This window comes from Piscibacillus salipiscarius (assembly GCF_042685285.1).
Lineage (GTDB): Bacteria > Bacillota > Bacilli > Bacillales > Alkalibacillaceae > Piscibacillus > Piscibacillus salipiscarius.
Genome location: NZ_JBHUMZ010000013.1, coordinates 1 through 115,343, shown reverse-complemented (window position 1 = coordinate 115,343; position 115,343 = coordinate 1). Strand labels below are relative to the sequence as shown.

At 37.3% G+C, this 115,343-nt stretch carries 102 protein-coding genes, 3 tRNA genes, 1 rRNA gene, 2 pseudogenes and 1 riboswitch (1 of these 109 running past the window's edge); of the genes and pseudogenes, 34 read left to right on the top strand and 74 right to left on the bottom strand.

Features of this window, described 5'->3' with window-relative positions; translation table 11 throughout:
* The 3 genes from ACFSW4_RS04460 to ACFSW4_RS04450 all read right to left on the bottom strand — a co-directional run.
* Positions 1–659 carry the 5' portion of a sensor histidine kinase gene (locus ACFSW4_RS04460; RefSeq protein ID WP_377327708.1) on the bottom strand. It extends 475 nt beyond the left edge of the window, so 659 of the gene's 1,134 nt are visible here — the first part of the coding sequence; it begins with the start codon at positions 657–659; its stop codon lies off the left edge, out of view.
* Between the two features lie 83 nt (positions 660–742).
* Complete coding sequence (locus tag ACFSW4_RS04455; protein ID WP_377327706.1) at positions 743–1,783, bottom strand: fatty acid desaturase; 1,041 nt, start codon at positions 1,781–1,783, stop codon at positions 743–745.
* A 464-nt stretch (positions 1,784–2,247) separates the two neighbouring features.
* Positions 2,248–3,699, bottom strand: a complete 1,452-nt coding sequence (locus ACFSW4_RS04450) for an amidase family protein (protein ID WP_377327704.1) — start codon at positions 3,697–3,699, stop codon at positions 2,248–2,250.
* Positions 3,700–3,790: 91 nt separating this feature from the next.
* Here ACFSW4_RS04450 and ACFSW4_RS04445 point away from each other — a divergent pair, with 91 nt between their 5' ends.
* Both ACFSW4_RS04445 and ACFSW4_RS04440 read left to right on the top strand, forming a co-directional pair.
* Positions 3,791–4,726, top strand: coding sequence for an acetamidase/formamidase family protein (locus ACFSW4_RS04445; protein WP_377327702.1), 936 nt, complete (start codon positions 3,791–3,793; stop codon positions 4,724–4,726).
* A 130-nt stretch (positions 4,727–4,856) separates the two neighbouring features.
* Positions 4,857–5,876 (top strand): DUF3231 family protein, encoded by a 1,020-nt coding sequence (locus ACFSW4_RS04440; protein WP_377327700.1) that lies wholly within the window; start codon positions 4,857–4,859, stop codon positions 5,874–5,876.
* A gap of 143 nt (positions 5,877–6,019) precedes the next feature.
* Here the strand turns inward: ACFSW4_RS04440 and ACFSW4_RS04435 are convergent, their stop codons facing one another.
* The gene (locus ACFSW4_RS04435; protein WP_279401433.1) at positions 6,020–7,123 is read right to left on the bottom strand and encodes a M14 family zinc carboxypeptidase; all 1,104 of its coding nucleotides are present in this window, start codon (positions 7,121–7,123) and stop codon (positions 6,020–6,022) included.
* Between the two features lie 259 nt (positions 7,124–7,382).
* On the opposite strand from ACFSW4_RS04435, the gene ACFSW4_RS04430 reads away from it, so the two are divergent.
* The 4 genes from ACFSW4_RS04430 (at position 7,383) to ACFSW4_RS04415 (ending at position 12,145) form a co-directional block, all read left to right on the top strand.
* Positions 7,383–7,904 (top strand): GNAT family N-acetyltransferase, encoded by a 522-nt coding sequence (locus ACFSW4_RS04430; protein WP_377327698.1) that lies wholly within the window; start codon positions 7,383–7,385, stop codon positions 7,902–7,904.
* A gap of 619 nt (positions 7,905–8,523) precedes the next feature.
* Positions 8,524–8,916, top strand: coding sequence for an Hg(II)-responsive transcriptional regulator (gene merR / locus ACFSW4_RS04425; protein ID WP_017186745.1), 393 nt, complete (start codon positions 8,524–8,526; stop codon positions 8,914–8,916).
* A gap of 24 nt (positions 8,917–8,940) precedes the next feature.
* Positions 8,941–10,581, top strand: coding sequence for a mercury(II) reductase (gene merA, locus ACFSW4_RS04420; RefSeq protein ID WP_377327696.1), 1,641 nt, complete (start codon positions 8,941–8,943; stop codon positions 10,579–10,581).
* Positions 10,582–10,822: 241 nt separating this feature from the next.
* Entirely contained in the window at positions 10,823–12,145 is a 1,323-nt protein-coding gene (locus ACFSW4_RS04415; RefSeq protein ID WP_054752560.1) for an ISL3 family transposase, read from the top strand.
* Between the two features lie 190 nt (positions 12,146–12,335).
* Here the strand turns inward: ACFSW4_RS04415 and ACFSW4_RS04410 are convergent, their stop codons facing one another.
* The 7 genes from ACFSW4_RS04410 to ACFSW4_RS04380 all read right to left on the bottom strand — a co-directional run bounded on the left by ACFSW4_RS04410 (position 12,336) and on the right by ACFSW4_RS04380 (position 23,697).
* Positions 12,336–13,709 carry a nucleotide-binding domain-containing protein gene (locus tag ACFSW4_RS04410; protein ID WP_377327694.1) on the bottom strand — a complete coding sequence of 458 codons (1,374 nt, stop codon included), beginning with the start codon at positions 13,707–13,709 and terminating at the stop codon, positions 12,336–12,338.
* The gene (locus tag ACFSW4_RS04405) at positions 13,684–14,802 is read right to left on the bottom strand and encodes an SAVED domain-containing protein (protein ID WP_377327692.1); all 1,119 of its coding nucleotides are present in this window, start codon (positions 14,800–14,802) and stop codon (positions 13,684–13,686) included. Before ACFSW4_RS04405 ends, ACFSW4_RS04410 begins: the two co-directional genes overlap by 26 nt.
* Before the next feature lie 401 nt (positions 14,803–15,203).
* Complete coding sequence (locus ACFSW4_RS04400; protein WP_377327690.1) at positions 15,204–18,191, bottom strand: type I restriction endonuclease subunit R; 2,988 nt, start codon at positions 18,189–18,191, stop codon at positions 15,204–15,206.
* Complete coding sequence (locus ACFSW4_RS04395) at positions 18,181–19,542, bottom strand: restriction endonuclease subunit S (RefSeq protein ID WP_377327688.1); 1,362 nt, start codon at positions 19,540–19,542, stop codon at positions 18,181–18,183. The genes ACFSW4_RS04400 and ACFSW4_RS04395 overlap by 11 nt, the downstream gene beginning before the upstream one ends.
* Positions 19,539–21,548, bottom strand: coding sequence for a type I restriction-modification system subunit M (locus ACFSW4_RS04390; RefSeq protein WP_377327686.1), 2,010 nt, complete (start codon positions 21,546–21,548; stop codon positions 19,539–19,541). The genes ACFSW4_RS04395 and ACFSW4_RS04390 overlap by 4 nt, the downstream gene beginning before the upstream one ends.
* Positions 21,549–21,583: 35 nt before the next feature.
* Positions 21,584–21,790, bottom strand: a complete 207-nt coding sequence (locus ACFSW4_RS04385; RefSeq protein ID WP_054752571.1) for a hypothetical protein — start codon at positions 21,788–21,790, stop codon at positions 21,584–21,586.
* A gap of 791 nt (positions 21,791–22,581) precedes the next feature.
* Positions 22,582–23,697: an RNA-guided endonuclease InsQ/TnpB family protein gene (locus tag ACFSW4_RS04380; RefSeq protein WP_377327684.1), complete on the bottom strand. Its 1,116-nt coding sequence runs from the start codon at positions 23,695–23,697 to the stop codon at positions 22,582–22,584.
* 929 nt (positions 23,698–24,626) lie between these two features.
* Here ACFSW4_RS04380 and ACFSW4_RS04375 point away from each other — a divergent pair.
* Positions 24,627–25,121 carry a hypothetical protein gene (locus tag ACFSW4_RS04375; protein WP_377327682.1) on the top strand — a complete coding sequence of 165 codons (495 nt, stop codon included), beginning with the start codon at positions 24,627–24,629 and terminating at the stop codon, positions 25,119–25,121.
* Positions 25,122–25,593: 472 nt separating this feature from the next.
* Here the strand turns inward: ACFSW4_RS04375 and ACFSW4_RS04370 are convergent, their stop codons facing one another.
* The 3 genes from ACFSW4_RS04370 to ACFSW4_RS04360 form a co-directional block, all read right to left on the bottom strand.
* Positions 25,594–25,893 carry a hypothetical protein gene (locus ACFSW4_RS04370; RefSeq protein WP_377327680.1) on the bottom strand — a complete coding sequence of 100 codons (300 nt, stop codon included), beginning with the start codon at positions 25,891–25,893 and terminating at the stop codon, positions 25,594–25,596.
* 104 nt (positions 25,894–25,997) lie between these two features.
* Positions 25,998–26,360 (bottom strand): helix-turn-helix domain-containing protein, encoded by a 363-nt coding sequence (locus tag ACFSW4_RS04365; RefSeq protein WP_377327678.1) that lies wholly within the window; start codon positions 26,358–26,360, stop codon positions 25,998–26,000.
* A gap of 393 nt (positions 26,361–26,753) precedes the next feature.
* Positions 26,754–27,764, bottom strand: coding sequence for a hypothetical protein (locus ACFSW4_RS04360; RefSeq protein WP_054752578.1), 1,011 nt, complete (start codon positions 27,762–27,764; stop codon positions 26,754–26,756).
* Between the two features lie 516 nt (positions 27,765–28,280).
* Here ACFSW4_RS04360 and ACFSW4_RS04355 point away from each other — a divergent pair.
* The gene (locus tag ACFSW4_RS04355) at positions 28,281–28,472 is read left to right on the top strand and encodes a helix-turn-helix domain-containing protein (protein ID WP_054752580.1); all 192 of its coding nucleotides are present in this window, start codon (positions 28,281–28,283) and stop codon (positions 28,470–28,472) included.
* Positions 28,473–28,593: 121 nt separating this feature from the next.
* Positions 28,594–29,700: a tyrosine-type recombinase/integrase gene (locus tag ACFSW4_RS04350; protein WP_377327676.1), complete on the top strand. Its 1,107-nt coding sequence runs from the start codon at positions 28,594–28,596 to the stop codon at positions 29,698–29,700.
* 100 nt (positions 29,701–29,800) lie between these two features.
* Here ACFSW4_RS04350 and ACFSW4_RS04345 read toward each other — a convergent pair.
* Both ACFSW4_RS04345 and ACFSW4_RS04340 read right to left on the bottom strand, forming a co-directional pair.
* Positions 29,801–29,873, bottom strand: a tRNA-Ala gene (locus tag ACFSW4_RS04345).
* 48 nt (positions 29,874–29,921) lie between these two features.
* Positions 29,922–30,128, bottom strand: coding sequence for a hypothetical protein (locus ACFSW4_RS04340; protein ID WP_054752582.1), 207 nt, complete (start codon positions 30,126–30,128; stop codon positions 29,922–29,924).
* A 178-nt stretch (positions 30,129–30,306) separates the two neighbouring features.
* Between ACFSW4_RS04340 and ACFSW4_RS04335 the strand changes: the two genes are divergently transcribed.
* Entirely contained in the window at positions 30,307–31,350 is a 1,044-nt protein-coding gene (locus ACFSW4_RS04335; protein ID WP_377327674.1) for an acyl-CoA dehydrogenase, read from the top strand.
* Positions 31,351–31,356: 6 nt separating this feature from the next.
* On the opposite strand, the gene ACFSW4_RS04330 is transcribed toward ACFSW4_RS04335, so the two are convergent.
* The 4 genes from ACFSW4_RS04330 to ACFSW4_RS04315 all read right to left on the bottom strand — a co-directional run bounded on the left by ACFSW4_RS04330 (position 31,357) and on the right by ACFSW4_RS04315 (position 35,114).
* Positions 31,357–32,001, bottom strand: coding sequence for a hypothetical protein (locus tag ACFSW4_RS04330; protein WP_377327672.1), 645 nt, complete (start codon positions 31,999–32,001; stop codon positions 31,357–31,359).
* Positions 32,002–32,185: 184 nt separating this feature from the next.
* Positions 32,186–32,344, bottom strand: coding sequence for a hypothetical protein (locus tag ACFSW4_RS04325; protein ID WP_279401411.1), 159 nt, complete (start codon positions 32,342–32,344; stop codon positions 32,186–32,188).
* Positions 32,344–34,431: an MMPL family transporter gene (locus ACFSW4_RS04320; protein WP_377327670.1), complete on the bottom strand. Its 2,088-nt coding sequence runs from the start codon at positions 34,429–34,431 to the stop codon at positions 32,344–32,346. The genes ACFSW4_RS04325 and ACFSW4_RS04320 overlap by 1 nt, the downstream gene beginning before the upstream one ends.
* Positions 34,432–34,535: 104 nt before the next feature.
* Positions 34,536–35,114, bottom strand: coding sequence for a TetR/AcrR family transcriptional regulator (locus ACFSW4_RS04315; RefSeq protein ID WP_054752589.1), 579 nt, complete (start codon positions 35,112–35,114; stop codon positions 34,536–34,538).
* Between the two features lie 224 nt (positions 35,115–35,338).
* Between ACFSW4_RS04315 and guaC the strand changes: the two genes are divergently transcribed.
* Complete coding sequence (guaC, locus tag ACFSW4_RS04310) at positions 35,339–36,322, top strand: GMP reductase (protein ID WP_377327668.1); 984 nt, start codon at positions 35,339–35,341, stop codon at positions 36,320–36,322.
* 193 nt (positions 36,323–36,515) lie between these two features.
* Here guaC and ACFSW4_RS04305 read toward each other — a convergent pair whose 3' ends face one another.
* Both ACFSW4_RS04305 and ACFSW4_RS04300 read right to left on the bottom strand, forming a co-directional pair.
* Positions 36,516–38,045 carry a BCCT family transporter gene (locus ACFSW4_RS04305; protein ID WP_377327666.1) on the bottom strand — a complete coding sequence of 510 codons (1,530 nt, stop codon included), beginning with the start codon at positions 38,043–38,045 and terminating at the stop codon, positions 36,516–36,518.
* A gap of 256 nt (positions 38,046–38,301) precedes the next feature.
* The gene (locus ACFSW4_RS04300; RefSeq protein WP_377327664.1) at positions 38,302–39,075 is read right to left on the bottom strand and encodes a Cof-type HAD-IIB family hydrolase; all 774 of its coding nucleotides are present in this window, start codon (positions 39,073–39,075) and stop codon (positions 38,302–38,304) included.
* Positions 39,076–39,176: 101 nt separating this feature from the next.
* Between ACFSW4_RS04300 and ACFSW4_RS04295 the strand changes: the two genes are divergently transcribed.
* The gene (locus tag ACFSW4_RS04295; RefSeq protein ID WP_377327662.1) at positions 39,177–42,392 is read left to right on the top strand and encodes a DEAD/DEAH box helicase; all 3,216 of its coding nucleotides are present in this window, start codon (positions 39,177–39,179) and stop codon (positions 42,390–42,392) included.
* Positions 42,393–42,562: 170 nt separating this feature from the next.
* Here the strand turns inward: ACFSW4_RS04295 and ACFSW4_RS04290 are convergent, their stop codons facing one another.
* Positions 42,563–44,344, bottom strand: coding sequence for a methyl-accepting chemotaxis protein (locus ACFSW4_RS04290; RefSeq protein ID WP_377327660.1), 1,782 nt, complete (start codon positions 44,342–44,344; stop codon positions 42,563–42,565).
* Positions 44,345–44,833: 489 nt separating this feature from the next.
* Here ACFSW4_RS04290 and ACFSW4_RS04285 point away from each other — a divergent pair, with 489 nt between their 5' ends.
* The gene (locus ACFSW4_RS04285; protein ID WP_377327658.1) at positions 44,834–45,370 is read left to right on the top strand and encodes a hypothetical protein; all 537 of its coding nucleotides are present in this window, start codon (positions 44,834–44,836) and stop codon (positions 45,368–45,370) included.
* Between the two features lie 194 nt (positions 45,371–45,564).
* Here ACFSW4_RS04285 and ACFSW4_RS04280 read toward each other — a convergent pair whose 3' ends face one another.
* Positions 45,565–46,557 (bottom strand): MsnO8 family LLM class oxidoreductase, encoded by a 993-nt coding sequence (locus ACFSW4_RS04280; protein ID WP_377327656.1) that lies wholly within the window; start codon positions 46,555–46,557, stop codon positions 45,565–45,567.
* Positions 46,558–46,710: 153 nt separating this feature from the next.
* Between ACFSW4_RS04280 and ACFSW4_RS04275 the strand changes: the two genes are divergently transcribed.
* Positions 46,711–47,865, top strand: a complete 1,155-nt coding sequence (locus tag ACFSW4_RS04275; protein ID WP_377327654.1) for an MFS transporter — start codon at positions 46,711–46,713, stop codon at positions 47,863–47,865.
* Between the two features lie 34 nt (positions 47,866–47,899).
* On the opposite strand, the gene ACFSW4_RS04270 is transcribed toward ACFSW4_RS04275, so the two are convergent.
* The 5 genes from ACFSW4_RS04270 to ACFSW4_RS04250 all read right to left on the bottom strand — a co-directional run bounded on the left by ACFSW4_RS04270 (position 47,900) and on the right by ACFSW4_RS04250 (position 52,650).
* Positions 47,900–48,376: a DUF4188 domain-containing protein gene (locus ACFSW4_RS04270; protein ID WP_377327652.1), complete on the bottom strand. Its 477-nt coding sequence runs from the start codon at positions 48,374–48,376 to the stop codon at positions 47,900–47,902.
* Positions 48,377–48,909: 533 nt separating this feature from the next.
* On the bottom strand, positions 48,910–49,326 hold the full coding sequence (locus ACFSW4_RS04265) for a DUF1284 domain-containing protein (protein WP_054752603.1): 417 nt from the start codon (positions 49,324–49,326) through the stop codon (positions 48,910–48,912).
* Between the two features lie 95 nt (positions 49,327–49,421).
* Positions 49,422–49,979 (bottom strand): cupin domain-containing protein, encoded by a 558-nt coding sequence (locus ACFSW4_RS04260; protein ID WP_377327650.1) that lies wholly within the window; start codon positions 49,977–49,979, stop codon positions 49,422–49,424.
* A 478-nt stretch (positions 49,980–50,457) separates the two neighbouring features.
* Complete coding sequence (gene putP, locus ACFSW4_RS04255; protein ID WP_377327648.1) at positions 50,458–51,966, bottom strand: sodium/proline symporter PutP; 1,509 nt, start codon at positions 51,964–51,966, stop codon at positions 50,458–50,460.
* Between the two features lie 231 nt (positions 51,967–52,197).
* Positions 52,198–52,650: an 8-oxo-dGTP diphosphatase gene (locus ACFSW4_RS04250; protein WP_377327646.1), complete on the bottom strand. Its 453-nt coding sequence runs from the start codon at positions 52,648–52,650 to the stop codon at positions 52,198–52,200.
* 104 nt (positions 52,651–52,754) lie between these two features.
* Between ACFSW4_RS04250 and ACFSW4_RS04245 the strand changes: the two genes are divergently transcribed.
* A complete protein-coding gene (locus tag ACFSW4_RS04245) occupies positions 52,755–53,477 on the top strand; it encodes a polysaccharide deacetylase family protein (protein WP_377327644.1) in 723 nt (240 codons plus the stop codon).
* A 237-nt stretch (positions 53,478–53,714) separates the two neighbouring features.
* Here the strand turns inward: ACFSW4_RS04245 and ACFSW4_RS04240 are convergent, their stop codons facing one another.
* Positions 53,715–54,023: a DUF3784 domain-containing protein gene (locus ACFSW4_RS04240; RefSeq protein ID WP_377327642.1), complete on the bottom strand. Its 309-nt coding sequence runs from the start codon at positions 54,021–54,023 to the stop codon at positions 53,715–53,717.
* A gap of 132 nt (positions 54,024–54,155) precedes the next feature.
* Between ACFSW4_RS04240 and ACFSW4_RS04235 the strand changes: the two genes are divergently transcribed.
* On the top strand, positions 54,156–54,368 hold the full coding sequence (locus tag ACFSW4_RS04235; RefSeq protein WP_377327640.1) for a hypothetical protein: 213 nt from the start codon (positions 54,156–54,158) through the stop codon (positions 54,366–54,368).
* 43 nt (positions 54,369–54,411) lie between these two features.
* Here ACFSW4_RS04235 and ACFSW4_RS04230 read toward each other — a convergent pair whose 3' ends face one another.
* From ACFSW4_RS04230 to ACFSW4_RS04160, 15 genes and pseudogenes are all read right to left on the bottom strand, one after another.
* Positions 54,412–54,936 carry an NUDIX hydrolase gene (locus ACFSW4_RS04230; protein ID WP_054752608.1) on the bottom strand — a complete coding sequence of 175 codons (525 nt, stop codon included), beginning with the start codon at positions 54,934–54,936 and terminating at the stop codon, positions 54,412–54,414.
* A 21-nt stretch (positions 54,937–54,957) separates the two neighbouring features.
* Positions 54,958–55,359 carry an NUDIX hydrolase gene (locus tag ACFSW4_RS04225; protein WP_377327638.1) on the bottom strand — a complete coding sequence of 134 codons (402 nt, stop codon included), beginning with the start codon at positions 55,357–55,359 and terminating at the stop codon, positions 54,958–54,960.
* Between the two features lie 104 nt (positions 55,360–55,463).
* A pseudogene (locus tag ACFSW4_RS04220) lies at positions 55,464–55,696 on the bottom strand (iron chaperone); the annotation flags it as partial.
* 114 nt (positions 55,697–55,810) lie between these two features.
* On the bottom strand, positions 55,811–56,677 hold the full coding sequence (locus ACFSW4_RS04215; protein WP_279401420.1) for an AraC family transcriptional regulator: 867 nt from the start codon (positions 56,675–56,677) through the stop codon (positions 55,811–55,813).
* Positions 56,678–56,824: 147 nt separating this feature from the next.
* Entirely contained in the window at positions 56,825–57,805 is a 981-nt protein-coding gene (locus ACFSW4_RS04210) for a tRNA dihydrouridine synthase (RefSeq protein WP_377327732.1), read from the bottom strand.
* Positions 57,806–57,937: 132 nt separating this feature from the next.
* Positions 57,938–59,371, bottom strand: coding sequence for a 23S rRNA (uracil(1939)-C(5))-methyltransferase RlmD (gene rlmD, locus ACFSW4_RS04205; protein ID WP_377327636.1), 1,434 nt, complete (start codon positions 59,369–59,371; stop codon positions 57,938–57,940).
* A 127-nt stretch (positions 59,372–59,498) separates the two neighbouring features.
* The gene (locus tag ACFSW4_RS04200) at positions 59,499–60,368 is read right to left on the bottom strand and encodes a DMT family transporter (protein ID WP_377327634.1); all 870 of its coding nucleotides are present in this window, start codon (positions 60,366–60,368) and stop codon (positions 59,499–59,501) included.
* 330 nt (positions 60,369–60,698) lie between these two features.
* Positions 60,699–62,075, bottom strand: a complete 1,377-nt coding sequence (gene rlmD, locus ACFSW4_RS04195) for a 23S rRNA (uracil(1939)-C(5))-methyltransferase RlmD (protein ID WP_054752613.1) — start codon at positions 62,073–62,075, stop codon at positions 60,699–60,701.
* A gap of 410 nt (positions 62,076–62,485) precedes the next feature.
* Positions 62,486–63,385: a diacylglycerol kinase gene (locus tag ACFSW4_RS04190; RefSeq protein WP_054752701.1), complete on the bottom strand. Its 900-nt coding sequence runs from the start codon at positions 63,383–63,385 to the stop codon at positions 62,486–62,488.
* A gap of 70 nt (positions 63,386–63,455) precedes the next feature.
* Positions 63,456–63,824: a VOC family protein gene (locus ACFSW4_RS04185; protein WP_377327632.1), complete on the bottom strand. Its 369-nt coding sequence runs from the start codon at positions 63,822–63,824 to the stop codon at positions 63,456–63,458.
* A 22-nt stretch (positions 63,825–63,846) separates the two neighbouring features.
* Positions 63,847–65,277 carry an Asp-tRNA(Asn)/Glu-tRNA(Gln) amidotransferase subunit GatB gene (gene gatB, locus ACFSW4_RS04180; RefSeq protein ID WP_377327630.1) on the bottom strand — a complete coding sequence of 477 codons (1,431 nt, stop codon included), beginning with the start codon at positions 65,275–65,277 and terminating at the stop codon, positions 63,847–63,849.
* Complete coding sequence (gatA, locus tag ACFSW4_RS04175; protein WP_377327628.1) at positions 65,277–66,752, bottom strand: Asp-tRNA(Asn)/Glu-tRNA(Gln) amidotransferase subunit GatA; 1,476 nt, start codon at positions 66,750–66,752, stop codon at positions 65,277–65,279. The genes gatB and gatA overlap by 1 nt, the downstream gene beginning before the upstream one ends.
* 15 nt (positions 66,753–66,767) lie before the next feature.
* Entirely contained in the window at positions 66,768–67,058 is a 291-nt protein-coding gene (gatC, locus tag ACFSW4_RS04170; RefSeq protein ID WP_054752615.1) for an Asp-tRNA(Asn)/Glu-tRNA(Gln) amidotransferase subunit GatC, read from the bottom strand.
* Between the two features lie 379 nt (positions 67,059–67,437).
* Positions 67,438–68,784 (bottom strand): TldD/PmbA family protein, encoded by a 1,347-nt coding sequence (locus ACFSW4_RS04165; RefSeq protein WP_377327626.1) that lies wholly within the window; start codon positions 68,782–68,784, stop codon positions 67,438–67,440.
* The gene (locus ACFSW4_RS04160; RefSeq protein WP_377327624.1) at positions 68,785–70,176 is read right to left on the bottom strand and encodes a TldD/PmbA family protein; all 1,392 of its coding nucleotides are present in this window, start codon (positions 70,174–70,176) and stop codon (positions 68,785–68,787) included.
* A gap of 210 nt (positions 70,177–70,386) precedes the next feature.
* On the opposite strand from ACFSW4_RS04160, the gene pepF reads away from it, so the two are divergent.
* The 3 genes from pepF to ACFSW4_RS04145 all read left to right on the top strand — a co-directional run bounded on the left by pepF (position 70,387) and on the right by ACFSW4_RS04145 (position 73,567).
* Positions 70,387–72,207, top strand: a complete 1,821-nt coding sequence (pepF, locus tag ACFSW4_RS04155) for an oligoendopeptidase F (RefSeq protein WP_377327622.1) — start codon at positions 70,387–70,389, stop codon at positions 72,205–72,207.
* Between the two features lie 137 nt (positions 72,208–72,344).
* Entirely contained in the window at positions 72,345–73,010 is a 666-nt protein-coding gene (locus tag ACFSW4_RS04150; protein ID WP_377327620.1) for a Dph6-related ATP pyrophosphatase, read from the top strand.
* Between the two features lie 395 nt (positions 73,011–73,405).
* Positions 73,406–73,567 (top strand): hypothetical protein, encoded by a 162-nt coding sequence (locus tag ACFSW4_RS04145; protein WP_377327618.1) that lies wholly within the window; start codon positions 73,406–73,408, stop codon positions 73,565–73,567.
* A 137-nt stretch (positions 73,568–73,704) separates the two neighbouring features.
* Here the strand turns inward: ACFSW4_RS04145 and pruA are convergent, their stop codons facing one another.
* From pruA to ACFSW4_RS04120, 5 genes are all read right to left on the bottom strand, one after another.
* On the bottom strand, positions 73,705–75,252 hold the full coding sequence (pruA, locus tag ACFSW4_RS04140) for an L-glutamate gamma-semialdehyde dehydrogenase (protein WP_377327616.1): 1,548 nt from the start codon (positions 75,250–75,252) through the stop codon (positions 73,705–73,707).
* A gap of 98 nt (positions 75,253–75,350) precedes the next feature.
* Positions 75,351–76,460, bottom strand: coding sequence for a CamS family sex pheromone protein (locus ACFSW4_RS04135; RefSeq protein ID WP_377327614.1), 1,110 nt, complete (start codon positions 76,458–76,460; stop codon positions 75,351–75,353).
* 13 nt (positions 76,461–76,473) lie between these two features.
* Positions 76,474–78,471 (bottom strand): NAD-dependent DNA ligase LigA, encoded by a 1,998-nt coding sequence (gene ligA / locus ACFSW4_RS04130; protein ID WP_377327612.1) that lies wholly within the window; start codon positions 78,469–78,471, stop codon positions 76,474–76,476.
* 15 nt (positions 78,472–78,486) lie between these two features.
* Positions 78,487–80,724, bottom strand: coding sequence for a DNA helicase PcrA (pcrA, locus tag ACFSW4_RS04125; protein ID WP_377327610.1), 2,238 nt, complete (start codon positions 80,722–80,724; stop codon positions 78,487–78,489).
* 13 nt (positions 80,725–80,737) lie between these two features.
* Positions 80,738–81,433, bottom strand: a complete 696-nt coding sequence (locus tag ACFSW4_RS04120; RefSeq protein WP_054752703.1) for a heptaprenylglyceryl phosphate synthase — start codon at positions 81,431–81,433, stop codon at positions 80,738–80,740.
* A 552-nt stretch (positions 81,434–81,985) separates the two neighbouring features.
* On the opposite strand from ACFSW4_RS04120, the gene ACFSW4_RS04115 reads away from it, so the two are divergent.
* The 8 genes from ACFSW4_RS04115 to ACFSW4_RS04080 all read left to right on the top strand — a co-directional run bounded on the left by ACFSW4_RS04115 (position 81,986) and on the right by ACFSW4_RS04080 (position 88,552).
* Positions 81,986–83,368 carry a glycine--tRNA ligase gene (locus ACFSW4_RS04115; protein ID WP_377327608.1) on the top strand — a complete coding sequence of 461 codons (1,383 nt, stop codon included), beginning with the start codon at positions 81,986–81,988 and terminating at the stop codon, positions 83,366–83,368.
* A gap of 52 nt (positions 83,369–83,420) precedes the next feature.
* Complete coding sequence (locus tag ACFSW4_RS04110; protein WP_377327606.1) at positions 83,421–83,810, top strand: fluoride efflux transporter FluC; 390 nt, start codon at positions 83,421–83,423, stop codon at positions 83,808–83,810.
* On the top strand, positions 83,807–84,151 hold the full coding sequence (locus tag ACFSW4_RS04105; protein WP_054752632.1) for a fluoride efflux transporter FluC: 345 nt from the start codon (positions 83,807–83,809) through the stop codon (positions 84,149–84,151). Before ACFSW4_RS04110 ends, ACFSW4_RS04105 begins: the two co-directional genes overlap by 4 nt.
* A 206-nt stretch (positions 84,152–84,357) precedes the next feature.
* A complete protein-coding gene (locus ACFSW4_RS04100; protein ID WP_377327604.1) occupies positions 84,358–86,280 on the top strand; it encodes a heavy metal translocating P-type ATPase in 1,923 nt (640 codons plus the stop codon).
* 192 nt (positions 86,281–86,472) lie between these two features.
* Positions 86,473–87,282: a nucleotidyltransferase domain-containing protein gene (locus ACFSW4_RS04095; protein WP_054752633.1), complete on the top strand. Its 810-nt coding sequence runs from the start codon at positions 86,473–86,475 to the stop codon at positions 87,280–87,282.
* 180 nt (positions 87,283–87,462) lie between these two features.
* Positions 87,463–87,945 (top strand): DUF2975 domain-containing protein, encoded by a 483-nt coding sequence (locus tag ACFSW4_RS04090; protein ID WP_377327602.1) that lies wholly within the window; start codon positions 87,463–87,465, stop codon positions 87,943–87,945.
* Between the two features lie 11 nt (positions 87,946–87,956).
* Positions 87,957–88,181, top strand: coding sequence for a helix-turn-helix domain-containing protein (locus ACFSW4_RS04085; protein WP_054752635.1), 225 nt, complete (start codon positions 87,957–87,959; stop codon positions 88,179–88,181).
* Positions 88,182–88,192: 11 nt separating this feature from the next.
* Complete coding sequence (locus ACFSW4_RS04080; RefSeq protein WP_054752637.1) at positions 88,193–88,552, top strand: hypothetical protein; 360 nt, start codon at positions 88,193–88,195, stop codon at positions 88,550–88,552.
* Between the two features lie 39 nt (positions 88,553–88,591).
* Here the strand turns inward: ACFSW4_RS04080 and ACFSW4_RS04075 are convergent.
* The 4 genes and pseudogenes from ACFSW4_RS04075 to ACFSW4_RS04060 form a co-directional block, all read right to left on the bottom strand.
* Positions 88,592–89,905 (bottom strand): annotated as a pseudogene (locus ACFSW4_RS04075) (DUF2254 domain-containing protein).
* Positions 89,906–90,267: 362 nt separating this feature from the next.
* Positions 90,268–90,579: a YerC/YecD family TrpR-related protein gene (locus ACFSW4_RS04070; RefSeq protein ID WP_054752639.1), complete on the bottom strand. Its 312-nt coding sequence runs from the start codon at positions 90,577–90,579 to the stop codon at positions 90,268–90,270.
* A 16-nt stretch (positions 90,580–90,595) separates the two neighbouring features.
* Positions 90,596–91,660 carry a DUF3048 domain-containing protein gene (locus ACFSW4_RS04065; protein ID WP_377327600.1) on the bottom strand — a complete coding sequence of 355 codons (1,065 nt, stop codon included), beginning with the start codon at positions 91,658–91,660 and terminating at the stop codon, positions 90,596–90,598.
* A gap of 35 nt (positions 91,661–91,695) precedes the next feature.
* Positions 91,696–93,441, bottom strand: a complete 1,746-nt coding sequence (locus ACFSW4_RS04060) for an adenine deaminase C-terminal domain-containing protein (RefSeq protein ID WP_054752644.1) — start codon at positions 93,439–93,441, stop codon at positions 91,696–91,698.
* A gap of 71 nt (positions 93,442–93,512) precedes the next feature.
* On the opposite strand from ACFSW4_RS04060, the gene ACFSW4_RS04055 reads away from it, so the two are divergent.
* Complete coding sequence (locus ACFSW4_RS04055) at positions 93,513–93,752, top strand: YgaP family membrane protein (protein ID WP_054752646.1); 240 nt, start codon at positions 93,513–93,515, stop codon at positions 93,750–93,752.
* Between the two features lie 39 nt (positions 93,753–93,791).
* On the opposite strand, the gene ACFSW4_RS04050 is transcribed toward ACFSW4_RS04055, so the two are convergent.
* On the bottom strand, positions 93,792–93,974 hold the full coding sequence (locus tag ACFSW4_RS04050; RefSeq protein WP_377327598.1) for an NETI motif-containing protein: 183 nt from the start codon (positions 93,972–93,974) through the stop codon (positions 93,792–93,794).
* The gene (locus ACFSW4_RS04045; RefSeq protein WP_377327596.1) at positions 93,946–94,512 is read right to left on the bottom strand and encodes a DUF2179 domain-containing protein; all 567 of its coding nucleotides are present in this window, start codon (positions 94,510–94,512) and stop codon (positions 93,946–93,948) included. Before ACFSW4_RS04045 ends, ACFSW4_RS04050 begins: the two co-directional genes overlap by 29 nt.
* Positions 94,513–94,608: 96 nt before the next feature.
* Here ACFSW4_RS04045 and ACFSW4_RS04040 point away from each other — a divergent pair, with 96 nt between their 5' ends.
* Positions 94,609–95,040: an Hsp20/alpha crystallin family protein gene (locus ACFSW4_RS04040; RefSeq protein ID WP_054752705.1), complete on the top strand. Its 432-nt coding sequence runs from the start codon at positions 94,609–94,611 to the stop codon at positions 95,038–95,040.
* Here ACFSW4_RS04040 and ACFSW4_RS04035 read toward each other — a convergent pair whose 3' ends face one another.
* The 4 genes from ACFSW4_RS04035 to ACFSW4_RS04020 all read right to left on the bottom strand — a co-directional run bounded on the left by ACFSW4_RS04035 (position 95,041) and on the right by ACFSW4_RS04020 (position 101,078).
* Positions 95,041–96,378, bottom strand: coding sequence for an NCS2 family permease (locus ACFSW4_RS04035; protein WP_054752650.1), 1,338 nt, complete (start codon positions 96,376–96,378; stop codon positions 95,041–95,043).
* 141 nt (positions 96,379–96,519) lie between these two features.
* Positions 96,520–96,621: riboswitch (purine riboswitch) on the bottom strand.
* 34 nt (positions 96,622–96,655) lie between these two features.
* Entirely contained in the window at positions 96,656–98,851 is a 2,196-nt protein-coding gene (locus ACFSW4_RS04030) for a DUF4129 domain-containing transglutaminase family protein (protein ID WP_377327594.1), read from the bottom strand.
* A complete protein-coding gene (locus tag ACFSW4_RS04025) occupies positions 98,851–100,119 on the bottom strand; it encodes a DUF58 domain-containing protein (RefSeq protein WP_377327592.1) in 1,269 nt (422 codons plus the stop codon). Before ACFSW4_RS04025 ends, ACFSW4_RS04030 begins: the two co-directional genes overlap by 1 nt.
* Before the next feature lie 2 nt (positions 100,120–100,121).
* A complete protein-coding gene (locus tag ACFSW4_RS04020) occupies positions 100,122–101,078 on the bottom strand; it encodes an AAA family ATPase (RefSeq protein WP_377327590.1) in 957 nt (318 codons plus the stop codon).
* Between the two features lie 570 nt (positions 101,079–101,648).
* Between ACFSW4_RS04020 and ACFSW4_RS04015 the strand changes: the two genes are divergently transcribed.
* Together ACFSW4_RS04015 and ACFSW4_RS04010 are read left to right on the top strand one after the other, a co-directional pair.
* The gene (locus ACFSW4_RS04015) at positions 101,649–102,467 is read left to right on the top strand and encodes a DUF2785 domain-containing protein (RefSeq protein ID WP_054752660.1); all 819 of its coding nucleotides are present in this window, start codon (positions 101,649–101,651) and stop codon (positions 102,465–102,467) included.
* A gap of 41 nt (positions 102,468–102,508) precedes the next feature.
* On the top strand, positions 102,509–102,700 hold the full coding sequence (locus tag ACFSW4_RS04010; RefSeq protein ID WP_377327588.1) for a DUF6366 family protein: 192 nt from the start codon (positions 102,509–102,511) through the stop codon (positions 102,698–102,700).
* 44 nt (positions 102,701–102,744) lie between these two features.
* Here the strand turns inward: ACFSW4_RS04010 and ACFSW4_RS04005 are convergent, their stop codons facing one another.
* The 4 genes from ACFSW4_RS04005 to groES form a co-directional block, all read right to left on the bottom strand.
* Positions 102,745–102,945 carry a DUF378 domain-containing protein gene (locus ACFSW4_RS04005; protein ID WP_054752664.1) on the bottom strand — a complete coding sequence of 67 codons (201 nt, stop codon included), beginning with the start codon at positions 102,943–102,945 and terminating at the stop codon, positions 102,745–102,747.
* Positions 102,946–103,091: 146 nt separating this feature from the next.
* Positions 103,092–103,286: a DUF378 domain-containing protein gene (locus tag ACFSW4_RS04000; protein WP_054752667.1), complete on the bottom strand. Its 195-nt coding sequence runs from the start codon at positions 103,284–103,286 to the stop codon at positions 103,092–103,094.
* Positions 103,287–103,463: 177 nt separating this feature from the next.
* On the bottom strand, positions 103,464–105,092 hold the full coding sequence (gene groL, locus ACFSW4_RS03995) for a chaperonin GroEL (protein ID WP_377327586.1): 1,629 nt from the start codon (positions 105,090–105,092) through the stop codon (positions 103,464–103,466).
* A gap of 36 nt (positions 105,093–105,128) precedes the next feature.
* Positions 105,129–105,413 carry a co-chaperone GroES gene (gene groES / locus ACFSW4_RS03990; protein ID WP_054752669.1) on the bottom strand — a complete coding sequence of 95 codons (285 nt, stop codon included), beginning with the start codon at positions 105,411–105,413 and terminating at the stop codon, positions 105,129–105,131.
* 381 nt (positions 105,414–105,794) lie between these two features.
* Between groES and ACFSW4_RS03985 the strand changes: the two genes are divergently transcribed.
* On the top strand, positions 105,795–106,508 hold the full coding sequence (locus tag ACFSW4_RS03985) for a CPBP family intramembrane glutamic endopeptidase (RefSeq protein ID WP_377327584.1): 714 nt from the start codon (positions 105,795–105,797) through the stop codon (positions 106,506–106,508).
* Positions 106,509–106,511: 3 nt separating this feature from the next.
* On the top strand, positions 106,512–106,715 hold the full coding sequence (locus tag ACFSW4_RS03980; RefSeq protein ID WP_054752673.1) for a YdiK family protein: 204 nt from the start codon (positions 106,512–106,514) through the stop codon (positions 106,713–106,715).
* Positions 106,716–106,727: 12 nt separating this feature from the next.
* On the opposite strand, the gene ACFSW4_RS03975 is transcribed toward ACFSW4_RS03980, so the two are convergent.
* Both ACFSW4_RS03975 and ACFSW4_RS03970 read right to left on the bottom strand, forming a co-directional pair.
* Positions 106,728–108,131, bottom strand: a complete 1,404-nt coding sequence (locus ACFSW4_RS03975; RefSeq protein WP_054752675.1) for an MDR family MFS transporter — start codon at positions 108,129–108,131, stop codon at positions 106,728–106,730.
* A gap of 65 nt (positions 108,132–108,196) precedes the next feature.
* On the bottom strand, positions 108,197–108,829 hold the full coding sequence (locus ACFSW4_RS03970; RefSeq protein ID WP_054752678.1) for a redox-sensing transcriptional repressor Rex: 633 nt from the start codon (positions 108,827–108,829) through the stop codon (positions 108,197–108,199).
* Between the two features lie 79 nt (positions 108,830–108,908).
* On the opposite strand from ACFSW4_RS03970, the gene ACFSW4_RS03965 reads away from it, so the two are divergent.
* Positions 108,909–110,846, top strand: a complete 1,938-nt coding sequence (locus ACFSW4_RS03965) for an ABC-F family ATP-binding cassette domain-containing protein (protein ID WP_054752679.1) — start codon at positions 108,909–108,911, stop codon at positions 110,844–110,846.
* A 176-nt stretch (positions 110,847–111,022) separates the two neighbouring features.
* Here the strand turns inward: ACFSW4_RS03965 and tsaD are convergent, their stop codons facing one another.
* The 8 genes from tsaD to rrf all read right to left on the bottom strand — a co-directional run.
* Positions 111,023–112,033: a tRNA (adenosine(37)-N6)-threonylcarbamoyltransferase complex transferase subunit TsaD gene (tsaD, locus tag ACFSW4_RS03960; RefSeq protein ID WP_279401431.1), complete on the bottom strand. Its 1,011-nt coding sequence runs from the start codon at positions 112,031–112,033 to the stop codon at positions 111,023–111,025.
* A complete protein-coding gene (gene rimI, locus ACFSW4_RS03955; protein ID WP_054752684.1) occupies positions 112,030–112,488 on the bottom strand; it encodes a ribosomal protein S18-alanine N-acetyltransferase in 459 nt (152 codons plus the stop codon). Before rimI ends, tsaD begins: the two co-directional genes overlap by 4 nt.
* Positions 112,485–113,183 (bottom strand): tRNA (adenosine(37)-N6)-threonylcarbamoyltransferase complex dimerization subunit type 1 TsaB, encoded by a 699-nt coding sequence (gene tsaB / locus ACFSW4_RS03950; RefSeq protein ID WP_377327581.1) that lies wholly within the window; start codon positions 113,181–113,183, stop codon positions 112,485–112,487. The genes rimI and tsaB overlap by 4 nt, the downstream gene beginning before the upstream one ends.
* Entirely contained in the window at positions 113,180–113,629 is a 450-nt protein-coding gene (tsaE, locus tag ACFSW4_RS03945) for a tRNA (adenosine(37)-N6)-threonylcarbamoyltransferase complex ATPase subunit type 1 TsaE (RefSeq protein WP_054752689.1), read from the bottom strand. The genes tsaB and tsaE overlap by 4 nt, the downstream gene beginning before the upstream one ends.
* Positions 113,630–114,607: a thiamine-phosphate kinase gene (gene thiL, locus ACFSW4_RS03940; protein ID WP_377327579.1), complete on the bottom strand. Its 978-nt coding sequence runs from the start codon at positions 114,605–114,607 to the stop codon at positions 113,630–113,632.
* 190 nt (positions 114,608–114,797) lie between these two features.
* Positions 114,798–114,874 (bottom strand) — tRNA-Asp (locus tag ACFSW4_RS03935).
* An 86-nt stretch (positions 114,875–114,960) separates the two neighbouring features.
* Positions 114,961–115,037, bottom strand: a tRNA-Met gene (locus tag ACFSW4_RS03930).
* 206 nt (positions 115,038–115,243) lie between these two features.
* Positions 115,244–115,343, bottom strand: a 5S ribosomal RNA gene (gene rrf / locus ACFSW4_RS03925); the annotation flags it as partial.

The following is a 115,343-nucleotide window of genomic DNA, read 5'->3' as shown; positions in this document are numbered from 1 at the left end:
ATCTCACTTTTAGCTTTTAAGGTATCTTTGTCAATAAGTCGTTTAGCTAAATCACTTTTAAGACCAATTAAAGAAAGCTTCTGCCCTAACGTATCATGTAAGTCGCGTGCAATCCTCTGACGCTCTTCGTAAACGAGTAACTGCGATATTTTTTCATTTGCATCGACTAATTGTGCTTCTAACTTTTGTCTTTTCAACCTGTTATACGTGTTAATTGGAAGTAAAATGACACCTAAAATCGCTATAACAATAAACGGCAACTGATACTGAAATAGCTCTTCTTGCGTGAAGACACTAAAGCCAGCCGCTATAAGTGTTGTGACAATATGTACAACATATAACGTAATAAATCCACCTTTATGCTTGATGTTTCCTATGAAAAACGCTAAAAACAACGCGAAATATACATAACCATATACAAGTGACATCCCAATATTAATCAGCATCATGATCGATACACATACGTATAAAAACCAGCCATTTGATAAGAAAGATAACCGGTATGACGCAAAGAAAATAGCAATTAAAATGATCCCTAATATCGCTTCTAACCATGACGTTGAGCGAAAAATAAAATAAAATGGTAATAAACTAAAAATAATCCATACATAGATACTTAAGCTTAAGTTTTTCGGAAAAATATTATACCAATTCTGCATGTAGTGGATGTCCTCTCATATAGAATACTCCTATTATACCAAAGAAGAAGCCTCCAATTAATTGAAGGCTTCTGACTCATTTATTATACTGTTTCCTCACGTTTTAAGGATACGTTTTGCGAACCTTGATTTAACAAAGTTTTGACTTCTTTAAAGCTGACAAATTTTTTATTCGTTTCATCAAACAATCTAAATCTAATGGATTTTAGACTAGATTTTACGGTAATCGTTGTTGCTTGTTGAAGTGGTGGCGTCGACTCATGTGCATCCTCTAAGTTATAGTTTGGAACCTTTGGACTTAGGTGGTGAACATGGTGGTAGCCAATGTTACCTGTAATCCACTGTAAGACTCTTGGTAGTTTATAGTACGAGCTGCCATCAATAGCTGCTTTAACGTAATCCCATTCTTCTTCATCTTCAAAATAGGAATCTTCAAATTGGTGCTGTACATAGAATAACCAAATCCCAAGACTTCCTGATACAAACATAATTGGTAAGTGGACCATCAAGAAACTCTGCCAACCGACTAATAAAATTAGAACTGTGACTAAAGCAACAATGGACACATTCGTTAGGTAAGTGTTACGAATTTCATTCTTCTTCGCCTCTTTACGATTCATACGGTTTGTCACAAGGAACAAATACAGTGGTCCAAGTACAAACATTACAAATGGGTTTCTATATAAGCGATACTGGAAACGTTCTAGTTTCGAAGCATTAACGTACTCTTCAACTGTCATAATCCACACATCACCTGTACCACGCTTGTCTAAATTACTACTTGTCGCGTGATGGATCGCATGTTCACGTCTCCACTTCTCGTAAGGGAACATCGTAATAATACCTGTTATTGTCCCGATAATATGGTTCGCCTTACGGTTTTTAAAAAAGGATCCATGACCGCAGTCGTGGAAAATAATAAACGTTCTTACGACGAACCCTGCTGCGACGACTGTACACGCTAATGATAACCAAATTGACACCGATAATGAAGCATAAGCTAAATACCATAAAATAAATACTGGTGGAATCGTATTAATAATTTGCCATACACTGGCTTTCGCATCTGATTGTTCAAATTGTTTCATACTCTTTTTAAGTTGTGCTAATTTTGAATGACTCATTTAAATAGCCTCCTTGAAACCATCTTTATGACCTAGTCTTAATGTTAAAGAAATTACTTTGATGACAGTAGTCATGAACGTCAGTAATTATCCATTACATTTGTCATATGACGTCCTTGTTAGTACTTATATTGTTTCAAAGAGGCTCGTGTATATGAGTACTAATAAACAAGTTATGGCAATCATCATATCATGATATGACATTTGTCATACCGACTGTAAAACATTAACATGAAAAGGCATTTAGTTTTAAAGTGATTAAGAAGCAATTGATTTTATGGGACATTATTAAACGTTTATGGGACATTCTTTTTGTCGAAGCTGGGCATTTTGGACAATTTTTGAGACACTGAAAACTGGTTTATGAGACATTGCGGGCTATTTATGGGACATTGGGGCGTTAATTTGAGACATTCGCCAGTGTAAAAAAGCTTTTGCACAACCCGTGCAAAAGCTTCACCAGTTTATTTAGAATTTAATTTCGGCGCAACTCTTTTTTGTGATGCTTGCTCATAACCATAAGCGATTTCAATTAAAGTTGGTTCTGAGAAAGCCGTGCCTGTAAAGGTGATACCAACAGGCTCATTCTTCTTCGTTAATCCAACTGGAACCGTAATAGATGGATAGCCCGCCTTCGCCGGAATTCCTGCCCCAATATTATTCGGGAAGACGATCGCTTCTAGCTTGTGTTCATCTAATGTATAGTCAATTCCTTCTTCTTTAGACAAACGTTGGTCATCGAGTAACTCTTTTAAGTAATCTGGGTCGGTCAATAAACCAGACGTTTTCTGGGCTTCCAAGAACCACTTTTGTCCGTACTTCAACGTTTCTTCTTCATTTTGATTGTGAAAATCAATGACATCATCGAGTGAACGGACAGCCACATCACTCGATATCGTTTTTAAATAAGCGTTTAAACTATTTTTAAATTCATGAATCATGACCCCTAATCCCCAGTTGTGCTCGGTAGTAGGGATGGTGATGTCAAACACTTCAGCGCCTTGTGATTTAAGCACTTGAATAGCTTCGTTCATAAGCTTTTGTTTTTCTTCGTCAATAGCATCAAAGTAAGATTCACGGGCAATCCCAATTCGTTTGCCGTTTAATCCATCTTTTTTTAATCGAAGAGATAATTCTTGTTTAAAAAAAGGTGTCGCTTTGCTTGTTGCTGCATCTTTTTCGTCTTCACCCATAATAGCTTGAAAAACGTGAACAGCATCTGCCACCGTTTTCGCCATTGGCCCTGCCGTATCCTGAGTATGAGAGATTGGTATAATACCGCTTCGGCTAACCGTTCCAACAGTTGGTTTTATACCAACTAAGGAATGCTGGCTTGAAGGACTCAAAATCGAACCTGACGTCTCTGTGCCAATGGATACTGTGGCAAAATTAGCAGCAACTGCAGCACCAGGACCTGCACTCGAACCACCAGTATCAATTTCACCAGGTCCATAAGGATTTAATACTTGTCCAGCTCTTGAGCTATATCCATTTGGCATACCTTCTGTCATAAAATTTGCCCACTCCGTTAAGTTAGCTTTTCCTAAAATGACCGCACCTGCTTCATGCAACTTTTCCGCAACAAATGAATCATTTTTAGCGACATGGTCTTTTAAAGCTAGAGAGCCAGCTGTTGTATGCATTTTGTCACCGGTGTCTATATTATCTTTTAACACAACTGGAATGCCGTGAAGTGGCCCACGCGGACCCTGTTCTTTTCGTTCAACATCCAGTGATTCGGCAATAAACAATGCATCTGGATTGATTTCTGCAATCGAATTAATGTTAGGTCCATCTTGGTCGTAAGTCGCAATGCGATCAAGGTAAATCAAAACTAGCTCACGAGAAGTAAGTTCACCCTCCGATAATCTTTGTTGTAATTGTTCAATCGTTTCATTTAAAAAGTCGTTCTTCATTTGTCTCCCCCTGATTTATTTGAATATTTTTATTAATTTTGACATAATTAGCTTTGCTGTACAACGATAATAGATTAAAGGAGCATAAGATATGATTCATAATATTGAACTAAAAACTGAGCATCTGCACCGATCATTTAATCACTCCTATAAACCTATATTAACGGTAGAATCAGGTGATACCTTACAGCTCACCACACCGGATATTCAGTGGGGATATTCAAAAGCTAAAGGTGAACCTAAAGAAAAACTTGATTCTAGAGAACAAGAAGAAGTTAAAGGACACCCTATTATTGGACCTATTGAGATTAAGAGTGCCAAACCTGGGATGGTACTAGAAATACGTACAAATGATTTAGTTCCAGGTTGGTATGGGACAAACTGGGCAGGCGGATTTAATAGCTGGCAGAATGAAAAACTGAGTCTCACGAACGAAAAGAACGTACAGTTAGACTGGGAATTAGATACTGAAACCATGACTGGAACGACTCGCATTGGAGATCGCGACCTGCGAATCGGGCTTAATCCTTTTATGGGACTTATGGGCGTTGCCCCAGCTGAACCAGGATTACATATAACAGCACCACCAAGACGTGTTGGCGGTAATATCGACTGCAAAGAACTAGGCAGGGGCAGCAGCCTCTTTTTACCAATTGAAGTAGAAGGTGCATTGTTTTCTATTGGAGATGGCCATGCAGCTCAAGGCGACGGTGAAGTATCAGGTACTGCCATTGAGGCTCCTATGGACGTAGTTGATGTGACATTAACGGTTCACGAAGATATGAGCTTGAATATGCCTCGAGCCTGGACACCATCTGGTTGGGTAACGTTTGGTTTTGATGAAGACTTAAATGAAGCAACTGCCACCGCATTAGATGAAATGGTATTGCTCATTCAACGCCTCTATGATGTTAAGAAGACTGAGGCAACTGCATTAGCTAGCACCGTTGTTGATTTGAGAATTACACAGGTAGTCAATGGTGTAAAAGGAGTTCATGCTGTCTTATCTCATGGGGCAATTAGATAAAAATTAAAAATAGCCATAAAAACTTAAGTATAGAGCTTTTCAACGAAGAACAGTATGAAGTTACTTTAACGTTAATAAATTCCATACAAAATGAACACAATAACATTAATATTATTGTGGAGTGATTAAAATGTCTGATAACAAACAAATTAGATTGACCTCAAGTGAAATATCACAACTTTGGACTCAATATATGAATGACACAGCAAGCGTTTGTATGCTTACATACTTTCTAAATAAAGCAGAAGATCAGGAGATTAAAACTGTAATTGAATCAGCTCTTAACATATCCTTAACTCATATAGACGTAATCAAATCAATATTCAAAGAAGAAAAGTTCAAAGTACCTCATGGTTTCACTGTTGAGGAAGATGTAGATTTAGAAGCGCCTCGCTTATATGCTGATAGCTATGTCCTTCATTATATACATCAAATGGCTAAGATTGGCTTAACTAGTTACGCAGTCAGCTTATCCTATTCTGTAAGATCAGACATTACTGAGTTTTACCAACAATGCCTAGATGAGTCGCAAAATTTATATGAACAATCGAAAGACTTATTACTAAATAAAGGTATATTTATTCGATCACCATATATCGATGACATGGAGAGTATAGAATATGTTCAAAAACAAGGGTTTTTATGGGATGTGTTTGGAGAGAAGAGATCTCTAACAGCTTTAGAAATCACAAATCTATATGCTAATATTCAAAGAAATGCATTAGGGACCGCGACATTAATAGGATTTAGCCAAGTAGCACAAACTAAAGAGGTTACTGACTATTTTGTTAGAGGACTTGAAATCGCAAAGAAACATATAAAATTATTTAGTGAAAAACTCAAAGATGATGATTTACCAACTCCTATGTCTTGGGATTCTGAAGTCACTCATAGCACAACATACACATTTAGCGAAAGATTAATGATGTTCTATACAACTGCGCTCATCTCTCTAAGCGTTGGATATTATGGTATGAGTGTTTCAACAAGTCCAAGAGTAGATATTGGAATTATGTATAATCGACTAGCCGTTGAAATACAACTATACTCAGAAGACGGCGCAAATATCATGATTAAAAACGGTTGGCTTGAACAACCACCTATGGCTTCAAACCGTAAAAATTTAGCGGATAAAAATAAAGAGAAGTAGTGAAGATTAACTTTAATCAACACTACTTTTTTATAAAACGATGATTAATCATTCATAAAGTATTCATGACTTCTCACCAAGCTATTTTCTCAATATGTGTCAGTTTAGTTTCTAATGTCTCTATCACAAGGGTCATTAGTTTTTTATCTTTCTGTTCCTGGAATGTTCTCATACTCACCTGGGTCGATCTCGTAAACAGACCCATCAGCAACACCTTCAACAATACCATATAAACCTGTTTCTACCGCTTTCACGAGCTGCCCCTTTTTCTTTTGACCAAAGGATTGAGTTTGTCCTGTTACTTCAAATAGGACTGAGCCACTTCCGTTTAATGCGAATGAACCTAAAGCTGTGCCCGGTAAATCTAAATCTTGAGGGTATAATGAAATATTGTTAAAAATTGAATTACCTACACCTTGAAGCGCTTGGTAAGCAGCTACATTCAACTGCTTAGCAAAATCACCGTTGTATTGATTAGCGTACTCGCTATATTTTGCGCCTTCCTCTGATTTTGGATCCGGTACAAAGACACCTGATAGTGATAACGTCACTTCGTCTTCTGTGCCCTCAACGTAATACTGTCCTTGATGATGAAGGTCTACAAACACATCAACTTTCCCAAACTCATCATGTGCTTCTTTATAAACATCTCTTACGGTTTGAGCTTCGGGCGTGATAAACCAACCCGGGCTAGCAGAATTACCTGGGAAGTCACTCGCTTGTGGAACATAATCCAAGTCAGGGTTGAAGTCACGGTTTACATCAAATCCTGGGTTTGATGCATAATCCCATATTTCGTTTTGCCATGTATAATAGTTCCAGGAGGGTTGGGCATTTTCTAGTTGAGGGAAATCCTCTACCACTTCTTCCCAAGACATGATATTTCCTCTACGATTAGCGTCAGATGCATCTGGGTTCATCATTGGCATTGCAATAATGGTTATCTCTTCGCGAAGCTGCTTGTATTTAGGAGAATTGTTTGTTGCTAGTTGCTTAAGCATATTTACTAATGCTACTGTTCCTGTCTTTTCATTACCATGAATTTCACTTTGAACCATAACCACCTTATCGCCATGACCTACCGTTGCCTTATAGATTTCTAGACCTTGGTTAGAATAACCAGCAACTTCTAAATTTAATACTCCATTACTAACCTCTTCGATTTTTTGAAGCTTCTGTGTTAATTCCGCATGGTCCGTAAAGCCTGATACTGAATACACTTGTTGATCAGGTGTACCTGGTGACATACCAGCTGCTACTGTTAAAGGTAATAATAAGCTTGTACCTACCAATACAGAACTACACAGTAAAGTGAAATCCTATCGTTTTTTAGACATGAACTCCCTCCTATAAAAGTTTGTGATAATTACTATTCTGATTTTTGTCGAATTTAATTATTGAAACATAGCCTGATGAAAATGTGACCATCGTATTATTTTAAATTTTTACTTATCTATATCATTTGGCTTATGTTATAGTAATAAAAATAAATCCAGGAGGGATTATATGAACTTGAACCTTTCCACTAAGAGGCTTAAGCTTCGACCCTTTACAATGAACGACGCATCTCACGTTTATGAACTCGCTAATGATCCAGCGATCACCGAAACTACACTTAATATACCTTATCCATATACATTAGAAGATGCTGAGGAATGGATAATAATGCCTGACGATTCCAGGAAAAATGGGATTTATCCGTTTGCGATTGTTTTAAAAGAAGAAAACCAACTCATTGGAGCCATGACCATCGGAGTCAATCAACGCCACAAACGAGGTGAGTTGGCTTACTGGGTTGGCCAAAATTATTGGGGGCAAGGGTATGCTACTGAGGCTGCTGAACGCATTGTTCAATTCGGAATTCAAGAACTACTTTTACATAAAATGTGGGCTCAAGCATTGACCTTTAATCCAGCGTCGGCAAAAGTCATGCAGAAGATTGGTATGAAGAAAGAAGGAACTTTAATAGACCATTTTTATAAAAATGGTGAGTTTTTAAGTGTTGATGTATATGGAATGAGTGTTTAGAGGTAACTTAAGGAAAATGGAGCATATCGGGCTCGAACCGATGACCTTCTCACTGCCAGTGAGGGTTATGTAATAACTATAGGTTCCTTTGAGTTTTTTTAGTGTCCTTATGTTCCTAGGAAACTGACTTTGCGTTACCTTTAGTGTCCAAATGTAACCTATGCTAAACTCCAATTTGATGACCACAAAAATGACCACAGAATATATTGAGATGTAGAATCATTTGCCTATAGATTTGATAGTATATTATTTTGCTTATATCTGAACCATTATTCGTTCAATAAATAGTTGATATTTTTCATATAATAGCAATTTCGGATGACCGTATCAATTTAAAGTAGCAAATCTAAAATACTAGAAGGCGAGAATGTCTATCTCGCCTTTAAAATTCTTATTATTTATTAAGGGTCTTCGGAATATATAGTGGAATTACTTTTTTAATAGTTTAAAAACAACTGGTGTTTAAATCGGATTTTCTAGTGGGATGTTAGGACAATCAATAGTATTATAAAAGTATCAATCACATACGAGTGATACGTTGGGAAAAAAATAAAATAGTCCAATTTACTTGACCGTGTACTATGGTACACGGTTTATAATATTCATGGGGTGAAATAAGATGATTTACCGCATTAGTGAGTTTGCAGAAAAATGTGGCGTTAATAAAGAAACGATTAGATATTACGAGCGAAAAAATTTACTACAAGAACCTCACCGAACGGAAGCTGGTTATCGGATATATTCATATGATGACGTTAAGCGTGTTGGGTTTATTAAACGAATACAGGAACTTGGATTTTCTTTAAACGAGATTTATAAATTACTTGGTGTTGTAGATAAAGATGAAGTTCGTTGTCAAGATATGTTCGAATTTGTTTCTAAAAAACAAAAGGAAGTTCAAAAACAAATAGAGGATTTAAAACGAATTGAAACTATGTTAGACGACTTAAAACAACGATGTCCAGATGAAAAGCAATTACATTCGTGTCCAATAATAGAAACATTAACATGAGAGATTAACGAAAGGGGCTTTATTATGAATAAATTTAAGGTAAACATTCAAGGAATGACCTGTGCGGGTTGTGAAAAACACGTTGAATCAGCACTTGAAAAGATAGGTGCTAAAAATATTGAGTCTAGTTTTCGTCGTGGTGAAGCAGTATTTGAACTACCCAATGATATTGAGGTTGAAAGTGCAATAAAGGCGATTGATGAAGCAAATTACAAAGCCGGAGAAATTGAAGAAGTATCGTCACAAGAAAACGTGGCGTTAAGTAATGAAGACAATTATGACCTTCTTATTATTGGTTCTGGTGCTGCTGCCTTTTCATCGGCAATTAAAGCTATAGAATACGGTGCAAAAGTTGGAATGATTGAGCGTGGAACGGTTGGGGGAACCTGTGTGAATATTGGCTGTGTTCCGTCAAAAACTCTTCTTAGGGCAGGGGAAATCAATCATTTATCAAAAGACAACCCGTTTATAGGTTTACAAACATCCGCTGGAGAAGTGGATTTAGCTAGTTTAATCACGCAAAAGGATAAATTGGTGAGCGAACTTCGGAATCAAAAATATGTGGATTTAATTGATGAATATAATTTTGATTTAATTAAAGGTGAAGCAAAATTCGTTGATGCTAGTACGGTTGAGGTCAATGGGGCAAAGTTATCTGCAAAACGCTTTTTAATTGCAACAGGTGGATCTCCTTCGTTGCCCCAAATTTCAGGACTTGAAGAAATGGACTATTTAACTAGTACAACACTTCTTGAGTTAAAGAAAATACCAAAACGATTAACTGTAATTGGTTCAGGATACATTGGAATGGAGCTTGGACAACTATTTCATCATTTAGGTTCAGAAATAACGCTTATGCAAAGAAGTGAGCGACTTTTAAAGGAGTATGATCCTGAGATTTCAGAGTCAGTTGAAAAAGCGTTAATTGAACAGGGTATAAACCTTGTCAAAGGGGCAACTTTTGAGCGTGTTGTACAAAGTGGAGAGATAAAAAAGGTTTACGTAACAGTAAATGGCAGTAAAGAAGTTATTGAATCAGATCAGTTACTTGTTGCCACTGGAAGAAAACCAAATACGGATTCTTTAAATTTAAGTGCGGCAGGTGTTGAAACCGGAAAAAATAATGAAATCCTGATCAATGATTTTGGTCAAACAAGTAATGAAAAGATTTATGCAGCAGGAGATGTGACGTTAGGACCGCAATTTGTATATGTAGCAGCCTATGAAGGTGGAATTATTACTGATAATGCTATCGGTGGGTTAAACAAAAAAATAGATTTATCGGTAGTCCCTGCTGTTACGTTTACGAATCCAACGGTTGCAACGGTTGGTTTAACAGAAGAACAAGCAAAAGAGAAAGGGTATGATGTGAAGACATCTGTATTACCTTTAGATGCTGTTCCAAGAGCAATTGTAAACCGTGAAACAACCGGTGTATTTAAACTAGTAGCAGATGCAGAAACACTAAAAGTATTAGGAGTTCATATTGTATCTGAGAATGCAGGAGATGTCATCTATGCAGCATCATTAGCTGTTAAATTTGGCTTAACGATAGAAGATTTAACAGAAACCCTAGCACCATATTTAACAATGGCTGAAGGGCTAAAATTAGCTGCACTTACGTTCGATAAAGATGTTTCGAAATTATCTTGTTGTGCAGGCTAAGGGAACTTTTTTTACAATTCCCTATTCAAGTGAACCAGCTAATACTGTACTAAAGTGTGCAGTAGTTTAGCAAAGTCTACAAAAGGATTTCATACACTATTTTGCGATCACCCATTATATAAATGCTTTAAGGGGTTTTCTAAGTGCATTTGTGGTCACAAAAATAATTTAACACTGATGATTTCGACATCAAATCTATATTTGATACCTTAACACCGCAGAGTAATAAAGGATGAACAATATGTCAGACTTATTATCCCTACCAGACATTAAAACAATAGAATCACCACAAGAAAATGAAACCGATATGATGTTTAAAGTTGAAGCAGTCGGACCACCTGAACGTTGTCCTGAATGTGGTTTTGACAAGTTGTACAAACACAGTTCAAGAAATCAACTAATTATGGATTTGCCCATTCGTTTAAAGCGAGTGGGCTTACAATTGAACCGTAGACGATACAAATGTCGTGAATGCGAATCTACCTTCTGGGAACGCCTAGTATCTGTAGATGAAAAGCGTAGTATGACCAAAAGGCTTTTAAAGTCTATTCAAGAGCAATCCATGTCTAAGACCTTTGTAGAAGTCGCAGAAAGCGTTGGCGTTGACGAGAAAACTATTAGGAACGTTTTTAAGGACTATGTGGCACTCAAAGAACGTGAATACCAGTTTGAAACTCCTAAGTGGCTTGGGATAGACGAGATACATATTATCCGAAGACCTCGGCTTGTATTGACTAATATTGAACGCAGGACTATTTATGACATCAAGCCTAACCGTAACAAGGAAACAGTCATCCAACGTCTTTCAGAAATCAGTGACAGGACTTATATTGAGTACGTCACAATGGATATGTGGAAGCCCTACAAAGACGCAGTGAACACTATCCTTCCACACGCTAAAGTGGTCGTAGATAAGTTTCATGTAATTAGAATGGCTAATCAAGCCTTAGATAACGTCAGAAAGTCTTTGAAAGCTCATATGAGCCAAAAAGAAAGACGTACCCTTATGCGTGAAAGGTTTATCCTTCTAAAGCGTAAACACGATCTAAATGAACGTGAATCATTCCTCTTAGAGACTTGGTTAGGTAATCTTCCTGTCTTAAAAGAAGCCTATGAACTCAAAGAAGAGTTTTACTGGATATGGGATACTCCTGATTCAGATGAAGGTCGTCTTCGTTATAGTCAATGGAGACACCGTTGTATGTCCAGTAACTCTAAAGATGCATATAAAGACCTCGTGAGAGCCGTAGACAACTGGCATGTCGAAATATTCAACTACTTTGATAAAAGGCTCACTAACGCTTATACGGAGTCAATTAACAGCATTATTAGGCAGGTAGAGCGAATGGGTAGAGGTTACTCGTTTGATGCCTTACGAGCCAAAATCCTTTTCAATGAGAAGCTCCATAAAAAGCGTAAGCCACGATTTAATTCAAGTGCTTTCAATAAAGCTATGTTACACGATAATTTCAATTGGTATGAAGTGAATGATCATAACATTACAGACAACTTTGGTGTCGATTTTTCCACACTTATTAAGAATTTGGAGAAGGGTGATTTATAAGCCCTTTTCCACCATAAAAACCGAATACCCTTTATTAATAAATGAATAGGAGTAAATTCTATTTCTGAGCATACTTCAGTATTTTTGTTTTTTAATTCTTTATCTTGATTTAAAAAACTTTGAAGATTAATTTGTTCCACCTAATCATTCTTACAATTGTTTTTGGAAATTAATAATGGGGATTAAATTATTATGAAACTTTAATTGGTACCCCAATTCTTTGTTTCGCAACACATATACCTTCTTTAACAATGTAACATTCGACATAATGGTCTCCTTTAAATAAAGTAGGTTCAAAATGACTAAGTTCATCGGTTTGTTCAATTTGACCTCGAATACAGTCTTCTCTTTTGGCAACATCACCACGGTTTTTAACTTTCCAATACACATTATAAGGAGATGGTACATTTGTAGAAGCCATAAATTTCAAATAACAACCTGGAAGTAATAATTTCTTCTGATTAAGCAACGAATGTAGCCAAACAGTAGATTTATTTTTTTGTAAAACCTCACATTTTAATTCTAATTGATATTGGATGTTAATAGGGAATTTATTATAAATAAACTCTTCTGTTTCTTTATAATCATAGCGTTCGTCCATTTCTGAAGTAGCAAAAGATTTTGACACACTTGATTTGTTATCTTCCCTCTGCTCAGCCCAATAATCATGATTAAAAAACTCTCCCCATGCTTCAATCGCTTGATTATAAGTACATGATGATGTAAATAAAATATCTAATTTTGACAATTTATCTTTAAGACGGTTATAAAGGTTGTCCATTTTTGTACTATCTTTACTTACAAGTTTTAAACTTTTTGTTGAATCTGTTGGATTGTACACCTCTTTATTATACGCCAATCTGTCTTTAATAGCCTTAATAGTATAATAGAATCGTTCATCTATTCGTTCATATGTTTGAAATTGTTCGTTAGCTAAGACACTCTGAATCAGGCCACCAGGCATATTCTTCCAACCATCTCTTGATTTCGAGAACATTTTTAATAACCTTACTACTTCCCTTAGCTTATAATCCTTTTCTTTATTTTGTTCCAAGAACCATTGTGTTAAAGAACGTGGATCTCTTTCTCTCCATTCACTGCCGCAATGCTCATAGATATATTTCTTTCCGTCCTTATATCTTCTGTATATAGCGAAGTCAATATGATATCCCTCTGCATAGACAATCCTTACACAATTAGTCTTCGCTTCTGGTTCAACTTTAAACTGGTTGGTTTTCTTTTTAAGTGCATTCACAACCACATTTTTAGTAGCGGTTGTTCCAGGTGGCAAGTTATCTTTTTCAAAGACAATTGCTACGTCAATGTCATAGTCATTACTATCATTCTGAATAACAGTAGACATAGCAACACTCCCTTGAACAATCGGCTCTTCCGCAAATTTATAATCTGTTCCTTTTTCTTCGTTATACTCTATTAATCCATCCTTTAAACGGTTTATATTTAAGTTCTTTTTAGTAAAAAGTGAATCCCTTCCACTTTTAGGTAAGACAACATAATTTTTATAAAACGTATTTAATTTACTTTGAAGGTCGTACATCTTCATTTAAATCCTCCTTTAAGACTTTTATTTCAATTGGTTCTTCAATCTTTTTTAAAGTTATTACCCAATTATACTTAGGAAATGATTTTCTAACATAGTTGTACACCTTAATTTCAGCATCCATTCTCGGTGAGATTGCACTTCCTAATAGAAATGCTAATGATGTTTGTCCTGAATAGAACAAATGAATTCTATTAAGTTGAGGAAACTTTTGATTGATTTCATCCAATAATCGTCTAAATTTATCTTTATAATCACGAAGTTGTTCATTGCTGATAATCGCATTTCTGTGGGGATGATCTATATATAAGTAAAACGAATTTAGGTCCTCCAAACCAAGCCCTCTAAGATCAGAGTCTTCAATAGGGTAGGTTATTCCAATTTTGATTATTACTTCCCTCGTTTCTCCTAAGCTCTGACTTATTTCATTCTTTTCTATTAATAATGCAGGGTACCCACCCTTTCGATCTTCAATTTTTTCCCATGCTAACTTAACTTGGTTCCATTCAAAAAATAGAATATTTGATTTATCTGCTAACTGATAGCCAATCAAAAAGACTAATGGAATATGTGCTAATCCCAAATATGCGAGCTCACTATCGTCACTTCCTTCAAAACGATTAAGTAATCTTTGGGTTATTTTCTGTTGCTCTCTCAGAGCATGTTGTAAGTTATGTTTATCTATTATTTTAAGTTCTTCTGTTTGATTTAATTGATACACTTCTATGTTGTAATTGGTCAGTTCTTTTCCTATGTTTAAATAGCTTACAGATTCTATAGAAGAATGCCGAATCTGTAACATATTTTGTTTCTTTACTTTATCCCTTGTTTTAAAATAAAACCAAAAGGCAGAAGCTGTTAAACATCCACCAACAATGACAGTGGTTATTAGATAGCCATAATGAATAGTACCCCCTGGTAATTCTATTTTAAGGTTGAAAACATCATTTATAATAGAAATAAAAGGGTTTAACCACCAATTTTGTGTAAATCCAGATGAAATAATTAATAATCCTGTTGAAAGAAGCAACATTGTTACTTTCTTTTCAAACATTCCTTTAAATACACTTTTAATTAATGCGAAGATTTTATTCACCCCTTAATTATATCTCCTAACAAATGGTTATAGTATTATTTTACCATATTTTGAAATTCAAATTTGAAACACATTATATAATATCTAGACAAGAATATTAATCATTTAAAACTGTTAATAAATCTAACGCTTCCGTTAGCCAACCTAAAGATGAAATAAAAAAACTACTTACAAACGTTCTAGCAAGCGTAAGGTTCTAAAATAGTTCCAGTTACCTATAATTCAATAAGTACGAAACCTCTCGATGCATGAACCTATTGCGTCCTTTGGTTAATGCTACAATACATTATTAGTCAGCTATTTTTCAGGTTATAGACTTTCAATCACTACTAATAGTATTAACATCAAAAAACAGTCTATCACAATACTCCCTTGATAGACTGTCTTTTGTGTATTCATTATTAACTTGTTACCATTTCTTCATAAACTTCTTCAAACATGTAATTCATAACTGTATTCTTAAAGTCACTATTCTCCAACATTTTCATAAAGAATTCTTCGTTTGTTGTCATTCTATCAATTACAATATCCAAAAACGCCTCTTCATAACTAAATTTAAAATTGTCTTTCGTATTCACTTTTGCTTTTTGAGCTAAGTCTTCATTATTGATTATATCCTCTTTAATTTGATCAAAGGATAATTTATCTGTTTCTGTAAATTCCGTTCCGAATCGATCATTAAGACGCTCTATAATGGATGATAATCTTTCTTTTTCTTCTTCTGGTGTTGCACTTGCACCGAACGAGGTTGGTTTTAACTTGTGATCCTCACCAGATTGTAAGGAGATACTGCCTTCAAATACTTTTTCATTTTTATAATAGGCGAGGGCAACATCATCAGCTAAATCAACACCATCAGAGAGGTGTTTAGGTAATTTTTTAAATAAATAATTTAAGTATACATATAACTTATGAAGCTCGATATCAGCAAACGGACCTATTTGAAGTACAAATGAATATGTTCTTATAAATTTGGAACATGCAGATTTAAAGTCATCTTGTTGTTCTGAATTTAAGTCTTCATTAAACCGTTTTAACCCAAGATCTAATAATGAATTGAGTTTTTCTTGTAATCTCGAATTCCTTTTATTGTCGCTATACTCCAAATTCGCAATTTCATCAACTTCTTCGTTTGAATATACTTGATAAGCATCTAATTCTGTTTGAATATCATAGAGGATATTCGGATCTGTAGTATCCTCTACTTGCGTCACCTCGTAATACGGTTCAAATGCTTTTTGAATATCTTCCGCTTCATTAACAAAGTCCAAGACAAACGTATCATTTTTACCCTTACATGTACGATTCAATCGAGATAGGGTCTGAACTGCTTTGATTCCGTCCAATTTCTTATCAACGTACATCGTATGAAGAAGCGGTTCATCAAAACCCGTTTGATATTTCTCAGCCACCAATAAAACTTGATAGTCATCGCTGTGAAACTTATCGGGTAATTCTCCTTCGCTAAACCCATTCATTTCTACTTCAGTATATGGAACACCATTATCATCTACCGTTCCAGAGAATGCCACGACTGATTGCAAGTCAGTATAACCTTTCTCAGTGATGTATTTGTCAAAAGCATGTTTATATCTAACCGCATGAAGTCGACTACTAGTCACCACCATTGCTTTGGCTCTTCCACCTATTTTATGTTGAGTCACTTGCCTGAAATGTTCAACCATAATTTCAGTTTTTTGAGCAATATTGTGTGGATGTAATGAGACATAGCGTGCAATTGCTTTCGATGCTTTTTTACTTCCAACTTCAGGATCATCATCAATCTGTTTCGCCAGCTTAAAGAATGTCTTATAAGTGACATAATTCTTTAGCACATCTAAAATAAAACCTTCTTCAATAGCTTGTCGCATGGTGTATTCATGGAATGGCCTCGGTAGTCCATCATTTCCTGGTGTTCCGAATTTTTCAAGTGTTTTTGGTTTAGGTGTAGCGGTAAAAGCGAAGAAAGAGATATTTTCTTGTTGACCACTTTTAGCAATTTCCTCAAGAATTCGGTCTTCAGCATCTTTTAATTCGTCTTCCGCTATTTGCTCTTCTTCCATCGCTTCCTCTAACGTTTTATTGGATAATAGACTTGTCATTGCTCTTGCTGATTTACCACCTTGTGAAGAATGTGCCTCATCTATAATAATGGCATATTTCCCTTTTGATATTTCATTCACTTGATCGATGATAAAAGGGAACTTTTGGAGTGTTGTCACAATAATCTTTGCCTTATTTTTGATTGCTTGAGCTAACTGTTCTGAGTTTTTTTCAATTTTTTCCACAAATCCTGTCTTGTGTTCAAGCTGGTATATCGCATCCTGTAATTGCTTATCTAAAACGCGTCTATCGGTAACAACAATCACACTATCAAACATGGCTTCATCGTGTTCATCATGTAATTTTGCCAACCGATGTGAGAGCCATGAAATGCTATTTGTCTTACCTGATCCTGCTGAATGTTGGGATAAATAGCTTTTACCTGCTCCATTCTTTTTAACATCTTCTTCAATTTGTCGAACAGCATCAAGTTGATGATAACGAGGAAAGATCACCGTTTCCCTTTTGTCTATGACTTCTCCATTGCTATCTTTGATGTCTTCTTCTTGCACAAACATAAAACGAAAAAGAATGTCTAACAAGCTATCTTTATGCAAAATATCTTTCCATAAATACGACGTTTTGTAATCGTTATAAACAGTTGGGTTGCCACGACCACCATTGTTTCCCCGATTAAAAGGTAAAAAGAATGTCTTATCTTCGCTCACTCGTGTAGTCATATATACCTCATCTGGATCAACTGCAAAATACACTAAAGCACGTTTTTTAAATTGAAACAATAATTCATTGGGGTCACGGTCCTTTTTAAACTGCATCTTGGCATTATCCACCGTTTGACCTGTTAAATGGTTTTTCAATTCCATCACAATGATGGGTAAACCATTCAAAGAAAGGAGGACATCAATGCTGTTGTTATTCTTCTGGCTGTAGTACACTTGTCGACTGACTGTAAAGAGGTTTTGTTCATATTGCTCCCACAGTGTTCGATTCATTGTTGAAACAGGCTTATTATAGGCTAACGTCAACTTAACGCCATAATCTTTGACTCCATGTCTCAAACAATCAATCATGCCTCGACTTGAAAGCTCTTTTGATAAACGATGAATAATCTTTTGCTTATAGTTTTCTTTATATGCCCGCTTCAACTTTTCCAACTGTTTTGGCTGAGTCGCTTCTAAAAACTGAAAGAATACCTCTGTATCGATGGCATGTTGTTTAAATTCATCCAACGATTCTCCAGTCAATTTACGCTCAATATAACCTGAGCGAACCAATTCAGATTCAATATTTTCTTCAAAACCTTTTTCAGTATAATCAATCGGCATGTGCCTCCTCCTTTCTTTCCAGTGGATAGTCACGTACATCTATTTTTCCAGTAACCGCTTCATAGATGAGAGATTGGCGGTATTCTTCGAACTTTTTAATTTGACGAGTTATATCAATTATTACTCTATCAATATTATTTATTTCCTCTTCAATATAATTTGAAATATTCTTTTGTTCTTCTAAATCTGGGGAAATTGGAAAATAAATATTGCCAACTTGCGAAAAGTTCAACCCCTCTCTGGAACTACCATTTTGGCTTCTATCTATCTGATCTTTAACTGTTTGAGAAACCATTAATTTTGAAAGCAGTGATGGATAAATTTGAACTTTTGAAGGTCGAATAATACATACATGTTGATTGACATTTGCATCTGGAAAACCTGTGGGTACAATACAAGACCGTCCAATGGAAGCTCCAGTTATATTCAACAATATATCATTTGAAATAACTCTTGTTGATTTCATATCATAATCTATTTTTTTATCAATATAAACTACATCATCTAACTTCAACCCTTTATTATGAACGTTCATACTTCTTATAAAAACTACTCCATCTGAACTATAAACTTCACTTCCACCTTTAGGTGTTTTTCCACTACCTATGAATGTAGAAATATGTTTTATTTTTTTTACACTCCATTTTTCGGGTATCATGCCCAGCCAAGTTAGTTCGGAATCCTTCATCTTAACATCAGGGTCTAACCCTTTTGTCACCGCTTCTGTAATGATTGCTTGCCTTTTTTCCTCTAAAAGCTCTATTAAACGTTCTTTATCAGCAATTAAATCATCAACCTCTGATGTTTTTTGATCGAGGAAATCTGCTATTTTTCTTTGCTCATTCAATGGTGGAACAGGCATTTTTATTTTCCCTTGAGCCTGTTTGTTAAGTATTCCTACTACAACCTTATTTGAATATTTTTCATATTCTTGTTCTGATGCAATAGTACAGTATAATCCATATCTATTATTCCATTCCTCATTGTCAAAAATTATAGAGTTAATTTGTTGATTTGTCGCACACTCAACACTATTAATTCCAACTTTACCTACAGACCCTATACAGCAAACTAATGCAGAGTATGGTGGAATTAACCTTGCCTTTTTCACCCCAACCCCACTTAATTTTTCCTTTGTTTCTGAAATCCTGTGGTTCTCTAAAATATTGTCTGGTTTCACCCATGGTACATATCCGTTCTTATAATTTTCTTCTTGTGCTTTAGGGGGGGTGTTTCCAGTAACTAAACTTGCCAATCTATCTAATTTATGAATCTCCCAAGTTTTAGGAATCTCCCCCATCCAACTAAGATTTTCTTTTGTATATTCTAAGTATTGATTATATTGTTTCACCCCATCACCTTCTTCAATTTATCCATAATGCTTTCTTCCAATTCACGAATTTCATTTGAGACTTCCTCTGAACTTCTCAGATTTGTGTATTGATAAAAATGTCTGGTGAACGGAATCTCATAACCAATTTTGATGGTTTCCTCATCCATCCATGCATCTGGTACATGGGGTTTCACCTCGCGTTCGAAATATTCATGGATGTCTTCTTTTAAAGGAATGTTTTCCGTATCTCTTAGGTCTGGATCTGGTTCGGGATTGTCTTTTTTATCTGTACAAATTTCAGCTGTCTCATCTTTTTCAGATAGTGCCGATAAAACAGCCTTTTTTAAGGTAGCATTCAACTTAATGTTTGCATTCTTAAAGGCATCAGTGAGTAATTTTTCAAATTCTTCTCGGTTTTTGTATAGTTCATCGCTTTCTAATTCCTGAAGGGCGGTGACGATTAATTGTTGTAGTTTTTCACCTTCTTCAACTTCTTTTACTCCCGCTTCACCTTTTTTCTTAGATTTAACTAAATTCTGAAATGCTTTTTCATCATTGAGACGATGAATGCGGCCATCATCAACTTTAAAATTCAAACGTAACGGTCGTTCAATAGTGACTTTTCGATAACCGAAGTCTTCATTGTCAAAAACCTTGCTATACTCATTTTCACTAAATTCTCCGTAAAGCTGTGTGATATTATTGATATCCGCTTCATCTAATTCATGACGTTTTTGCCCCAGGCTCTTCTTCATCTTTTTATAAAACTTCGTACCATCCACTAATTGAATTTTTCCTTTTCGATGAGCTGGCTTATTATTTGTCAGAATCCATATGTAAGTGGATATACCAGTGTTATAAAACATTTGATCAGGCAATGCTACAATGCTTTCCACTAAATCATGCTCAATTAGATATTTACGTATATTACTTTCCCCAGACCCTGCATCTCCTGTAAATAATGGGCTTCCATTAAAAACAATAGCAATACGTGATCCATTTGGGTTTTCCTCTGACAAAGGCTTCATTTTCGATACTAAATGCTGCAAGAATAGAAGTTGACCATCATTAATCCTTGGAAGGCCCGCACCAAAGCGTCCATTATAGCCTTGATTCTCGTGTTCTTCTGTTACCGCCTTTTTGACAGGTTTCCATTCCACCCCAAATGGTGGATTCGTTAATAAATAATCGAATTTCTGATTCGAGAACTGATCTTGAGACAATGTATTTCCAAATGCGAGGTTTTTGGCTTCTTCACCTTTAATAAGTACGTCAGCTTTACAAATTGCATATGATTCTTCATTAAATTCTTGACCAAAAAACTTTAAGCTAGCAGAGGGATTATGCTCACGAATATATTCTGAAGCAACTGAACCCATTCCACCGGTACCTGCACAAGGGTCATATAACGTCTTAGTGATTCCTTCGGTTGTGAACACCTCATCATCGTTAAGGAACAACAGATGGCACATTAGCCGTATAACTTCTCTTGGTGTGTAGTGGTCCCCAGCTTCAGCGTGTTCATTGAAGCGTCTGATCAGTTCTTCGAAAATATAACCCATTTCTATATTTGATACTGTTTCAGGATGTAAATCAATCTCACTGAACCGTTTGACGACAAGATATAGCAAGTCATTTCGGTCCATTTTTTCGATTTGTGTATCAAAGTTAAAATAGTCGATAATGTCTCTTGCCGTTTGCGAAAAGCCATTTATGTAATCTCGTAAATTATCAGCAATGTTGTCTGAATCACTTAATAGTTTTTGAAAATCATATTTACTAACATTATTAAACTTCTGTTTCGATGTTCGATTTAAAATCTCGTCACGTGACTCTTCAGGTAAGTTCTTATATTTATCATATTGCGATAATACATCTTCCTTTGTTTCTTCTAGAACACAATCAAATCTTCTTAAAACAGCCATCGGTAAAACAACTTTACCGTAATCTTCTTTTTTATATGGCCCACGCAAAATTTCAGCTATTGACCATATAAAATTGACTTTATCATTAAAGTTCTTCATATTTTTACCGCTCCCTTATTCCATTCCATTGTTTATTATTTTTCAGGCATAATTAATATCTGCAAGCCTTTATCTACTCCGTAATCCCACATCTTTATAAAAGGACTTGTATTATCAGGCAAAATAAACGTTCTTTCTTCTAACGGTTTAATAGGTTCTTCACTACCTTTACAACCATGTTTAAACGTAGCTGGGTGAATTAATATTTCTCTTCTACTATCATTATAATATGTTATTTTCATTATTAACCCCCTTGCAAAGATAAAGCCTCTCAGTTATTCTCCATCAAAATACTTAATAAAGTATAGTTCAATTATATCAACAAATTACAGCTTTTGCCATGAGTCAATAACAGTCTATATAGCTTTGAGAAATCGAAAAATTCAACAAGACATGTAATAAAATTCTAGCAGTTCATAAACATAAAGTCAGATGCTTTTACGATGAATCAAATTTATATTAATCAATGTTGGTTTCCTGACTGTATTTTACTTAAAGGTGATTTTAAAAGTTTGTATTATAAAATGGGGGTTAAATTGTAACGCAATTTAAGACTCACTTTCATTGTTATTTTAACGTTTATATTTATTTTGATTAATTATTTACACACTAAAATGTAACCTAATTTGTAAATCTACAATAATTCTTGTGAACCTGAAAAATCACGAACAAAACTAAGGAAATTTTTAACTAAAAAAGAGCAAATTCCATTTAGGAAAAAGCTCACTTTTTTGAAAAAGCATAAGGTTATAAATAAAGTAGATAAAGAACCAGCAAATTTTAATGTAATCATTTTCCACCGATTAAAATATCCTGAAGGTAATGATTTTAATATGCCATTTTACTAAAAATATATTTACTTATATAATTTAATAAAGAATTTAAATGGGTATGTTTCGGAGGGTCGCAATTAATTCATGCGTTAATGGCATTTAGCTATCATACCCTTATTAATCAAGTTTCCGATGGCCACGCCATTGTTGGAGGACCCCACAGCCTCGTCCTATAGGTAGTATATAACTCCTATGGCCAATCACTTTGTGATTGTAGTTGCACTCAATACGTTAGTTGCACCGATAATATCACGATGACTAACATAACCACATTGAATGCATCGATAAGTTCTAGTATTTGTTTTATTTTTTCTTTTACATTTTGGGCAACTTTGCGAAGTATATTTTGGATTCACAAGTTCGACTTGTATCCCCGCATCTTCACATTTATATTGAATATATTGACTCAATCGATAAAACGACCATTGATGTAATCTTAATGTGTTTTTCTTGTCTGTTTTAATATCTCTAATACCAGTTAACTTTTCCATTTTTAATAATCTTACATCGTTCTCTTTCAAGTAATTCACCAATTCCCGACTTAACTGATGATCTTGTTCCCTCATCCACCTTTCTTCCTTATTAGCTATTTTTTTCACAAGGTATGATTTATTTTGATTTATTAACTCCTTTCTTTTGCTTCTAAACCATCGTCTTCTAAAGGCGAGATACCTGCCATTACCGATAAACTTTATTTTCCCATTTGATGTCTTGACTACGATGGGGCACTTTATCCCTAAATCAATTCCTGCGATATTCTCAACTTTAAGTGGTTCAAGAGTGGAATTATCTTTCAGCACAATCATTGCAATCCACTTATTATTAATCTTTTTGATGGTGACTAACATTGCCTGTAATCTTCGAAGTTGTTCCCTAATGTAATCACCTCTACTGTTTAGATTTGCTTTGATTACCTGTGCACGCCCCCACCCATCAGCAGTTAAAAAAGTAACAGATATTGCATCATCGTAGACTTTTAATGTTTGTCCTTGCCATTGACAGATATGTTTTTTGACAATTGGTTTTAAATGATAACCCCTTTTTTGGGATATATCATGGTATTTATAGGCTTCTCGAATTGCCTGATTCTTCATAGAGGACGGTAGAGGAGTATCAATATCCTTCGTTGTTTTATAGATTCTACTTTTAGCCTCTACCATTTCTTCGATTAACTCATTAATCAGTTTCGTACGTTCTTTTGCCATGTGATTTAGATTTTCAATCTGATTAGGTGTTGGAAATATCTTAATTTTAACTGTACGGTACTTTACATTTTTCCGCATTGTATCCTCTTTTAATAAATTTGCTTTGTTCATAGGCCATTAACACCCCCTTTTTTGAGTTTAGGTAATAATAGGCAACTCTCATTATTCTAGAATGTCTAAAAAACATAAATTTATTAAATTTATTTATTATATGATTTCATTGCAACCATCTATCTTCTGTTTTAAACCAATAGTGTCATGAACCCAACTGTATTATTCTGTCTTAATTAAACTAACTTTTGGTGATCATTTTCCTCTCATTTAGTAATTTACTTAGCTGTTTATTTTTAATTCAATACCTTCAATTACTTTGCAAGATTATTACATTTTTAGATGAGTAAACATTAAGATAAATGAAATTACCTATTTCAAAATTAGACCCCAACTTATTACATTGACTATATGAGATTACACAATTAAAAGAAGGAAATATACTTACTAAAGGGAAGTGAAAGAAAAAAGAACGAAGCTAAGATGAAAAAGAAGTAAAGATTATTTTTGGTTTTAACTATTATTTTATCGATGGTTGAATAATATTTATTCTATTAAGTATAAATTTTGAGCAGAGTAATAGTGGAGTATTTGGGCAACCAGAAAAGTCAGGTTTTTTTGGTTCAGAAGCAACAAAGAATTCTTCAGATTATTGAAGATGTCTTATAGGGGGAAGTCTCCTAGCTCAATGAACCAGATGAGTTTAAAAATGAGCAATAAAAAATAAAATCTAAAAGGACTTAGATAAAAATCTAAGCCCCAAATTATCATATTTTACATCGATTAATATTACAAATAAAAGTTAGGTTCCTACTAACTCAATCTTTAACGATGTTTAAGCGATAATATCAATGCTATAAATGACATTACGATTGCCACACCAGAAATTATAAAAGTTGCTGTAGTCATATTTATCACCTCCGTTTCAGTTATAATTTTCATTTATTTATCTACTATAAAAATATGAAACTATTAAAGGGGGAATCATTATGAACCAACAACAACTTATGAAAATGAAGCCAGAAGAGCGTGTTGTGTATGTAAATGAGATGTTAAAAAAAGAGACAACTGATCACTTAAAAAATGTAGCTCAAAAGCACGGCATCTCTCCTTCAAAATTCAGTAAAATCATGAGAGAAGGAAATTATCAATATCATCAAGCAGAGAAGGAGTATTATAAGTTACTGACCCTTGAAGAGTACAAATCAATGATGTCAAGAACAACTTCCCATTCGGACGATCTAATAGATTTCCTGAATGCCCACCAAGATGAACTGAAGAAACTTTTAGAATATACAAAAACGCAACCGATTATAGATCCTGAAGTTTATGACCCGAAATCAAAAACACAAGTCAAAAGTATTCAAATAAATTCTGATATTTATGAACGGTTCACAACGCTGCAATCAACGAAATTTCCTCACTTTCGTTTAAACATGCTATTCAGTCAATGTTTGCTTGAATTCATAAAAAAATATGAATGACTTATAAATCCTCCAAAAGTGGAGGGTTTATTTAATTGTTTGAAACATCCTCTTTAAAGTCATACAACTTATTGTTATAAAGAAAAACACCTGTCCTCATTAGTACGAGAACAGGTGTTAGCACTTATAAAAATGTTGTTTTTGTTTAAAGCTAATACTCATTATTTTTCACCACCATTGATTTAAACCTAGTTGTTCTTTTATGAATTTAAGAAATTATGGTTTTTAAAGTTTGAACAAAAACAGACACCCCTGAGTTTGACAGCTAGGGTGTCTACTTTTGAACACTTGTGCTGACCCCTATTGAGTAAGCTAAGTCTATAACATGAAGGGCAGTTCGTCACAACACGAACTGTCTTTCATCTAAATTATATCTCTATTTTATTGAAATAACAAAAAGAAATAAGAGCTCCTCAATTGTTTCGCATTGATTTAGCTATTTGATGCTAAAACTATTAAGTTATAAATTAGATTATTTTTTTCCATGATATCTTTTGTAAAATTCTAATTCCTTCAATAATTTTCTTTGTTTTGGTGACATTGTAATCTCTGGTAAAGGAATATTTAATCTACGATAGCCTTTATCCCTTTTATCCTTTGCATCATTCACTAGTTGTTCAAATATTTTAATTAATTCTTCATTAAGGCTTTGAGAATTATCATATAGGTATTTTTCAGTTACCTGAAAAACTTCTCGAAGATAATTTCCTACTTGTTCTTCACTCAGTTGCCTTATCGAAGAATAAACTTCTTCCTTATTTAATTTATTCAATACGTACCAACCTTTCTGTACTTAAAAGTTTAATACTGTTTTGTTCTTGACTCTACTGAATTTAGTAGGCCAGTTAATCTTTAACCAGCCTACTTTTTACATTCCTAACCTTTTCGATTGTGATTTTGCATTACTTCCTGATAGTATTTAATCATTTTCAGTAAATGATTAATTTCTTTATAACTATCAACGTTAATTCCTTTTATCTCTTCATTTATTTTTGCTTTGTATGTGTACTCTTCTGAAACCCCTATTTGATACTTGATTAAATCGTTTTCTGTCAGCTCGAAATAGTTAATAACATTTTGAACGAATGAATATGACGGCATTTTACGATCACCTTTTTCAAGACGATATACATAAGATGGACTGCAACTAATTCCTCTCCCTGTTTCCTCAAAAGTAACTCCTTTTTTTGCCCTAGCTTCTTTTAGCAAACGACTAAAATCTAAATTACTGATTTCCATATTTCTTTTCCCCTTCCTTATTCACTGGTAATAACACCAGACCTGTTTTTTCAGTCTACTTATTCTAGTTAAATATCTAAGTATTAATAACTAAGAGAATTAATAGTTCATACCCTATGAACAAGCAATGTTTATTATTTACGTTTGTTTTATCTACCCCATTTCCTATAGTCAATGGAAAAGAAAAAAACACCTGTAGTCAATTGACTATCAGGTGTTGAAATGTTGTTTTTATTGATAATTATTGCTTTTTTATTCAATGTATCCACCACATTTAATTTATGCTTCTTGAGAGTTGTTTTACCTTTGATATTTTTACACTCTAATGTTATATCTATTTTAAATGAAAATCAACTGGTGAACTAAATTTTATGAATTTAAGAAACCAATTCCTTAAATTTGAAAGGGATTTTTGAAATACGGAGGAAAGTCCTTACGATTTTTGGGGATTAGAACAGGATTTACATCAATGGATTCCAAATCCTTGATAATTTGTCTGTACGTCGGTGCTGACATATGTTTTTTTGGAGTATCTATTGTACCTTTAGAGACGGTAGTTAGGAATTTGATTAGTTTTTCTTTTCTGTTCCTAGTATAAGAACTGTTTTTAACCACTTTCTTAGCTTCATAGACCTTATAAAAATCACCTAGTCTAAAAATTGAAAGAATGTTTTTTTTCATATAATACTCCCACATTGAGTCCACAAAATAAACAGAAAGTTTCTTTGATTGGCTATGTCCCTTTGAATCTTCTCTTTTCATCGAGTTTAAATGCTGGTTATGTAGTCTTAACTCATACCTGAGAATATTTCGCTCATAAGGTAATATTATCTCATTATTAGCCCTTCTTTCTGCTTCTTTGTCATACACAATAATTTGCACACTGTTGTTTTTGTGATATTGACTTGTTTCATATTTTAGTGGCTTCCCATTTTCGTCTTTCCCCCACTTAACCTTAACCTTAAAACGGTATAGGCTTGTATACTTCTCAAACAAGAAAAACAGTAACTTTCTATCTGTGGCTGAAGGAATGCATATGTCATATTTGTAGTCTATTCTCGTTAAAACATGTTGATCGAAGTATTCAGCAGAACCACAATATTGATCAAAAAATGTTCTTAAAATACGTTCAACCTCGTGATAATCTGTTTCTTTAATGGTGCCACGAGATAATAGTTTTGTCACATCTACTTTGCATTTAACTGTCCAATCGTTGTCACAGTTAAATATTATTGAACTAATGACTAATGCTTGATTTAATTTTTGTTTTAATCTCTGATTTAATTTTTCAACCGCAGCTTTAATGTAAGTAAATTGGTTTAAGTTAATATTGTTTAAGGTGAATAGTTGCTGTAAATCTTGGTTATTTACACCATTTACGTAGAAACTAAAGGTATGTATCATTTCATTTTTCCTCCTTACGGGAACGGGTTATCCCTTTGTACATCTAGCATTACAGGATTATTTTTTTCCCGACCCTAACTAATTTAATAGATTTCTTATCACATTCATTGGAATGTGAATAAGGCATGCTATTCAATTATGAAAATATTATTCTCTTAATAATGTTCTAGGGTTTTTACCATAAAAGCACATGAGGTTTTTATTAAAAAGTGAGGTAAAAAATTATTTATGGGGGTCGAACCAAATAAAATGGACAAAATCAAATAGGTTGGTATAAACTTTAATTAAAGATAATAACTTTACACTGTACTTCTTTCATCACCCAAGTGTAGTAACCTCAGTTATCACCCTCTCATTAAATTTCACTTTTTTAATTTCGTTCTCGCTGATCAAACCTTAATTCATAGAAGGAGGTATTAGAAGCTATTGAAAGATAATTAATTATATTTTAAAACCCTCATTTACCCCCCAAGTTGGTTATTCCAACAATAATCCACGTCAGAAAGGAAGTTCCACATGAATAATACTCATCAAACAAACTACCCTCAAGTTTTAAAAGTAGAAGATATCCAAAAAATACTAAAAATTGGCCGACGACAGGCTTATGAATTAGTCCATTCCAATACTTTTCGTACTATTCGAATTGGAAAATCCATCCGTATCCCAACTAAGAGTTTTTTTGATTGGATTAATGAACAGAGTGCTTAATTGACAAGGAAGTAATTATAGAAGATGATTGAGATATGGCAAATGACTGCTACATCTCAATTTGGGGGTGTAGTCAATACACCTCCTTTGTTTTATGAAAATAAAATAGGAGAGATGTAAAATGTCAATTCATAAAGATAAAAAAAGAGGTACTTATTACTTTGTTATAAGTAATCCAGAAGGATACCCAAAACAAATTAAAAGACGGGGATTTAAAACTAAAAAGGAGGCTATGCAGCAACAAACGTTAATTTTACATGAACTTAATCAAGGTACTTATGTAGCGACTTCAAAGATGAAATTGGATGAATTAACACAGAAATGGTTAAGAAAGAAAAAACATGAGGTTCAAGATGTAACTTATAAAGCATACGTACACCTCATTAAGACTCATATCTTGCCGTTTTTTGGTCAAATGCAAATTGATAGAATTAAACCTCTAGATGTGGAAGATTTCTATTTTCATTTGTACGATGAGAAAAACCTTTCAAAAAGGTCAGTTCAGAAAATCCATACCATAATTAAAAGTGTTTTTAGCTATGCTAGAAATATGGATTTAATCTCTAGAAATCCGTTGGACAGAATTTCCAGGCCAAAAAGCGACTCACAAGAAGTAAGTGTGTGGGACAAACATGAGCTCCAGTATTTTTTGGAGAATACAAAAAGGGACCCATTCTTCATTGCTTATCAACTAGCCTCTGTTGAAGGAATGAGACAAGGGGAGATTTTAGGCTTGAGGTGGCAAGATATTGATTTTGAAGGTCAAAGGTTAACAATACAACAAACATTGTCCAATGATGGTAAGACAATTAAGCCAGGTGCTAAAAATAAAACCAGTAAACGCCAGGTAGCTTTCACCAAAGAAACCTTAATCGCTCTTAAAAGTCATAAAGAAAAACAGGAACAAATTAAGGTTAAAACTGGGGACGTTTACAATGATAAACTGGATTTAGTTGTCTGTACAAGTCTCGGTTCACCAATTAATCCAAGCAATCTAAGGAGATCATTTAATCGCAACATAAAAAGACTTCATGTGAAAAAAATCCGGTTCCATGATTTGAGGCACACGCACGCCACGCTATGTTTAGAGTTGAACATTCATCCAAAAATTGTAGCGTCAAGATTAGGTCATGCAAATACTAGAATGACTTTAGATACTTACAGTCACTTATTGCCATCATTTCAAAATGGAGCAGTAGAAAAAATAAGTCAAGGTTTTTTTGATTAAGGATGTTTGATGACCAAAAAATGACCACACAATAATTCGATTAAATTATTCAACTCTTAAAAATAAAACAAACCCTTGATATATCAAGGGTTTAAGCATATGGAGCATATCGGGCTCGAACCGATGACCTTCTCACTGCCAGTGAGACGCTCTCCCAACTGAGCTAATGCCCCTAAACAAGATTTATTATAGCAAAATCTTGTTTAATAGAAAATAGACTATTAATCTTCAATAAATCTCGCAACATTACTATCACATTGTTGACATTTACCTTCTAAGATGATGCCTAAGTTGTCATCTTTTACACTATAATCTACGATAGTCGTTTCACCACATTTAAAACAGAACACATTACTGAGGATTCTTTTCTGAAATTCTTTAGGTAGACTTCTCCACTTTTTCTCTGCGTTAAAATCGGATACAGACAACATTTAGCCTCCATTCTTTGTTAAAGTGTAACACACAATTCGACATGATATGATAATCATATACTTTTTACGACAAAAGAGGAATGGAATATGCCAATAATAATATTTTATATGCATCATTTTATTGTGAAACGAGCCATCGCAATAAAACAAATTGCTAAAGAATGAGGTGTTGAACATGTTTGATCAAAAGACTGTAAATTTAATTAGATCCTATTCTTACGAAATAGAAAAAAGGGGCGAATTATCTCAAGAAGTTTTAGACGTCATCTATGAACAAAAATTGTTTAAGTTATTTGTTCCAGAAGATCTTGACGGAAGAATGATGCCGCTTCCTGATGCGATTAAAGTGTTTGAAGATGCCGCGTGGGTTGATGGAAGTTTTGGCTGGTTAGTGCAGATAGGTTCTGGAGCTGGCTTTTTCGTCACAACGATGGAACCCGACTGGGCCAGTGAAGTGTTCGGTAAACGTGACGTTTATATTGCGGGGAGTGATCGTCCATCGGGTAAAGCCCGAGCTGTTGATGGCGGCTATATTGTAACTGGTGAATGGAAGTTTTGCAGTGGTTCAAAGCATGCAACGGCCTTTACAGCTAATGCACACGTTCAAGGTTCTGACATTACACATGCATTTACCTTTTTACCTGAACAAGTTGAAGTGATTGAAGACTGGGATGCGTTCGGTCTTAAAGGAACAAACAGTCATACGTTTAAAGTTCAGGAAGCATTTGTACCCGAAAACCGAACATTTGACGTCTTGAAGCCTCATTTTCACTTTGACAACCCGGTTTACCATTATCCATTTGTGCCATTTGCTGCAGCCAATATTGCCGCTACAACGATTGGAATTGCGAGGCACTTTTTTGAAGAAGCAAAAAGACTGGTTGAAAGTAAAAAGGAATTGTGGCAGCAGTATGAACCCGGGCGTTTTGAGCAGGTTACGAAGAAGATTAACGAGATGGAGACACCTTTTAAGGATGAGGTGGAAAAGTTCCATGTATTAATTGATCGCACTTGGGATCAGCATGTCCGAGGTGAAATGTTATCAGATTTAGATTTAATCGACCTGCAGGAATTATGCAAGTCTGCTGCTGGACGTGCAGTGAGTGGAGCTCAAGTGATTTACCGATTCTTAGGAATGGGCGCCATAATGGAAAGCACTGATTTGAACCGAATTTACCGTGATCTTCACGCCGCCTCGCAGCATAAATTATTAGTTTAGAAAGCATCAATTCACTACCGTTTTGATGCTTTCTACATAGTTAAAAAGCCAGTCGACATCAATGGGTCCATTAATAACCTCATAATACTCCGTGTTCAGCCTTAATCGACTCTCAAATATGCTTGTAAAAATGGGGCGGTCTTCAGTTTGAATATTAAGTGAAATTCCCTTTTCTCCTATGAAAGAGTCCCATTCACTGTCTCGCATCTTTTTTACATTATATCGGCTTAAAAACTCCATAATTTCATCTGCGTGCTCTTTTTGAGTTGTTCTTATATCAAGTCCCATTACCATTAATCCCTCGAATTCATCTGATTCATAATCCATCGCCTCAACTAAACCTTTTTCTTTATATTCGTTATAATACATGAGAGAAGCGACTAGGATTGGTGTAAGAATAATCGCATTAATCAAAACGATTCTTGTCGCTTTTTTCTGATTGGCAATGAATTTAACCAGCTCTTCTGATATGTAAGCGGTGAACGGAATGACACCTAAAATATAAAGTAGAATAATGACAAAAGGCATAAAGACACTTGTCTCTAAACTATCAGGTATGAACTGTACTTTCATAAAAAATAGCCTGTATAAATACGAATTGATTATGATGAGTATGATAAAAAACACCCAGAATAATAATTTATTTTTCATAATATCCCCCTAACTTAAGATATATTCTTTAAGAGCGAACTTTTTCCTTCTTAAATATGAAAAAACCTCCTAGCTATCTGGCAAGGAGGTTGAAAATAATATTTGAAATGTTTTATGGATTATTTAAATTCTATGAATGTATATCTGACTCTATAAAAGGTTCTCCAATTTCTATGAACGGATCTCAGCCTTCTATCAACGGAACTTTACTTCCTATAAACGTAAGTTCGCTTTCTATGAACGTAACTTTGCTTTCTATAAACGTAACTCCGCTTTCTATAAACGTAACTCCGCTTTCTATAAACGTAACTCCGCTTTTCATGAACGGATCTGTCTCCCCCACTACTTATCCTTCTCAAACAACACAATCAATCCTGGGAGTAAGACACCTCTAATAATAAACGTGTCAATCAGAATCCCAACTGCCACAATAAAGCCGAAGACGAATAGTAATTGAATCGGCTGGGTCATTAAGACAGCAAAGGTTGCAGCTAAAATCAGACCGGCTGATGAAATCACGCCTCCAGTATTGGCAACGGCGAGTTCGACTGCTTTCTTAACTGAATGTTTTTTGCGCTCTTCTTGAAATCTTGAAACGAGCATGATGTTGTAGTCAATCCCAAGAGCTACTAAAAAGACAAAAGCATAGAGTGGTACCCGGTTACTGATTGTATCAATACCAAAGAATAATTCAGTTAAAAACATGCCGAGACCTAACGCTGCTAAGAACGAAACTAAAATCGTTCCCATCATATAAATTGGCATTTTAAATGAACGGGTTAAGGCCACTAGCATGGCGAATATTAAAATCGTCTCTAACGTCACAATAACTATAATGTCTCGATTGTTTACTTCACGGTCATCGACGATCCGTGCCGTTTCGCCTGCAAAATAAAGGTCTCCCTCAACGCCAATTTCATTTAAAATATCTTCAGAGGATTGTATCGTATTTTCTAACGCATTAATGGCTTCAGTCTCGTAAGGATTTTCAGAATAAGTTAACGTAAAACTAATCACCTCACCATCTTCTGTCATCCCATCAATGCTTACGTTATTCACCACTGGCTCTGAGCTTAGTTCATCCACGAATGCTTGTTGCTCTTCATCTGTAATCGTCTCTTCACCTTCAAAAAGAACGGTAGTTGGTGCAAGACTACCTGGGTCAAAGTTGTTTTCTAACACTTCATAACCTTCTCTAGAAGGCATATCTTCCGGAAATGCATTTAATGTATTAAATTCATATTTTAGATTAAACATGTTTAATGCCGAGATGATTAAGAAGATTGCTACAACAACGACTGACACGACAGGTCTTTTAACAATGCCACGCCCCACCTTATTCCAAAAAGAATGACTCTTTAGTTTCTCATCTCCAACTTTAGGAATTTTCGGCCAGAACGAACGCCTGCCAAACAGCGTAAATAAAGCTGGAACTAACGTAACTGATGCAATAACAATAACCGCCATGGCTGTTGCGAAAGTCGGAGCAAAGTTTTGATAGTCTCCGCTTTTAGCGAAAAATAGCACTAGCATAGCTGCAAGCACGGTACCGCCAGAGAAAAATACAGGCATTCCTGTATGCCTCATGGCAAGTCGCATCGCATCGAATTTATTTTCATGATCTTTAAGCTCTTCTCGATATCTTGAAAATACAAACAATGAATAGTCGATTACAGCCGCAAAGAGTAAAATTGACATAATCGAAGTCGTTTGCGAGGTTAGAGCTAGACCTTGAGAGCCTAGAATTCCTAATGTTTGCATAATAACTTCATATACAAATGCTGCTGCCAAAAGTGGTATTAATGCTAGTAATGGCGATCGATAAATCACGACTAGTAATATTAAAATAATGCCCACTGTCGAAAATATTAAGACTAGATCTGCTCTTGAAAATAATTCTGTTGAATCAACTGAAATTCCGGCAGGTCCCGTAATGTATAATTCAAGATTTTCATCATTGTTTACGATGTCGTACACTTGTTCATTTGCTTTCTGGATGTCGCTCGTTTCCAAAGAAGATTTATATGTCATTGGGAGAAAAGCTGTCGTTTGATCATCTGAAAGAAACTGGCTTACTGCTTGAGGCGGCATTTGATCTACTGGGACAATATCTTTAAAGCCATTAACCTCTTCACTTCTAATTTTTTTAACAATACTTGATAGCTGTTCCTGATTGATTTCTTCTTTTCCTTCAAACACAAGTAAAGCTAAGATTCCGTCATCTTCTGAGAAATATTCGTTCACTTTTTTCTCAGCGATCACAGACTGCTGATCTTCAGGTAGGGATTGAATGCTTGGGACTTCATAATCTTTTGGACTTGGTGCAAACACAGCTAATAAGACTGACGCCAGAACCCAAATTGCTAGCGTGATCCAAACCCCTTTTTTCGTTACGACCCTATCTGTTATACCCCTTAAGAATTTTTCCACTGATATCTAGTCTCCCTTCCAGTTAAAGTGACACAAACGTCACTTTATATAAAAAATAAATGACACACCTGTCACTTTCATTATCTGCGATGACCTAAAGCGTGTCAATTCAGTCTTTTGAACATTCCGTGTCGGATAACATCTTTAATTGATTTCACCCATTCTTCATAAGGTACACCAAAGTGATTCGGAATAACAATCGATTGAAAAATAAATCCTAACACTAATGGTTCCGGTATTCTTTCTCTTACCTTACCCTGTTTCTGTCCTAACCTAACCACACTTAATAAATTGTTATACAAATCTAAGTGCTTAGCTTCTAATTTTTCATGATTTAGTTTTGCTTTTTCATTATCTTGCACAGGAATATCCCGGCCCATTTCAATTAGCTTCTGAAGCTCTTGATTACGGAACATCACATCTAGTAAGAAGTCAAGCTGCTCATCGAAAGTTGCGAACTGATGAATCTCCTTCAATTCCTCTAAATACTTATTCATTTCATACAGCATATATTCCGTGATTAAATCCTCTTTATTTTCAAAGTACTTATAAATCGTTCCTCTTGAAACGTTTAATTTTTCTGCCAATGTGCTAATTGAAAAACCTTCATACCCATGCTCTAGTAATAGAGCTTTAGTCATTTGAAATAGCTCTTGAGTTGTAAATTTCTTCTGCCGAGCCATGCGATCACCTCTATGGCTATTATACCACTTTTGACATAAGCCAATGGTTTACATGTTCGAGGAAATTAACTTTTTTCATAACACCTTTTCTCCCTATCCCTATATAAATTCAAACAATTTTAACAAATTCCTTTTTGACAAACCATTCTTTTTCTTGTAAATTATCAATGTACGAACATTATATAAATATTTGTTTTAAATATTCGTTTTTAGGGGAGATAAACATGGAAAATGTATTTGATTATGAAGATGTACAGTTAATTCCCGCAAAATGTATTGTTAATAGTCGTTCAGAATGTGATTCGTCGGTAGAATTCGGAGGACACCACTTTAAACTTCCAGTGGTTCCGGCTAACATGCAAACGATTATTGATGAAAAAGTTGCTACTTATTTAGCTGAAAATGGCTATTTCTATATTATGCACCGCTTTGAACCAGAAAGGCGAATGCAGTTTGTTAAAGATATGCAGGAGCGTCTGCTAATCACATCAATTAGCGTTGGAGTTAAACCTGAAGAATATGAGTTTATCAAACAATTAGCAGATGGAAACTTAACACCAGATTTTATAACGATCGATATTGCACATGGTCATGCCGATTCTGTTGTGGGTATGATTAAGCACATCAAACAGCACTTACCTGGAGCTTTTGTTATTGCCGGTAACGTCGGGACGCCAGAAGCTGTTCGTGAGCTTGAGAACGCAGGCGCCGACGCAACTAAAGTTGGAATTGGACCAGGAAAAGTTTGTATTACTAAAATTAAAACCGGTTTTGGCACAGGAGGCTGGCAATTAGCTGCCATCCGTCTTTGCGCGAAAGCCGCTTCAAAACCAGTTATAGCTGATGGTGGCATCAGGACTCATGGTGACATCGCTAAATCGATTCGTTTCGGGGCTTCGATGGTTATGATTGGCTCACTATTCGCAGGACATGAGGAATCACCGGGTGAAACAGTTGAAAAAGACGGAAAGCTTTATAAAGAATATTTCGGTTCCGCTTCAGAATTTCAAAAAGGTGAAAAGAAGAACGTCGAGGGCAAAAAAGAATGGGTTGAACATCGTGGCTACTTACAAGATACGTTAACGGAGATGGAACAAGACCTCCAATCAGCTATCTCTTACGCAGGCGGAACTAAGCTTGACGCGATTCGCCATGTGGACTATGTTATTGTAAAAAACTCCATTTTTAATGGGGATAAAGTTTATTAAAAAATTAGTTTTTTCCGCATTTTAGACTTTTTAGTTCGTAATTGTGTTGGGACTGTTCGCATCTCAGCGAGAACTGTCCGCATCCGAGCGAGATTTGTTCGCATCTGAGCAAGAATTGTTCGCGTCCGGGCGAGAACTGTTTTCAATCGGTCATTCAAAATGAAAAAATCCTGCGGGTCCGCAGGATTTTTCCTTATTCATCTTTCTTTAATTTCTTATTCGCTTCTACATCTCCTAACCCGAGCTCTTTTCCTTCCTTGAATATGGATTTGATAAAGCTAAAGGTCATGAGGAGCATTATCACTGAAAATGGCAAGGCTGCTATGATCATGGTATTTTCCAGTGCTTGAAGTCCGCCTGTATATAGTAAGGCTAAAGCTGTTGCCGATAGCAAAGCACCCCACACTAGCTTCACTCGTTGGCCTGGCTCATGTGACCCTCCAGTTGTCATCATACCTAATACAAACGTTCCTGAATCAGCAGAAGTGATAAAAAACGTACCGATTAGGATCATCGCAACTATCGATGCTAACATACCTAAAGGAAAATTTGAAAACACTCCGAACAACGCTTCTTCCGTGGCCAGTTCAGAGATTACATCCATTCCGTTATGTTCAAGCGAGATCGCTGTACCCCCAAACGTGGAAAACCACAAGAAACCAATTAGAGAAGGGACTATTAAGACAGTAAAGACGAATTCACGAATCGATCTTCCTTTTGAGACCCTAGCGATAAAAATACCGACAAACGGCGACCAGGCAATCCACCATGCCCAGTAGAATACTGTCCAGCCGTTAATCCACGCTCTAAGTTCCTCGTTCAGAGGTGCAATTCGGAAACTCATCGCAGGTAGTTGTTGAAAATAAGTTCCAATTGAATTAGTAAAAATATTTAAGATAAACAATGTTGGTCCAACAATAAACATTAATAAAAATAATAATACGGCAAGTATCATGTTTACATTACTTAAAATCTTGATTCCTTTTCCAAGGCCTGTCCATGCAGAGATCATAAACAAAACGGTTACGATAGAAATGATGATCAGCTGCATAAAAAAACTTGTCGGCATATCAAATAAGAACGATAATCCACCGTTTATTTGCACGGCACCAAAACCTAATGTTGTGGCCACCCCAATGACCGTTGCGATTACGGCTAGGACATCAATTAACCGCCCGAAATTCCCTTCCATACTTTTACCAAACAAAGGATGAAGAGTCGCGCTAATCAGCCCCATTTTGTCATGCCTAAAGTTAAAATACGCTAATACGAGCGCGACAATACCGTAGATTGCCCACGCATGAACACCCCAGTGAAAAAATGTAAAGCGCATTGCATCTTTAATTGCTTGATCAGTACCTGTTTCTAACGTTGGCGAGCTAACGGCATAGTGACTAATCGGTTCAGCCGCGCCCCAGAAGACAAGTCCAATCCCCATCCCTGCACTAAACAACATCGCAATCCAAGTCGGTCTTGAGAACTCAGGCTTTTCGCCTGGCTTACCTAATCGAATTTTTCCTAAGGGCGTAAATAAAAAAACTAGACAAACTAAAACAAAAAACGTTACAACAATTAAATAATACCATCCAAAAGCATTGGCAATTACACCTTGGACGTCGGTTGTGACTTGCTCTAACCAATCTGGCCAAACCATACCAACAATCACTAATATAAGCATAATCCCTGCTGCAATCTTAAATACAGGTGTTAATTTAGCTAACATATAAGAGCCCCTTTCTTGATGACAATCCCTATGCTTATATTATCTTTAGGAAGCTCTTAATTATTCAGCTATAAAATAGAGGATGGGATAAAATAAAAATAGCTTTTCTATAAACGAATTTGAGTGTTATTAGCGTAGTCAAAATGCAAGACTCCTCCAGGAACAGCACGAGCTGAAAATCACGCCAAACGAACGGAACGAGTTTGGGGAAGCCCGCGCCGTGCCTGCGGAAAGCGAAGCATTTTGACACAGCTTGTTAGATTAATTTTAGTTGTTTTAACCCTTCATAAATACCGTTTTCATCAACGCCTGCAGTTACATACTTAGCTGCTTTTTTAGCTTCTACAAGTCCGTTTCCCATCGCAAAACTATGATAGATCTTCTTTAACATTTCTAAATCATTTAGTGCATCTCCAAAGGCCACTTGCCTTTCAGAAGGAATGCCAATTTCGTCTATGACTCGATCAATTCCTTCTGCTTTGGACCCTCCCGCAGGTAGGATATCAACAGACACACGATGCCATCTTATAAAATCAAATTCCTCAAACTGATCGACATAGGGCTGCTCTTCCCCTTTCACACAAAACAAGAGTGACTGGTACAACTCGCGTCCTATATAATCTGGATCATGCGCTGGATACTGATCAATTTTCAGCGTTGAAATACTCTCATTAATATAATCATGATCAGGGACATTGGCTTTCATATCCTCTGCATCCATATACACAATTGGATGGTCATGTTCTAAAGCTTTTTCCGTCAATGCTTCTAGAGCTCTTTTGTCCAGTGGACTTTTGTAAATGACTTTACCATTTAGCACGACATACTGTCCGTTATAACTAACGTAAGTATCAATTCCTAATTCCTCACGCAGCTCTTTGAACATAAAAGGAGCTCGTCCAGTTGCGATTGCAGCTTCGTGACCGTTTTCCTGAAGCCGTTTAATGGCTTCTTTTGTACTGTCAGGTAATTTCTTATGTTGATCCAATAACGTTCCATCTATATCAAAAAATACAATATGCTTTTTCATTTGACCCTTCCTTTCCCTTAAGAATCATAACACTTCCTCGTATAAAATGTCATAAAAAATGTTAAGATGGTAATAGCGTAAAACGTTAGGGTGAGTGAGAATTGATAACAAAATCCGAGATTAAAAATAGATTTCAAAAAAGAATGTATTCAAGGGGACAAAATTATTTTAAACGTAACGCCGTCAAAAACTTAAAATTTGTACCAGAAAGTAATTCTTGGATGGCAACCGTTAATGGTTCAGAGCCATATCTTGTTCATATAAACCTTGAAAGTGATGATTATTCCCATCATTGTTCGTGTCCTGCACATGATACATTTGGTGAATGTAAGCACGTTGTAGCAGTTTTATTTAAAATTGCTGAAAAGTCTAGCGATGAACAAGAAACTAAAAAAGCCTCACAAAAAGATCAATTAATCCAAACGTTATTCGGAAATTCAAGGCCTTCCCAAGAGATAGATCATTCTAGTATGTTAATTGATGCTTTTACAGATTCTCTAAAGTCTAATAACCAGATGTCACAGAATTTGGATGTGCTCGAAACTGAATTCACGTTAATTTTAGACCGCAAACTCTGGCTCGGTTATCAATTTTCAATTGAAATGAAGGTAGGAGTTGGACGGACGTACGTTGTTAAAAACTTAAAACGATTTATCGAAAGTGTCATGAATCAAGATGAGCATATGTTTACACCGAACTTTTCCTATCAGCCAGATCAGCATATGTTTACGAGTTATGATGATCAAATCATTAAGATTTTAATCGATATTTATAAGAACGATGAATTTTACGACAGCCGGTTTAGTCAAGGTTCATCTTCAAAAGGGATGGTGATCCCACCTGCCTTTGCAGATCAGTTATTGCCGTTATTAGCTGAGTCAGGTGCTGAGTTTAAAGATGAACTGCGTAACTATTCATACTTTGAGTGCGCGCATGATATTGTACCATTCGATTTCCAATTAAATGAATCTTCACAAGGATACGAACTTAATTTAAGTTTGATGCCGCATGCAAATTATATTAAGAATTATGACCTTATCCAGGTTAATAATTCTTTGTTTAAGCTAAATGACCAACAAAAAGAAGTCGTGGATCGTTCTTTTAAACATATCCAAGGTTTAGATAAAATTCATATCCAGCCACACCAAATTGATACGTTCATCTCACAAGTGCTGCCTAATCTTGAACAAATCGGTCAGGTTGAACTATCTGAAAAAGTCTCTGAATCAATGGTAAAACCGACTCTCAAGACGACCATGCATCTCGATTGGGATGGGCTAAGATTAACGGCACAGGTGCGTTATAACTACCACAACATCTCAATAGATCCAATGAAGCCGTCTAATAGCCATCAGCCCAAAGATAAAATATTAGTTCGGGACCATGCTAAAGAACAGCAAGTGATGCGATTTATTGAACACGCCGGGTTTAAGTATAATGGAGATGAGCTTTATTTAAATTCAGAACTCGAGATTTTTAGTTTTCTATATGAACAACTGCCTGTCGTTGAAGATGAAGTTGATGTTTATTTAACACAGGCTGTGAAAAATTTATTATTTGATGAGATTGATTACCCAACAATCAATGTTGATTACGACTCTAACCAAAACTACTTAGAAGTCAATTTTGATATTGGTGATATTGACCACGAAGAAATCAGTCAGCTTTTGCAATCGGTTGTGGAGAGGAAGCGTTACTACAGACTTCCAAATGGCTCTTTTGTTCCGCTTCAGGACGAATCACTAACACAGATGACACACTTGCTGAATGATTTAAACTTAAAACCTAAAGATGTTGAAAATGGATCTGTACAGCTACCGTCGTACCGAGGCTTACAGCTAGAAGATGCCGTATCACAAGGAATGAAGAAAAAATACAATGAAGCCTTTCAGCAACTTATTGATGATATTAAATCACCGAGTCAGGCTACAACACCATTACCAGATACCTTAGATGCTGATCTTCGTGATTATCAGAAAACAGGCTTTCAGTGGTTATCTTCATTAAGTCGTTATGGATTTGGAGGCATTTTGGCAGACGACATGGGTCTAGGTAAAACATTGCAAAGTATTGCCTTTTTACTTTCTCAGCGCGAAAAGTACCCAGATTCTATGCCAGCTCTAGTCGTTTCGCCTGCCTCTCTCGTTTATAATTGGCAAGCAGAATTTGAGAAATTTGCGCCAACCATGCAGGTTCAAATTATAAGCGGAACAGCCGGCGAACGAAAACAGCTTTTAGAACAATTACAAGATGTGGATGTGTTGATCACATCTTATCCGCTTCTACGCCAGGACAGCGAGCAATATGAAGAGTTGCAGTTCTCAACGCTTATCCTTGATGAAGCGCAGGCCATTAAAAACCATTTAACCAAACAAGCTAAAGCAGTCCGTTCCATTCGGGCGAAGGAACGTTTTGCTTTAAGTGGTACACCGATTGAAAATTCACTCGATGAATTATGGTCCATTTTTGACGTGATTCTGCCTAAGTTTTTTCCTAACAAAAAGGAATTCAAAAACTTATCAGAAGATCAGATTTCAAGCATGAGCCGGCCATTTATCCTGCGCCGCGTGAAACAAGATGTGTTAAAAGAATTACCAGATAAAATTGAATCCGTGCAGTATTCGGATTTAACCAAACAACAGAAAGAATTGTACCTTGGTTACTTAGATAAAATTAAAAACGAGACGGCCGATGCCTTAAGTGAGGGACTTCAGAAAAATCGAATGAAAATTTTAGCTGGACTGACAAGGCTTCGTCAGCTCTGTTGTCATCCTTCATTATTTATCGAGGGCTACGACGGGGAGTCAGGTAAAATGAACCAGCTACTCGATATGGTTGATAGTGCCCGTGAGAACGGTCATCGCATCCTGATTTTTTCTCAGTTTGCGAGCATGCTTAAAATCATGAAAAAGGAATTTGAAGAAGAAGGCCGTGATGTTTTTTATCTAGATGGTCAAACACCTTCAAAAGAACGCGTCGAAAAGGTTAACCGGTTTAATGACGGTGAAAAAGAAATTTTCCTTATATCTCTTAAAGCCGGTGGTACCGGGCTGAACTTAACAGGAGCTGACACCGTCATCCTGTATGATCTATGGTGGAATCCTGCTGTTGAAGAGCAAGCTGCTGGACGTGCGCACCGAATCGGTCAGAAAAACGTTGTCCAAGTGCACCGTTTAATTACGAAGGGCACGATTGAGGAAAAAATCTATTCCTTACAACAACGAAAACGAGAATTGATTGAAAACGTGATTAAACCAGGTGAAACGATGTTTAGTAGTCTGAATGAAGATGAGATTAGGGAGTTGTTAAGCATTTAGAGGCAATATCGACCCTTATTTGGAATTTATCGACCCCATTTTTAAAAATATCAGCCACGAATTCTGTCGACGAAGTAAAAATTGTTAATTTATCGAACCCAAAATGAATTTTATCGAACCTTTTATATGATAAAAAGCTATTGCGAACACGTCGCAATAGCTTTTTTTAGTTAAATCTTAAACTTAGCAGCTGTCTCTTGCAGTTCCACTGCCATTTCAGCGAGCACAGAGCTTGCTGATGTCACTTCTTCAACAGATGCTGTCTGCTCTTCTGCCGCACTTGCGACTTCTTGAGCTAAGCCTGATGTATTTTCTGTATAATTATTAAGTTCTTCCATAGTTTGAACTAATGACTCATTACGTTCTTCTATGTTGCTAATCGACTCATTAACTTCTTTCATTCTAGATGAAACTTGGGTCACGGCAGCTGATATTTCGTTAAAGGACTGTCCCGCTTGATTGACCAGTGTTCGCCCTTCATCCACCGTAATAACCCCTTTCTCAACAGACTCAACTGCCTGTGTCGTTTGAGTACGAATTTCATTAATAATTCTAGAAATCTCAACCGTAGAATTCGTAGATTGTTCAGCTAACTTCCTTACCTCATCCGCAACAACGGCAAAGCCTTTACCATGCTCACCGGCACGCGCAGCTTCAATCGCAGCATTGAGTGCTAGAAGGTTAGTTTGTTCAGAAATATCATTGATCATTTTAATAATGTCTTCAATTTCATTTGAACGTTGATCAAGTTCTTTAATCACACCGCCTATATTTGAAACATTTGAACTGATGCTTTCCATTTGATTGACAGCTTGATTAATGACTTGTTCACCTTCCGCTGCTTTATTCGATGTCTCAACGGAAGATTGTGTCACGCGCTCTGTCCGTTCTGAAATTTCGTTAATATTATTTGAAATCTCACCAACAAAGTTCCTTGAACGATTGACATTCTCAACTGTTTTCTCGTTACCATTTGAAACTTCCTGAATCGAACTTGAAATCTGCTCTGAAGCTGTAGTCGTTTCATCTGCATTGGCGCTTAATTCTTCTGATGATGCTGCCACTTGCTCAGACGTTTCAATCACGTTAGAGATCAAGTTCCGCATATTCTCCACCATTTGATTATAACTATCGGCAAGCTGGCCTAATTCGTCCTTACTATCTACATCAACTGGCTGAGTAAGGTCGCCATTTGCGACATTTGATAACCCTTCTTGAACTGCGTATAACTTTTTCGTAATTAAACGAACAAAGAAAATAACCGCAAGTGTACCGATTACGATTGCAATAGCAGAAATAATAATGGTTGTAAGTAACGTCTGATTTCGCAATTCGGTTGCGAGTGCTCCCATCTTAAAATCAATTCCATAAACACCAACCACATCACCACTTGAATCCGTAACAGTTGTTGCTAGTGTAATGACTGACCCACCTGTCACTGCATCAAAATATGGTTCAGTCCAAATAACCTCTCCCTGCTGGTCCATTGCACCCTGATACCAGCTTCTTGTTGTTGCATCAAATTCCGATAAATCAGATTCACTTGATGGTACAGATGAAAAATAAATAGCTCCTTCAGGTGTTGCTAAATATGAATTTAATATGTATTCATGATCAGAAACTTGTTCAGATAAATACCCTTCGTAAAACTCAACCAACTCAGGTTCATTTGCTCCTGGTAAATGGCTATAAGTTTCACTCGTTTCAACACCTGCCTGATCTTCATGCTGCAATTCTTCAGACTGAGCGATTTGTTGTAAAATGCCTTCATACTCATCAAACGTTTGTTTGAAATCGTTGTCTGTTTGTTCTAAGACATTTTTAGGAATAATTGACTTCTCTAGAACGGCTGTCTGGCTATAGTTAATGAACCCTACAATGACTAAAGGGATAATTAACAATACCAACATCATAATAATTAATTTGGCTTTAATTGAATGAAAGATTTTCACCCTGACACCTCTCCCCCTTGATGGTCTCTATATAAATAAATATCGGTTAGAAATGAAGATCATTTAGTGAAAAACGTAAATTGTTGTCGAAATTTAATAAACGAAATAAAAAAGAGCCCAATAATTGGATAACCGGTTCCGTTCAGGGGTGCAAACAGACAGAAACACATACTAATTCGCACGTGAATTCGCATTTGAATTTATGTGTATTATTTTGCTGTAATATCAGGGTTTTATAGGGTTTTACTATTATAATCGCACTCTAAAACACACAGCTATTCACAAGGGCTGAAATAAATATTGTAGTAGGTGTGAATCGGTTGTGATTTTGGCGTGAATTGTATTTTATATCCAGGTTAAATAGAAAATTATGTTAAAATAGATATCAGAATATAAAAAGTTTGTGAAGGATTGTACTTAAAGTAACGGGGCAGGAAAGTTTAAGAAGCTCTTAGGGAGAATAGTTTAAATTTTTAAGGGGATATCCGAATGAAAAATACTTTATTTTTAGTATTATTTTCTATATATCTAAGTGCTTGTTCTTCTTCTGTGAATGAAGATGTAGTTCCTTTTCAAGAACAAGTAAATGATACGTTTGATACAGATGTATATATTCCGCACTTGCAAGATTACTCCATTACATCAGCAATAATTGAAACAGGACCGTTTGGGAAACATAAAGATTTAATTATCGAATATTCGAAACAATTAGGGAATAAAAAAGACGAGGAATATATAGAAAAATATGAGGAAAATATGGGTTCTGAAGTTTTATATGGTATTTATGGTGGAGAACCTCTAGTCTTTAAATTAACGTTTAATGACGGGAAACAAAGTAGTTCGCCTAGTAACACAAAAATGATTAATGATACTGAAGTAGAGTACCATAAAATAGAAAATAAAAACGTGCTTTTTGTTATATTTAATCTGGATAGTGGTACTTATTCTGGGGAGTTTCGCTTAACAGAAATTTCTGAAGAAAGAGCTTACGAAATTGTAGAACAAATAATTAGAGTAGCAAAATAAAATTAATTTTAACAACAATTCCTTCTTCAACAAACGCGGACGTTAGTTGAAGAAGGAAAATCCATGCTAAAAGGGCTTAGAATTTTTTCTAAGTCCTTTTTTGTGTGATTTCTAATGTGATTTGCATTGCGGTTTTAACTGCGATTTGACGTTTTACACCCCACAACGGAACCCGTTAATAATTGGACTCTCACTTAAAGTAATTCATTTGCTAATAATCGATAGACATTCAAACGCTTTTCCTGTGAATGAGGGATACTCACAATCATCGCTTCATCAAATCCGTACATCTCTTTTTCATCTCGAAGTTGTTGAGCGACGTCTTTCGCTGAACCGACTAAATGCAGCTTGCGAGCTTCTTGAATACGCATGCGATCCATCTCAGTTAGCGGGTACTCCTGCGCTTCTTCTGGTGTGATATTTTGGGTAATCTCACCTTTCATAAGCTTAAGTCTGGAAATATCTTGTGGTCCTGCTTGAAATTCAGCTTCTTCTTCCGTCTCAGCCACTGTCACCATATACGATACATTAATCTCAGGTTTGTCCATAAATTCAGTTGGAATAAAATTAATACGATAAGTATCTAAAATTTCTTTCGATAGCTCACCATTAAAAAATTGAGCAAACGAATAACCAACTCCCATCTCACCAGCTTTCATCGCACTATTCCCACTAGAACCTAGCAGCCACGCTTCAGGTAGCTTGATTCCTGATGGTGTTGCCATCGTTCGGCTATACAGTTCCTCTGTCGGAACTTGGTCACTAATGTATTGGAGAGCCGTTTCGAATTTCTCATACATATTATTTAACATCGGCTGGCGCCCTTCAGACATCGCATACATACTAAAGTGATCGCCACCTGGTGCTCGCCCTACTCCGAAATCAATTCTGCCAGGTGCAAATGCGCTAAGCGTTTTAAATACTTCAGCAAGTTTAAGTGGTGAATAATGCATCATCATAACGCCGCCAGTCCCCAGTCGGATGCGACTCGTCTTAGCAGCCATATGTGCCGTTGTAATTTCAGGAGCTGAACTTGCGAGTGCGTTGGTTCCATGATGCTCTGCCATCCACATTCTATGATAGCCTAGCTCTTCTCCTAAAATCGCCAGTTCTTCTGCATTCTTTAATGCTTGCTCTGCTGTATTCCCTTTTGTCACAGGTGCTTGGTCTAATATGCTTAATCTCATATATATATCTCCTTACTTTATATTTACTCATTACTTTTTTATAGTAAAACAAATCTAAACGTTTCGTCTAATCATGAGTTTTATTTGTTTAATTTTGACATGAAATAAGATATAGTAAATAACGTTGAATATTATAGAAACAGAGGTTTACGTATGACAGAACAACAATCATTAACACCACTCAAAACCTTATTATTTGCATTTCATGCGACGAATACGATTATTATCAGCTATTTACCTGTATATCTTGAAGGAAAAGGATTAACGGGCGCTCAAATTGGCTGGGTTTTAGCCGTAGGTCCACTTGCTTCTATTATCGCTCAACCATTTTGGGGATATTTAAGTGATAAATATAAAACCGTCAAAAAAATTCTTCTAATATGCGTGTTTGGCTTAATTATCTTCAGTTCGATTTTCTTAAGTATGTCTCATTTTCTATGGATTATGTTCGTAGGATTTTTCTTTTACTTTTTCGCAACACCAGTGGGGGCACTTGGAGATAGTTTAGCTCAAAGGCGGGCTGATGATTTAGGCGTATCGTTTGGAACCATCAGAACTTGGGGTTCTATCGGGTTTGCGACATCCTCCCTTGCGATCGGCCTCGTTTTAACCTTAACAGGTGTCGAATATATGATTTGGCCTTATTTAGCATTTGCATTTATCGCTTTATTTGTAACGTTTAGAGTAAAGGATGTTGAAGTCTCGAAAGAACCAGTTAGTTTTGCAGACTTTAAACGACTTTTGCAAAACAAACCATTTGTGATTTTCTTATTTTTTATGATGTTCTTAACCATTTCGCACCGTGCGAATGATAGTTTTATTGGCCTTTACATTAATCAGCTGGGCGGGACAAACTTTGTGATTGGTTCGGCATGGTTTATTGGAGTCATCAGTGAAGCCATTGTATTTGCAACAGCAGGTTATTGGTTTAAAAAATATCACACGCTAATCTTTGTCATTTTAGCAGGTGTGATCTATAGTTTCCGTTGGTTCTTATTTGCTTCAGCAGATTCTTACTGGGTCGTACTTGCCCTGCAATTCACACATGGTCTAACATTCGGAGTGCTATATTTAGCCTCACTTGATTACGTCACTCGACTCATCCCTAAGCTAACGCAATCAACTGGACACTTGCTGTTCTATGCAGTGTTCTTCGGAATTTCGGGGATTATTGGATCGTTAATCGGAGGAGCACTAATCGATGTCTATGGCGGAGGTACATTATATTTTGTGATGGGACTAATCGCCGTAGCAGGTACCATCTTTATGACGCTTTATCACATTCTTCCGTATGGTAAAAAAGCTTAAATATATTAAAAATCGTGGGGTATCCCCACGATTTTTATTTTTGTTGTAGACGTTTTAACGCTGTCCTACGTTTTGGTTCAACCTTCTGGTGTCCTAATGCCTTGGCCATTCCATAGATTGGCATGTTGCCATAGATATTTTCATATTGCCCTGGATTTAGCACAAACGTTTCATGGAAAATGCCTACATCCTTTGTATGACCAATCTTTTGATTAAACTTCCTCCAAGCTTCTAGGTGCAGATCACCTTTGGAGTACGCCAATAGTTCGTCCAATGATCGCCAATACTGAACAAGTTTAATCGTACGCGTCCCCATGGACATTTCATGCGAATAAAAACCTAATTCATCCTGATGCTCGTACAACTCTTTTAACATCTTCGGCATCGCACGAAATACCGGCCACCACTTATGTATTTTTCGGTACTTATTAATTCGCATTCCAATTGTAAAAACAACGATTTCTTCAGTATTTTCGGTTGTAAATCTCCCCGTATAGATCCGTTCCCCCATCAGACACCCTCCTCTATCACTAATATATAAACACAGGCGAGTTATTAGAATAATTTTTTTCTAGTAGAATGGTGAAAACAATTCTGATGAGCCTTTTCTTTTAAGGAATGGTCCTTTTTTGGTAGACAATGATTCCAAATTTCTCACGAATAGACTTAGTATGCTATTATATGGAACCAAAAAACGCATTAATGGTTCTTTAAATAGAAAAAAGGAGTAAGGCACTTCCTTACCCCTACCAATGATAGAAATAACAACAGACTTTTTTAGTTTTTTTCTTGTGGCACTTATGGCATCCGCATCCATAATGATCATACTCTTCAATACAACAAACCTTTTTAACGTGCTTCTTCTTGTGACAAGAACATGTGCCATGTTTATAACCTAACAATAAATCAAGGTAATAATTATGATGATGATCTTTCTTTTTCTTACAATAATCACACATAGAGCATTTCCTTTCTACTAAGGATTATATTAATAATCTATGAATGCTCTATTAAATGGTAACGGCTTCCTACCTATACTCTATCCTATTCAACCTTCCTTAATCCATTACCATCTATAATGTCTTGAACACCTTCCTCGCAAACTCCATATGTACGCCAAGAACATGTATCGCAGATGGATGATAGATCAGACGGCACTACGTTCTCTTTAATCTGATTTTCTACCTCTGTCCAAGGTACAACTTGTCCTACCTCAAAACCTAATTTTTCTAATATGGTGGCATCCCGGTCATAAATGTGCTGATCCTCACAATGATAGTCTCCCGAATTGGGGTACTTTTCACATAGACAATCCGGACCTTTTACAAACTTTACTAGAGTCTTAGGTTCTTGTCTTAGCTGTTGGTGTAATTGAGTCATGTTTTCTACATATTCTTTTGAGTAGCCCATCCCTCTATATCCAAGTAAGCAAAAAAGATGATGACCTCTAAGTAAATACATGATAACGCCCCTCTATTGTTAACTTGATTTATTTTTCGGTTAACATTTATTCTAAGCATATAAAAAGGGACTTGGATTTTCAAGCCCCTAAGTAATTAGTGATTTTCTTCTGCTTCCATTGCATCTTGCTTTGTCTCATGCACGGTTCCAAATGGATGTTCAGGTGGTGCATAAATAGAATATAGTTTAAGAGGTGTGTTACCTGTGTTAATTAAATTATGGTATTTTCCAGCAGGAATCATGATCGCATCATCGGCATATACAGGCTGTCTGAAATCTAGTCGATTTTCGCTATCACCCATCATCGTCAAACCTTGCCCTTCTTCAATTCGTAAAAATTGATCGGTGTCAGGATGAACCTCCAGTCCGATATCTTCTCCCACACCAATACTCATTAGTGTTACCTGTAAGTACTCTCCAGTCCATAACGCACGTCTAAAATAATCATTATTTGTCGTTGCCTTTTCCATATCAACGACAAATGGATTTCCACCAAAATCCTCTCGGCCGCTTATTAAGTGCTGTTGATTCATTTGATTAGGCATTTGTTGATTCGGCATCATGTTCCACGAAGCTTGATTCCAGTTATTAGGCCCCCAATTATTCGGTCTCGCTTGGTACCACGGGTTATATCCACCAGGGTAGTGATACATATTGTTTTCTCCTTTCTAATTCCATTATTCCACTTTATCCTATGCGAAGGCCTAATAAATGTGTAAGAATCATCCATGTGTTTCTTTAATACATGAAAAAATCACTGAAGTGAACATTCAAGAATTTATCGATCAACTGATGGAAACCTTTATGATGAGGAGAGCAACCAGTCTCCTTTTGAATTGTCTAGTATTAAGAAAAATCTTCTAGTAAAATCGCGAAATTGTCTAGTAAATGTTTAATTTTGTCTAGTAAATTTTTATTTTTGTCTAGTATTTGGATCAAATTGTCTAGTAACCGAGAGAATTGTCTAGTAAATATGTTGTTATTTTCACGTTATACTTATCAGTAAGCGAGCGGGACATGGTCACACATGCAGTAAGTCGCTATTGATTGTAAGTTTAAACGGGGTGACTAACCTATCCCCTTGTCTATTAAAAAATAGCTCAACTGAAATCCAGTTGAGCTACCTTTAACCTATCCGTTCGCTTGTTCACGAGCTTGATCAAATTCCTCTTGTATTTCTTGACTAGGCGCTTGACCTAGTAAGCTAACGATAATCGCAACAGCACCTGCTAAAAAGAATCCAGGCACTAATTCATATAGGTCACTTTTAACGAATTCAGACCACACCACAACGGTTACGGCACCTGTGATAATACCGAGCAGTGCCCCGTTTCGTGTCATGCGCTTCCAGAATAACGAAAGCAAGATAATTGGCCCGAACGCTGCTCCAAATCCTGCCCAAGCATAGGCTACTAGTTCTAACACTAGCTTCTCATTCGCTGAAGCGATCCAAACCGCTAATAGCGCAATTACAATAACCGATATACGAGCTACCCATACAAGTTCTTTATTTGAAGCATTTTTTCTAATAAAACCTTTGTAAAAGTCCTCAGCTACAGCAGAAGACGATACTAATAGCTGTGAGTCTACGGTACTCATAATCGCCGCTAATATAGCAGCTAGCAAAATACCCGCTACAATTGGGTGAGTTAATAATTGTGTTAAAGCTATGAATACAGTCTCTTCGTCAGCTAATACGCCACCAGATACTTCAATCCCTCTTTCTGCTAAGGCTGCAGATACATCATTTGTTGCGATATACGCATAACCTGCAATCCCTACAAAAACGGCACCGAATAACGATAATACCATCCATGTCATACCAATAAATCTAGCTTTCGGAACGTCTTTCGTTGATCGAATCGCCATAAATCTTACCAAGATATGAGGTTGACCAAAATAACCCAGGCCCCAAGCAAGCGATGAAATAATTCCAATCGTTGAGACACCTTTAACCATCTCTAAATTTTGACCATCAGTTAAATTTCCTACGACATTAACGGCTTCATTCCAGCCACCAGCATTTTGAATAGCCAGAATTGGTAATACTATAAGAGCTAAAAACATTAATAAACCTTGAATAAAATCAGTCCAGCTAACGGCAATAAATCCACCGAGAAATGTATAACCAATAATTACAATACTTCCAATAATAAGTGCATTCGTCATAGATAAACCGAAACTACTACTAAATAATTTCGCTCCGCCTACAAGACCAGAAGCAGTATAAAACGTAAAGAATAAAAGAATAACTGATGCAGACGCAAGTCTCAGTGCACGAGAACGATCTCGAAAACGCTGTTCAAAAAAGTCAGGAATTGTAATCGCATTGTTTGATACTTCAGTATAAACGCGTAATCGCTTCGCAACGAACTGCCAGTTTAAATAAGCACCAATCGTTAAACCTACTGCGATCCAAGCTTCTGCTAAACCAGAGAGATAAATCGCACCTGGTAAACCAAGAAGCAGCCAACTACTCATATCCGAGGCGCCTGCACTTAAAGCGGCAACACCTGGGCCAAGCTTACGGCCACCTAGAAAATAATCCGATAAGTTACTAGTTAATTTATACCCAACAATTCCTAGTAACAACATTCCAACTATGTAAATGATAAATGTTATTAAAGTCGCTGAATCCATTATTGTTTGTCACGCCCTCTCAACAAAGATATGAAAGAAAAAATAACGACAATAGACATAGGCACAAAAAGCCAAAACCATGTCCAAAATGATAGACTGTACTCCTCCATTAATCCTTCCTCCTCCTTTTTTGATTGTGTTAATATTCTACACTAAAATTCGGAAGATTCAAATTTTAGTCCTAGTATAAACTATTCATTAAAACCTTCGGACATACCTGTCATAAAATAACTACAACAGTTTAACACTCCAATTCTCACCTGACTGATCATAGAAAAATTCACTGATCTCATTAGAATCAAATACTTTGTACATGATTTCGAAATCATTTGCTAGTTGATAATCTTTAAGTTCATTTTTATGAATCCAAAATACCTCACCTTCATCCGATGCCTTTAATTCACCCTTATACTGATTCGTCTTATAAAATAGAACCATATAGCGCTCACCATTTTTCGTATAAAATTGTTTAACGCCGCAAATCTCTGGATTAAAAATCGTAAGACCCGTTTCCTCATAAACCTCTCTAATGACTGAATCAACAAAAGATTCCCCTGGTTCAACATGACCACCAGGGAATGTGATACCTGGCCACGATTTTCCGACACGATCTTGTACTAAGATTTGTTCATCATCATAAACCATGCACATATTCGTTAAAATAACTTGTTCACTTTTTCCCATATCAAAAACCCCTTGTCATTAGCTCTTATAAACATATTATCATATAATATATGTATCTATTAAATTGACAGAAGACTAGAAGGAATCAAATTAGGGTGATAAAAATGAAAAAACGCTTAAAAATAATATTAGTTATCCTGATATTCATAATCTTGGCAGGTTACGGTATTAATGAACTATCAAAATCACGAACCTTTCAATTAATCGGGGATCCAGTGACTCAAATTGAAACTGAAGATAAGGTTGTCGCTCTTACATTTGATGATGGGCCTGGGCCAAACGCGGATGAAATCCTATCTATACTAGATGAACACAATGTTAAAGGAACGTTTTATTTAGTAGGAGAGGCAATAGAGCAGAACAAAGAGGCAGCAAGAAACATTGTTGATGCTGGTCATGAAATTGGAAATCATTCTTACACTCATAAAAGAATGATCTTCAAATCTTATTCTTTTGTTGAAGAGGAAATTGAGAAAACAGATGGCTTGATTCGTGAAATAGGTTACGAAGAAGAGATTACGTTTAGACCACCATATGGAAGAAAACTAGTGACACTTCCGCTGTACCTATCGAATCATGACCGACAAGCAATTATGTGGAATTTAGAACCAGATTTTATGCCCGACATCTCTGATGACCCCGAGGCAATCGCCAATTATGTCTCTGAGAACATTGAACCTGGTTCTATTGTATTGTTGCATGTCATGTATGAACACAGAGATGCTTCTTTAAATTCCGTCGATGGTATGATTACACAGCTTAAGAAGAAGGGATATAAATTTGTGACGGTTAGTGAATTAAAGGAGAAAAGAGATAGAAGAAAATAAGAAACCTTAACTATTAGAAGAAGATGCTGCAGCAGTGGCAGCAACAACGGCTTTACTGTGAGCGTTGATTTTCATAATGTGTTTAATGTGTTTTTGGCTTGTAGAAGATCACTTTTTGAAAAATCATTGTGTCTAAACTACATGCTTTAATGAGCCCAATAAGCACAGCTGTTTTTTCATCAGCTTCTTCATGCAGAACAACATTATGAACGCGCTCACGTATGGCATCCTCTTTATCTATCGTCTAAACCAATCTTTTTTAACTAAAACGGCTAATCCCCAAATTATGCTTAGAATCATTATCCCAAAACCTATAAAATAAAATATACTAGCTTCGGAATAATCAGCCGCAACTAATATCGCAATAGATAGAGCTATGGTTAACACGATTTTACCTGTGAATTTTGAGAGTTTAAATTCGTCTATTTTTTCACGTTCTGTTTCGGACAATGTATTGTAGCCAGCAATAAGAAAAGTGGCTTTCCCTTTTAATAATAAAACACCGATTGTAATTAATAATATGATGACAATGATTCCTGAAGCCATTTTCTAAACCTCCAAACGTCCTTTTTAATCATTACGATTGAACAAATAAAAAAGTTTCAAGTAACGTTACGTATAGACATTTGTGGTAAGCAGAAAAAATTGGTAATCTAATGATATTAAGGGGGAAATGACATGAAATATATTCTAGGAACCATGCTTGGATTTTACCTACTTATCTTTTGGATTTTGCCATTCTTTTATCGATTTTTACCAGGAGATGGAGCCTATGCATCATACTTTCATCCAGCTTATATGGGAATGATTCTACTTGCTGGGTTAATTGTGGCGTGTACTATTATATTATTAGAAGAAATCAAGTCTCTTAAAGAGGAAAAAAATAAATGAGCACTACCTCGATTTAGAGGTAACGCCCATTTAATATAAAATTCTATAGTCGATGTGCCCCCATGTGATCTTTCATATCAAACAATAAATGAATTAAAGAATGATAGTACGGTAGAAATGAACCTTCCTCAATTTTTGTTAGGATTGTATCTTTAGAAGCCCATTTAACCTCTTGCACTTCCTCTGTAGGTATAGGTAAACTACAGATGTCAACGTTCGTTTTTACTATAAAAATATCATCAAAACCATGATCAAAATTGATTGTTAAAGACGGACGCTGATTGGTTAAATCAATCTCATATCCTAGCTCTTCTTTCACTTCACGTTCAGCTGCCTGCTGAGGGTCCTCACCAGCAATGGCACTTCCGCCAACAGTTAAATCCCACATACTTGGCCAGTGGTCACGATTTGTTTGACGCTGTTGAATAAGCATTTCACCTTTATCGTTAAATAGGCATACATGCACAACTAAATGATAATCTTCAAGACCAAAAGCATCACCACGTCTCATTTGCCTCTCAGTTTTATTTCTTTGTTGATCGTAGATATCCCAAATTTCCAAATTCATTCTCCTTTTATATCAGTTAAATTAATTCCAATCAGTAGAAAGTGATTCAACACGTTTAAATAATTCATGATAGGTATTTGTTAATTCAGTATGAAATTCAGCTTCATAATCATGCTCGATAAATTTCATATCTTCAAATTTATCAAACTCATTTATTGTTGGAATGCCGTTTGCGGATTTTGCGAAATAAAAAAGTCCGTTCCAGTGAACATCATTGAAAATAAACACATCTTCATAGAGTTCGATTAAATTCGTCACTTGTACGTTAACTTCTTCTTTTACTTCTCTAATCGCACATTGAAGAAGCGATTCACCTTTTTCGAGTTTACCTCCAGGAAAGTTCCACTCCCCTTTTCGATCTTGAACCATTAACAAGCGATGATTTTTGTCTTTTATTAAAACACGAGAAAATGACTTAGACATAACTACCTTCCTTTATGTAAAGTTAACTTTTAAAACTTTATTGTATTAGTGAAAAATATTATTAAATAAATAAAGACTGGTCTTAACCAACAGCCTCTTAAAAGTTATTTTCTCCAAAAAGTCGTATAATCCTTTTTATCCCAAATATTAAAGTCAATTATTTTCTCGAGTAACGAATAATCTACTTTCTCGTTCCAAGGAATGCGTATGATTTCCTTTGTATAATCATAGCAAACTTGTTGATATCATCCTCGACATGTTTTATTGTGACACCTTCTGGGGCAACAGACATATGTTTTTTAGCAACACTAAAAACAATAATAAATGTATCATGATTTCAATTCTAAGAAAAAAAAGAAGCCCTAACGAATTAGGACTTCCTTCAGGTGGATTCTAAAAATTAAATCAAACGTTTGTTTGAAAGTTTGTAACTTTATTAACCGACTATTTTTCACCTTTTTTTCTTTACAGCATACCAAATTTCACTATATACATTAGACCGATCAGATAGATCACCTGTAAATGATATATTGGGTGCTTCCACCAATTCATAATCTGAAGAAGGTAGCCATTCAGAAGCAATTTTTGCCCAAGTGTCCTGCATGACTTTTGGAAATTCACCTTTAGACGAAAAGATGGCCCAATTTAAAGCGGGCACTTCTACTACTTCAAATTCACCTTCGTCTACTTCTTTAGTCGTTAACACACCAATCATATGATCAAGACTTCCTTGTTCTTCCTGCATATCACCTTCAAAATTATAAGAGGCGTTCACGACTTGATAAGGTTCTACATTTGCATAGTTATTCAACTTTTCTCTTTGTTCAGGTGAAATACTTCTAGCTAATTTTAAAATCTCCTCATTTTCTCCTTCAAATTGTATTGGAACTCTTTTCTTCACTCCTACAATCTTAAACGGTTCTTTTTTCATAATCTTATAGTCCATATCTATTCCTCCTTGTATCGTTAATTGGAAGGAGAGTTTTGGGAATGCTTTAAGTGTATTTTCTATTTTAACTTTAGAAGGATTAATACCAGACCAATCTTTAAAAGCACGTGAAAATCCATCTACCGATTCATAACCGTATTTAAAGGCTGCTTCAGTTACACTCATTCCTTCGTTCAGTAAGTCAAAAGTGGCGTTAGAGAACCTTCTATTACGTATATACTCACCTAACGTCATGCCTGAAAGAAAGGTGAACATCCTTCTGAAATGATATAAAGATGTTCCAGATATCTTCTCAAGCTCTTTGTAGTCTATCTCTTCATTTAAATGATCTTCAATATACTCTAACGCTTCGTTCATACTTTTAAGCAATTCATTCCCTCCTTCATGAGTTGATTATATAACCCATTCAACAACGATACCCGATGAAAAAGAAACGGATTTAGTTGGATTTAATTTAATTATACATGATAAAAAAAGAGCAAATCCCACCGGACATGCTCTTCTATAATCGTTATATTAACGCACAGGTTCTTTATAATTGCTTGCGTAAGCATCTAGCAATTCGCGGACTTCATCAGTCGTTTCCGTGCTCATCAGTTTATTTCTAAGCTCACTCGCCCCGCGAAAGCCTTTAACATAAATTTTAAAGAAACGGCGAAGTGGCTTAAACACTCGCGGTTCAAGTTCTTCAGAATATTTGTCATGAAGATCGAGTTGCAGTCTCAGAAGATCAAGCAACTCCTCGCTTGTGTGCTCTTTTTTCTCTTTTTCAAACGCAAAAGGATTATGGAAAACACCGCGACCAATCATAACACCGTCAACACCATATTCTTGAGCGAGCTCCAGCCCCTTTTGACGATCTGGTATATCACCGTTGATGGTGAGTAGTGTGTGTGGTGCTACTTCGTCACGAAGTTTTTTGATCTCAGGAATTAGCTCCCAGTGTGCCGGCACATTACTCATTTCCTTCTTGGTACGAAGGTGAATGGATAAATTCACGATATCCTGTTCCAACAAATGCCTTAACCAATCGTGCCACTCATCGACTCTTGAATATCCAAGTCTTGTTTTGACACTAACAGGGAGTCCGCCGGCTTTAGCTGCTTGGACGATTTCTGCAGCAACATCGGGCCTTCGAATAAGTCCACACCCTTTACCTTTTGTGGCTACATTTGGTGCCGGGCAGCCCATGTTAATATCCACTCCACGATAGCCCATTTCTGCCATCCCAATACTCATTTGACGGAAATATTCAGGTTTATCTCCCCAAATATGAGCTACAATGGGTTGTTCATCTTGTGTGTATGTCAAACGACCACGCAAGCTATTGCGCCCTTCTGGATGACAATAACTTTCGGTATTCGTAAACTCTGTAAAGAACACATCAGGCCTTGCCGCTTCTGTAATCACATGGCGAAACACCACGTCCGTCACAGCTTCCATTGGCGCCAGCACAAAAAACGGCTTCGGCAACTCATGCCAAAAATTATCCTTAATCATACTTCGAACCCTTTCCTTACAAATCTATATCAAAATAATTGTTTGTGTAATCTTTAGCCATTATATAATGTAATAGCAATCGCCAAAAAGTGCAAGGAAATTTAATTAGGAAAATATTGAAAGCTTAGTCTACGATTGTTTTGTTAAGAGAGCAATTGACTCTATATGACTCGTCTGTGGAAACATATCAACTGGCTGCATTCGTTTAACTTCATAGCCTTTTTTTGTTAAGTACTTTAAGTCACGTGCTTGAGTCTCAGGATTACAAGAGATATATACGACCCGAGACGGTTTTAATTTTACTAAACTAGATAAAAAGGCTTCATCACTTCCGCTCCGAGGTGGATCTAAAAAGACAACATCTATATTCTCACCTTGCGCAGCTAATTGTGTCATGTACTCGCCAGCATCAGCTTGATAAAACCTAGCATTCTGTATTCCGTTGCGCTTGGAGTTTCGTATCGCATCTCGAACTGCATCATTGTTTAATTCAACACCAATCACTTTTCCAGCTTTTTTGCTTGCGACAAGTCCGATTGTTCCAATTCCACAGTAAGCATCCACCACTTTTTCTTTACCAATCAATCCTGCCATTTCAATAGCTTCGTTATAAAGCTTTTCGGTTTGAACAGGATTAATTTGATAAAAGGATTTAGCAGAGATCTCAAATTCAAGACCACATAACGTATCTATAATCGTTCCTTTACCAAATAAGACTTTTTCTTGATCCCCAAGTACCATGCTGTCATTTCTTTGATTAATGTTTAGCAAAATAGTCGAGATTTCAGGATGGTCTTTTCGCAAGGCTTTCACAAAGTTCTTCTTACCTTTGAACATAGGTGAAGCAGCGACGATCACAACCATGATCTCTCCGCTCTTTTTACCGACTTTGACCATGACGTGCCTTAAAAAGCCTTGACCTGTATCTTCGTTGTATGGTTGGAGCTTAAAGGACTTAGCTAAATCCGTGACCGTTTGGATAATCTCATCGGCTTTCGGGTCATGAATGATGGACCCCATCATTGGGATAATTCGATGAGAATTTGGTGCGTATAGCCCGCTGATTATTTGCCGCTTTTTATTTAGGCCAAACGTCATCACATTTTTATTTCGGTAATCATAAGGGTGGTCCATGGTTATAATCGGTTCTGGCTTACCGAATGGTTTCATAAGGTCATCGACGACCTTTTGCTTGAACCGAGTTTGTGCTTCATAGGTCATGTGCTGAATCTGACAACCACCACATTCATCATCATACTTTTTAGGTTGCCTTGCTCTGTCATCTGAGAAATTAATCAGACGCTTAATTTCTGCATTGAAAAAGCGTCCCTTTTTATAAATCGTAACTTCAGCCTTTTCACCCGGGAGTAACTGTTCAACCTCAAGCTGCTTCCCGTCCCATTGAACGATTCCTTTACCTTCACTAGTAAGACCCTGACAAGTGACTTCAGTAGTGGCAATTTTCTTACCTTGGCTTTGTTTGCCCGTCCCGGCCTGTCTATTTTGGTTTTTGAATTGTTTATTAGGTCTCTTTTTGAACCCATTATTTTTACGTTTTGACATTTGGAACCTACCAACTTTTCTTTTGTGTTTGACACTCTATTATAAGCTACCCATAGCTTTCAGTAAAATATACTTTAAAAAGAACCTTTTAATCAACATAATTAGCTCGATACCTTACTCGACAAATTTAGTCGGACTGCTTTACGCACAGTAAAGTAACCGTAAACAAGATGATCACCATTCCAAGAAGTTGAATGATGGACAAATGATCTCCAAGAATCAGAACACCAAATAATGAAGCCGTCACTGGTTCTACCATAGCAACCATAGAAGCAGTTGTTGGTGTAGTTCGCCTAATTCCAATCATATAGAGTATAAATGATAGACCTGACCCCACAATTCCTATGAGAATAAACCAACCTAGATCATTCGATGTCAACACAGCAGCTGCTTCACTATTATCCGAAAAGATAAAAAGTATTAAACAAAATGTGATAAAGGCGATGAATAACGATGGCTGTGGTTTTCCTTTAGAAGAAGCATTTTTAAAGCCAAAAATGAATACAGCATAGGAAAGACCAGCACCAATTCCTGCAGCCACCCCTATAAAACTAACGGAAATCGAATCGGTGTTATAGGCACCTGTAAGGAGGACGATCCCTAAAATGACGCCTGCAATACTACCCCATTTAAACCAAGTAGAACGCTCTATTCGAAATATAAAAGAAATTAAAAGAACGATTACAGGTGCAGTGTACATTAGTGTAGCTGCCACAGCTACACTTGAGGCTTGAATACTTAAAAAATAAAAAGTAAAGTTTCCAGCTACACCAATACCCGCCAATATGGACCAGAAATATAATTGAGGTGAGTTGATCCAATTTTGTCTAAAGCGCATAAGAAACCATACAAAAAAACCTAAAAACCCAACAGCACCACGGTAAAATGAAATCACAAGAGGGTCCCAGCCCTTGCTCATTAAAATATCAGCAATCCCACCAGTAATCCCCCAGCATATAGCAGCGAGCATAACTAAACCTACACCTGCAAATCTCATTTTGTGCCTCCTTACGTAATGATACAACTTTAAGCTCACCCTTTTGAAAACCTTAAGTGAATTTAGAGGGCATTAAGCGAATTTTTCTTACCATCAAACATATGATTTCTAAAAAGGTGTTAATACATTTCCTTTATTTTTCTTATCCAAACCTCAATTTCTAGTAAAGATGAGCACTATTACAACATTTTTTAAAATGGTAAAATTTTAATTTTTTGTGTAGGCGCATTTTATACGAATACAAAAAAAGAGCATTAAATTGTTTTACAATTCAATGCCCATATTTTAATACATTTTTAATATTTAATTAGTTTATTAAGCTAATTTTGACTAATTTTCCAACACCAATTCTGTCACGCTCTCAATATGATTACTCTGAGGAAACATATCGACTGGTTGGATCTGTTTAGCACTATAACCGCCATTAGCCAGAATTTTGATATCACGAGCTAATGTTGATGGATTACATGATACATACACAATTTTCTCTGGTTTCATATCTATCATGGCTTTTAGTAGTTCTTCATCACAGCCCTTACGCGGAGGGTCAACAACAATGACATCTGGCTTTAGTCCTTGTGCTTTCCACCAAGGCATCACTTTTTCTGCTTCACCAACAAAGAACTCTGCATTATCAATATGGTTTCGTTTCGCGTTGTCCTTTGCATCGTCAACTGCTTGTGGTACTACTTCTACGCCATAAACTTTCTTCGCATGTTGAGCTAAGAAAAGTGATATGCTTCCAATCCCGCAATAAGCATCAATGACCGTTTCCTTACCGGTTAAATTCGCAAATTGTAAAGCTTGGTCATAGAGGCGCTCAGTCTGTTCAGGATTCACCTGGAAGAAAGAATGCGCTGAAATCGCAAATTCCAACTCTCCGATTTTATCAATAATGACATCTTTTCCCCATAACATTTTCGACTCGCGTCCTATGATGACGTTCGTCTGCTTAGGGTTATAGTTCTGGATAATACCTTTAATATTAGAGTCAAATGCTTTAATTTTTTCAACAAGTTTGTCTTGGTGTGGGATGTCCTTCGTTCGCGTCACAAGAACGACCATCATCTCGCCTGTATGATAACCGGAACGAACGACGATGTGTCGAATCACACCACGATGTGTTTCTTCATCATAAGGCTCGATGCCAAGTTCTTCTATAATACCGCTCATCTCTCGTACGATATGATCATTCGCCTCGTTTTGAACTGGACAAGTATCCATATTGATTATACGGTGACTGCGTTTTTGATAAAATCCTGTTAATACCTTCCCATCACGTTTGCCAACAGGAATTTGAACTTTATTACGATAACTCCACGGCTCGTCCATTCCAATAACAGGGTGGACAGGTACATCCGACATGTGGGCAATTTTGTGCATCACATCTTGCACTTGTTTTTGCTTCATCTTAAGCTGGCGCTCATATGTCATGTGCTGAATTTGACAGCCACCACATTGGTAAAATACTTCACAAGGTGGTTCAATGCGATCTTCGCTTGGTTCAATTAACTCAATTAGCTTGCCAAAAGCTATATTTTTCTTAACTTTAACGATTTTTACTTTAGCTTTTTCACCAGGTAATCCGTACGGGACAAACACTGGATAACCATCAATTTTCCCGACACCATTTCCTTCATGGGTCAAATCAACAAATTCTAAATCTATGTATTCATTTTTCTTAACTGGTGCAGCTTTTTTCGCCATTTAAATCCGTCCTTCTATCTTCATTACTTTAATATTATACGTTAAGACATGTACCGATTTAAAGTAAGAACCGCTACATACCATTAAAATAATTGACAATCACTTAGTCTTGATTATAATTATAAGTAAATAGTTGTATGTGTCACATTTATGTGGCATATACTTAAATAAGGTGGGATGCTCCAACATCCCACCCCACGCAGTCCTTGAGCAAGATAAGGCTGTTTACTCTAATAGTTGTTTTTTTCTTCACTACCTTGCTTCCCTTTTAAGCAAGGTAGTTTATTTTTGTCCAAAGTACTGATCCAATTAAATTAAATTGAACAAAATAACGAACGTATATTCGTGTTTTTGTAATAAAAAAGCAATTCATTCGGGACACCATTTCCCCAAAATGAATTGCTCTATTTTTATTCTATCTCTTCTTTTGGTAAGAAAAATTCAATATGCTTATGAAGTACTTCAAATGTGCCAGGCAAATTCCCACCGTATTCTCCATCTAAATTCAACTGCATGGATGGATCTTCTGGGGTGACTTTAATTTGATTAGCGTGTGCATATACAATGTGTTCATCTTCGATATGTTGTCCTCGAAGTGCTTTGTTTGCTAACAAGACAAACTCAGCTAAATTTAACTTCTTTAAAATCATTAAGTCAAAGTAGCCATCATCCATTGTCGCATGTGGCGCTAGCTTTTCAAATCCACCTACTGAATTCGAATTAGATACGAGGAACATCATAATCTCTTCTTCCATCACTTGGTCATCATATTCGATGCGAACTTTAGTTGGCCTTAGTGACGGAAGCATCTCGATTCCTTTTAAGTAATAGGCAAGCTGCCCTAACACCGTTTTAAGCTTGCTTGGTACTTCATATGTTAACTCTGTGAGTCTGCCGCCACCAGCAATATTCATAAAGTGATGGTCGTTCACTCGGCCAATATCAAGTTTCTTCGTATGGCCTTCAACAATGATTTTTAATGCGCGCCTGAAATCACGTGGAACACGTATAGCCCTCGCAAAATCGTTTGTTGTCCCCATTGGAAGAATCCCAAGTCTTGGACGGTAATCTGCCCTTGCCATACCATCTACGACTTCATTGACCGTTCCGTCTCCGCCTGCAGCTACAATAAGATCAAATTCACGATCGCAGGCCAATTTTGCAGCGTCTCTTGCACAACCATCCCCTGTAGTTGCGTGAGCCGACGTTTCGAACCCTGCGATTTCTAATGTTTCAAGGACCTCAGGTAATGCTTTTCGCATTGCCTCTCGTCCTGATGTTGGGTTATAAATGACACGAGCTCGTTTCATACTCTCACCTTCTGTAAATTGCTTATCTAATTCAAGCATACTCCTCTTTGATAAATAATGGAAGTACTTTTTACTGCCATTCTAAAATTTCAATACGATTCCCGAACGGGTCAGTTACATAGATTCGGTCAGCGCCTGGCAGCTTGTTATCTTGTTTATAAGCAACCCCTTTTCCTTCAAGGTGTTTCATGAGCTCATCAAGATTGGTAACTTCTAGTGCTGGATGTGCTTTCTTAGCTGGGTTAAACGGTTCTTCTACACCAATATGGATTTGAATATCACCACGTTGAAACCAGACGCCTCCGTTTTTCTTAAGAGCTTCTGGCTTTTCAACTTCTTCAAACCCTAAAGCATCAATAAAAAATGCTCTTGCTTCATCTTCTGAACCTCTTGGTGCGGCTAATTGTACATGATCAATTTGCTTGAACGTAAAACTCATTCCCCAGCATCTCCTCTCAAGATTAACGTTTATCAATCTCTTCAACTAAAATTTTGTTAACCATTGGTGGGTTGGCTTGCCCTTTAGTTTTCTTCATCACTTGACCGACTAAGAATTTAATAGCTCGGTCTTTACCATTTTTGTAGTCAGTAATTGACTGTTCGTTTTCATCTAAAACGCCAGTAATAATCTCGCGAAGCTGACCTTCATCAGAGATTTGAACGAGACCTTTTTCCTTAACAATCTTCTCTGGGTCGCCGCCATTTGTCATTAACTCAGTAATGACCTTTTTCGCAAGCTTAGAAGATAATGTTCCTTTGTCGATAAGTTCAATCATCTTCGCTAAGCTCTCAGGCGTAAGAACTAAATCCTGAAGCTCCACTTGTTTCTTATTCATATAACCTGAAATGTCACCCATCAGCCAGTTCGTCGCCTGTTTTGGATCTGCGCCTTTGGCAATCGTCTCTTCAAAGAAGTCCGACATTTCTTTTGTATTCGTTAAAACGTGCGCGTCATACTCATCAAGTCCTAATTCGTTAACATAGCGTTCACGACGAGAGTCAGGTAGTTCTGGAATAGACTGACGAACGCGCTCTTTCCACTCTTCATCGATATAGAGTGGCACTAAGTCCGGCTCTGGGAAGTAACGGTAATCATCCGAACCTTCCTTAACACGCATCAAGATTGTCTCTTTTGATTTCTCATCATAACGTCTTGTTTCTTGTAAAATTTCGCCGCCTTGACGCAGTACTTTTTCTTGGCGTTTTTCTTCGAATTCAAGCCCTTGGCGTACGAAGTTAAATGAGTTTAAGTTTTTAAGCTCTGTCTTCGTTCCAAACTGTTCCTGTCCAATTGGTCGAAGTGAAATGTTCGCATCACAACGAAGTGACCCTTCCTGCATTTTCACATCAGATACGCCTGTGAACTGAATGATGTTGCGCAGTTTTTCTAAGTACGCATAAGCTTCTTCAGGTGTTCGCATATCTGGTTCAGATACGATTTCAATTAACGGTGTTCCTTGACGGTTGTAGTCGACTAATGAATAGCCGTCATCACCGTGAGTTAATTTCCCCGCATCTTCTTCTAAATGAAGGCGAGTAATTCCGATTCGTTTCTTCTCACCGTTAACTTCAATTTCGATCCAGCCGTTTTCACCAATTGGCTTATCAAATTGCGAAATCTGATACGCTTTCGGGTTGTCTGGATAGAAGTAGTTTTTGCGGTCAAATTTAGTATCTGTTGCGATTTCACAGTTAAGCGCCATCGCGGCACGCATCGCATAGTTAACCGCTTCTTCATTCAATACGGGTAAAACACCTGGATACCCTAAGTCAATTGGGTTCACGTTTGTATTTGGCTCATCACCAAAAGCATTCGAGCTTGGGCTGAAAATTTTAGATTTTGTTTTTAACTCTACGTGTACTTCTAAACCTATCACTGATTCAAAATTCATTATTTGGCACCTCCAAGCTGTGGCTTTTCTTTATAATAACCGGCTGCCTGCTCATATGCATGTGCCACTCGGTAGACCGTGCTTTCATCAAAGTGCTTACCGATAATTTGTAGACCAATCGGCATGTTGTTATCAGGGTGGAATCCGCATGGAACTGAAATTCCTGGTACGCCCGCTAAGTTAACCGGGATGGTCATAATATCGTTTGCATACATGGTTAACGGATCGTCGATTTTCTCACCGACTTTGAAGGCTGTTGTCGGTGCAGTTGGTCCAATTACGACATCATATTTTTCAAAAATTTGATCAAAGTCCTGCTTAATTAGCGTGCGGACTTGTTGGGCTTTTTTGTAATAAGCATCGTAATAACCTGAGCTTAACGCAAACGTTCCAAGCATGATACGACGTTTTACCTCATCACCAAAGCCTTCACTACGTGACATTTTGAACATGTCCATCATGTCTTTAGCGTTCTCTGAACGTTTACCATAACGAACCCCGTCGAATCGAGCTAGGTTCGCTGATGCTTCTGAGGATGCGATCATGTAATACGTCGCAACGGCATATTTTGAATGCGGAAGTGATACCTCTTCCCATTCAGCACCTAATTCTTCTAATTGACCTAATGCTTTTCGGACGCTTTCTTTAACTTTCTCATCGACACCTTCGCGGAAATACTCTTTTGGCACCGCAATTTTAAGGCCTTTTACATCACCTGTTAAGGCATCGCTGTATTTAGGTACGTCAACGTTCGCACTAGTAGAATCCATTTCGTCTTGACCTGAGATCACTTCTAAAATGCGCGCATTATCTTCAACCGTTCTCGTGATCGGTCCAATTTGGTCTAGCGACGACGCAAATGCGACTAATCCAAAACGAGAAACGCGTCCATATGTAGGCTTCATTCCAACAACACCGCAGTACGATGCTGGCTGACGCACCGAGCCACCTGTATCAGAACCAAGTGTAAACGGAACTTGTCCTGCTGCAACGGCTGCTGCCGAACCACCACTTGAACCGCCTGGTACATAATCCGTATTCCAAGGGTTACGTGTCTTTTTCATGCTTGAGTTTTCAGTTGATGAACCCATCGCGAATTCATCCATATTTAACTTTCCAATATTAACGGACTCCGCATCATTAAGTTTCTTCACCACTGTCGCGTCATATAACGGATCTTCTAAATTGGATAAGATTTGACTCGCACACGTGGTGCGTAATCCTTTTGTGACGATGTTATCTTTGATTCCAATTGGCATTCCGAATAATGGGAACTGTTCAGCATCTACTCCCGCTTCATCTAATTCCTTTGCGCGGTTTAGCGCTTCTTCTTCATTTAAAGTTAAAAATGCCTGAACCTCATCATCTGTTTTACTAATTTGTTCATAGGATTCCTTAACTAAATCTGTAACCGAGATTTCTTTATTAGTTAACTTCTCTTGTAGTTCTTTAATAGTGTAATCGAATAACGACATCTCACCTTAACCTCCTTAATCTAGGATGGATGGTACGCGGAACTGACCATCTTGTTTATCCGGAGCATTCTTAAGAGCATCTTCTTTTGAGATCCACTCTTTCGGCTCATCTTTACGCATCACATTTTTCATATCTAACACATGGGTCGTTGGTTCAACATTCGATGTGTCGAGTTCATTTAACTGCTCACTGAAATCTATAATGGCACTCAGCTGCTCACTATACTTCTCAGCTTCTTCTTCATTAATCGCCAGTCTCGCAAGGTTTGCTACGTGCTTGACCTGGTCTTTAGAGATTTTTGACAATGTTCTGCACCTCCGTACAAATTAACTCACAATACTATAAAGTAAACTCGTCGATTGACAAGCCTTTAGGCAAAGTCAGAGACGTAGTTGCCCTTATGCAGGTAGATTAATTTTTTGCACTTCCCTACCTGCTAAATAATAGCAAATCATGACTTGCTGTGACAATCTTTTCCCCAATAACATTCTAACACTAATCGAGGATTAAATAACATGATTTGCTGTACAATTTAATTGTGGGTAAAAACTGTCTTTCTTTTCTATAGGTGTTAATTTAAGTTCTATGGGTGTTAACCTCGTTCCTATGGGTATTTCCCCACTAACGATCCTTAAGGTCATAAGAAAAGCTTTTGCGCATTTACGCAAAAGCTTCATCTTAATCCTATTCACACGTAATAGCTAATTGTTTCACCAGTAACGACGGCGCGGCTGCACCATGTCCTTTCGCAAAATCTATATCATTCGCTATATCTTCAACATCTTTTAATAAGTCAAAAAAGTTCCCGGCGATTGTGAGCTGGTTTGTAGCTGATTTTACTTGACCTTCTTCAATGACAAATCCTTTCGCTGCAACCGAGAAGTCACCTGAAATTTCACTGACTCCAGAGTGAAGTCCTGACAATTCAGTAATCATAATGCCATCGCCTAATTCTAGCAATAACTCATCAAGGCTATTTTCATCTGGTTCAATATAAAAATTTGATGGCTGAACAGTTAAGGCATCTTTATATGATTCACGGAACCCATGCCCAGTTGATTCAACGTTACTCTTCTTAGCCGTTTTCAAATTATGAAGTAGAGTTTTTAATTTACCTGACTCTACTACGCTTACTTTTTTAGACGCGACACCTTCATCATCAAAATTGCGACCCATCAATGCGTCAGATGATTTTAGTGGGTCATCAGTGATATTGACTTTGGAGTTTGCAATCGTTTCACCCACTTTTTTACCTAAAAGGGACAATCCTCTCTGTACATTTTCTGCAGAGAAAATAGGCGTGAACGCTTGAAGAATTGATGAAGACGCGTCGTTCCGTAACACGACTGGGTACGTTTTATTTGCGATTCGCTCCGAGTTCAAGTAAGATAACGCTTCTTTGACCATTTTCTCCGCTATCTCCTGGGCCCTCTCTGTAGATAATTCTTTCAGATACTCATTGTGAGAACAGGTTTTCGTGACTTCGCCCTCTTTCACAATCACAGCTCCACCGAAGGTCAAATGACTTTTTGCTTCATTTAATCCCAACCCTTTACTGTTAAACAAGGCTTTCTCGCACTTTTCTTTAAACGCTGCGATATAGTACGTTCTCGACACTCTAGGGTCTACTTTATAAACTTTCCTTTCAACTTCTTTAGTAAATTCAACGATCTCATCATTACCGGCATTCACCATGTCATTTTCAAAATTCTCATCTGGATAAGACGAACTACCTTCAAATACGGGTGAAAAATCCTCTTCCTCGATGATACCTGCATTTTCTTTAGCGCTGTCTAGTAAAAATTCTACTGACGATTCATCGAGCTTTTCACTATAAGCATAGCCCATTCTCCCATTATAAAATCCTCTAAAAGATACCCCCGCCTCTTCAGACATCGTATATTGATCTACTTCACCTTGATCAATCATACAAACAAAGCTTTCAGACTTCTGATAAAATAACTCATAATCTTTGAAACCGAATTCACTAGCTTTTGAGAATAATTGATTTTTAAACTCTTGAATAATCATCTACGCTTCCCCCTTTGTTCCACCGACAGTGAGTTCACTCACTCTTAATGTCGGCTGACCAACGTTGACTGGAATCAAACCTGATGATGCACCACACATACCAGCTCCGTGACCAAGGTTGTTCCCGACCATATCTACTTTTTTAAGCGTATCTGCACCGTTACCAATTAACGTTGCACCGCGAACTGGACGGTCGATTTTTCCATTTTTAATCAAGTAAGCTTCTTCAGCCGCAAAGTTATAATCACCAGTAGCAGGGTTCACTTGCCCGCCACCCATATACTTGGCGAAAATGCCATACTCTGTATTCGAAATAATGTCATCAGGATTAAATTCTCCTGGTGCAATAAATGTATTAGTCATTCTTGACGTTGGGGCAAAGCGATACGACTCACGACGGCTTGAACCCGTCACATCTTGTTCCATGATTCTAGCATTTAATTTATCTACTAAGTAACCTTTTAAAATACCATTTTCGATTAATACATTGCGCTTCGCAGGCTCACCCTCATCATCGATATTAATAGAGCCCCATTCATTTTGAAGTGTTCCATCGTCAATATATGTCACTAAGTCAGAAGCGACTTTCTCGCCTACCTTATTAGAGAAAATAGATTTATTTTTCGCAACAGATGTTGCCTCTAATCCATGACCACATGCTTCATGGAAAATAACTCCGCCAAACTTATTATCAATGACAACCGGAAAGTTTCCACTCGGACACGGGTCAGCACTCAAATTTGTTACTGCGATCCGTGAGGCTTCATTGCCGTAAAAATCAAGATTCAAATTTTCTAAATGCTCCATTCCACTTAAAGCACCTGAGTTAATATATCCTTCTTCCATTCGACTCCCGTTAGAAGCAACTGATTGCACGACAAGGATATTCCTCACACGTTGATCCTCAACGAATGTTCCTTCAGAGTTTGCGATCAAAACGTTCTGCTCCTCGTCTTTTAATCGAATCCGAACTTGTGAAATCGATTCATTATACCGTTTGGACGCTTCATGGACTTTTTTCATCACATTCACTTTACGTGCTTTATTAACAGACTGTGGCATTTGTTCAATTGGATGAAGCACCTTTGCTTTATGATAGTCCAACTCTGTTAATGATAGTTTAGCGTCACCCTTAACCGTCTGCGCAACTTTTTTCGCTGCCTTCAATAATCCTTCTTTTGCAAAATCTGTTGTGTATGTATATGTGCTCTGGATTCCTTTAAACACGCGAATGCCAACTCCAAAGTCTCGACCTGACAAGCTATTTTCAACTAATCCACCTTGTAAGGACAAATTATTCGTTAATCGATCCTCGACAAAAACTTCCGCGAAATCGCCACCAGTACTTAACGCTTCATTCAAGATATCTTGAACGACTGTTTTGCTTAGCATTAACCTTCCCCCTTTTCCCTAATACAACCTATTATAACTTATTTTTCCAAAAATTCAGCCGTTTTTAGAACGAATCATTCTCCGACTCAAGACTGAAATTGACTTGAATATTTATTTTCTTATAAAAATTCTGTCATATTTAACACAACAGACTCATTTTGTTTTATAATACTTAGTATTCCGAAATAAATTTTACGGGGAGGAATTCAAATGGCAAAAACAAGATTACAACGTCACGAAGTACCAGTCGAACAAACTTGGAAATTAGATGATTTGTTCGTAACAACAGAAGATTGGGAAGCAGCTCTTAAGGAGATTGAAGGTTCCGTATCCAATGTATTGCAGTACAAAGGGAAGCTAGGTGAAGGACCTGATGTATTGTACAATTGCTTAGAAGAGCAAGCTAAACTCCATGAAAAAATCGTTCCTGTCGCAACCTATGCCAACCTTCGTTCATCTGAAGACGGTACAAACCCTGACAACCAATCAAACTCAGGTAAAGTTGCCTCAACACTTGCGCAGGTTGGAGCAGCATTGAGCTTTGTCGACTCTGAAATTCTAGCATTACCAGATGGCACGATTGAGAAATATCTCAAAGAACATGATGAATTAAAAGAATATGAAAATTTCCTTAAAGATCTACTAAAATATAAACCTTACACTCTATCACCAGAAACAGAAGAGGTGTTAGCTTCTTTAAGTGAAGTCCATAGCGCACCTTATACCATTTATCAGCGCAGTAAATCCTCGGATATGCAGTTTGATGACTTTGAGGCAAATGGCGAAACTTATCCGAACTCTTTTGCGTTATTCGAAGATGAATATGAATTATCTTCAGATACAACTCTCCGTAGAAGTGCTTATGATTCATTCGTTAACACATTAAAACAATACCAAAACACGTACGCGGCAACTTATGCAACAGAAGTTAAAAAGCAAGTTCAATTATCTAAAGCACGCGGTTATAAAAACGTTACTCAAATGTTACTTCAACCCCAAAAAGTTAACGAAGAGATGTACCACAATCAATTAGATGTCATTCAAAAAGAACTAGCTCCGCACATGCGCAAGTTTGCCAAACTAAAGAAAGAGGTTCTTGGTTTAGATAAAATGACCTTTGCGGATTTAAAAGCACCACTTGATCCTGAATTTAACCCGACAACAACTTATGAAGAAGTAAGCGAGACTATTTTAGAAGCCTTATCTGTCATGGGGCCTGAGTACACTGAGATTATGAAAAAAGGACTCAGTGAACGCTGGGTGGATTACGCTGATAACGTCGGTAAATCAACAGGTGCATTCTGCGCAAGCCCTTATGGTTCACATCCATATATTTTATTAACATGGACAGGTGCCATGCGTGGTGGCTTCATTCTAGCACACGAACTTGGCCATGCTGGACATTTCTATCTAGCTAACCAAAATCAGCGAATCTTTAATACACGTCCATCAACATACTTTGTTGAAGCACCATCGACGATGAACGAAATGCTTCTTGCAGATCATCTTTTATCCAAACATAGTGATGATGACCGTATGCGTCGCTGGATTATCTTGCAATTACTTGGTACTTACTATCACAACTTTGTGACTCATTTATTAGAAGGTGAATTCCAGCGCCGAGTATATGACCTAGCTGAAAAAGGCGTCCCGCTTACAGCTAAAGTGTTAAAACAACAAAAACGTGAAGCACTCGAGAACTTCTGGGGGGATACTGTTGAGCTAGATGAGGGTGCTGAGCTTACTTGGATGCGCCAGCCGCATTACTACATGGGATTATATCCATATACGTACTCAGCTGGATTAACCGCTTCAACGTTAGTTTCACGAAAAATCAAAGAAGAAGGCCAACCTGTTATTGATCGCTGGTTAGAAGTTTTAAAAGCAGGTGGCACTAAAACACCACAAGAACTAATGGAGTATGCAGGCGTTGATATGACATCGCCTGAACCAATTAAAAAAGCCGTTAATTATGTCGGATCGTTAGTTGATGATTTAGTGAAGAGCTATCAAGAGTCTGCTACAAAATAAAGTTCTACCCTCTGCATAAGCAGAGGGTTATTTTATCTCTTCATATTGATAAGTAATAGCATCATTGGATTCTTTTATAGAACAATTTAACACTCAGATGATAAACTAAAGATAAAATCAACCTCGAGGTGAATTTGATGAATAAAGTGATGCTATCTTTTAGCGGCGGAAAAGACTCCGTATTAGCGCTTCATAGATTAATAAATAATCCTAATTATGAAGTGTCTAACCTGTTAATTACAATGAGTGAAGACTATAATCGTAGCAGTATACACGGCATTCGTAATGAATTGATTGAGGCACAAATAGAAGCTCTTAACCTACCCGCTAAAAAGGTATTCTTACCTGACCCGTGCCCAAACGAAGTATACGAGAAGGCCATGTCAGATGTGATGAATGAAGCGATTCAAGATGGAGTGACCCATGTTGCATTTGGAGACATTAATTTAAAAGATATTAGAGATTATCGCGAAAAGCAGCTTGAGGGATTACCAGTAGATGTTTTATTTCCATTATGGGACGAACCAACGAGCGGTCTAATAGAAGAATTTATTCAATTGGGTTATAAAACCGCCATCACAACACTTGATCCGAATAAAGTCCCTAAGGCGTTTTTAGGTAGAGTCATAGATAAAAGTTTGTTAAATGAACTTCCTAAAGACGTTGACCCTTGCGGGGAGAATGGTGAATTTCACACCTTTACGTATGATGGGCCATTGTTTAAACAAAAAGTCGACTTGAAATTGACTGATAAAATCGTTAAAGGTACTTATTATTGGTATCGAGATTTTGTTTTATCGTAAACAAAAATATCTTAAAATTAAAATTTTACCCTAACTCAACCAATAAACCAATACCTTTTTAATCAAATAGGTCTATCGATACAAAAACTTGAACAAGTAAATATGAACTAGTTAAATTAGTTACATTTAACTAAAGTATTTCATTTATGTAATGAACAATCATTGAAACGCCTATAAATCAACATTTATCACCGATTCAAAATATAACGCTAGTTATATCACCCCTATGGTTATATTTTACCGGTTAGTAAAATCTTTAAATATAACCATACTATTTTATCATGTTTAATTATCTGAATATTGTTATAATTATGGCAAGCAGTTTATAAAGCAAGGTAGTGGTTAGCCCTGGTCCTGTCGTTGGCGAATAGGAACGATGAAAGGAGGGGTATAAAGTGAAGTATTACGAAAGTACTTTTGTAATACTGGCGGTGGTAGGTGGGCTGACAACTATGTCGGATACACCTGTGATCGTCTTGCCAATGTTCGTGTTTATTGGCAAAAAAGAAGCTGCCTTGCTTTTGGCGGAAGCAAGACAGCGCGTCACATTTGCGTAATGGGTTTCCGTTAGCCACATTCCTTGTGGCATAAACTGCGGGAAGGGTACGGAATTGAGTCTTCAATTCCTACCCTTTACCCATTTTATACATCTATATTTAAGATATAACCTAAATTTTTAGTTTCTAATCTTTTTTTATAACATCTCTGAAACTGTTTTACCTTGCATGAAGTTGTAAAGGTAATCTGGTCCACCAGCTTTAGAGTCTGTACCTGACATGTTGAAGCCACCAAATGGATGGTAACCAACGATTGCTGCTGTACAGCCACGGTTGAAGTATAGGTTACCTACGTGGAAGTCTTCTCTAGCTATTTCTAAGTGGTTTCGGTTGTTAGAGATGACTGCACCTGTTAGACCGTAATCCGTGTTGTTTGCAATGTCTAAAGCTTCATCAAAGTCTTTTGCTTTAGTGAAAGCCACAACTGGACCGAAGATCTCCTCTTGCATAATGGTTGCTTCAGGATCCACATCAGCAAAGATTGTTGGATTAATGAAGTAACCTTTCGAGTCGTCTCCTTCTCCACCGAATACTAACTTTCCTTCATTTTTACCAGTGTCAATGTAACCCATGATCTTATCATAAGCACCTTGGTCGATAACTGGTCCCATGAAGTAGTTCTTATCTGTTGTATTTCCAACTGTGATATCTTGAGTCAGTTCTTTAACACGCTCTAATAAATCATCGTAAACGTCCTCATGCGCTACAACACGTGAACATGCTGAACATTTCTGTCCTTGGAAACCAAATGCAGAGTTCATAACTGATTCAGCTGCTAATTCTAGGTCACTATCGCTATCTACGACAATCGTGTCCTTACCACCCATTTCAGCAACTACACGTTTTAGCCATTTTTGGCCTGGTTGAACTTTTGCAGCTTTCTCAAAAATACCCGTACCAACATCACGAGATCCTGTGAAGCTTACGAAACGTGTTTTAGGGTGTTCTACTAGGTAGTCACCGATTTCGCTACCGCTACCTGGGATATAGTTAATAACGCCAGCTGGCATACCTGCTTCTTCTAATACTTCCATTAGTTTGTAAGCAATAACTGGAGTTGCACTTGCAGGTTTTAATAAGACAGTATTTCCTGTAACCATTGGCGACACTGCAGTACCACACATAATAGCGAATAGGAAGTTCCAAGGTGAAACGACTAAACCTACACCTAATGGAATATATCCGAAACGATTATTTTCAACCGGACGGCTATTAATCTCTTTATCTTTCGCAATTTCTAGCATTTGACGACCATAGTATTCTAGGAAGTCAATACCTTCTGCGATATCTGCATCTGCTTCTTTCCACGGCTTACCGCCTTCGTGAATAATCCAAGCATTGAATTCATGCTTACGACGACGTACGATTGCTGCTGCGCGGAATAGAATATCAGCGCGCATTTCTGGTGTCGATTTTCTCCACCATTCGAATGTTTCATCCGCAACTTGCATCGCCTTTTCTGCAAGCTCTTTGTCAGCTTTAGATACATAACCAACTACTTCGTCTTTCTTAGCTGGGTTAAATGACGTTAATTTATTGTCTGTATAGATACGTTCTCCGCCAATGATTAGTGGGTACTCTTTACCGAGTTCACTTTTTACAAGGCTTAGAGCTTCTTCCATTGCTTTTTTGTTTTCTTCAAGAGTAAAATCTGTAAATGGTTCATGACGATATGGTTGTACCATATTAAAAGCCTCCTTAATTCGTTTTTGACCGCTATTGTAGCGCTTCCATTGTCTATTTTAAACGAAATGTGTCAGTCAATCAAATCAAAAATTTTAGATTATTCGTAAATGTGTACACTCGGATTCTCTTCGCCGGCCTTCCGATAAATTAACGCCTCTTGCTGGTTCGGCGATTCCACAGTTATTTCAACATCATAAGAAGTAGGGAAATATTCAATAATTAAGCTATACAAGTGTTGTGAAAAAGCCACAACTTCTTGTTGACCATAAAATTCAATTGGAATATTAATAGACATATTCCGTAATTGATCCCCTTCATAGAACCCTCGTCCAATGACACCTGTATAATTTGGAAAAAATGTTTGAACTTGTTGAGTGAATTCATTCATTAATTCATATTGATCATAGTAGTTCTCTTGAGCTTCATCAGATGGAAACAATACATGGTTTTCATTTATGCTGTCCCAATCCTGAACTTGTTGTGATAACGGCTCAACTACTGTTTTGGCAACAAAATTACCTGGAATAATCGCATTGTTACTATTTTCACGGTATAAAGCAACCATTACTGGAACATTTTCTAGTTCTTCAATATCCCTAATTCTAGATAAAAGAGAATTCGTTACCTCTTTACCTTTTGACAACATTTCATCATAGCTAATATCAGTTGAATAAGAGTTTCCTTCGATGCTGAATGAGTATTCAGATTTTAACGCAATCCCTATTGCAATGCCGCCTAATTCAACTCGGTTATCTTTTGTCCGCACGAGATAATTGTGTTCTAAAACGTGCGAGAAAATCCTAGGATTCTCTTCATGATACTTCTTCTTTTTACTGTTCTTATTCGGAGGATTTAGTGAGTCAATCCAGTCAAAGATCGTTCCTTCATCTAGATACTGTCCTTCTTGAAATAAATAGTCATCCGGACTAAACGTATCTTTCGCATGTCTAATTAACCCAAGTTCTAATTCATCCACATCGTACCCATTTGCAACCTGGCCTGTAATCGTACCTCTAGCTGCACTTGGCTTATAAGGAACAATAGTTTGATAGTCGTCCTCATTATACCGATTCGGAATAATTTTAGTTGTTTGTTCTTCTGGATTCGTTTCTTCCTCTTCCTGCACGACTTCTTCATCCGATTCGTATTGTGGTGTACAGGCGGATACGATGAGAAGAACTGATAATAATATTGCTAACTTCTTCATGTCTTTCCACTCCCTATGCATCGAGTGCATCCATCAGTTGTTGCTCATTCCACACTTCAACGTCTAGCTTTTTCGCTTTATCTAATTTAGAACCTGCATCTTCCCCGGCAATTAAAAGGTCTGTCTTCTTACTGACACTTCCTGTTACATTACCACCTAAAGCTTCAATACGCTCTTTCACTTCTCCTCGAGTCAGCTGCTCAAGCTTTCCAGTTAAGACGACTGTTTTTTCGTAAAAGATTGAGTCCGTACTGACGTCCACTGTTCCACCTAAATATTCCATATTTAGTCCTAAGTTCCTCAGTTCGTTTATAAGCTCTTGAACTTGAGGTTTATCGAAGTACGTCGCAATTGATTCTGCCATTTTTGAACCGATTTCTGGTACTTCCTCAAGGTCCTCAGCAGATGCATCTATGAGCTGGTCCATTGATTTAAACTGAGAGGCTAATGTGTCGGCCGCTTTACTACCTACGTAGCGAATACCTAAGCCAAACAATAAGCGCTCCAGTGAATTTTCTTTTGAAGCTTCAATGGCAGTTAGTAAATTCGATACCGATTTTTCACCCATTCGTTCAAGCTCTAATAGATCGTCTCGGTTTAATTTATATAAATCCGCAATGGTATGAATTAAGTCATTATCAAAAAGCTGTTCAATCACTTTCTCACCCAAACCATCAATGTTCATCGCATTACGCGAAACAAAATGGATCAGCCCTTCCTTGAGCTGAGCTTCACAGTTCGGGTTTAAACATCTATAGGCAACTTCGTCGTCGACTTTTTCGATTTTACTTCCGCAAACCGGGCAATTCTCAGGCATTCTGAAAACTTTCTCATCCCCTGTACGTTCGTCTTCAACGACACGCACGACTTCTGGAATGATGTCACCTGCTTTTTTAATGACCACAGTATCTCCAATACGAATATCCTTCTCGATAATCAAGTCTTCGTTATGTAACGAGGCACGAGATATTGTTGTACCAGCCACTTGTACGGGTTCTAGAATTGCTGTAGGTGTAATGGCACCTGTCCTGCCAACGCTTAGTTCGATATCATGAAGTTTTGTTACGGCCTCTTCAGCCGGAAATTTATAAGCGATTGCCCAACGCGGACTTTTCGCGGTAAAGCCTAGCTCTTCTTGCTGATCAATTGAATCAACCTTAATCACGATGCCATCAATTTCATAATCAAGTTCACTACGTTTTAACGTCCACTCTTCCGTATACTTAATCACATCTTCAATATCTTCAAATGTACGCGTCTCTGGATTCGTTTTAAACCCTAGCTTGTTTAAGTATTCTAATCGTTCACTATGGCTTCCTATTGAACCTGCTTCCCATTTGCCGACACTATAGACGAACATACTTAAGTTACGCTTAGCCGCAATTTTAGGATCTAACTGCCGTAAAGACCCTGCAGCTGCATTTCTAGGGTTCGCAAAAACTTCAAGTCCCTCTTGTTCTCTGGCTTCATTTAAAGCGAGAAACGACCTCTTAGGCATGTAAGCTTCCCCGCGAACTTCTATCGTTTCTTCTTCTTTTATTTTTAGAGGAATACTTTTAATCGTTTTTAAGTTATTCGTAATATCTTCGCCTGTTTTCCCATCGCCACGGGTTGCCCCTCTAACAAATTTCCCGTTTTCGTACGTTAATGAAATAGCTAGACCATCAATTTTCAGCTCACATACATAGCGATAGTTATTGACCTGCTCACGTATGCGCCTGTCAAAATCACGCAAATCATCTTCACCAAAGGCATTACCTAGACTGAGCATCGGCACCTCATGGTCAACCTTTACAAATTTATCTAACGGCTCACCACCAACTCGCTGGCTTGGAGAATCTTCCGTTAAAAGATCAGGGAACTGTTCTTCAAGTCCAATTAACTCATGAAGCTTCTCATCATAAATATGATCGGGTACAGTTGGGTTATCTAATACGTGATACTCATAGTTATATTGATTAAGTTCATCTTTAAGATACTCAATTTTCTTCGCAGCTTCTTCACGGTTCATGAATGGCCACCTCTTTTATTCAATTTTATTAACCGGAGCAAAATTAGCTAACAAACGCTTCACGCCAACTGGAGATGGAAATGCGATATCTAATTCTTGGTTATCACCATCACCAACAACCTTGACGATCGTACCGACTCCCCACTTTTTATGCTCAACTTTATCTCCAGGATTCCAGTTTTGTGGGGTGGTTGGAGCTGGGTTAATTTTCTTTGCGTAACGTTTTGGTTTCGGTTGTTCTGACCTTGACGATAGCTGGTTCATAGCCTGTTCTAAACTTCCACCAGATTCAAACGTCATATTACTTAGCGTGCCTTCTCGTTCTATAAGCTCAGATGGAATTTCATCTATAAAACGACTAGGCTGATTACTTTGCCTGCGTCCAAAGAACGTACGTGATGATGCATAGGTGATATATAATAACTGCTCAGCACGAGTAATACCTACATAAGCTAAACGACGCTCTTCTTCCATCTCCTCTTCATCAAATAGTGAACGACTGTGAGGAAAAATATTCTCTTCTAGCCCAATTAAGAAAACAATTGGAAACTCTAGCCCTTTAGCTGAGTGTAGCGTCATAAGCGTCACTTTATTATCTGTTTCATCATCTGCTTGATCTAAATCAGATACTAATGCTAAATCTGTTAAAAACGCAATTAATGACTGGTCTTCCTCATTTGTTTCTTCGAACTGTTTAGTAACGGTTTTAAATTCATCTAAGTTTTCTAAACGGCCCTGAGCCTCTAGAGACTTATCCTTTTTCAGCTCCTCTTCATAGCCTGAGCGCGTTAACACTTCTTGCACTAAATCTGTGACCGTTAAAAACTCTTGTTGCTTGCGCCACTGTTCAATTAGCTGTCTAAAGTGATGAAGCTGATTGACTGCCTTTTTTGATATACCGGCAAAATCTGAATCTCGAATAGCATCATATAACGATTGATCAGTCATTTCAGCATGTACTTGTAGTTTTTCAATTGAAGACTTACCAATCCCTCGTTTAGGTACATTAACCACTCTTAAAAAGCTGATATCATCATGGGGGTTTGCGATTAGTCTCAAATATGCAAGTAGATCCTTAATTTCCTTACGGTCATAGAATTTCGTCCCGCCAATGATTTGATACGGAATGTTTGATTTCATCAAAACATCCTCCATCGCACGTGACTGTGCATTCGTACGATACAGAATAGCGAAATCACGATAATCCCTTTTACCTTCATCTAAAATTTCTTGGATTTGATCTATGACATAACGAGCCTCCTGACGCTCATCATACGCTTCATAAAGTCTGATTTGTGTCCCATCAGGGTTGTCCGTCCATAATTCTTTAGGTTTTCTTGACGTATTGTGTTCAATCACAGTATTTGCTGCACCTAAAATCGTTTTTGTTGAACGATAGTTTTGTTCAAGTAAAATCACCTTCGCATTCGGGTAATCCTCTTCAAACGATAAAATATTATAAATATCCGCCCCGCGCCATTTATAAATCGACTGATCGGAATCACCAACAACGCATAAGTTTTTAAATCGAGAAGCCAATAGTTTAACAAGTTGATACTGCGCTCTGTTCGTATCTTGATACTCATCGACATGTATGTACTGGAAACGGTTTTGATAAAACTTAAGAGTCTCTGGCACACGATCAAATAAATGAAACGTCTCCATAATTAAACCATCAAAATCAAGCGCCTGATTCTTCCTTAAAATAGCTTGATACGTTTCATATAGTTGTGCAATGACTTCTTCGTAATAGTTATTAGCCTCATTTTTCATTACTTGAGGTGTTTTAAGCTGATTTTTGGCAGCACTAATCGCAAATAAAACAGCTTTAGGATTATACTGCTTAGAATCAACATTATTCATACGTAATGACTCTTTCACGGCCTGAAGCTGATCAGTCATGTCATAAATAGCAAAGTTACGGTCAATGCCGATTCTGTCTCCATCACGGCGCAAGATCCTAACGCAAAGCGAGTGGAAGGTGGACATGATAATATTTTTTGCTTCATCACCAACTAAACGTTCCACACGATCCTTCATCTCACGAGCTGCCTTGTTCGTAAACGTAATGGCCAAAATGTTGTATGGATTTACATCTTTTTCAGCTAATAAATATGCAATGCGATGTGTAAGAACACGTGTTTTACCACTACCAGCACCTGCCATGATTAGTAATGGCCCTTCTGTATGTTGCACCGCTTCTTGTTGCGGTTTGTTCATGCCACTTAAAATTTCATTGGCTGTTAAACTCAACTTTGACCCACCTTTATTTCGAATTCACTTTCTTAACAGCATGTACCGTCCGGAGTGCTGCTTTGATATCTTCATAAATGACGTTACCGACAACCACAATATCTGACCGTTCCGCCATTTCAGTTGCTTGTTGCTTCGTTTGAATACCGCCACCATAGATTAACACAGCATTATCCAAAGCTTCATGAACGTTTTGGACTAAATCTGGATTGCCATAAGTCCCGCTATATTCTAAGTAGACGAATGGAAGCCGCATGAGTTTCTCAGCAGTTTGAGCATATGCCACGACGTCATCATCATCTAATGGAATTGAATTGGTGTACCTATAAGCTTTTGAATTAGAATTGAGCATAATATAGCCCTCTGTTAATAATTCTTCCCATTCGATAAACTCGCCATAAGTTTTAACCGCTTCTTGGTGCAGTCCAATAATCCATTTACGATCTTCACTGTTCAGCACCATTGGGATAAAATAAAAATCAAATCCAGGAGTTACCGACTCAATATTGGATACTTCTAAAATACACGGAACAGTATACCGTCTAACTCTAGCTAGCATATTGATGACATCATCTAGCGTCACATCATCCGTTCCGCCGACTATGATGGCATCCGTTCCCGACTCGCAAATCGCTTCTAAATCTTCATCTGATATTTCCTTGTTTGGATCAAGTTTAAATATATGTCTCCACGTGCTAAAGTCTTCGATCACGATTTCATTCCTCCAACTGACTACTTCACCTTCTCATTATATCAGAAATTAAAGCTCAATTTGAGGGTTTCATATAGTGTTAATATTTTGTTTATAAAAGTTGAGAAGCGTGGTACAATATGCTAATATAAGATATCAATTACATAAAACGTTGAAGGGTTAATAGTAGCTAAGCTCGATGCTCATAGCGATTCAGGGATGGTGAGAGCCTGAAAGTATAGTTTAGTGAAAAGGCAACCTGGAGTTTTCGTTCTGAAAGAGGGCATGCTTGGCATGTCAATCAGGGTGGAACCGCGGGAGATACACTCTCGTCCCTGGGCTGGTTAAGCCCATGTGGACGGGAGTTTTTTAGTTTATAAGCATTATTGGTTCTATAACAATGGTGCGTTGTAAGTGAAGCGAAAGGCGGCGACTCCTAGAGGATTAGCGCGAGGCGAAAATCACGCGAAACGAACGATGTGAGTTTCGTGAAGTTAAGACCGCGCCCTCAGGAAAGCGTCCGCCTGTAGCGAAACAAAATGATATCACTTAAAAGGGAGGCCAATTACAATGGCAAAAGATATGGAACAATTAGTCAATCACGCTAAACATCGTGGATTTGTTTTTCAAGGCTCTGAAATCTACGGAGGCCTAGCCAACACTTGGGATTACGGCCCATTAGGTGTCGAAGTCAAGAAAAACTTAAAAGACGCATGGTGGAAAAAATTCGTCCAGCAGTCACCTTACAATGTCGGATTAGATGCTGCTATTTTAATGAACCCAAAGACTTGGGAAGCATCAGGTCACTTAGGTAACTTTAACGACCCTATGATTGACTGTAAAGACTGTAAATCACGCCACCGCGCTGACCACCTCATCGAAAACCACTTTGAAGCGAAAGGTGAAGAACGTGTAGTCGATGGGTTACCTTTTGACGAGTTAGAAAAAATTATTAAGAAAGAAGGCATAACGTGCCCGAACTGTGGTTCAAGCAACTTTACGGATATCCGTCAGTTCAACTTAATGTTTAAAACTCATCAAGGTGTCACAGAGGATTCTTCAGATGAAATTTATATGCGTCCTGAAACAGCGCAAGGTATTTTTGTTAACTTTAAGAACGTTCAACGTTCGATGCGTAAAAAACTGCCTTTCGGTATCGCACAAATCGGCAAAAGTTTCCGTAACGAAATCACGCCAGGTAACTTCATTTTCCGTACACGTGAATTCGAACAAATGGAGATGGAATTCTTCTGTAAACCAGGTGAAGAGATGGAGTGGTATAACTACTGGTTAGACTTCTGCCACAACTGGTTAACAGATTTAGGGTTAGATAATGACAGAATCCGCCGTCGCGAACACGATTCTGAAGAGCTATCTCATTATAGTAATGCGACAACTGATTTAGAGTATCAGTTCCCATTCGGTTGGGGTGAGTTATGGGGAATCGCCTCTCGCACAGATTACGACTTAAGCAAGCATGCTGAACACTCAGGTGAAGATATGCAATACATCGATCAGCAAACAAATGAGCGCTATGTACCCTATGTCATTGAACCCGCATTAGGCGCAGACCGCCTTGCATTAGCTTTCTTAGCAGATGCATATGTGGAAGAAGAACTTGAAGATGGCACATCTCGTACGGTAATGAAGTTCCATCCAGCCGTTGCACCATTTAAAGCATCAGTCTTTCCTTTATCTAAAAAGCTAAGCGAAGAGGCTCAAGAAGTATTCGCTGATCTATCTCAAGACTTCATGGTCGATTATGATGAGTCAGGATCAATCGGTAAACGTTACCGACGTCACGACGAAATCGGAACGCCATTTTGTATTACGTATGACTTTGATTCAAAAGAAGACGGCCAAGTCACCGTACGCGACCGTGACACGATGGAACAGAAGCGTATGCCAATATCTGAACTAAAAACTTTCTTACAAGACAAAGTGAAATACTAAACTTCAAAGCCTCTACATCAAGTAGGGGCTTTAAGTATACGGAGGAATCATGATGAAAGCACGTCTATCGGATTGGCTGTGGGTAGGCTTAGGTGGTGCTACAGGGACACTAGCTAGAGGAGGCATCGCTGAATTTTTTAGCTTTTCCTCTTTCCCAACAGGCACCTTAATCGTCAATCTAGTCGGAAGTTTACTATTAGGAGGTTTTACGGCCTACTTATTTTTCAGAAAAAATAACACGCTTCATTTATTATTTGGCGTCGGGTTTTGTGGTTCTTTTACAACCATGTCGATGTTCGCTGCCGATGCCACTATATTGTTATCAACGTCGGCCTTTCAATTTTTAGCATATGTTCTAGCTTCAGTAATTGGTGGTATTTTATTAGCCATGCTCGGCTTTTGGATTATTAAAAACATATACGAAAGGGGCCAAGCAGCATGAACCTATTGATTCTGGCCCTAGGCGGCGCACTTGGAGCCATTAGCCGTTTTGAAGTCGTCAACTTGTTCGAGAAAAAGCACCCCTTCCCTTTTTCGACACTTGTTATTAACCTAATTGGCTCAGCACTTCTCGGCATTGTAATGGCCATTTTCATAGAAACTCAATATGTTTATACATTTTTCGCAGTTGGCTTTCTAGGTGCGTTTACAACCTTTTCAACCTTTTGCGTTGAGTCCATGAAGCTCATTCAAGAACAACAATGGATCACCTTCATATTATATCTCACCACTACTATTCTAGGCTCAATCCTATCCTTCACCCTTACATTTTTCCTATTTTAAGCAAAACACTTACCACCCAGGGTGAAGTGTGTTATTATTTATTTATAATAATTATAAAGTAATAATTTTTATAAAAAAGTGTTCACCTGCATGCTTTTTGATTTAGCTACAGGTTTTAACGATTTGCCTGCGAGTTAATTGAAATTACCTGTAAGTTTTCCGAAATTAGCTACAAGTCATTATCTGCAAGTTTCAAACACTTACACATGAATTGGGAGGGGAATGTGATGGAATTATCCAATACTTATAAACAACCGTTTTTGGAGAAATTGTCGATTCACAGAGAACTTATTTTTGCTATTGTTGGTGGACTTTTACTATTACTTGCTTACTTAAGTGAAATAAATCAAGCAAATGGCGTTTGGGTAGCGATGCTTTATGTTCTGGCCTACATAATAGGCGGATACTATAAAGCAAAAGAAGGAATTGAAGATCTCATTTATGATAAAAGCTTAAACGTTGAGATTTTAATGATTATTGCAGCTGTCGGGGCTGCATCAATTGGCTACTGGCATGAAGGTGCTATCCTGATTTTCATCTTTTCATTAAGTGGAGCACTGGAAACTTACTCTCTACAAAAAAGTGAAAAAGATCTATCCAAACTTATTAAACTAGCACCAGAAGAAGCAAACCTAATAACCGAGCATGATACAGTCACTCCAGTCAGGGTTAGTCAGCTTGAAATAGGAGATAGAATTCTAATTAGAAATGGTGAGCGTGTCCCTGCAGATGGAAAAATTATGAGCGGGATTACATCCATTGATGAGTCTACAATTACAGGTGAATCGATGCCTGTCAATAAAGACGTTGGGGATGAAGTGTTTAACGGGACAATGAATGGAAGTGGTTCAATTGTTGTTGAAGTGACCAAAAAGGATGAAGATTCGCTATTTCAAAAGATGATTCGTCTTGTTGAAGAAGCTAAAGGAAATCGCCCTCCCTCCCAACAGTTGATAGAAAAAATTGAAGGCCCGTATGTTATTACTGTATTAGTCGTCGTATCACTCATGCTCGTCATACCACCCTTCGCTTTTGACTGGAGTTTTGACCAAACCTTTTACCGAGCCATGGTGTTACTAGTAGTTGCATCACCTTGTGCAGTCGTCGCCTCCATCATGCCTGCATTATTATCTGCAATCAGTTCAGGAGCAAGAAATGGTGTTTTAATGAAAGGTGGCACCTACTTAGAAAAGCTATCTAAAGTTAAAGCTGTTGCTTTTGATAAAACAGGAACAATTACAAAAGGCGAGCCAGAGGTTACGGACTTTGAAACTGTAATAGATGACGAAAATATTTTACAAAACATCCTAGCGATTGAAAAACAGTCGAGTCACCCATTAGCACGTGCGATTGTCTCGTTTGCTGAAACTCGTGGCAGTACTAGGCAAGTGTCTGTACAGTCAACTGAAGACATACCTGGACAGGGAGTTAGAGCAGTGATTGGTGACAATGTATGGATGCTCGGAAACGAACGACTTATTGAGAAGGTGGAGGTTTTTCCAGATTTATTACGTAAAAAACGTGAATTACTTCAAAGCGAAGGGAAAACTGTTGTCTATGTGGCTAAAGATGATAAGTTGGTTGCTGTGATTGGCGTCAAAGACCAGATTAGACCAGAAGCCAAGGCGCTCATTCAATTTTTAAATCAACAAGGTGTTAAAACAATCATGATCACCGGTGATCATGAACAGACTGCCGCTTCAATTGGTCATGAAGCCGGCTTGAAAGAATGGATTTCGGAATGTTTACCAGAGGAGAAGGTTTTACAAATTGAAAAACTTAGAGAAGCTTACGGGTCTGTCGCCATGGTCGGCGATGGTGTGAATGATGCACCGGCTATGGCGAAAGCCGATATTGGAATCGCAATGGGCAATGGAACAGACGTCGCCATTGAAACATCGGACTTAGTCTTGATGAACAGCGAACTACACAAAATTGAACGCTCTTACAAACTATCAACAAAACTGAACCGAATCATTAAACAAAATCTCGTCTTCTCAATTGCTGTTATTATTCTATTAATCACAGCTAACTTTGCTCAAAGCTTAACACTTCCATTAGGCGTCATCGGCCATGAAGGTAGTACAATTCTCGTGATCTTGAATGGTCTTCGACTATTAAGAGGGTAATAGGTAAGGAACCTCGCGCGCGAGGTTCCTTTTTATATGAGATCTGACACGGGTATCAACGAGTTTATTAAGGATAACCTTTTAAAGAATAACATAAAGTTTAAAAGTAACTAACAAATAGTTTACTCAGTAAATACTCGTTTAGATGCATTTTTTTAATGATATAATTAGTGAAATGCTAGGAGAAGGGCGATGGTTAAAATAAAACGTTTAAAAGCCGGTTATGGTCTAGATGATCATGGTTATATAGTCAGTGATGTTAGCAAAGACAAAATTGGTGATATCTATGCTTCTTGCATACAAGATTCTATCGTGAGCCTCAAGAGTTCATTCCGCCAACACTTGCACAGTGTTTATGTGTACGGTAGTGTAGCAAGAGGTGAAGCCATCGTAAAAAAGTCAGATTTAGATCTTATTGCCATGTTCAATTCTAAACTGAGTTCTGATCAATTAGGTGAGTTAAAGAAACTTGCTGGGATATTGTCTGAAAAGTATCGTTCTTTAGTTCGTGATGTTGGTATAGCTGTAGCAGATTACGACTACATAGTTGACCCTACTAATTATTATGAAAATGCATTCCTTAAGGAACTCTGTGTTTGTGTGTATGGTGAGGATTTAGGAGAACGGTTTGATCCATATAAACTTACACCAGAAATTGCCATCCGTTTTAATGGTGATATTAATGATGTTCTAAACAGGACACTTAATAGATTAGAAACAGCTTCTAAGAAAGACTTTAAAACATTTACACAAAACTTCGCTCGTAAACTCATTCGAACATACTACACAATGGTGATGGTACGTTCTCAAATTTGGACGACACGACTTGACGAACAGTCCAAAGTCTTTCTTATTTACTTTCCAGAAAAAGAACCGATCATTCGCACCCTGCTCGACTGGATAGATAATCCGCCGAAGGATCAAAAGGTTGTCATTGAGTTGTTTAAAAATGAAGGAGAATGGGCTGGTGCAAACTTTACAAATGAAGCCCAAATTCATTAATAAATCCAAAGTATTTTAAAAATAAATAACATACATAAGCTTGGGTCTTACCCAAGTTTTTTGTGTTTGATTAAGTCAATAAATTAATAGTAATTTCGTAATTTTATTCAATAACTTTTTATTGATAAACGATAAAAAACATACTATAATGAACCTACAACAAAATGTGAGGTGTGTGTGATGAAAAATGGTTCAACGCTTTTCTTACGTTTAGCTGTCATCCTACTTGGTCTTCCAGTTTTAGCTTTGTGTATCTTTTTAGTTCCTAATATTGGAGACTTCGCAGCTGAACTATACCCTGAAATGGAATTTATAAAATATCTTGTCATTGTGTTCTTTTATGTGACGGCCATACCTTTTTATTATGCTTTATACCAAGCTTTTAAACTGTTAAACTTTATTGATCAGAATCTTGCTTTTTCTGAGTTATCTGTCCACGCTTTAAAAACGATTAAGTTAAGTGCTGTCACTCTTGGGACCTTGTATATATTCGGAATGCCTTTATTTTATTTAGTAGCTGAACGGGATGACGCACCTGGAATAATTTTAATTGGTATGATTATTATAGCTGCGTCAATAGTTGTTGCAGTTTTTGCGGCTGTTCTACAAAAGTTGTTACAACAGGCAATTAATTATAAAAAAGAAAATGAATTAACGGTCTGAGGTGAATACACATGGCGATTATCATAAACGTTGATGTCATGCTGGCTAAAAGGAAAATGAGTGTAACCGAACTGTCTGAAAGAGTTGGAATCACGATGGCTAACCTTTCTATATTAAAAAATGGCAAAGCAAAAGCCATTCGTTTCTCAACTTTAGAAGCAATTTGTAAGGCATTAGATTGCCAGCCTGGGGATATATTGGAATATCGTGAAGATGAAGAAACTCCGGACCAGTAGGAATGAGCGTTATGGGGATTACATTAATTTTGTTAAGTCTGTTTGTCTTATTGTTTTTAATCATGATTGGATTACCGATTTATTCATTTATAAAATACGGTAAAGGCGCATCACCTAATAAATGGACCTTATTCGCATTTAGTTTAATCCTTTTGCACTGGACCTTATTCTTATCAGGCTTTTATACTTTACTTCCTTATCATGTCACAGATGTAATATTCCTTCCATTATGGATAGGGTTATCTGTAATAGGTGCTACAGTAGCATTGTTCGAACTAAGAAATAACATGTCCTTTGCTATTCCATTAGGTGGACTATCATTCATAAGCTTTGCTTTCTCTATATTCATACACGGGATTACTCGGATGTAAAAAAGTCAGATAACCAAAACGTTATCTGACTTTTTTTGTTTACCTAAGTTGAATTTCTTCATCGCAGGCCGCACCTAACTTCTGGACTTGATGATTAAAATGATTAAAATCTAGCTCATCCATATTTTCAACATCTACTGCCTTAATCATATACTTTCCAAACCGCCAAACATCATGTTTAATTCGATCTCCATGGACATGAGCCATCTTATAAAGAACTTCAATCACACTATTCATCACTGAAATATCGTGATATCCGTACAGTCGAATTTGATAGAAGCTTTTATACAGATACTCTTCAAAAGTCAATGGATCTACTATGATTCTTAGATTTTCATCATCATCTGCGAAATACCGAATAGGTTCATATACAGACCCTAGTTCGATAAGCAATGACCCAATGCGGTTAATACAGTTAGTTGCCGTATGCGGATCATTTAAACTTGGGGATATAGCCCGTACAGCAATCTCGACCAGCTTTTGAATGGAAAACTCGACGTCTTGAGTATCTGCTCTTTAATTACCCACCAAGACATACTCCAGACATTCATGTAAATTAGATATTTCATTTTCTCCTTGGTCCCAATAGTAAAATAAATCCATTCCCTTTTGAATATATTCTCCGACAAAAAAGTTTGCCTCAAGGACTACATTGTTCTGCTGTGCCCAATCGATTAATGGTTTAAATTGGATGCTTTGTACGTAGCCTGATTTCTTTGCTTTGATTACTTCTGATGACTCTTTCTCTAATTGATTTAAATCTGATTCGTTCCAATCACAATATTCATGATACTCTTTCTCCTGAAAAGTCCTTTGAATGAGTTTTGAAGTATCTGAACGTATAGAACCAATTAAATTATTCACCTTCAAAAATCGTGATGAGTGGTGAATGAATAGTAAAAAGAATGCCAAACAAATGATGGATACAACTATTGCAAAAAATGGACTGAACAAAGCAGAGCTTGGGTCTTTACCTACTAAAAATAAGTTCACAAGAGAAAAGATAAACCCAAATGAGAAAACTCCTAAAACGTGCTGAGTCACCCTGCTTTTCATAAAATCTTGTAAAGTTCGCGGTGAAAATTGCGTGCTATACGTAGACAACACGACCATAATAGTAGAGAAGCTAATCGTTGTCATGGTTAGAATAGCTGTAACCATTGATCCATAAATCGTCTGAGTAACTGATTTTTCGGTTAAAAAGATCGTTGGAATATCGTTTTTTATGGCTGATAAAACCCATTGATCCATTAGACTGATAATTGCTACAGCTAATAACGATAAAATGCTATATATGGCTGGTAGAAACCAGAAACTGTCCCTTACATTAATCCATAACTTGCCTTTATTCATTTTAGTCCTTCTTTCTTAACTTTGACATAGTTGATTTATTCCCTACACGAAGCCATTTTAAAAGTGAAATTTTTTCCTATTTAGTTGTTAAATGAATTTTGTCTAGTATTTCAAAAAATCTTCTAGTAAATTTCGAACTTTGTCTAGTAAATTCACGGTTTTGTCTAGTAAAACTTTAAAATTGTCTAGTAAATTCGCTGTTTTGTTTAGTAAAAGCGCTGAATTGTCTAGTATACCGAAAAATTGTCTAGTAAAATTCCCTTATAAAATGCTGGTGGCGAAAGTTCACCGGCGCTAGATCTAACTCAATAGATCAGGATAAAAAAAGCTTTTGCGTTTATACCGCAAAAGCTTTTCTACTCTTATTTATTATCTTCATCATCTTTACTATATATACGATCAAGTACTAATTCATAAGCATCGTTGCCATAATTCAAGCAGCGTTTAACACGTGAAATCGTTGCCGTTGAAGCGCTTGTTTCATCCTCGATTCGGTGATACGTATGACCTTCACGTAGCATGCGAGCAACATCAAGGCGCTGAGCTAACGCTTGAATTTCATTAACAGTTGCTACGTCGTCAAAGAACCGATAGCACTCCTCAACATCTTTTAGAGTTAATATTGCTTCAAATAACTGGTCTAATTCACGTCCGCGTAATTTATCAATTTGCATGATGTGTTCCTCCTTATTATTCGTAGGTTACGCCTTTGTCTAAACCAGGAGATTTTGGTATGACATTAATCCATGTCTTACCGGGTGCAAGTTTTGCAACTTCTCCATCTATAAATGGTTTCATCAAACCATCAACATTTTTCCATTTAATCTTTTTAATCTTACCTTTTTGGATTAGATAGCCGTCGCCACCCGACTCACGATCAATAAATCGTCTCCCTACATTGTCAATAATCTCATGTTCGGTTTCATAAACTAAAATATTCGAAACTTCAACAGCTTCTTCTGTGTTTAGATCAGTCGACTTTATTCCATCACTATAACGCGTATAGCGCTCTGTTGAAGGATCATAAACATATGATACTTTTAGATTATCAAAATAACGAATCTTAACTTCTTTTGCAGCTTTACCATCAACTAGTTCTTCGTCAGATAAAAAGTCCCAAGCTTCATGTTTTTTCTCAGTTTCAATATTGTTTCGCGAAGCTACTTCATACACATTTGGCAGCATAACATAAGAATTGTGAGGAGCTTGTCTAAAAGATTCACGCTTAAATAAGAACTGATCATTATCGTAATAGGCTCCATTAATATTATCGACAACACCTGCTCTTAAGTCTTTTTCAATGAAATTAGCAGCACCATGATAGACGTAAATCGCTTCATGTGCATCGGCTGTTTCATAGTAATATTCACGTGCACTTCTGACAGGTCCGACTACATCTGGAATCTCACTTTGGTAAATCGCCAAAAACCTTGAAATAGGTCCTTCCGCTAAAAACTCATATACCATATCTGCTTTCACTAGGCCTGTTTGTGGTCTCGCCTTATTATGGTTATTCACCATAACACCTATAGCTCGGTTCGTCGGCTCTTCTTCAGCTGGTAGTCCCGTTAATGGATAAATAAATTCCGGTTCATCTTTTTCTGGGTCAGTTTCCTCAGCTTCTTCTTGCTCAGTTGGTTCTTCGGTTTGTTCTTCTACAGGTTCTTCTTCAACTGGTTCCTGGCTTTCTTTATCAGAACAGGCTACCAAAAAGCCGAATAAAGCTATTAATAATATTATCACAAACTTTCTCATATTCCACATCCCCTAGACTTTAGTCTTTTTCTATTTTAACGCATGATTGCTGGAAAGAGTATGTCTTTTTTCAAGACATCCATAATTCCGACTGGCGTAATACGAATATACGGTAAATGTGTTGAGGATAAAAACAGCAACGTATAAACTGGATCGCTGTGTGCATACCCAAAATCTTGCAAAATCTTCTTTAATTCTGTCTCTTGTTTAATGAGTTCTTCCATTGGGGCGTCCGTCATGACTCCTTTTATTTCAAGAGGCATCTCGAAAATAATTTCACCTTCATGAGCCAGCACGATTCCACCACCCAATTCTTGCATACGATCAAAAGCTAATTTCATATCTCGTTTACTTTTTCCAATTAGAATGATATCACCCGTGTTTGAATAGGAACTAACTAGTCCACCTAATTGGTTAGTAAAACCTTTCAAAAACGTCGAAACGCGCCACTCGCCATCTCGGTCCATTAACATCACATAAGCTTCGTTTTTAGACCTAGCTAACATGTTTTGATCCGCTTCAGATTTGATTGGATAAGGTTTCATGATGACGTCATTAACCATTTCCATACCAATCGGCATTGAGAAACGTAGTTCATCAGAGTCTAGCGTCCAGTCTAATGACATCTTAGTTAGAGTGAATTGTTCCCAATCAATGGATGGCAGTTGATTAATCGTTTTTCCATCTTTCAAAGCCCATTCGCCTTTTGCCAGAACCGAAACAGGGGTTGGTTGATCTTTATCTGTTAGGAAATTAATATGTGCTACGCGCCCTGGTGCAATGCTACCTAAGCGGTGCTCTAGCGAGAAGTACCTTGCCGGGTTTAGCGACGCCATCGCGTATGCTTCTTCAACAGGAACTCCCTCTTCTATAGCAATTTCAATACACTTATTAATAATTCCTTCTTCATAAAATGAAGGAGTCGACCCGTCTGTTGTATATAAGACCTGCTCCCACACGTTTAAGTTTAAATCTTTTAAATCCTGTAGAATGTTTCGTAAATCGGGTCTAATGGAACTGTTACGAATTGCTGCATAGTAACCTAGTTCTAATCGGCGATATAATTCTTCACCTGAGATGGACTCGTGATCCCCGTCAGCCCCTAATAATTTCATTTTCGTTAACGTTTTCTTAGACGCGCCTGGAAAATGCCCTTCTACAGCTTTTCTTAAACGCTTTGTCTCCTGCATCCAATACAAACCTCGTTCATCTTCATGCAATATATCAGGCCAGTTCGTAAGCTCGCCTCCTTGAATGACGGCTTCGTGATTTAGCCAATTTAAGACTTCTTCATCATCTAGAAACTCTGACTCATCACGTAGCTCAGATTGTGAACTAAAACGTGACCACCAGAACATTGAAACAGGCAAGTTCTGCATTTCATCTAATAAAGAAAACGCTTTCTTTTGATTTAATAATAAAAGCCACATTAGATTATCATTCACTAAAGTGGTTGTTCCTGTTTTAAGTGCATATTCAGCTAAGGAATGGGGATTATATAACTGAAATGGGTGAGCATGTGGTTCAACGTAGCCTGGAACTAAATATTGTTCTTGACAATCAACAATCTCTGTTGATTGCGACGTCCGTTCAGGCATATCATCGCCTACATAAACAATGCGATCTTCATAGATCCAAATATTTGCCGTTAACCATTTCTTTAAGTAGACGTTTAAGTAGGTTGCTTGTTTCAAAATTTTTGTAGGTGCGAGATGGCCGTCAATGACAGCTACATGTTCTCGTAGTTGCTTATTACGCCATCTATATAAATGTTCATTCATTAAAATCCCCCGTTTCAAAACTATCTATAGTCAAATTTTAATACATTAAAACTGTGAAGGGAAGGGGTAAAATGGGAAAACAAAACATTGGTACGATTAACGCATTAACACGAATTACGTTAGGGTTATTCTTAACCGTTTATGGTGCTGTAAAGTTAGTTAAGCGTCCTTGGAATCAAAGCTACTGGATGATTGTGTTAATGTCGTCGATGAAAGTCGCTGAAGGTATTGTTCGTTATTGTCCCGTTACTGATGTGGTTCAGCAAAAGATGAATCAAGAACAACACCATGAGCAATCAGAGTCAAAATAGCTACACCCTTTATCAAAAATGCCCTGAACCCAGGGCATTTTATTCTTCCACTTTTACCGCTTCAAATATGATGTCCTGTCTGACTGGTTCTGGGTCACCTTTTGTTTCTTTGAACACTGGTTTCTCGAACCGTTTCACAGGCATATATCCATCTTTTTTAATTTGATCGACACATTCATTAATCGATTTATAATCACTCACTCTGTATTTTTTCTTCTTCACGTTTTAATTTACTCCCTTTAACTTTCTTAACCCAGAAGCCTCCAAAGATTTGGCGCGGTTCATAAGCAATGATAAATGCTTTAGGGTCAATGTCTTTGATGGTCTCATAAAGCATTAACTCATATTTCCTTGGAGTTAACACCTGCATCGCCAGGCGGTCTCCTTCCATTCCATATGCATACCAACTCGTAACTCCATAACCTTTTTCTCTTAAGGTTTCAGTAAACGGTATATCTGGATTAGATGAGATAATGTTAACTGTAATATAACCAATTGCCAGCTTTTCTTCAATCTTCATCCCTGTGATGACCCCAATACCAAATCCTAACGCATAAGCAATTAAGTTTTGTATTTGATCTAAATTTTCTAAAACAAGTCCTAATCCCAGTGTATACGTTGTAATTTCAAATACACCAACGGATGCAGCAATATACCGTTTTCCTTTTAATGTAAAGATCATACGTACGGTTAATAATGAGACGTAAATGATATTAACACTTAAAATAATTGCGAGCATCACGATGCCATTTTCCAACATATGGACATCACCTCTTTTGTAATAGCTATTATATCAACTGTTCGCCTATTTGCATATGTTAATGCAGAAGAATTAAGAAAAGGAATGATCGACTTGATGAATTCGTTTAAACATATGCATGACTGGCGAAAGAACATTGATCAATTTTTCGGAGAACCTTTTTGGAATGAATTTGAAAGTATTTTAAAACCGAATATCCCACAAGTCAATATATTTAAAAAAGATTATGAAATTTTATGTGTCATTAACATTCCCGGAATTAACCAAATCAAACAGATTCACTGTGCAATCGATGGTTACCATTTAAAAGTTGAAGGTGAGATTAAGCTGTCAGCGAGTGGTTATGAACTTATTCAAGAGGAAATAATACAAGGGAGCTTCAACCGGTCGATTGAGCTCCCTTATAAAGTCAGGGAAGACAAGATTCACGCCCGCTACGAACATGGCCTTGTCTATATTCATTTGTATAAAGATGTTCATGATTCTCATCGCTCTAAATCGATCCAAATCAAAGAAGGCGACAAATAATTACTCCGTTAAGAAAATGAAGTAAAGAATAAAGATGACGAATAATCCGTACATGATCGGATGAATCTCTTTACCTCGGCCTTTTAATAACATTGTAATCGGATAGAAAATAAATCCTACGGCAATCCCTGTTGCAATGCTATAAGTTAACGGCATGGCAATGACTGTTAGAAAGGCTGGTACAGCAATTTCAAATTGATCCCAATCGATATTCTTTAAGTTGGCAGCCATTAAAATACCGACAATAATTAATGCAGGTGCTGTTACTTCTGATGTCACAACACTTAATAAAGGTGAAAAAAGCAATGCTAGTAAGAAGAGTGCTGCGGTCACAATGGATGCAAACCCAGTACGTCCTCCTGCACTAACCCCTGTTGTTGATTCAATAAATGACGTTGTTGTCGAAGTACCTAATACAGATCCTGCAACCGTTGCCGCTGAATCCGAGAATAGCGCACGGTTAGCACGAGGTAATTTTCCATTTTTCATTAAACCACCTTGCGTCGCAACAGCAACTAATGTACCAGCTGTATCGAAAAAGTCAACGAACAAGAACGTTAAAATAACGACTAACATATCTAACGTGAAAATGTTTCCGAAGTGCGTAAGTGCAGCACCGAAAGTAGGCTCTAAACTAGGAACAGAGCCAATAACGCCATTAATCCCACTTGGCGGATCAATCAGGCCTACTACCATTCCAGCTATAGATGTCAGAATCATGCCATAGAAGACTCCACCTTTAAAGCCTAAAACGAGTAAGATGACTGTCGCAAACACACCAAAAATAGCTAGTAGTGTATGTGGTTCTGTTAAATCACCAAGCGTTAAAAACGTCGCGGGATCCGCTTCAATGATCCCGACATTTGTCAATCCTATAAAGGCAATAAATAAACCAATTCCAGCACCAACCGCTAGTTTTAAATTATTAGGAATGGCGTTAATCACTCGTTCGCGTACACCTGTAACGGTTAAAACGACGAAAATCAATCCTGATGCAAGCACTCCTGCTAGTGCAGTTTCCCACGGGATTCCAAATCCTAAAACAACTGTGTAAGCAAAGAATGCATTTAGACCCATACCCGGAGCGAGCGCAATCGGGTAACGTGCAACTAATCCCATAATAAGTGTACCGATGGCAGCAGCTAAAGCTGTTGCGGTGAAGATCGCACCAGGGTCCATTCGCGTTACACCTGCTGGCAGCTCTTCAATATCAGCTAAAGATAAAACATTAGGGTTAACAAATAAAATATAGGCCATAGCTAGAAAGGTCGTTAACCCTGCCATCGTTTCTTTACGATAGTTCGTACCGTATTCGTCAAACTTAAAATACTTCTTCATTGTGGTTCCTCCCCCAAAGAAGAAACACCCTCGATGTTAAAGACGCTTAAAATACAAAAAACTCTTGGCATCTGTACCAAGAGTTTTTAACGAGGAAAATTGCAAATGAGACGTGTGTGGATTCACTCCACGAACACGACATAATATATATGCAATCCCCGTAGTCGAACCATTTACGGTGGTTCGGTAGAAACTCTTGGGCCGTATCCCCAATATTATACGAGGTGTTTCATTTAATTTTTGTACAATAATACTGTACACCCGTTTAACTTGTGCGTCAAGCTAAGATTTCATTTACTAGACGATTCCATAACCGGTACACTTCACGATGATGTTCATCCATTGGTTCATCACGGTATATGACTCTTTCATAATAAGTGGTCAGCTTTGACATCTCCCCATGGCCAAACCAAAGATCTACATCTGAAGCGTATTCACGAAGTGTCTGTCCCTCTTTCAAAATTAAGCCTTTTTTAGCTAGTGCTTGAAGTAAAAATTGATAGCCCTCTGTAAACGTGTCTACATCAGCATGCTGCTCTAGCCTCTTGCCCTTCCATTTACTCATGATGACGAGTCGCTTTCTTATAATTAACCAAATGACGAGAGCTAATAGGACGACCGCAGCACCTATTAAAGTAAATTGCATCGGTTTTGAAATAGACCAGCCTGCAGCTGCTTGACTGTCGTCTTCTTCCTGTTCTTGACCTTCCTCAGGCTTCGGCATTTCAGGTGTTTCAGGTTGTTCAAGCTCCTGATCTTCCTGCTCAAGTTGGTCATCTTGTCGCTCCCCATAGTTAAAGCTACTATTGTTATCAAAACCAACTGTTGGCTCAAATGGTACCCAGCCAACATTAGGGAAATAAACTTCTACCCATGAGTGAGCATTGTTATTAGTCACTTCATATTCGGGCTTACTACCCTCAAAGATATTTTCACCTGATAAGCGCTCACCTTCAGTAAAGCCTTTTGCCCAACGAGCAGGTATATCAACAGCTCTTAATAAAACGACCATGGATGTTGAGAAGTTATCACAATAACCTGCCTTCGTTTCAAATAAAAATTGATCCACATAATCTTCATCTTCACCAGGCACTGCAACATCCTGCGTCTCATAGATAAAATTGTTTGTTGAAAAATATTCTTCAATAGCCTTCGCTTTATCATAACGATTATCGTGCTCAGACGTAATCTCCTCTGCTAACCTTACAACTCGTTCTGGTAAACCCTCAGGAAGTTGTAAATACTGATCATCTGCTTCCCCTGCTTCCGTCACTGAGCGCATGTCTTCAACTGGGAATGATGGCCGCTGCAGATCAATACGATAAGCATCAGGTAATGCTGTCTCACCATTTACAACTGGAATTACTTCACCTGTAATCGCATTAACATCGAAGTTCATACTATCTTGAACATAAGTCACAGCCTCAGCGCCATAAGTATAAACCAATTTATCTAGCAAACCTGGGTCTTCAAATTGAATACTCGCATAATCCTCATTCAATTCAACAAGATCAGAATAAGGTTGGAGCTCCTGTAAAGTGCCTTCAGTCCGTTCAAACTGACCCTCTTGACTTCTAACCCAGCCCTTTCCGGTGTATGTATCCTTCGTTTCCACCTTCCAGTACTGAGTACCTGGCGCTTCAGCATAGAAGACCGTTGTATCGTCTTGTACAAAGCCGCCTCCTAATCGTTCATCATTTTCACCATACCCTATCTTTTGGACACCGGCGCCTGGTCCATCCCCAAAACCACTACCTTCAGCAGTACTTTGAATAAAAGGTACAGGGTCTGGCCAAATCGGGTCAAACTTTGGCGCAGCATAACCAACCACGGTACTAAAGCCAATCACCAATAATAGCGGAGCAATCCACATCATCAACGTTTTCATCGCCGGCATACGCATATTTTCTTTCTCTAATAGATGCTGCAAATATGCTACACCCATGATACCAACACCGATGACGAACGCTCTAATAATCGCCGTACTAGCGTCAAATGTGGTAAATGTATCAAGTACCGTTAAATAGACGAATGTAAACAATATAAACGAAAACGGTTTTTTCCGAACCGCGAACCAATAATATAATAAGTAACTTAACATCCATAGTAAGATTAAAAATAATAGAGTTCTAAAGAATGGCGTTAATGACACCCAATCTGCCGTCAATAAAAAGGCAACATTCAACTGTATTTGATCCCAAAATAACGATACCCATTCCTTAGATAAAAAACTAGGCTGAAAGAATAATTGATGAAGCACAAATAACAGACCGAGAAATTTAATTGGTGACACAATCCAAAATGCTAATTGAGTGGCAGATAATATAAAGCATAATGCAATGAACATCACAAACGTTGACGTATAGCCTGTTTTGGTTACTTCATCAAGCGGATAAATCCACTCAAGCAGTAACAACATACTTCCACCATATAAAACTATTGAGATCCATTCCCCCGCTTTACCATTAAGCATTATGTGTTCACCTCAATTATTCTCCCTGTTAATTGATCCTCATTAAGCCATGTCACGATGACACCTTCTTGCTTAAGTTGATCTAACCCTTGTCTTTCACGAGAAGACACTAGGTGCTTACTACGAATATAAATCAAACTCACCTTCGCATCTTGTTGATTAATTCGGCTCATCGTACGATGCAAATGAGGATCTAGTTCATGCGTAATGACAACAATATTTCGATCTTTCGAAATGAGCATTCCTTCTTTTAATAGTTTAGATGAAAACGGCTTAGATTCATCTACTAGTTTCACTTCTGCTAAAAAGCGAGTTAAGCGATCTAAATCTCTTCGGCCTCGTTCTAGCTGAATCTCATGACGATTCTCACCAATTGCAACAAATGACACTTTCCCATGATCGTCAATAGATTCACGAACGATTGAATTCGCCATTTCCACTGAACCTTCAAAAGCTAACCAGTCATCTTCCTCAGACTGAATCCCATTTAGAACGACCGTTAAATCCTTATGCTTTTCCTGTTCAAATTCTTTAGTTACAAGCTTCTGCTTTCTCGCCGTTGTTTTCCAGTCTAACCACGATACCCTGTCACCTGGCGCATAATCCCTAACACCAGAGACTAGATTCGTATGATTCGCTTTTATAGAATAGGCCGTTTGCTCTCCTTCTTCAAAATAAGAGATATCATTTTTTAATCTTAGTGGAACTTCCCTAGGCTCACTTAATATACTTACTCGATTGGAGTACACATGTTCTTTACTCACTAGACCGAGAAAGTCTCCCGTCACTAAACGAACATCCGTTAATTCATGTGAACCACGCGGAACAGAGGTAATCTCATATTCATAGACTACTTGCCTTCTAAACCTTGGGAAAATGATCGTTTTATAAGTATCTGATTTTAGTAACGAACTTGGCTTTCTCAAAAACTGATACTTAAAATGACGCGTATCACTATAATGAATGCTTCTAGGTAACTGGTCTTCAATGATTAAAAAAAGAATCGGTAAAGGCAAGTGACTTTTAACCGTAATTTTGACATTAAGTGACTGACCAGCTTGGATGTATCTTTTAGATACGCTACGATCCACTTTCAGCCAAGATAATGGATATAAAACAATTAAGAATGAATATAGGAGAATCGGTAAAAAACTAAAGAACAAAAACCAGCTAACAAACCCACCTTGAAACATTGCATATGAAAACAATATCCCGAGTAATACAACAACCAGAACCAACCTTACAATTGTGGAAAAAGGCTTTAACATCATTAACCTCTCTCAATTGGAACAATCGTTTTACGAACAATGTCATCAAGGATCGAAGTAGCTGTTTTTCCTTCAAATTTCGCTTCAGATGAAATCATCACACGATGCCCTAGCACATGCTTCATTAAGTACTTAATATCGTCAGGCAGTACATAGTCACGTTTTTGAATAAAAGCATAAGCCTTAGCCGCTTTCATAAGCGCAATAGAAGCACGCGGACTAGCTCCTAAATCGAGTAATGGATGCTTACGAGTTGCATCAACTAAGTAGACGATATATTTTTTAATAGCATCACTAACGTGGACATCCTTAACTTCTTCTTGAAGCTTCAGTAAATCCTCTTTAGTCATAACCGCTTCTAACGTTTCAATTGGGTGTACGGAAGTTGTTCGGTCAAGCATCTGGATTTCATCATTGACAGAAGGATAGCCTAAGTGGAGTTTTAACAGAAAACGGTCTAATTGCGCTTCAGGAAGTGGGTAAGTACCTTCATATTCAATCGGGTTCTGAGTTGCCATCACAAAAAACGGCCGCTTTAATTCCATGGTCGCCCCATCTACCGTAATGTGCTTCTCTTCCATACTTTCTAATAAAGCTGACTGGGTCTTTGGAGACGTCCGGTTGATTTCATCTGCCAAAACAATATTTCCTAAAATCGGGCCAGGACGAAACTCAAAGTTCATTTCTTTTTGATTATAAATCGAAACACCTGTTACATCAGATGGTAATAAGTCAGGTGTGAACTGAATTCTTTTGAAGTCTAAATTGAATGACTTGGCTAATGCACGAACGAGCATTGTTTTACCGACACCAGGCACATCTTCAAGTAACACATGCCCTTCAGCTAATAGAGCAAGCAAACTAAGCTCAATCGCTTCCTTTTTTCCTACCATTACTTGTTCGATATTATGTAACACCGATTCGATCTTGTTTTGCTGGGCTGTCATCTGTTGCGTCATTCCTTTCTACCTCCCACAAATTTCATATAATTCTATCATACTATAAAAGTTTAACTAATAGGTTAGCAAAGTATACTTATGAATCCTTTTGTTCCCTAAGTTTTTTCATATTCTCGCGATAATTACGGCATTTTTCTTTAAAACAAGTAATTTTAACATCTTTAGGTAATTGGTCCTTAAATTTCTCATAACAAAAACACTTATCCATGGTATACCCCTTATTATAATGTTCACTACAATAACTGTAATATAATTTAAAACATTTGTAAAAATTAGTCTAAATGTTTTGTTAAAATAGAATTTAACTTATTACTTTCAATTAAAAACTAACAAACTTCGTTGTTGTTTATGTGTTTCGCTTTCGGTGTACGCTTTCCGCGGGCACGGCCTCAGCTAACATTGAGAAGAAAAACCTTTTCTTCTCAATGTGGATCTTCAGCTCGTGCTGTTCCCGCTGGAGTCGCCACCAACGCTCAACACAATTTAGAAGTCCGTATACACCAAAACTAAACACTAAACTTTAACAATAATAAATTGAAAAGTGTAACACCGATTTTCCTGGAGGTAGTTATGTCATTAAAATCAAAAATAAAGAACTGGGATATTAGTTCAAATAAAGATCTAGATCATGTTATAGAAATGATGTTAAGTAACATTGGTTCAACTGATTCAGAGCTTAGAGATTCTATCATCTACAATAAGTTTGGAACTCTCATCACCACAGACTCTCTGAATAGATCAACAATGGAACATATCCTCAACGTATGTCTTGAAAATCTATTCTATAATATTGAAGAACCAGAAAGTGATTCAGTTTTCACTCGTTCATTTTCAGCTTTAGTGATAGCATTAATTTTACAAAAGGATAGGAAGAATCTGCTTTTGTCAGACGACCTATTAAATAAAGCATTTGAGTGCAGCATCCATTATTTAGAACTTGAAAAGGACATTCGAGGTTTTGTAAAAGATAAAGGTTGGGCACACAGCATTGCTCATGGGGCTGATTTATTAACAGAAGCCGTTAAACATCCGAAGTTTGATCAGGACTTACATTTTGATTGTCTGAATGTCGTTAAACTCTGTTTACTTAATAAAGGTAATACAATGAACGCACCTTATATTGATGATGAAGAAGAAAGATTAATCTTTGTATTGGAGGCATTAACTGACAATGGAGTTTCTGACGATGAGATTATTAAATTGATTTATAACATATCAGATGAGCTTAACGACTTATTGAGTGACGAAGATTACTCTTTAAACTTCTTTTATAAGAGGTCAATAATTTTGAAGTTCTTTCATACCTACTTCTTCCGACTCTCATTTAATGAGGACTGCAAAAACATAAGAAAAACTATTTATCATGTGCTTAAAAAATGGCATCATTGATAATTAAGGATTTTAATAATGTAATTTAAAGGTGGTTTAATATGAATAAAGATCATGAATCTCCTGAAGAGAGAAGAGAAAGGTTAAGACAAGAGGAATTAAAAAATCCCTCAAGTAGTGTGCACGGGAGCAACCTGGCTGATTTAGTCGGAGGGTTAAACTGGAAAGTCACTGGATCTATAATAATTGTTGGCCTATTAATTTACTTTATTTATGGTATTTTTTTTAGATAAAACTAAAACGCCCAGATTCTACTCTGAGCGTTTGACAGTCAAACTTATTCGTGATCAAATTTTGCGAAAAACGTAAATGCGTAAAGCGCAGCAATCCCAACTAGAGAATAAATAATTCTTGATAATGCTGAATCCTGACCTCCAAAAATGCCTGCGACTAAATCCCACTGGAATAATCCGACTAAAAGCCAGTTCAACCCACCTATAATCAATAATACAAGTGCTAAAGTATCTAAACCACGCATATATATCACCCTTTACAAATTTTATTCAACCTTTGTAAAGGTATTTTTTGCTTAAAGTCAAAAATTATGCATGTATTAGGAATGAAACTGTGCATTGAGTTAAATGCATTAATCCCCATACTCATTGAAGTACGGGGATCAAGGACTTACTTAAATTTACTTACAAACGTTAAGGCATATAAAGCTGAAAGACCAACTAACGTATAAACAATTCGTGATAATAGCGCGTCTTGTCCACCAAACAATGTCGCAACCAGATCAAATTGAAGCAATCCAACTAAAAGCCAATTCAAACCTCCAACGATAAGTAAAACAAGTGCAATAGAACCTAAACCTCTCATGCTGTTCCACTCCTTTGAAATGTTATACATGTTGCTTATTGAATTTTATGTGGACGACCGTGGTTTTATGATAACTATTCATTAAATCGTTTTTTAAAAATTTATGTATAAAAAGGCTCCACACTCAAGACGAGTGAAGAGCCTTATATAATTCAAATAACTTTTTTTATTTGGGTATTACATCATGCCCGGCATTCCGCCGCCCATGCCGCCCATATCAGGCGCGCCGTCGTTTTCATCTGGGTGGTCTGCAACAACTGCTTCAGTTGTTAGGAACATTGCCGCAACAGATGCTGCGTTTTGTAGTGCTGAACGGGTTACTTTAGTAGGGTCAACGATACCTGCGTCAACCATGTTTATCCATTCACCTGAAGCTGCGTTGTAACCAACACCTACTTCTTCGTGTTTTAGTTTCTCAACGATGATCGATCCATCTAAACCAGCGTTTTGAACGATTTGACGTACTGGCTCTTCTAATGCGCGAAGAACGATGTGTTGACCAGTTGCTTCGTCACCTTCGAGATCTAGGCTAGCTACTTTATTATAAATGTTAACAAGTGCTGTTCCACCACCTGAAACAATACCTTCTTCTACTGCTGCGCGAGTAGAGTTTAAGGCGTCTTCAATACGAAGTTTGCGTTCTTTAAGTTCTGTTTCAGTAGCTGCTCCAACTTTGATTACTGCTACGCCGCCTGCAAGTTTTGCAAGACGTTCTTGTAATTTTTCTTTGTCAAAGTCAGAAGTTGTTTCTTCTAATTGTGCACGAATTTGGTTCACGCGTGCCGCTAGCTTTTCAGTGTCGCCAGCGCCTTCAACGATTGTTGTGTTTTCTTTCGTTACAACAACTTTAGATGCGCGACCTAATTGATCGATTGTTGCACTCTTAAGGTCTAGACCTAAGTCTTCTGTAATGACTTCAGCACCAGTTAGAGTTGCAATGTCTTCAAGCATAGCTTTACGACGATCGCCAAATCCAGGAGCTTTAACCGCTACTGCATTAAACGTTCCACGAAGCTTATTCACAACTAATGTTGCAAGTGCTTCACCTTCAACATCTTCAGAAATGATTAAGATTGGTTTGCTTTGTTGTACAACTTGCTCTAGTACTGGAAGCACTTCTTGGATGTTAGAGATCTTCTTATCTGTGATTAAGATGTAAGGATCTTCTAATACAGCTTCCATTTTGTCTTGGTCAGTTACCATGTATGGAGAAGCATAACCACGGTCGAACTGCATACCTTCTACAACTTCTAGCTCAGTGTTGAAGCCTTTAGATTCTTCAATTGTAATAACACCGTCGTTACCAACGCGCTCCATTGCTTCAGCGATTAACTGACCAACTTCATTGTCAGCAGCTGAAATCGAAGCAACTTGTGCGATTGAATCTTTTCCTTCAATTGGCTTAGAAATTGAACGAAGCTCTTCAGTTGCAACCTCTACAGACTTTTCGATTCCGCGACGTAAGCCAACTGGGTTTGCACCAGAAGTAACGTTCTTAAGGCCTTCACGAATCATTGCTTGTGCTAATACGGTAGCTGTTGTTGTACCGTCACCAGCAACATCGTTTGTTTTAGATGCAACTTCAGAAACTAACTGAGCGCCCATGTTTTCAAATTTATTCTCTAACTCGATTTCTTTTGCGATTGTTACACCATCGTTAGTGATTAATGGTGAACCGAATTTCTTATCTAATACAACGTTACGTCCTTTAGGTCCTAAAGTTACTTTTACTGCATCAGCTAATGTGTCTACACCGCGAAGCATAGCACGGCGAGCTTCTTCGCTAAATTTTAGTTCTTTAGCCATAATAAAATGCCCTCCTTAATAGTATGTGTTCGTAGATTACTCTACTACTGCTAAAATGTCGCTTTCGCGTAAAACTAAGTACTCGTTACCGTTTTGCTTAACTTCTGTCCCAGCGAACTTAGAATAGATGACATGGTCACCTGACTTAACTTCTAGTTCTACTTTTTCACCGTTGTCAGTTACTCGGCCAGAGCCAACTGCAACAACTTTACCTTCTTGAGGCTTTTCTTTAGCAGAATCAGGTAACACAATCCCGCTTGATGTTTTTTCTTCTTGTTCTAGAACTTCCACGATTACGCGATCACCTAGTGGTTTTAACACGTCAAAAACCTCCTCCAAATTTATGTTGAAGATGATTATTAGCACTTAACATTGGTGAGTGCTAATTCCAATTATTATAATAATGAATCTCAGGAACTTTTGCAAGTAAAAAACCTAAATTTTTGTTTCATTTTTTATATTGTTATAGAATAAACCTTATAGAGATTTAGATTTCTGAAAGTATGATAAAAAAAGACTTAACTTTTTAGAAATGTAACGACTAAAGACGAGCGTAGGTGACGACGCCAGTGGGAACAGCACGAGCTGAAAATCCCACAAAACGAACGGAAGTGAGTTTTGTGAAGTTGAAGCGCGTGCCCACGGCAAGCGTTCACCGAAAGCGAGTCATAAATTAAGTTTTAATTAAAGGGGACGATCAACTTGCCAAAACGATATTGGGGAATCATTATACTTTACGTCGCAGCACAACTTTTCCCTGCTATAGGAATCCCGCTCGGAATATCCTTTTTTGGATTATCAGAAATAGATGCGATGGTTTTCTCTTCTATATTAGGAATGGCGATTGCATCCATTTTTATCATAAAAATATTAATGCCGGATATGAAGCAGAGTGAAATGCGAAATCGTCCAAGTTATGGCTATATGATTAAGTGGTCGATTTATGGTTTTTTCTTAGCCTTTTTAGCTCAATACATTTCGTCCATCATTAATGTGACCGTATTTGATATTGAACAATCTTCAGAAAACACTGCATTAATCATGGATTACATCGACAATAACATTTGGTTTATCATTTTACCAATTCTATTTGCGCCATTATTAGAGGAAATTATCTTTAGAAAAATCATTTTTGGGCAATTGTATAAAAAGATGAACTTTTTCCTAGCTGCCGTGATTTCATCTTCACTATTTAGTGTGCTTCATTTAGATTTCACGTTTACATTAACTTATATCGCGATGGGTCTTGTTTTTGCTTATTTATATGTAAAGACAAAACGAATTCTCGTTCCTATTTTAGTTCATATGGCCATGAATACGACGGTCGTATTGTTACAACTAACTGTGGATCTTGAGGACTTAGAAAAGCAATTACAGGAATACCAGAATGCAGCTATGATTTTAATTGGAGGATAATACATGAGAGCTTCACCATATTTTCTAGCAACGATGTACTTTTTAATGGGACTTGCTTTTGTTTATTTAGCATTGCAATATGCTGATGATACGATTTGGAATTTTGCAACGATTATTTTTACGATTGTTGCGACTTTTGACATCGGTGTAGCGATTCGTATTCTAACGAGATATTTCATATATAAACGTCTAAATAAAAAGGAATAATCCCTATCCGGATTATTCCTTTTCTGTATGTTCAATTCCTTTCATCTTAAAGGCAAACGGGATACTTAATGCAACAATAATCGCAGCTAAAATAAATGCTTCATTGATAGCCTGAAGAGTTGCCTCCTGCATCGTTAGTTCATCAAACAACATGTACTGGCCTCGTCTGACTTCATAATAAACTGAGAAAATGACAATACCAAGTGATGATGATATTTGACGAATCAGATTGTTCATTGCTGAGCCTTGAGCAACTAAATGGTCTGGAATAGCATTCATCCCAGCCGTTGTAGCTGGCATATTACCAAACCCTAAACCGAGTCCATGAACGATATTAATCGCCAAAAGCATCCAATAAGATGTACTTAAATCAACAAAGCCAAACATCAAACTCGCAAACGTTAAAATTATTAACCCTGTTGGTACGACGAGTTTCGGACCTTTTTTATCTAAGATCCTACCGCCAATCGTCATAAATGCGCCGCTTGCTAAAGCACTTGGCAGAAAGATTAACCCCGTCTTTACCATACTCAATTCAAACGCTTCCTGAATCATATACGGAAGTAAAAATAAGTTTGAAAACAGTCCAATTGATGCAGCTGATGTTGCAATAATCGAGTACCGGTAAGTTTTCACTTTAAACACCGAAAGTTCTAATAATGGCGAATCAAGCTTTAATTCATACTTGATAAACACAATAATTAAAACGATGCCCAATACAAGAATGCCTAGATTCATCCAGTTTACGGCCTGCTCAAAGTTACGTCCTTGGCCTAATACGTATAAAACTGCTCCAACTCCGGCTGTGATAATCGCAAATCCTTTCCAGTCAAAAATACGTGAAGGATCTGGCATTGTCTTAATTAGATATTTAGCTGAAAAGAAAATTCCTAATGCCGCAAATGGTAAATTGAATAAAAATAAGAAATACCAATCAAAATTTTCAGATATAACACCACCAATAGTCGGTCCAATAGCTGGTGCGACCATAGCGGATACCCCGTAGATTCCAACTGCATACCCGCGCTGATTTCTCGGGAAGGCTTGGAAAATCAAAGCCATGGCGTTTGGCATCATAAGGCCTCCAGCGATTCCCTGGATGGCTCTTGCGATGATCACCATACTTAACCATTGTGAAATCGCTCCTAAAATAGAGCCAAATGCGAATAATGATAGTCCAATAATGTATATCTTCTTCTTCCCATACCGGTCGCCTAAAAATCCTGTTACTGGCATCGTCATACCCATTGCAATCATAAAAATAGTCAGGATCCAACTGACTCCAACTGCATCGGTATCAAATATTTTCATGAGTTCCGGAAGTACCGGATTAAGCATACTATTATTTAAAATAACGGTGAACGTCCCCGTAATAACGGATATGACGACTAACCATTTTTGATCAAGTTTCCCCATGTTGGCCTCCAACATTATTTCGTTATACGAATTATTTTACTTCTAAATAACAGAAAAAGAAAACCCTACTCAGAGCTTTGCTTTAAAAAGTAAACTAACGTTTGTAGTTCAATGGATAAATCAATGTGATGCACCCGGACATGGTCTGGCACGGTTAACCTTGAAGGTGTGAAGTTTAATATACCTTCAATCCCGCAGTCAACTAATCGGTCAGTCACTTGTTGAGAAACTCTTGCTGGTACCGTTAAAATAGCAACTTTAATACCTTTCCGTTTTATCTCTTTTTCAAGATCATCGACATGAAAGATTGGAACTTCACTGATTTCAGACCCTATTTTACTATGGTTCGTATCGAAAGCCATTTCAACGCGGGTATTGCCTTTTTTCATAAAATTGTAGTGAAGTAAGGCCGTGCCTAGGTTACCAACACCGACTAAGGCAACACTTGCCACCTCATCCTGGTCAAGTAGCTTTCTAAAAAACTGAAGTAAGTGCGCAATATCGTAACCATAACCTTTACGGCCAAGCTCTCCAAAATAAGAAAAGTCTTTTCGGATCGTAGCCGAATCGACTTTAATCAGTTCGCTTAGTTCACGCGATGAGATGCGTGTTTTCCCTTGGTTATGAAGTAAATTCAAATGTCTATAGTATAACGGCAAACGTTTAGCAGTTGCCTGTGGAATCTTTTCCTCGGACATGATTTCGTCTCCTTTAATATGGTTCATTGCGTATTAGTGATAAAATAGATACACTAGTGCACGTTGAGGTGAATAAACAATGATTGTCATGCAATTAAATAATATAAGTAAATATTTTGGTGCTGACCTTATTCTATCGAAAATTAAATTAGAAGTACATCATGATGACCGAATTGCGATTGTCGGGCGTAATGGGGCAGGCAAATCAACCTTACTTAAAATCATGTCGGAACAAACTCCTTATGATGAAGGGGAGATTTTCAAGCCGAAAGATGTAACAGTTGGTTACCTTGATCAACATACAGGGCTTGATTCAGACCGTTCTATTTGGGATGAGATGTTAGAAGTATATACTCCATTAATACAGCTTGAACAAGAGCTTCGTCGAATGGAAGCAAATATGGCAGACCCTGAGTTTCTACAAAACGAAAAGAAATACGAACAGCTTTTATCACAATATGATGCTAAACAAAATGACTTCGAACAACGAGGTGGTTTTCATTACGAAGCTGACATCGAATCCGTACTGCAAGGGTTAAACTTTGGTGGTTTTGATTTTAGTACGCCAATCCAAGAACTAAGCGGTGGACAAAAAACTCGGCTCGCCTTAGGTAAACTACTTTTATCTAAACCTGATGTGCTCATTTTAGATGAGCCTACCAACCATTTGGATATTGATACATTACGCTGGCTCGAGGGGTATCTGAAAAGTTACCCAGGGGCTGTCGTCATCGTCTCACACGACCGCTACTTTTTAGATGAGACAGTTAACACCGTTTATGACGTCGCTTTTCAGTCCGTTAAAAAGTATCACGGGAACTATTCCTATTTCTTGCAAAAGCGGGCTGAAGACTATGAGCTTGAAGTTAAGCGATTCGAGAAACAACAAGAGGAAATTAAAAAATTAGAAGTCTATATTCAGAAAAACATCGCACGTGATTCAACAAGTAAACAGGCCAAATCAAGACGTAAAAAGCTAGAGAAAATGGACAAGATGGATAAACCAACATTGGATGACCATTCAGCCAAATTCTCTTTTGATATAAAACGAAAAAGCGGTAATGATGTGCTGAAAGTCGAAAATCTATCGGCCAAATACGCTGCGCTCGATGATCCAGTATTTAGTGATGTGTCCTTTCGAGTTAATCGGGGTGACCGAATCGCAGTTGTCGGCCCGAACGGCATTGGTAAATCAACGTTATTAAAAGCTATTTTGGACCGTATTGACCATGTTGAAGGAAACATTCAACATGGAACCAATGTGGAGTTTGGCTATTATGATCAGGAACAATCCACATTAAATCCACATAAAACGGCTCTACAAGAATTATGGGATGAATATCCTTTAATGCCAGAAAAAGATATTCGAACAGTCTTGGGCAATTTCTTATTTACTGGAGACGATGTACTAAAAACAATCGGTATGTTAAGTGGTGGCGAGAAAGCGCGAGTGTTACTTGCAAAACTAATGATGCAAAAGGCAAATGTTCTCATTATGGACGAGCCAACTAACCATCTGGATTTAGATAGTAAAGAAGTGTTAGAAGCAGCGCTTAGTGACTTCCCTGGTACAATTATCTTTGTCTCACACGATCGTTATTTTATTAATCGTATTGCTAGTCAAATTCTCGAATTGTCAGATGAAGGTTCACGCATGTTTTTAGGAGATTATGATTATTATTTAGAGAAGTTAGATGAAGAAGCGCAGCTTGAGGCGATTAAACAGGCTGAAGCTACACAAAAACAACAAGAACAAATGCCTAATCAACCAACTAATAAGCAGCTTCAACGAGAACGACGCAAGATCGAACGGAGAATCAAATCCATCGAGGAACAAATTGTGGAGCATGAACAAGTGATTGAAGAGCATGAACCGAAGCTGTACGAACCAGATTACGTCAATGATTACACAAAGCTTCAAGAAATTAATCAAACAATTAAAGAAAACGAGGAAGCCATTGAAGCTTTAATGGAAGAATGGGGAGAATTACAGGAAGAATTGGAGTCACTGGATTAATCACAGGTTATCAACAGAAAAAAGTGGATGAATTCAGTTTTCAACAGGGTTATCCACTTTGTCCACAATAAAACAGTTGGTTATCCACAGATTTTACCCACAAATTAAACATCTGACACATTAATATTTGCATTAAAAAATCCACAGGCTCAGAATAAGTCTGTGGATTTAATATATTACCCTAGCATTAAACCAGGGTTAGCATTTAGTTTTGAATCTTTAAATTGGCCGTTATGGTATTCAATAGACGCAGCAGCTCCAATCATAGCCGCATTGTCTGTACATAAATATAGCGGTGGAATCATTAATTCAATGTCTTCATCTTGAAACTTTTGATTAATTGCTTCACGTAACCCTTTGTTCGCTGACACGCCACCAGCTACAATTAGTTGTTTTACTTCCAAATCTTTCGCAGCTTGATATGTTTTTTGAACCAGTACATCAATTACACTATTTTGGAATGAAGCTGCTAAATCCTCAGTTCGGTAGCTTTCCCCTTTTTGATTTAGCTGGTTTAGTTTATTAATAACGGACGTTTTTAAACCACTAAAGCTAAAATCATAAGAGTCTTTTTCAAGCCAAGCTCTTGGGAAGTTATAAACATCCTCCCCTTCCTGCGCTAATTGATCGATCACAGGTCCACCTGGATACGGAAGTTTTAAAGCTTTAGCGACCTTATCATATGCCTCACCTGCAGCATCATCACGCGTTTCTCCAATCACTTCATAGTGCCCGTGCTCCTTCATATAAATTAACTCAGTATGTCCACCTGAAACGACTAACGATAGTAATGGAAACTGAAACTCTTTTTCTAATCTATTAGCATAAATATGACCGGCAATATGATGCACACCAATGAGAGGTTTGTTGTGAGCAAAGGCTAGAGTCTTCGCTGCATTAACACCGATGAGGAGAGCTCCTACGAGACCAGGACCTTCAGTGACTGCAAATGCATCTACTTCATCCATTGAGACGTCTGCCTCATTTAACGCTTGCTCAATGACGAGTGTGATTTGTTCAATGTGGTGACGCGATGCAATCTCAGGTACGACCCCGCCAAACTGCTCATGGATTTCCATTTGTGTTGCGACGACGTTAGATAGAATTTCTGTTCCGCCTTTAATAACCGCTGCAGCTGTTTCATCACAACTTGTTTCTATAGCTAATATCATTTCATTTGTTTTCATAATTTCACCCACATAACCAAGGCATCCTCTCCATCATCTTGATAATACTTCTCACGCTTACCAACGACTTCTAAACCAAATTGCTGATACATGTTTTGCGCCACTTGGTTAGATTCTCTAACTTCAAGCGATAATTCTGATGCGCCATGTTCTTCTACAGTATTTAACACCTCATTAAAAAGCTTCTTCCCAAGCTGTAACCCTCTGTATTTTGGTGATACAGCAATGTTAGTGATTTGAGCAGCTTCAAGCACAATCCATACGCCACAGTATCCAACAACTCTACCTTCCACTTCTATAACCAAATAATGAGAGAAGGAGTTTTTTAATAAATCATGTAAAAAGTCTCGCTTCTTCCACGGTGTACGAAACGATTCATTTTCTATGACGATCACATCTGGTAGATCCTCAATCACCATGTTTCGAACTTTTATATCATGTTTAACCTCATTCATGATTTATGACCTTCTTCACTCTTTTTTTGTAAGTTTGCTTCTGCCTCCGTGATTCTAAGATAATTAGGCTTCACAAGATGAATAGGTGTTTCTTTTTTACTTACTGCAAGCTGCCATAATAAACTAGCTTTTGGCAGGTTAAATGGTTGGGTAACCCAAACTCCACCACTTTGATTTATTTCATCCTTAAATGAACCACCATTTGGACTTACAAATAACACCTTTTCATTATAGTGCGACACTTTTTCTAACCAGCTTGTCATTTCGATATTACAATCGTCTTCTACACGTTCTATATGCCCTTCTGCTACACGATACAGACCTGCGTAAACATTACCTCTTCTAGCATCAAAAAATGGAGAGACAAGTCCATTATGATATAATAATGAGCTTGCAACGAGTTCTAAACTAGATACCGTCTTGATCGGAATGTTTAATGACCATGCTAACGTTTTTGCCGTCGTCATGCCAATTCGAATACCCGTAAATGAACCTGGTCCCTCGGCAACAACGATTTGTTCTAGCTCATTAGGCTTTAAATTAACTTGGTTCATAAGGTGCTCAATATTAGGCATAAGCTGAACTGAATGATTGCGCTTAATGTTTATCGTCATTTCAGCAGCCATCACGTCATCTTTATATAATGCAATACTCATAGGTTGATTGGATGTATCGATACATAATCCACTCTTCATGCAAAAAGCTCCTTACACACGTGTTCAAATTTGTCACCTATAGGTTTTAACTGTAATTCTCGATGTTCTTCACTGACTTTATTAATCTCAATTTCCAAGCGTTCTTCTGGTAAAAATTCATCGATAAACTTAGACCATTCAACAACAGAAACACCTTCACCATTAAAATACTCATCAAATCCAATATCTTCTTCTTGATTCTCTAAACGGTATACATCCATATGGTATAAAGGCAAACGCCCCTTATATTCTTTTACAATGGTATAAGTAGGACTATTCACAGTACGTTCAACTCCTAAACCTTTAGCTATACCTTTCGTGAATGTTGTTTTGCCTGCTCCTAAGTCACCATTAAGTGTAATGACATCACCAGGTGTTAAATACTTAGCTAAATTCTCAGCAAAATGAACTGTTTCTTGTACGCTTTCCATTCTTACTCGATACATCTAATCACCTTTACACTTTCCATGTTGGTACCCTTGTGAATCTAAACGACTTTTAGTACCATTTTTATTTATGTAAACAGTTGGATCATGATTATTGTCCAGAACCTTACCAATCTTTGAAACCTTGATTCCAGCATGTTGACAGTTAATTTGAATTTGTTTCAAATCATTTTGGCTGCAGGTACCGACTAGTTGAAAATCTTCACCTGTTGATAACAATAATTTCTCTAACTCAAAACCTTCAAGATAAGTCATATCGGGGTGAACAGGAATGTCCTCCCAATTGATTAACATACTAACGTTTGATGCGTCGGCTATTTCATTTAACTCAGATGATAGCCCATCACTGACATCGTTAAGACATATTCGATCAATCGTAGCAGTTGTATTAACGAAATCAAGCCTTGGTCTAGGTCTGATATGCTGTTTTATAAAATGATTATGATGTTGATAGTCACCTAACTGAAGTAACTTAAATCCATAACCTGATTCACCTAGATAACCTGTTACAAACACGGAATCACCAGGTTTTGCCACACTTCTTAATCTCTTTTTATTTTGATCTACCTGGCCAAAAACTGTAACGGTAACGACAAGTTGGTTAGAGGATGTTGTATCTCCTCCGATTAAATCCATTTTATATGAATCAGCTAATTCCTTCATACCATTCATGATTCGAACTAACTCTTGATTTGAGACCTGGTTAGAACTAGATATATTCACTATATAATATAACGGCTGACTTCCCATAGCTGCCAAATCACTTAAATTTGCAGCTAACACACGATAACCAACATCTTCAAAACTCATATACTCTAAGGAAAAGTGAATATTTTCAACCATCGTATCTGTCGCTATGACTAACTGCTGACTATAGTTTGGCTGAATAATCGCACCGTCATCCCCAATTCCTTTAACCACTGATGAATGTTTATAATATTTTGGTTTAATAGCCTTTATAAAATTAAATTCATCCATGTATAAGACCTACTTTTAATTAACTATTTCAAGCCTATCATAGCAAAAATTATAACTTATAGGAAATAGATTAGTTTCTACATAAAATTACCCCCTACGCCATCGTAGGGGGTAAGGGGGATGAAAAATAATAGGTTAAAAAAACAAAAACCTTGTGTATCACACAAGGCTAACACTTTTTAAACTAACATGGCGGTCCGGACGGGACTCGAACCCGCGACCTCCTGCGTGACAGGCAGGCATTCTAACCAGCTGAACTACCGGACCATATTGATGAATAAAACTAATCTATGTAATAAATGTAACTGTGATTTTGCAAAAAAAATACACGACTCATGGTCGATTTAATAAATTGGTTGCGGGGACAGGATTTGAACCTGCGACCTCCGGGTTATGAGCCCGACGAGCTACCAGACTGCTCCACCCCGCGATATTGTCAATTACTCTATTATTAGAGCCCTGACTATAAATGTTATTAACTTTTTAAATTGCTCGTCACGTTGCAAGCCAATTCGGCGATGCCTACGCTCCTCGCAAAACCTACGCAGAAGATGATTCAAGATGTTTACGGTCTTGCTCCACCCCGCGATGTTGTCAATCGCTCTAATTATTAGAGCCCTGACTAAAATATATAATGCCCGGCAGCGTCCTACTCTCACAGGGGAAACACCCCAATTACCATCGGCGCTAGAGAGCTTAACTGCTGTGTTCGGCATGGGAACAGGTGTGACCTCTC

Coding starts and splice junctions, on each gene's coding strand:
- ACFSW4_RS04035 (WP_054752650.1), bottom strand. CDS start 96,378: ATGAAGAAGTATTTTAAGTTTGACGAATACGGTACGAACTATCGTAAA.
- ACFSW4_RS04190 (WP_054752701.1), bottom strand. CDS start 63,385: ATGAAACGAGCTCGTGTCATTTATAACCCAACATCAGGACGAGAGGCA.
- ACFSW4_RS04070 (WP_054752639.1), bottom strand. CDS start 90,579: ATGCAAATTGATAAATTACGCGGACGTGAATTAGACCAGTTATTTGAA.
- ACFSW4_RS04160 (WP_377327624.1), bottom strand. CDS start 70,176: ATGCTAAGCAAAACAGTCGTTCAAGATATCTTGAATGAAGCGTTAAGT.
- ACFSW4_RS04440 (WP_377327700.1), top strand. CDS start 4,857: ATGTCTGATAACAAACAAATTAGATTGACCTCAAGTGAAATATCACAA.
- rimI (WP_054752684.1), bottom strand. CDS start 112,488: ATGAATGAGGTTAAACATGATATAAAAGTTCGAAACATGGTGATTGAG.
- ACFSW4_RS04350 (WP_377327676.1), top strand. CDS start 28,594: ATGTCAATTCATAAAGATAAAAAAAGAGGTACTTATTACTTTGTTATA.
- ligA (WP_377327612.1), bottom strand. CDS start 78,471: ATGAACCGTGAAGAAGCTGCGAAGAAAATTGAGTATCTTAAAGATGAA.
- ACFSW4_RS04065 (WP_377327600.1), bottom strand. CDS start 91,660: ATGAGAAAGTTTGTGATAATATTATTAATAGCTTTATTCGGCTTTTTG.
- ACFSW4_RS04230 (WP_054752608.1), bottom strand. CDS start 54,936: ATGAATTTGGAAATTTGGGATATCTACGATCAACAAAGAAATAAAACT.
- ACFSW4_RS04045 (WP_377327596.1), bottom strand. CDS start 94,512: ATGTTGGAAAATGGCATCGTGATGCTCGCAATTATTTTAAGTGTTAAT.
- ACFSW4_RS04030 (WP_377327594.1), bottom strand. CDS start 98,851: ATGCTTAATGGTAAAGCGGGGGAATGGATCTCAATAGTTTTATATGGT.
- ACFSW4_RS04380 (WP_377327684.1), bottom strand. CDS start 23,697: ATGAACAAAGCAAATTTATTAAAAGAGGATACAATGCGGAAAAATGTA.
- ACFSW4_RS04025 (WP_377327592.1), bottom strand. CDS start 100,119: ATGTTAAAGCCTTTTTCCACAATTGTAAGGTTGGTTCTGGTTGTTGTA.
- ACFSW4_RS04435 (WP_279401433.1), bottom strand. CDS start 7,123: ATGTCACCAGGTACACCTGATCAACAAGTGTATTCAGTATCAGGCTTT.
- ACFSW4_RS04085 (WP_054752635.1), top strand. CDS start 87,957: ATGGCGATTATCATAAACGTTGATGTCATGCTGGCTAAAAGGAAAATG.
- ACFSW4_RS03970 (WP_054752678.1), bottom strand. CDS start 108,829: ATGTCCGAGGAAAAGATTCCACAGGCAACTGCTAAACGTTTGCCGTTA.
- gatB (WP_377327630.1), bottom strand. CDS start 65,277: ATGAATTTTGAATCAGTGATAGGTTTAGAAGTACACGTAGAGTTAAAA.
- tsaD (WP_279401431.1), bottom strand. CDS start 112,033: ATGAAAACAAATGAAATGATATTAGCTATAGAAACAAGTTGTGATGAA.
- ACFSW4_RS04450 (WP_377327704.1), bottom strand. CDS start 3,699: ATGAAGAACGACTTTTTAAATGAAACGATTGAACAATTACAACAAAGA.
- ACFSW4_RS04265 (WP_054752603.1), bottom strand. CDS start 49,326: ATGTATTTACTTAGAGGTCATCATCTTTTTTGCTTACTTGGATATAGA.
- ACFSW4_RS04285 (WP_377327658.1), top strand. CDS start 44,834: ATGAAAAATACTTTATTTTTAGTATTATTTTCTATATATCTAAGTGCT.
- ACFSW4_RS04445 (WP_377327702.1), top strand. CDS start 3,791: ATGATTCATAATATTGAACTAAAAACTGAGCATCTGCACCGATCATTT.
- pepF (WP_377327622.1), top strand. CDS start 70,387: ATGGCAAAAACAAGATTACAACGTCACGAAGTACCAGTCGAACAAACT.
- pruA (WP_377327616.1), bottom strand. CDS start 75,252: ATGGTACAACCATATCGTCATGAACCATTTACAGATTTTACTCTTGAA.
- tsaB (WP_377327581.1), bottom strand. CDS start 113,183: ATGAAGAGTGGATTATGTATCGATACATCCAATCAACCTATGAGTATT.
- ACFSW4_RS04055 (WP_054752646.1), top strand. CDS start 93,513: ATGGGAAAACAAAACATTGGTACGATTAACGCATTAACACGAATTACG.
- ACFSW4_RS04360 (WP_054752578.1), bottom strand. CDS start 27,764: ATGATACATACCTTTAGTTTCTACGTAAATGGTGTAAATAACCAAGAT.
- ACFSW4_RS04375 (WP_377327682.1), top strand. CDS start 24,627: ATGAACCAACAACAACTTATGAAAATGAAGCCAGAAGAGCGTGTTGTG.
- merR (WP_017186745.1), top strand. CDS start 8,524: ATGATTTACCGCATTAGTGAGTTTGCAGAAAAATGTGGCGTTAATAAA.
- ACFSW4_RS04165 (WP_377327626.1), bottom strand. CDS start 68,784: ATGATTATTCAAGAGTTTAAAAATCAATTATTCTCAAAAGCTAGTGAA.
- ACFSW4_RS04355 (WP_054752580.1), top strand. CDS start 28,281: ATGAATAATACTCATCAAACAAACTACCCTCAAGTTTTAAAAGTAGAA.
- ACFSW4_RS04100 (WP_377327604.1), top strand. CDS start 84,358: ATGAATTGGGAGGGGAATGTGATGGAATTATCCAATACTTATAAACAA.
- ACFSW4_RS03975 (WP_054752675.1), bottom strand. CDS start 108,131: ATGGGGAAACTTGATCAAAAATGGTTAGTCGTCATATCCGTTATTACG.
- ACFSW4_RS04105 (WP_054752632.1), top strand. CDS start 83,807: ATGAACCTATTGATTCTGGCCCTAGGCGGCGCACTTGGAGCCATTAGC.
- ACFSW4_RS04275 (WP_377327654.1), top strand. CDS start 46,711: ATGACAGAACAACAATCATTAACACCACTCAAAACCTTATTATTTGCA.
- ACFSW4_RS04400 (WP_377327690.1), bottom strand. CDS start 18,191: ATGCCGATTGATTATACTGAAAAAGGTTTTGAAGAAAATATTGAATCT.
- tsaE (WP_054752689.1), bottom strand. CDS start 113,629: ATGTATCGAGTAAGAATGGAAAGCGTACAAGAAACAGTTCATTTTGCT.
- putP (WP_377327648.1), bottom strand. CDS start 51,966: ATGGATTCAGCGACTTTAATAACATTTATCATTTACATAGTTGGAATG.
- ACFSW4_RS04135 (WP_377327614.1), bottom strand. CDS start 76,460: ATGAAGAAGTTAGCAATATTATTATCAGTTCTTCTCATCGTATCCGCC.
- ACFSW4_RS04270 (WP_377327652.1), bottom strand. CDS start 48,376: ATGGGGGAACGGATCTATACGGGGAGATTTACAACCGAAAATACTGAA.
- ACFSW4_RS04150 (WP_377327620.1), top strand. CDS start 72,345: ATGAATAAAGTGATGCTATCTTTTAGCGGCGGAAAAGACTCCGTATTA.
- ACFSW4_RS04115 (WP_377327608.1), top strand. CDS start 81,986: ATGGCAAAAGATATGGAACAATTAGTCAATCACGCTAAACATCGTGGA.
- guaC (WP_377327668.1), top strand. CDS start 35,339: ATGGAAAATGTATTTGATTATGAAGATGTACAGTTAATTCCCGCAAAA.
- ACFSW4_RS04250 (WP_377327646.1), bottom strand. CDS start 52,650: ATGGGAAAAAGTGAACAAGTTATTTTAACGAATATGTGCATGGTTTAT.
- ACFSW4_RS04015 (WP_054752660.1), top strand. CDS start 101,649: ATGTCATTAAAATCAAAAATAAAGAACTGGGATATTAGTTCAAATAAA.
- ACFSW4_RS04010 (WP_377327588.1), top strand. CDS start 102,509: ATGAATAAAGATCATGAATCTCCTGAAGAGAGAAGAGAAAGGTTAAGA.
- ACFSW4_RS04000 (WP_054752667.1), bottom strand. CDS start 103,286: ATGAGAGGTTTAGGTTCTATTGCACTTGTTTTACTTATCGTTGGAGGT.
- ACFSW4_RS04335 (WP_377327674.1), top strand. CDS start 30,307: ATGTTTGATCAAAAGACTGTAAATTTAATTAGATCCTATTCTTACGAA.
- ACFSW4_RS04300 (WP_377327664.1), bottom strand. CDS start 39,075: ATGAAAAAGCATATTGTATTTTTTGATATAGATGGAACGTTATTGGAT.
- ACFSW4_RS04430 (WP_377327698.1), top strand. CDS start 7,383: ATGAACTTGAACCTTTCCACTAAGAGGCTTAAGCTTCGACCCTTTACA.
- ACFSW4_RS04415 (WP_054752560.1), top strand. CDS start 10,823: ATGTCAGACTTATTATCCCTACCAGACATTAAAACAATAGAATCACCA.
- ACFSW4_RS04020 (WP_377327590.1), bottom strand. CDS start 101,078: ATGACGCAACAGATGACAGCCCAGCAAAACAAGATCGAATCGGTGTTA.
- ACFSW4_RS04060 (WP_054752644.1), bottom strand. CDS start 93,441: ATGAATGAACATTTATATAGATGGCGTAATAAGCAACTACGAGAACAT.
- ACFSW4_RS03980 (WP_054752673.1), top strand. CDS start 106,512: ATGAGAGCTTCACCATATTTTCTAGCAACGATGTACTTTTTAATGGGA.
- ACFSW4_RS04280 (WP_377327656.1), bottom strand. CDS start 46,557: ATGAGATTAAGCATATTAGACCAAGCACCTGTGACAAAAGGGAATACA.
- ACFSW4_RS04410 (WP_377327694.1), bottom strand. CDS start 13,709: ATGAAGATGTACGACCTTCAAAGTAAATTAAATACGTTTTATAAAAAT.
- groL (WP_377327586.1), bottom strand. CDS start 105,092: ATGGCTAAAGAACTAAAATTTAGCGAAGAAGCTCGCCGTGCTATGCTT.
- ACFSW4_RS04260 (WP_377327650.1), bottom strand. CDS start 49,979: ATGTATCACTACCCTGGTGGATATAACCCGTGGTACCAAGCGAGACCG.
- ACFSW4_RS04080 (WP_054752637.1), top strand. CDS start 88,193: ATGGGGATTACATTAATTTTGTTAAGTCTGTTTGTCTTATTGTTTTTA.
- ACFSW4_RS04235 (WP_377327640.1), top strand. CDS start 54,156: ATGAAATATATTCTAGGAACCATGCTTGGATTTTACCTACTTATCTTT.
- ACFSW4_RS03965 (WP_054752679.1), top strand. CDS start 108,909: ATGATTGTCATGCAATTAAATAATATAAGTAAATATTTTGGTGCTGAC.
- ACFSW4_RS04390 (WP_377327686.1), bottom strand. CDS start 21,548: ATGAAGAACTTTAATGATAAAGTCAATTTTATATGGTCAATAGCTGAA.
- ACFSW4_RS04385 (WP_054752571.1), bottom strand. CDS start 21,790: ATGAAAATAACATATTATAATGATAGTAGAAGAGAAATATTAATTCAC.
- gatA (WP_377327628.1), bottom strand. CDS start 66,752: ATGTCGTTATTCGATTACACTATTAAAGAACTACAAGAGAAGTTAACT.
- ACFSW4_RS04005 (WP_054752664.1), bottom strand. CDS start 102,945: ATGCGTGGTTTAGATACTTTAGCACTTGTATTATTGATTATAGGTGGG.
- rlmD (WP_377327636.1), bottom strand. CDS start 59,371: ATGTCAAAACGTAAAAATAATGGGTTCAAAAAGAGACCTAATAAACAA.
- ACFSW4_RS04185 (WP_377327632.1), bottom strand. CDS start 63,824: ATGAGTTTTACGTTCAAGCAAATTGATCATGTACAATTAGCCGCACCA.
- ACFSW4_RS04225 (WP_377327638.1), bottom strand. CDS start 55,359: ATGTCTAAGTCATTTTCTCGTGTTTTAATAAAAGACAAAAATCATCGC.
- thiL (WP_377327579.1), bottom strand. CDS start 114,607: ATGGATGAATTTAATTTTATAAAGGCTATTAAACCAAAATATTATAAA.
- ACFSW4_RS04240 (WP_377327642.1), bottom strand. CDS start 54,023: ATGGCTTCAGGAATCATTGTCATCATATTATTAATTACAATCGGTGTT.
- ACFSW4_RS04200 (WP_377327634.1), bottom strand. CDS start 60,368: ATGAGATTTGCAGGTGTAGGTTTAGTTATGCTCGCTGCTATATGCTGG.
- ACFSW4_RS04040 (WP_054752705.1), top strand. CDS start 94,609: ATGAATTCGTTTAAACATATGCATGACTGGCGAAAGAACATTGATCAA.
- rlmD (WP_054752613.1), bottom strand. CDS start 62,075: ATGGCGAAAAAAGCTGCACCAGTTAAGAAAAATGAATACATAGATTTA.
- ACFSW4_RS04455 (WP_377327706.1), bottom strand. CDS start 1,783: ATGAGTCATTCAAAATTAGCACAACTTAAAAAGAGTATGAAACAATTT.
- ACFSW4_RS04090 (WP_377327602.1), top strand. CDS start 87,463: ATGAAAAATGGTTCAACGCTTTTCTTACGTTTAGCTGTCATCCTACTT.
- ACFSW4_RS04245 (WP_377327644.1), top strand. CDS start 52,755: ATGAAAAAACGCTTAAAAATAATATTAGTTATCCTGATATTCATAATC.
- ACFSW4_RS04330 (WP_377327672.1), bottom strand. CDS start 32,001: ATGAAAAATAAATTATTATTCTGGGTGTTTTTTATCATACTCATCATA.
- merA (WP_377327696.1), top strand. CDS start 8,941: ATGAATAAATTTAAGGTAAACATTCAAGGAATGACCTGTGCGGGTTGT.
- ACFSW4_RS04110 (WP_377327606.1), top strand. CDS start 83,421: ATGAAAGCACGTCTATCGGATTGGCTGTGGGTAGGCTTAGGTGGTGCT.
- ACFSW4_RS04365 (WP_377327678.1), bottom strand. CDS start 26,360: ATGGAAATCAGTAATTTAGATTTTAGTCGTTTGCTAAAAGAAGCTAGG.
- ACFSW4_RS04315 (WP_054752589.1), bottom strand. CDS start 35,114: ATGGCTCGGCAGAAGAAATTTACAACTCAAGAGCTATTTCAAATGACT.
- ACFSW4_RS04305 (WP_377327666.1), bottom strand. CDS start 38,045: ATGTTAGCTAAATTAACACCTGTATTTAAGATTGCAGCAGGGATTATG.
- ACFSW4_RS04095 (WP_054752633.1), top strand. CDS start 86,473: ATGGTTAAAATAAAACGTTTAAAAGCCGGTTATGGTCTAGATGATCAT.